This window comes from Desulfovibrio subterraneus, from assembly GCF_013340285.1.
GTDB classification, from domain to species: domain Bacteria; phylum Desulfobacterota; class Desulfovibrionia; order Desulfovibrionales; family Desulfovibrionaceae; genus Halodesulfovibrio; species Halodesulfovibrio subterraneus.
Genome location: NZ_BLVO01000012.1, coordinates 344,910 through 460,252, shown reverse-complemented (window position 1 = coordinate 460,252; position 115,343 = coordinate 344,910). Strand labels below are relative to the sequence as shown.

The window sequence follows — 115,343 nt, the reverse complement described above, 5'->3', positions numbered from 1 at the left end:
GCGTAACCGGCTTGCCGAGATGGCAACCGGAACCGAGGAAAGCGGGATAAAATAATAATGAACGACAGCACTCAGAATCCGCCCGCGCAGGAGTGCATCCTGTGCGGGCGTTGCCTTTCGGTCTGTCCCGTCATGCTTGCAACGGGACGGGAGGAACTTTCCCCCAAGGCCAAACAGCACATGCTCAAAACGCTCGCCCGTTCGCCGGAAAAGCTGAACGTGGTTGATTGCCGCGAACTGGCGGACAAATGCCTTTCGTGCGGTCGCTGCCTTGCGGCCTGCCCGCAAAAGCTTTCCGTGCCGCAGAAGCTGGCCGAACTTCGGGCCATGCATCCGGGCTGGCAGCAGTGGGTATGGAAACAATGGATCGAGCGGAGCGCAGCCTTGTGGCCCACGCTGGCCACCTTCGGCAAGGTGGCCCCCAAGGACATAGGCCCGCGTACCTTCTCGCGCATGATGGATTCCATCCGGGCCATGACGCCTGCGCGTGACATAGCACCGTGGCTCAAGGTGGAGCACTACGACCACAGGATGGGCGAAGGCAAATCCGTTCTCCTGTTTGCCGGCTGCACAGCCAGACGCATACAGAAGGCATGGCACACCAAGGCCCTGACCATTCTCAAGAAGCTCGGCTTTCTGGTGCTTTCGGAAAACGAAATGACCTGCTGCGGCCTTACTCTGGACCATGCAGGCATACCGGACGCCGCACACTCGGCCCGGCTGCGGAATGTGGAGGCATGGCGCGCTGCCGGCAGACCGCGCATGACCACCTTCTGCGCCACCTGCCACCATGGCCTTGCCGAATATGCCCATTGCGCCGAAATCAAGTGGGAAGAAGGTGAAGCTGAACAGTTTGCCGGCTCGCTCGTGCCGCTTTCCACGCTGTGGGGCGAAACCACATTCAATGTAACCGACTCCGCCCCCGGCAAGGTGCGCTACCACCAGCCCTGCCATTGGGGCGGCAAGGACCCTGATAAGGCGTGGCTCGGCAAAACGCTGGGTGACAGAGTCTCCGCTCCGTCCGGAGTGCAGTGCTGCGGCATGGGCGGCATTCTGCAACTGGGCGACCAGCCCCTTTCCCGCGAGGTGGCAGAACGCTGCTGGCAGGCCCTGCAGCCGGACAGGGAAACACAGGTGCTCACCGGTTGCAGCGGCTGCACCGTGCAGCTGCGCAGTTCACGTCCGGCACTGGACGGAACGGACGTACCGGTGGGACACTGGCTCGACATTCTCATACCATAATCGCAACAGGTGCCGCTCTCTCAACGAAAGAAGCGGCATCTGTTTTTTTGACACTTCACAGCCTTCGCCCAAGCCGCGTTCGCGCCATTCTTACAAGGAAAAAGCACGTCTGGCGCAATAATTATGCACCGCGCGCCTTGCCAAGCCGCGTTGCGTTCTTAGTAGTTTTCCAGTACGAATAACCGGATTCGCCATGGGACTGCCTTTTTGTGCTGCCACACCACCCGCAACCCAGACGACATTTCATCAACGTTCCGTCCATCCCTCCGCTCAGGCGGAGATGCGATACGCCTTTTTCGGGAGATATAATGCTCGGCCTCATAAAAAAAGTCTTCGGCTCCAAAAACGACCGCTTTCTCAAGCAACTGCGCCCCATTCTCTCTACCATCAACGCTCTGGAAGCAGGACTTCGGGATAAGCCGGACGACTACTTTCCCGCACGCATTGCAGAACTGAAAGAACTGGTTGCCAACGGCACCTCCCTCGATTCCCTTCTTCCGGAAACCTTCGCCATGGTGCGCGAGGCCGGTTTGCGCGTGTTCAACATGCGCCACTACGATGTTCAGCTCATCGGCGGCTGCGTGCTGCACAAGGGCATGATCTCGGAAATGAAGACCGGTGAAGGTAAAACCCTTGTAGCCACCCTGCCCGTAGTGCTGAACGCGCTGACCTGCAAGGGCGTGCACGTGGTTACCGTGAACGACTACCTTGCCAAGCGTGACGCCCAGTGGATGGCGCGTCTGTACGGATTCCTCGGCCTCACCACCGGTGTCATCGTGCACGGCCTGACCGACGAAGAACGCAAGGAAGCCTACAACGCCGACATTACCTACGGCACGAACAACGAATTCGGCTTCGACTATCTGCGCGACAACATGAAGTTCTACAAGGAACAGCTGGTTCAGCGCCCCCACAACTACGCCATTGTCGACGAAGTTGACTCCATCCTCATTGACGAAGCCAGAACTCCGCTCATCATCTCCGGTGCTTCCGAAGACTCCACAACGCTGTATTCGCACATCGACAACATCATTCCTTCGCTGAAAAAGGACGTGCACTTCACGCTGGATGAAAAAGCCAAGAGTGTCGGCCTTACGGACGAAGGCGTGGCCCGCTGCGAAAGCATGCTCAATCTGGAGAACCTGTACGACGCGCAGAACATCACCCATCAGCACCACATTCTGCAGGCGCTGAAGGCACACCACATTTTCAGACGCGACGTTGATTACATCGTGAAGGACGGACAGGTCGTCATTGTTGACGAATTCACCGGCCGCCTCATGCCCGGTCGCCGCTTCTCGGACGGCCTGCACCAGGCGCTGGAAGCCAAGGAAGGCGTGAAGGTGGAAGCCGAGAACCAGACGCTGGCCTCCATCACCTTCCAGAACTACTTCCGCATGTATGAAAAGCTCGCGGGCATGACCGGTACGGCAGATACCGAAGCTGTTGAATTCGGCCAGATTTACGGGCTGGAGGTCATCTCCATTCCCACCAACCGGCCCATGGTCCGGCTGGACTATCCCGACAGCATCTACCGCACCCGCCCCGAAAAGTTCAACGCCATCGTCCAGGAGATCGCAGACCTTCACAAGAAGGGACAGCCCGTGCTTGTGGGCACCATCTCCATCGAGAACTCCGAACTCATTTCCGGCATGCTGAAGAAGGCAAATATTCCCCATAACGTGCTCAACGCAAAGCACCATGAGGAAGAAGCGCAGATCGTTGCAGAAGCCGGTCAGAAGGGCCACGTGACCATCGCCACCAACATGGCAGGCCGTGGTACCGACATCGTGCTCGGCGAAGGCGTGCGCGAACTTGGCGGCCTGCACATTCTCGGCACCGAACGCCACGAATCCCGCCGCATCGACAACCAGTTGCGCGGTCGTGCCGGTCGTCAGGGCGACCCCGGCAGCTCGCGGTTCTTCCTCTCGCTGGAAGACGACCTGATGCGCCTGTTCGGCTCCGACCGCATTTCCTCGCTCATGCAGAAGCTGGGCATGGAAGAAGGCGAACCCATCGTCAACAACATGGTTTCCAAGGCCATTGAAAACGCCCAGAAGCGTGTGGAAGGCCACAACTTCGAAATACGCAAAACCCTGCTGGATTACGACAACGTCATGAACCAGCAGCGTGAAGTCATCTACTCCCTGCGCCGCTCCACCATGATGGAGCAGGATCTTGAGCCGCTGGTGCAGGAGTTCCTCGACGACATCATCGACGAGCTGTACGGCGAATGGCAGACCCTGAAGACCCCCGACGACGAAATGGCCGCAACCATGATCGCCCGTCTGGACGAAACCTTCAATATCGCCCGCGTGATGACCATGCCCCCCGTACCGGAGGCAGAAGCCGTGCGCGAAGCCGTGCTTGCACGCCTTAACGGCCTGAAGAACGAAGCGCCGGAAATGTACACCGACATCCTGCGCTACTTCCTGCTCGAAGAACTGGACCGCTGCTGGAAGGAACACCTGCTCAACATGGACCACCTGCGCGACGGCATCGGCCTGCGCGGCTACGGCCAGCGTGACCCCAAGCAGGAATACAAGCGCGAAGGCTTCTCCCTGTTCCAGTCCATGCTGCTGCGCATGCGCGAGAACATCTTCAAGGCGCTCACCCGCCTGCGCATCCAGCGCGCCGAAGAGCAGGCCGAAGAAGCCCGCCAGCGTGAAGAAGAACGTCTGCGCGAAGAACTTCGCCACAAGGAAGCCCAGAAGAACCTTTCCTACTCCGCAGCGCAGGCCCCCCAGCAGGCTGAAAGCAAAAAGCAGCCCGCCCGCCGCGACGAGCCCAAGATAGGCCGCAACGATCCCTGCCCCTGCGGCAGCGGAAAGAAGTACAAGAAGTGTTGCGGGGTTGGCGCCTAGCCGACGCGCCTGCAGATAAAAATATCCAGCCCGGACGGTTAACAACCGCCCGGGCTCTTTTTATGCTGTGGCCGGAACAGGTGCTGCTCCGGAACAAATTCACCGCATGATATGACGCAGAACAGCTGAATACCCGCAACCTCTTTACCGGTATGCCTGGCGATTACGGCAAGCCACGGGATGTGCAAGACTTGACAAGCACCTGCATTCGGAGGAAGGACAGGCGTTGATGCAGAATACGGCAACCTGCCCTGCCACTGGTAGAAACGGTTACGAACCCGCTGCACAATACGGCAACCGCCCGGAACCGCGGTTGCCCGCATAGACGACGTTGATGCCCGTCGGGGTCTCCCGCTCCCATCCGGAACCGGAGCCCCGTTCACCAGATAGACGAAAGGGCTGCCCGCACCAACGGACAGCCCCATACCGGAGCCGCCATGAACACCCCCAAAGGATACCGCTTCTCAACCATTGAAGCGAATCTCAAGTATTCCGGCCGCAAGGACCTCGGCCTTATCGTGAGCGATCTGCCCGCCGCCGCTGCGGGTGTTTTCACCACCAACAAATTTCAGGCCGCTCCTGTTGTCATGGCAAAATCCATGCTGGATACCCGCCCCTTCGCACGGGCCGTTATGATAAACGCGGGCAATGCAAACGCCTGCACGGGCGAACAGGGTCTGACCAACTGCCGCCGCACCATGGAACTGGTGGCAGACGCCGTGGGCCTGATGCCGGAAGAAATTCTGCCCGCTTCCACAGGGGTCATCGGCATGCAGTTCAACATGGCCAAGTGGGAAGCCGCAGCCGCTCCGCTTGCCGCCGACCTTGGCAAGAGCACGGCCGAAGACTTTTCGCGCACCATCATGACCACTGATGCGTTCAACAAGATCGTTTCGCGCACGGTGGAGATCGAAGGCAAGCCCGTCACCCTGCTGGCCGTGGCCAAGGGCGCAGGCATGATCTGCCCCAACATGGCCACCATGCTGGCCGTGTTCATCACCGATGCAGCCGTAGAGCCTGCCATGTGGCAGAAGATATTCCGTGCGGGTGTTGACGAATCGTTCAACCGCGTCACCGTGGACGGCGACACCTCCACCAACGACACCGTCTTCGGCCTTGCCAACGGCGCTTCCGGCGTAACCGTGACCGAGGCCACCCGCCCCGCCATGCAGGAAGCCGTAACCGCCGTCATGCGCGAGATTGCCTACAAGCTGGTGCAGGATGGCGAAGGCGCCACCAAGGTCATCCACATCAACGTGACCGGTGCACAGAGCAAGGAAGATGCAGAACTTGCCGCTCGCACCGTAGGCCACTCCCCGCTGGTAAAGACCGCCATGTACGGCCGCGATGCCAACTGGGGCCGCATAGTTGCCGCACTGGGCCGCTCCGGTGCGCAGTTCGATCCGGATGACGTGGTCGTAACCATGTGCGGGGTGGAACTGTTCCGCAACGGGCAGCCCACCGATGCCGACTTCGACACCATGCTGGAACCCTATCTCAAGGAAGTGGATATCGTTCTGGACATCGAACTCGGTCACGGTGACGGGGCATATACCCTGCTCGCCTCAGACCTGACCCACAAATACATAGACATCAACGCGGACTACAGAAGCTAGCCCGCCGACACAGCTGTCCATCATCAAGGCCGGGGGATTATCCTCCGGCCTTTTACGTTATGCCCCCCGCTCATCAGCGCGTGTACTGAGTCTTTGCCCCATCGGCAGTTTCTGCTACAGTTTGTCCGCTCCCGCCGTTTCACACCCCAAAGGCACAGGACAACACTATGGGCTTTTCCCTGTTCCGACGCCGCCCGCGCTGGCGCTCCATTCAGGTTGAGGTTTCTACCGCGTGCCACGCCGCCTGCACCTATTGCCCCCGCACGGCACTGCGCCGCGACTGGAACAACACCTTGATGCCAGTGTCCCTGTTCGAGTCGCTGCTGCCCTCGCTGCAGCGGGTACGCCATGTGCACCTGCAGGGATGGGGCGAACCGCTGCTGCACCCCGACCTGCCCCACATGGTTGCCCTTGCCTCGGCACAAGGCTGCACCGTGGGTACCACCTGCTCCGGCAAGCATCTTACGGATACCCTGCTTGAATCACTCATCAGGGCGGGCCTTGGCGTTCTTGCCTTCTCCCTTGCCGGAAACGCCCCGAACCATGACAGGCTCCGCCCCGGCGCACCGTTCCAACAGGTGCTTGAAGCCATGGAGCGTCTGCAACATATCAGGAAGCGCCTGCACTCCCGACTGCCGCACCTGCATATCGCATGGCTCGTCACGCCATCCACCACGCAGGACATTGCCATTCTCCCCGACCTGATGGAACGCTATGGAGCGCATGAAGCGACCATCAGCGGACTCTCTGTCCTCGCCGCTCCGGAACTTGAGAACGACTCATTCGCATCACTGACGCCGCATGAGTTCAGCAATGCCATAGTGCCGGTCATCAAGGTGCTCGACACGGCCTTTGAACGCGGGCTTGCCATACATGCACGCCTTCCCGTTCCCCCTGCCACGGACAACAGGCACCACCCTGCTGCAACAGTCCCCACAACCTCCGCCACGAAGAAGAAGGATGTATCCGGCCTGTCACACTTCAAGGGGCATTGCCCCGAACCTTTTGATGAAAGCATGATTGTAACGGCAGACGGCGACATCACCCCCTGCATTATGGGTTGCCTGCCCGCTGAAGCGGGTGAGCACTGGAGCTACGGCATGGCGCATCCCCTCCCCCGACTTGTCTTCGGCAACATAGCAGAGGCATCGCTTGAGGACATATGGAACGCGGCTGCGTACAGAGCATTCAGAAAGAACGCTGCCGCAAACCGGCTGCCTGCCACATGTGCCTTCTGCCTCGCCAGGCTCGTCCGCCCGTTGCAGGGTACCCTGCTCCCGCCCGGTGAATCCATGACCGAGCGGCTGGAGTTTCTCCGCCGCTGTTCGGCTGCGGAATGAGCAACTACGCCACTCAGCCCCCTGAGATTTGCATGAAATTCCCTTTATCCCTTCCAATCTGGTTGACAGCCCCCCGTGCCTACTGTAATGAGTCTGTCTCGCATGTGTGGCCGCATGCGCCAGCCGTCAGGCTGAGGATTACGGTGAGGTGTCCGAGTCGGCCGAAGGAGCTCGCCTGCTAAGCGGGTATACGCCTTAAAAGCGTATCGAGGGTTCGAATCCCTCCCTCATCGCCAGATTTCAAGGGTTCAGTCGCAAGACTGGACCCTTTTCTTATTGCCCTTTCGCGGCACTCCAAAAACCCCGTGAAGTGATTTTTGAAGTGACTCCCGCCCCCCCCCTCTTCGATTGCCCGTCACCACGACAGCCATAGCAACGCTTTGCCATGTCCTTATTTCTCCTCGAAACTCTCCTTCGCTGCGCGAATCTATCCCGCAAATCAACATACCTTCCCAAAGCAAAGCCCCGCCATTTGGCGGGGCTTTTGCCTGCTGCTCACTCCGTAAACAAGGCGTCCTTCTCCATGCCGGGGGGCAGAGTCAATCCGAACCGCTCAAGCTGCTTGCGGTTGAAATAAAAGGTGCCTACATGGTCTGCGCTCAGGCCGCCCTTGTCCGATGCCTCGCCCAGCAGAATCTTTCTGGCTAGCTCTGCTGCGGAAAAGGCGTGCGCTTCGCCCGCAATGACATATGCTCCCACCACCCCGTTATTGCCGACCATATAGTCCTGATAGGCGAAGACAGGAATCCGGCTTTGCGTTGAAACCCATCGGGCGACATCTTCAACCGGCACCACGGTTCCATTCTTGTCCTTCAGCGTATGAAAAAGCGGTATGGTAATGAACTGATACCCCACAGATTCATTCACTGCCTGCTTCCACTCGGCAAAGGTGGAGACAATCCTGTAATCCACCGTCACCCCATCAACGGACGCATGAATATTCTCCCCGAAGAAATGGCTGATTAACGCATCCGAGGTTTCGCTGCGGTCCATCAGAATGAGACACTGCTTCGCTTTCGGCATGATACGCCGGATGTATCTGACCCATGAAAACAGGGGGAGAATTTCAAGCCTGCCCGAAACATTGGGCGGGATGGATTTGAAATAGCTGCGGGGGTTCCCGTTAATACCGAAAAACACGATCGGCAGGCCGTCTGCGGCCATGCGGGGACCAAGCAGGCGCAGGGCATTATCATCGCCCAGCATTACCAGATCCGGTGCATAGGCACGGTAGACCTGCATAGCCTCTTCAGCTTTGCGCGGGTACTCCGACTCCGGAATCCTTTTGGTATCGAGATACTCAAACCTGAGTGCAAACCCCTCCGGCAGGGCAGAAGAAATACCCCGGTTACATTGCTGTACCCAAGGCAATTCAGGGCTGTAACTGTGCACGATAAGCACTTTGAACTGCCCTGCCCCCACCTCGCCTCCCCAGAGAAGCAAAGGCAGCAACAGCCAGCAAAGTATTCGCTCCATACCACCACTCCGGCTGAACGAACCGACATTGCGAAAATTTTATCAATTCTTATCCAAGATAAGCATAAATTACTTATTCCAGCAACATCGAAGCTTTTAGGAGTATGGGGTATTATATTCACCAATGGCACACAGGAACCGCCAGTGCGGCTACAAATGATGATTATCCTTCATAGCGGCTTTCAACGCCCCGCCCTGTCTGCAACATCACGTTCATACACGGTGTTCCGCATTACCTGTGCAGGTGCCGACCATTCATGCTTCCGGTCTGCTTACTTCAACAGGGGGCGCCAAAGAGTAACCGGCATGATGCCCGCAACATGAAAAAAGGCTGCCCGTTGCCGGACAGCCTTTGTGTAATCAAATCTGCGGCCATGCCGCATGACGCTACTTCTGGTTACGCTCCACACGCGCCCAGCTGTCGCGCAGGGTGGCGGTGCGGTTGAACACGGGCTTTCCGGGTTTGGAATCCTTGTCCACGCAGAAGTACCCGAGGCGCTCGAACTGCACGCGGGTGCCAGCTTCGAATTCGGCAAGTCGGGGTTCCAGATAGGCGGTGACCACCTTTTCGGATTCGGGGTTCAGGTAATCGAGGAAGGTCTTGCCTTCTTCCACCTGATTGGGGTTTTCCTTCACGAACAGGGGTTCGTAGAGGCGCACTTCCGCAGGCACGGCATCGCACGCGGAAACCCAGTGAATGGTTCCCTTCACCTTGCGGCCGTCGGCGGTGGAACCGCCCTTGCTCTCGGGATCGTAGGTGCAGTGCACTTCCTTGATATTACCTTCGGCATCCTTCACCACGCCGGTGCAGGTCACGTAATAGGCGTAGCGCAGGCGCACTTCCTGTCCGGGAGTCAGGCGGAAGTATTTCTTGGGTGCTTCTTCGCGGAAGTCGTCGTTCTCTATCCACAGTTCACGGCCAAAACGCATGGTGCGGGTGCCGTGGCTTTCATCTTCCGGATGCATGGGCATTTCGAACTCGTCGTACTGGCCTTCCGGATAATTGGTGATGACCAGCTTGATAGGCTCCACCACGCCCATGAGGCGGGGAGTTTCTGCATTCAGCTTTTCGCGCACGCAGAATTCCATCAGCGCGTAATCCACCATGGAATCAGCCTTGGCCACACCTATGCGGGAACAGAATTCGCGCAGTGCTTCCGGCGGAAAACCGCGGCGGCGCACACCGGAAAGAGTGGGCATGCGGGGGTCGTCCCAGCCGCGCACATGACCTTCCTGCACCAGTTGAATGAGCTTGCGCTTGGAAAGCACGGTGTAGGTCAGGTTCAGACGTGCAAATTCGATCTGCTGCGGACGGTACAGGCCGAGGGTTTCCAGCGTCCAGTCATACAGTTCGCGGTTGTTCTCGAACTCAAGCGTGCAGATGGAATGCGTGATGCCTTCCGTGGAGTCGGAAATGCAGTGCGTGTAGTCATACATGGGGTAGATGCACCACTTGTCGCCGGTGCGATGGTGGTGCGCCTTGCGGATGCGGTACAAGGTGGGGTCGCGCATCACGACGTTGGAAGCGGCCATGTCAATCTTGGCGCGCAGCACGTGGGCACCGTCATCGAATTCGCCGTTCTTCATACGCTGGAAGAGGTCAAGGTTCTCTTCCACAGAACGGTTGCGATAGGGGCTCTCTTTACCGGGCTCGGTAAGCGTGCCACGGTACTGACGGATTTCCTCTGCGGAGAGGGAATCCACATACGCCTTGCCTTCCTTGATGAGCTGAATGGCCAGCTCGTACAGACGGTCGAAATAGTCGGAGGCGTAGAACATGCGGTCTTCCCAGTCGAAGCCGAGCCACTTCACGTCTTCCATGATGGATTCAACGTATTCAGTATCTTCCTTCACGGGGTTGGTGTCATCGAAGCGCAGGTTGCACTTGCCACCGGCATGTTCACCGGCAACACCGAAGTTCAGGCAGATAGACTTGGCATGACCAAGGTGCAGGTACCCGTTCGGCTCAGGGGGAAAACGCGTGTGCACGCGGCCCTGATATTTGCCGGAAGCGTTATCTTCAGCGATTCTGGTGCGGATGAAGTCCAGACCCGGACCATCCTTCTTCTCTGCGGTTTCCTTGGCAGACTCGATGGGGGAATTGCTCATGGGGTACTCGTCCTATGCTGTATCGCACCCGCCCAAACGGCGGACACGGTTTGATTCTCTGTGTACGGCAGGACATACGGGAAAGCGGCCTTACGGTCAATTCCCGCACCCTGCGCACAACACAGCATAGCGGAGTTTTCCTGTTTGGCAAGGGGCTGACTGGCTACATATACCAGCGCCAGCTCCTGCCGGCCATGAACAGATCCTTCAGCGTGCGGATGGAACCGCCCCGCATCTTGCGCACCAGATAGACAAAGAGATAGGCGGCCTGCAACGCATCCTGCAGGGCATCGTGCTCCTGAAAACGCGGCAGTCCGTAATGCGTGGCAAGGTCACGCAGATTGTAGGATATGTTGGACTGGAACGGATCGAACGATGCTTCCCACCGCTCCTGCTCCCACGCCTGCGCAAGCCGCATGGTATCAATACAGGGCGTGGCAATGGAGCCGCCGAGATGCCTGCGCGTTGCCCTGCTCAGAAAGGCCATGTCCAGCCCCACATGGTGCCCCACAATGAGTGAACCGTTGCAGAAGCGCAGCAGTTCAGGCAGCACGTCTTCGATGGGCGGCTTATCCGCCACGGTTTCCGGAGTGATGCGATGCACCAGCGTTGCCGGTTTATGCATGGTCCCGTGCGGGCGCACCATGACATGCAACGTATCAGAAGGATTGATGCTGAGACCGCTCACCCGCACCGCCCCTATGGAGACGATTTCATCCCGCGACGGGCTGAGTCCGGTCAACTCGGTATCCAGCACCACAAAGGAATACTCCTCGAGGGGTTTTTCCTGATCAAACTCGGCAAACAGCATGTAATTTTCTTCCAGCAGGGGATGAACCGGCCCTGACCATCTTCCCAGCCCTTTGCGGATGGCCTGAAGCAGCCCTGCGACTCTGCCGGTAAAACCGGTTTTGCCAGTTTTGCCAGTTCTAACGGTTTTGACGGGTGCCGATGCGTCTTTCATGGCGTCTCCTTTCCCGTTCGGGCTGTTACAGGGTTGTGCGCAGACTATCCCATATGCATGTGGAACAGATCCTTGAGGTACGACTGCAGCCGAACGGCCACGGCAAAGGCTTCCTTGAGCGTCTGCTTTTCGAGGTCGGAAAGAGTCGCAGGATCAACATGGTTGTCCGGCTCTTCCCCGCGTTCTATCTGCGCCACCTGATGCACAAGCCGCAGATGCATGACGAACTCGTATGCTTCCCGTGCCTCCCGCCCGAGCTGCACGGGTATATGCCCTGCCGCTTCCAGCGCGCTGAGCCTGTCCATGGTGTTGGTCTCGCGTATGCCGCAACGCAGGGCCATGACACGGGCAAAATCCACAAAGGGCAGGCCGCCCCGTTTTTTCAGGTCCAGCGTGTTGCGGTGCTGGCCATCCTTTTCCACGATGAAGTTGCGGAAAAAGCTGAGCGGGGGACGCATGCGCAGGCAATCTGCCGCAAGGTGGCGCTGAAACAATTCGTTGGCAGCGGCTTCTTCCAGCACCTGCCGCCACAGGGCATCCACGTAATCCGCCCGCCCGTAGCCGGAGCGGAAGTCGAAAAATATGGACGAATTGAGCACTTCTTCCGGTTCCGGCCTGCGTATCCAACCGGTGAACTGCGTGGTCCAGCCCGCCTGCTCCATACGCCAGCGCGGGTTGCTGGCCATCATGTCGCCCTTGCAGCGCTTGAAGCCGCATGCATCCAGATGCGTGACCGCCTGCTCCGTAAAGACGGAAAAGTAGAACTCCGCCGCCTTGCGTATGACGGGGTCCTCAGTATCACGGATGACCAGCGCGTTGTCCTGATCGGTCATAAAGGTCTGCTCGCGCCGCCCCTCGCTGCCCATGCACATCCAGCAAAACGGCACGGGAGCGGGTCCCAGCTCACGCTGCAGCAGGGAGAGCACCTTTTCCAGCATAAGATCGTTGAACACGGTGATCATGCGGGTTATGGCCCCTGCCCGTGCGCCTTCCTCCACCAGCCCGCGCACCACATGGGCAATCCGCTGCCCGAGCGGATGCAGGCCCTCCAGTGTGCGCTGGTGCATTATCTCCCGGAACAGCGACATGGGGGTGCGCCCCTGCATGACCATGATATCGTGCGCGGTAATCACCCCGATGATACGCCCGTTGCGGGTTACGCACAGATGGTGAATCTGCCGCCGCATCATCTCCAGCAGCCCGTCGAAGCAGGGACGCTCCGCATCCATGGCAACAACGGGGGCATTCATCAGCGTCTCCACGGGGGCGCTGTAATCCATGCACAGCGAAACCGCCTTGCGCAGATCGGAATCCGTGACAATGCCGATGATCTCACCGTCCCCTTCGTCAGACAGCAGTTCCCCGCCATGGTTCCAGCTGGCACCGGTGATGTTGCCCTGCCGCTCATCCCATTCCTCTCCCATGACCAGAGAGAATGCCTCGTCCGTATCCTGCCCGCCGACAGGCATACGGTCCCGAACGCCTTCGCGGATAAGCAGCGAGCCCACGCCCTGTTCCACCATGCAGGCGGCCGCCTGCCGGAGAGAGGTGCCTCTCGTCACGCTGACAGGCGGGCGGGCAACCAGATCGCCCACCCGGCTGGCGAAAAGATACAGTCCTTTTTCATCCGCCAGCCCTTCGCAGCGCACCCGCATTTCGGCAAATGCCTTGGTGACGAAACGCTCCGGCAGGCCCTTCATGTAATATTGCGAAACCACCTGCTCGCGTTCCACCAGTTCCAGAAAAACGACGCGGGGAATGGTAATGAAAAAGGTATCTTCCACGGTTTCCACATCGGCCGAGGCCACACCGCCTTCAAGCAGGGCCACCGCTCCCACGGATGCCCCCTCTCCGCGCACATCGGTCAGCGAATCGGCACCGGAAGCGTCCCCGGAACCTGAATCGGTGCCTTCGCTGCCGACTCTGCCGACATCCTGCCGTATGTCCTGCCGTATGTCCTGCCGTATGTCCGGTCGAATATCCGGTCGAATATCCGGTCGAATAACTGGCCGCACATCCTGTCCGGCATCCTGCTCCGCCGCAGCCACCGGCCCTCCGGTAAGCCGCACAGCCCCTTTCTGCACCAGCCAGAGCCTGTCGGGGCGTGTACGTCCCCGCTCGAAGAGACGTGTCCCCGTGGGCATGAAGTCAACAGAACACGCCTTTGCAAGCCAGTTCAGCACGTCGCCGGAAAGCTCGCTGAACGGCAGGGTGCCGCGCAGAAAATCCAATGCAAGCTGGGGCTGTCTGGTCGGGTCCGACATAGGCCGTCTCCCTGATGTTCGTTCCGGCAAGCGTGCGCCCCCGCTACGGGCGCCCTGTCCGGCCATTCTGTTCTGCAAGGACTGCATCGTGTGCGATGCAGCCGTCTATCCACAGTATTTGCGATTTCCCGTTCCCGAAGCAGTTCTGACGGCGGGAGCGGAGCCGATCTCCGCTCCCGCACAATCAGGGAGTGCGCAAGGCACGGGACACGCAAAGCTCTGTTAATGGTCTATGGCAGCGCCTGCCCCTCTCGGAATGCGGATGGATTCCACCATGTCCTGCACGTCCTGCGGGGGGGGCGGGGTCATATGCGATACGGCGATGGTCACCACAAAGTTGATGATCATGCCTACAGAACCGATACCTTCCGGACTGATGCCCATGAACCAAGGGGCAACGCCCATGAACTTGGTCTGCACGATATAGAACATGGTGAACCCGATACCGGAAACCATGCCCGCGATGGCTCCTTCACGGCTGGCCCGCTTCCAGAAGATGCCGAGCACCAGCGTGGGGAAGAAGGACGAAGCCGCAAGCCCGAAGGCCAGCGCCACCACCTGCGCCACGAAGCCGGGCGGGTTGATGCCGAAATACCCTGCAATGCACACCGCCACGCCGATCATGATACGGCCGAGAAGCAGCCGCTGTTTTTCCGATGCCTGCCGGTTGACCATACGGTAGTAGAAGTCGTGCGAGATACTGGATGCAATAACCAGCAGCAGGCCAGATGCCGTGGAAAGAGCCGCCGCAAGACCGCCCGCCGCAACCAGCGCGATAACCCAGGGCGGAAGATTGGCAATTTCCGGATTGGCCAGCACGATGATGTCGCGGTCCACATACAGTTCGTTGGGGCTGTCGGTGGGCGCATTGATCACCATGCGCTGCCCGTCCCTGCCGAACTCGCCGGAGAAAGCGGGCTTGCCGTCAAAAGCATCACCCTTGCGGAACTGCACAATGCCGTCGCCGTTCTTGTCCAGCCATGCGATGAGGCCGGTCTTTTCCCAGTTCTTGAACCATGTGGGAGCCTGCGTATAGGCCACGTCATTCAGCGAATTGATCAGGTTGTAGCGTGCAAAGGCCGCCACAGCCGGAGCCGTGGTATACAGCACCGCGATAAAAAGGATGGCATACACAGCCGACAGACGCGCACCGCGCACCGTGGGCACTGTGTAGAAGCGCACGATAACATGCGGCAGACCGGCCGTGCCGACCATCAGCGCCATAGTGATGCAGAATACGTCGATCATGGGCTTGCTGCCCGCGCCAAACGCCGAGGTATACGCAGAAAAACCAAGGTCTGTGCCTATCTGGTCGAGTTTTTCGAGCAGATAGATGCCTGCATCAGGACCAGAGGATATGACCGAACCGAACCCCAGCTGCGGAACCGGCGTGCCGGTTATCTTCATGGAGATGGCCACGGCAGGGATAAGAAAGGCCACGATAAGCACCACATACTGCGCCACCTGCGTCCACGTGATGCCCTTCATGCCGCCGATTCCGGCATAGAAGAACACGATGGCCATGCCGATGAACACGCCCGTATTTACGTCCACTTCAAGGAAGCGGCTGAATACGATGCCCACACCGCGCATCTGCCCCGCCACATAGGTGAGCGAGACAAACACGGCACAAATGAGCGCCACCAGACGCGCCGTGCCGGAATAATATCTGTCGCCCACAAAGTCCGGAACGGTGAACTTGCCGAACTTGCGCAGATACGGGGCGAGCAGCAGGGCAAGCAGCACATAGCCGCCTGTCCAGCCCATCAGATACATACAGCCCGCGTAGCCATAAAAGGAAATAAGCCCGGCCATGCCGAGAAAGGAAGCGGCGCTCATCCAGTCCGCCGCCGTTGCCATGCCGTTTGCCAGAGGCGGCACCCCGCCGCCAGCCACGTAAAAGCCCTTGGTGTCCCGCACCCGGCTTGCCCATGCGATGCCCATGTATACGGCAAAGGTCACACCGACCATGATGTAGGTCCACATCTGGATACTCATTGCTATCTCTCCGTCATTGCTGCGTTATTCTGATCATCACTCCTCTTCCGGAAGCACTGCTGCCGGTGGAAATGAGCCTATTCGTCAATGTCATACTTCCGGTCGAGCCGGCGCATGAGCAGAAAGTAGACGAAAATCAGAATGACAAAGACGTAGATGGACCCCTGCTGCGCAAACCAGAATCCCAGCGGAAAACCGCCAATCTTGATTACGTTCAGCTCATTCACAAGCACAATGCCGAACGCATAGGAGACCAGTGCCCAGATGGACAGCAGTACAACCATGTACCCGATGTTTGTCTTCCAGTACGCTTTCATGTCCGGTTTCATACGGCACCTCGCTTGTTGCGGATTGCTGATTTGCCCTGCAGGACCGCCCTGCAGAACCGCTCATGTACCTGTCTAGGTCAGGTAAAACAGCAATGCACGTGCTCTTCGGTGAACGGCAGGATGGGCATGGCGGAAGGATAAACGGAAAGGAGCGGCCACTCACCGGCCCGGAATGACCACATACGGGGGCATTATAATGGCGTTTGATTATACGATGTGATTTTCTCCTACATGCTCGCAGCAGCCTGCGTTACCTGCAGCAAACGATCAGCCGAATCCGTCCCGGTTCCATCTGACACCGGATTTCCGGTTCACACTACGCAACAAGCCACGCAGTGATTTGGTTGCATCATCGCGGTACTATTACTTAATACGCACAAGGCCCCACTCGTTCGGAGGTAAGGAATGAAGAGTATCTCTTTAAAGACCAAGATGATCATTTTCTGTCTGGCGGTTGGCCTGCTCCCTCTCACAATCATGGGGTTCTATGCGTACGGAACTGCTGCAGCCAGTCTGGAAAAGGGATTCTTCGGGCAGCTTTCTTCCATCCGGGAAGTAAAGGCGCACACCGTCCAGGAATTCGTAAGCATGTGGAAGGCAGACATCTCCGCCTTCGGCCATTCACGGAATGCAGCGGATTTCATCGGCCAGTTTGATGCATATGCCGAAGGCCCTTCGGGCATGCAGGGCAACGCGGTGAACATTGCCTCGCCCGAGTATGATGCCATTCACCAAAAGGCTCTGAAAGAAATAGATTACTGGGTAGAAGATGCCGGCTACTACGATGCCTTTCTCGTGGATACCACAGGACGCGTTGTCTTCACCGTAGCCAAGGAGTCTGACCTCGGCCAGAACATCGCCTCAGGCCCGCTTGCCTCCAGCGGTATAGGGCGGGCATGGGCAGGCGCCATGCGCGGCGAGGTCACCTTTGCCGACTTCGAACCCTATGCTCCCTCAAAGGGCGCGCCCGCAGCGTTCATAGCCGCCCCTGTAAAAATAGAGGGAAAAATAGCGGGAACGGTCATCCTGCAAGTGCCGCTGGACAAGATAAATACCCTGATGCATCTGCGCGACGGCATGGGCAAGTCCGGGGAAACCTACCTTGTCGGCTCCGACAAGCTCATGCGGTCCGACTCTTATCTCGACCCGGACGGCCACTCGGTCGTTGCCTCCTTCAAAAACCCTTCCGTGGGACGGGTTGATACGGATGCCTCCCGTGAAGCCCTTGACGGCAAGGAAGACACCCGTGTCATTACCGACTACAACGGCAATCCGGTTCTTTCATCATTCTCGCCCGTCAAGGTTTTCAACACCACGTGGGCCATCATCGCCGAAATTGATGAAGATGAAGCCTTTGCTCCTGTTGTGGGACTGCGCAATGCCATGCTCATTGCCGGATTCATCGTGCTGAGCCTTGTGGTGGCCAGCACCCTTTTCATCCTCCGCAGAGAACTGCTGCAGCCGCTCGGCAGCATACAGACCTTTGCGGACGAAGTGGCGCACGGCAACCTTCAGGCAAAGGCACAGGGAACCTTCAAGGCAGAGATTGGTCAGGTGCACACGGCCATTACGATCATGGTGGAAAATCTGAAAGAGAAAATGGCGGAAGCGGATGCCAAGAGCAAGGAAGCCGAAGAACAGGCCGGCAAGGCCCGTGCGGCTCTTGCCGAGTCGGAGGAGCAACAGCGCAAGGTTGCCACACTGCTCGCACGCATGAAGAATATAGCCGAACAGGCAAACGTCATTTCCGAGCGTGTGTCGTCCGCCTCTGAAGAACTCACCGCGCAGGTGGATCAGGTAAGCTCCGGTGCCACCATCCAGCGTGACAGAATGCAGGAAACGGCAACCGCCATGGAACAGATCAACGCCACGGTAACCGAAGTTGCAAAGAACTCCGGCAATGCGGCAGACAGTTCGGGCGAAGCCAAGAGCAGAGCCGCAGAAGGCGCCGCCATCGTAGGACAGGCCATCGCGGCCATCGAAGATGTGAACAGGCTCTCCGGCATTCTCAAAGTCAACATGCGGGATCTGGGCGATCAGGCCGATTCCATCGGGCAGGTGCTCACGGTCATCTCTGACATAGCAGACCAGACCAACCTGCTGGCCCTGAATGCCGCCATTGAGGCAGCACGCGCCGGTGAAGCCGGTCGCGGCTTTGCCGTGGTCGCAGACGAGGTACGCAAGCTGGCCGAAAAAACCATGACTGCAACAAAGGAAGTGGGCGACCGCATTCACAGCATTCAGTCATCGGCCAACATGAACATCGAGCATGTGGACAAGGCGGTCACCGCAGTGCAGATTGCCACAGATAAGGCCAACAGTTCGGGGCAGGCACTCTCTACCATTGTCTTACTTGTCGACGACACCGCAGGGCAGGTATCCGGCATTGCCACAGCCGCAGAGGAGCAGTCCGCCGCCATGGAGCAGATCAACCGCTCGGTTGAAGAAGTGACCATGATCGTGGGCGAGACCACGCAGGGCATGGAACAGGCCGCAGAGGCCATTCAGGAACTGGCGAGCCAGATAGGCGAACTGCGCAAGCTCATCGTAACGCTGGAAAGCGCGAGCCAATAAACCCAAAGCCCATCCTGACGACAAAAGCCCCGGCCATATGCGGCCGGGGCTTTCCTTATTTCAGTCTGGCGAGAATCATCTTATGCCCTTCCGGGTCAATCAGGACTGGCATGACTGGCAGAACCGGCAGGACCGGCAGGACCGGAAGATGCATCACGCGGACGTATCCTCTTTCAGCCGGTAAAAGATGACATACAGCACGGGCACAACCACCAGTGTCAGGATGGAGGCAAAGGTCAGCCCCGCCATGATCGTCACGGCCATGGCCGCAAAGAACGCATCCATGAGCAGCGGCAGCATGCCGAGCACCGTTGTTCCCGCTGCCATGAGCACTGGACGCATCCTGCTGACGGAGGCTTCGAGCACGGCATGGAATGGTTCCCTGCCATCGGCTATCTGAACAGCTATCTCGTCCAGCAGCACAATGGCATTCTTGATGAGCATGCCCGAAAGGCTCAGAAAACCGAGCAGAGCCATGAAGCCGAAGGGCTGCCCCGTGGCCAGCAGCCCGCTGGTAACGCCTATGGCGGCAAGGGGCACCGTAAGCCAGATAATCAGCGGAGGCCGCAAGGCGTTGAAAAGCACAACAGTGATAAGCACCATGAGCACAATCGTAGGTGGAATGGATGATGCCAGCCCTGTCTGCGCGTTCGTGGAATCCTCGAACTCCCCGCCCCACTCCATAGAATAGCCGGCGGGCAGCTTCATGGCCTCCAGCCTGGGCCTAAGCTCCGAGAACAGCACACTGGCAAGGCCGGAAACTGGCTCGCAGGCTGCCGTTATGGTATACTTTCTGTCCCTGCGCTGCAGGAGATTGAAGTCATTAATGGTGCGGAAGCCGGAAACCACCTGATTAAGCGGAATCATGGCATTCTGCGAAGGACTCCACACCTGCACATCCGTAATACGGCCCACATCAAGCCGTTCATCCGCCGGCGGCCGTGCAATGATGGGCAGCAGTGAATCCCCTTCACGATACACGCCCACCGTGGAACCGGTAAAGGCCATCTGCAGCGCCTTGGCTATATCCGTCGTGTCCACGCCCGCCCTCTTGGCAGCGGCTTCGGCAATAACGGGCTCCAGCACCTTCACCTTTTCGCGCCAGTTGTCACGCACGCCCTGGGCATTGGCATTCGCGCGCATAATGCTCTTGGCCTGTTCCGAGATGGTGCGCAGCACCTCCGGGTCCGGTCCGCTGAAACGTATTTCCACCGGATCATCACGGCCCGGGCCAAGACGCACCTTCTTGAACTTGAAAAATGCCTCGGGGTGATGCTCGGGAAGAATGTTCCGGTATTCCTCTATCATGGCCGGAATATCGCGGAAGTCCTTTACCGTCACGATCAGCTGGCCGTAATTCGAATAGTCCTTCTCAGGGCCATACACCAACATGAAGCGAGGTGCGCCGCCGCCCACGAAGGTGGAAACGAACTCCACACGCGGGTCGCTGAGCACACGTTGCTCCAGCTCCTTCAATTCGCTGCTGGTCTGGCGGATGTCCGTTCCTTCCGGTTTCCAGAAATCCACAAAAAACTGCGGCTGCGTGGAATCGGGGAAGAAGCTCTGCTTGACGAATCCGAATCCGTAGATGGAGGCCACGAGCAGCGCAACCATCGCTCCCACTGTCACCCAGCGATTGTTCAGGCAGAACCGCAGCATGTTCCGGTAGGCGGAAAACACCACGCCCCCGTAAGCATCCTTGTCACCAGCTGCCCCGCCCTTGAGGAACATCTCGCACAGCAGCGGAGTTGTGGTTATGGCAGTTACCCAGCTCAGCAGCAGCGATATGAGCAGCACCCAGAACAGCGAGCCGCAGTATTCGCCGGTGTTATCTTCTGAAAGACCTATGGCGGCAAAAGCCATTATGGCTATGGCGGTCGCGCCGAGCAGGGGCCACAGGTTCTGGCGCACAACCGCGCCCGCCGCGGCTATGCGGTTTTCACCCTGCTGGATGCGCACCAGCATGCCCTCTGTCACCACAATGGCGTTATCCACGAGCATACCGAGTGCAATGATGAGTGCCCCCAGCGAGATACGCTGCAGCTGAATATCCATCATCTTCATGAAAATGAATGAGCCTGCAACGGTGATGAGCAGGACCGAACCGATGATCAGGCCGCTGCGCAGCCCCATGGTTATCATGAGCACGCCGATGACGATGACGATTGCTTCGAGAAGGCTGACGGCAAAACCGTCCACGGCCTTTGTCACGTAATCCGGCTGGAAATAGACAGGGTCAATGACGATGCCCACGGGGGTATCGGGGTCCATCTGCCTGAGCTTGGCCTTCACCCGTTCACCAAGGTCGACAATGTTGCCGCCTTCCGCCAGCGATATGCCGACGCCAAGAGCTATCTTGCCGTTCTGGCGCATCATCTTTTTGGGCGGATCAACATACCCGCGTGTGATGGTGGCGATATCCCTGAGGTAGACCAGTGTGCCGGAACCGGCGTCGGTTATGAACAGGTCGCCGAGTTCTTCCACCGACGCTATGCCGCCGCTGGGCGAAATCCGGATATATTCGGGATTCACCAGCACGTTACCGGCATCCGTCACCAGATTGCGCTGGGAAAGCACGCTCAGCACACTGTTCATGGAAACGCCCAGCGCACGCATGCGCGCACGGGAAATCTCCACATACACAGCCTCCGGCTGGGCACCCCATATGGTTACCTTGGCCACATCCTGAACCACCAGCATCTCCTTGCGGAGAGTATCCACATAATCCTTCAGTTCCTTGTAGGAGTATCCGTCGGCTGTCACGGCAAAGAAAATGCCGTATACGTCGCCGAAATCGTCCACAACGAGCGGCGTCTTGGCACCGGGAGGCAGCGAAGCGGTACTGTCGCCCACCTTGCGGCGCAGTTCGTCCCACACCTGCGCAAGGCGCTCCTTGCCGTACTCATCCTTGATGGTCACGGTAATGGTTGAAAGTCCGGGCTTGGAGACGGAGGTAACCCGCTTGAGCTGCCCCATCTGCTGCACCGCGCTTTCCAGAACGTCGGTTACCTCTTCGGCCACTTCACGGGCAGAGGCGCCGGGGTACTGGGTGATTATCTGGGCATCCTTGATGGTGAATTCGGGGTCTTCAAGCCTGCCCATGGACATGTAGGCGGCAAGCCCCCCCAGAATCAGAGCAATGGTCAGCGCCAGCGTGCTGACCCGCCTGCGGATGGAAAACTCGGCAATATTCATGACTATTGCTCCCCTACAGGGCCTTCAAGAATCCTCACCTGCTGTCCTTCCTGCAAATAGTGCACGCCTGCGATCACAATGCGCTGGCCGGATGCAAGCCCGCTGGAAATGATGATGTCACTATTCTGCATCTCGCCGGTGACCACAGGCTTGGAGTGAACGGTCATGTCTTCATCAAGCACCCATACATATTTGGTCTGCCCCTCACCGCCGAACACTGCGGTAACAGGAACAAAAAACCCGTCCGTGCTCACGGTGGGCGGCAATTTGCCCTGCACCTCGGCTGTCATGCCCGGCTGCAGCGAAAGCCCTTCAGGCTTTTCCAGGGTCATGGTCACGGTGTAGGTCTGTGTCTGGGCATTGGGAACGGTTCGATATTCCTTGAGATGCGCGGTAAATTCGCGATCCGGATAGGCGGAGAAGCGGACAACAGGCGGCGTGGGTGCTCCCTTGTAATTCTTGAACAGCACAAACACGAACTCGGGAATCTCCACTTCCACGTCCAGTGTGTCCAGATTCTGCAGGCGGACAATAGCCTGCTGCACCTGCACATTTTCATAATTATTCACATACTTGGTGCCTATGGTGCCGGAAAACGGCGCATGCAGTTCGGTATATTGCACATTGAGCCGCGCCTGACGAATCTGCTGTTCCAGCGATTCAAGCTCGGAAACGGCATTCTCGTAACGGGCCTTGGCCGTATCATAGGCAGACTTGGAAATGGTGTCCGATTTCAGCAGTTGCGCGTTGCGCTGAAAATTGAGCCGTGCCTCGTTGAGAGACGCCCGTGCTCCCCCAAGACGGGATTCAAGATTATGCAGCGATGTCAGATAATCCCTCTTGTCCAGCTTGGCGATTATGGCTCCTTCCTTGACCTGCTGCCCTTCCTTCACCGGAAAATCGGCCAGTTGCCCCGCAACACGGAACCCCAGGTCAACGGAATCGCCCGCCACAACCACTCCGGGAAAGGCCCGCGTTATGCCGGCCTCCCTTTCGCCCACGGTCATCACCTTGACAGGCTTGAACACCTGAGGCTGAGGAGATTCTTCGGGTGAAGAGCAGGCCGCCAGCAAAATGGCAAGAACGAGAACTGAAACTCCCCTGAACACTGCGCTCCTGAATTCCATGACAAAATCTCCTTGAAACGTTTTCCCACATTACACGGGCCTTCCCGGCCCTGCCCCGGATGCACGCGTGAATCACAAAATCACAAATACGTCAGACAAAGATCACTCCTGCGTCGATGCTGCGTCCGGTGCCGTGCACAGTACCACTTTTGGTGCCATGTACGGTAGCACAACATGGTACACGTACTATTCATGTTACCTTACAACCCGTTTTCCTATTTTTTGCAACCGCAGGCGGGCCTTTTGCAACCACAGACTTGCAGGCAGACATGAAATCATACCCCAGTTCAGACAATTTCGTACTTTTTCAGGTCGCCCCCTTGCTTATGACAAGTAAGAACGGCGATATACTTGCAATTAGACACATGCAGCGATAAAACTAATGATAATTTGACATATTTTTACTATTTATGGCATCCTGTTTTGACAATTTTCCACTTTTCGGCAACAACAACGACGAAAGGTTCAAAAAGAGACGAAACGAAATTTCGGGCTGCCGCCCCTTACAAAACTGAAAAACTGATGGTCCGGCAGTCGAATCTGGGGTTTTCACATTTTGTAGCGCCACTGCTAATTCTGGAGGATCCAATGAATTTCAAGGGACTTAAAAAGAGTATCATTGCCGGTCTGGCCGTTGCCATGTTCTGCACCCCCGCGTTTGCAGAAACCATCAAGCTCGGCGTTGCCGGTCCCCACAGCGGCGACCTCGCATCGTACGGCATCCCCACCATGAATGCTGCAAAGATCGTTGTGGAGCAGGTAAATGCCAAGGGCGGCATCCACGGCAAGATGATCGAGCTGCTTATTCAGGACGAAGAATGCAAGCCTGAAAAGGCTACCAACGTTGCCACCAAGCTGATCTCCGACGGCGCTGTTGCCGTTCTGGGCCACATCTGCTCCGGTGCCACCAAGGCCGCACTGCCCATCTACACCGAAGCCAGAATTCCGGTCATGTCCCCCAGCGCGACCAACCCCGCGCTGACCCAGTCCGGTGAATACCCCACCTTCTTCCGCACCATCGCTTCCGACGATGCTCAGGCCAAGCTGGGCGTGGCGTTTGCCATTGACACCCTGAAGGCCAAGAAGATTGCCGTGCTGCACGACAAGGGCGACTACGGCAAGGGCTATGCCGACTTCGCCAAGAAGTTCATCGAAGAAGGCAAGCAGGCAGAAGTTGTTCTGTTTGAAGGCGTAACCCCCGGTGCCGTGGACTACTCCGCTGTTGTGCAGAAGATCCGCCGCGCCAACGCCGACGTGGTTATCTTCGGCGGTTACCATCCCGAAGCTTCCAAGATCGTTTCCCAGATGCGCAAGAAGCGTATGGACACCCCCTTCGTTTCCGATGACGGCGTGAAGGACGACACCTTCATCAAGGTTGCCGGTTCCGATGCTGAAGGCGTGTACGCCTCCGGTCCCCGCGACGTTTCCGGCCTGCCCCTCTACAAGGAAGCCATTGAAGCCCACAAGAAGATGTTCGGCACCGAACCCGGCGCATTCTTCGACTCCGCTTACGCAGCCGCTCTTACCCTGCTGAACTCCATCGACAAGTCCAACTCCACCAAGTTCGACGACATGGCGAAGGTTCTGCATGAAGACCTGGTCGACACCCCCGTGGGCAATATCAAGTTTGACGCCCGCGGCGATGCAGAAGGCGTCGGCTTCTCCATGTACCAGGTCCAGAAGGGCAAGTACGTGGAGCTCAAGTAAGTATTACGACCTTTTGAGATAACCTCAGGGGGACAGGCAGCGCCTGTCCCCTCATTCTTTACTAAAATGCCGGAACTACGACCCGCCATCACCCCGCTTCGCTGGGGCGTGCGGGGGAATCCGGACGGGACAGGACACTATGGATTGGTCTTACTTTTTTGAATTATCGCTCGGCGGCCTGACCCGCGGGAGCATTTATGCGATGATAGCACTCGGGTACACCATGGTGTACGGCATCATCGAGCTTATCAACTTCGCCCATGGTGAAATTTACATGATCGGCGCTTTCACGGCGCTCATCGTGGCCAGCGTGCTCGGCATTTACGGGTTTCCTGCCTTTGCCATTCTGCTCATCGCCGCCGCTGTCGCCGTCATCTACTGTTCAGCCTACGGGTATACGATGGAAAAAGTCGCGTACAAGCCCCTGCGCAACGCAGGCCGCCTGTCGCCGCTCATTTCCGCCATCGGTATGTCTCTCTTTCTCCAGAACTACGTGATTCTGGCCCAGACTTCCGATTTTCTTCCCTTCCCCGCGCTGATCCCCGAGTTCGATTTCCTTGAACCCATCGCGCACATTTTCGGATCAAGCGACTTCGTCATTGTCATAGCCAGCGCCCTGTGCATGGCCGGACTCACCCTGTTCATCAAGTTCACCAAGATGGGCAAGGCAATGCGCGCCACCGCGCAGAACCGCAAGATGGCCATGCTGCTCGGCATTAACGCAGACAGGGTCATCTCCATCACCTTCATCATCGGTTCCTCCCTGGCGGCCATGGGCGGCGTGCTCATTGCATCGCATGTGGGACAGGTGAACTTCATGATCGGCTTCATCGCCGGTGTGAAGGCATTTACCGCTGCTGTTCTCGGCGGCATCGGCTCCATTCCCGGCGCAATGCTCGGCGGCCTTTTCCTCGGCCTGGCCGAAAGCTACGCCACGGGATACATTTCCAGTGACTACGAAGACGTGTTCGCGTTCACCCTGCTGGTCGTGTTCCTCATCTTCAGACCTTCCGGCATCATGGGCAAAGCCCCTGTGGAAAAGGTGTAGCCTACCGTTTATGCACATAGAGAACGCAGCCCGGCTGCGTGTGGGATATTTATTATGCAAGCAATTCAAGAACTGAAAAAATCGCTTCTTGTCAGCATTTGGTTCATGTTCCTCACTTTCCCGCTCATGGTTGTCCGTGTGAACACCATTGAGAACACGGTTGAGTGGCGGTGGATGAACATGGTGTATGTCATTATAGGCAGCTTTGTTCTCTCCTTTCTCTGGCGCTGGGCCATGCGCCGCAAGGAGACGGTGAAGGACGAGCCGACCACGGCCGAGGCCAGACCTACGTTTACCGACAGGCTCGCTTCGGACAAGCGCTTCAGCTACGCCGTGTATGGCAGTATTCTGGCAGTATGCACCATCATGCCACTGCTGGTGAGCACCTACCAGACCAACATCTTCATTTCCTTTCTGCTCTACGTGATTCTGGGCCTTGGCCTTAACATCATCGTAGGCGTGGCGGGTCTGCTGTTTCTCGGCCATGCGGCCTTTTACGCCATCGGCGCATACACCTACGCCCTGCTGAACCATTACTTCGGCATCGGCTTCTGGGTTGCACTGCCCATCGGCGGTGTCATGGCTGCGCTGGCAGGCGTTGCGCTGGCCTTCCCCGTGCTCAGACTGCGCGGCGACTATCTCGCCATCGTCACGCTCGGCTTCGGCGAAATTGTCCGGCTCGTGCTTGAAAACTGGAGCGATGTGACCGGCGGACCTTCCGGCATATCCAGCATTCACCGCCCCGGCCTCTTCGGGCAGGAACTCAGCGTTGCCGGTGCCAACGTCTACATCTATTACATCGTGCTGATCATGGCGATCATCACCATCATCGCTGTGCAGCGCCTCAAGGATTCACGTATCGGACGCGCCCTGCAGGCCCTGCGCGAAGACGAAATCGCCTGTCAGGCAATGGGTATCGACCGTGTGAACACCAAGCTCATGGCCTTCGGTCTCGGAACCGCATGGGCCGGTTTCGCCGGTGTCATATTCGCGGCCAAAACCACCTTCATCAACCCGGCAAGCTTCACCTTCTTCGAATCAGCCATCATCCTTTCCATCGTGGTGCTTGGCGGCATGGGGTCGAACCTCGGGGTCATTCTCGGCTCGGCATTCCTTGTACTCATGCCCGAATACCTGCGTGCCTTCTCCGAATACCGCATGATCATGTTCGCAGTGGCGATGGTGCTGATGATGATCTTCCGCCCGCAGGGCCTCATCGCCCCCAAGGGCAAGAAGTACACCGTGGATGATCCGGACCTTGCCCATGAAGGAGGGAAGGCGTAATGGCTACTGTACTCGACGTCCGCTCCCTCTCGAAAAACTTCGGCGGTCTGCGCGCGCTCAATGACGTTGACATGAAGATTGACGCAGGCGAAATCGTGGCGCTGATCGGTCCCAACGGGGCCGGCAAAACCACCTTCTTCAACTGCATCACCAGCATCTATGTTCCCACCGAGGGCGAGGTGCGCTTCACTCCCAAGAACGGCAAGCAAACCGTCGTAAAGGGCCTGAAGCCGAACCTTGTCACCGAGCTCGGCATGGCCCGCACCTTCCAGAACATCCGCCTTTTCAAGAACATGACCGTGCTTGAAAACGTGATGATCGCCCGGCACTGCCGCACCAGAGCAGGCATTATCGGCGCGTTGCTGCGCACTCCGGCCGTTCGCAGGGAAGAGCAGGAAATCGTGGACAAAAGCTACGACCTGCTCAAATACATAGGCCTGCACAAGCACTACAACGACCTTGCCTGTAACCTGCCTTACGGCGAACAGCGCCGTCTGGAGATTGCCCGCGCCCTTGCAACGGAACCTTCACTGCTGCTGCTCGATGAACCCGCAGCCGGCATGAACCCGCAGGAAACTGCCTCGCTCAAGCAACTGGTTCTGCGCATCCGTGACGAACTGGACATGGCCATTCTGCTCATCGAACACGACATGAGCATGGTCATGAGCCTTTCCGAACGCATCTACGTTATGGAATACGGCTGCATGATCGCGCATGGCACCCCTGCAGAAATCAGCAAGGACCCCCGGGTCATCAAGGCATATCTGGGAGAGGACCATGCTTAAGCTTACCAACGTCAACACCTATTACGGCAACATCCACGCCCTGCGTGACATCAACCTGCACATCAATCAGGGCGAAATCGTCACGCTTATCGGCGCAAACGGCGCAGGCAAGTCCACCACGCTCATGTCCATTTGCGGCGGCACTCCGCCCCGATCCGGCGAGATCAGCTTCGAAGGCAAGCCGCTGCACACCATGCGCGCCAACGAGATTGTCCGCCTCGGCATCAGTCAGGTTCCCGAAGGCCGTCTCATCTTCCCCGAGCTGACGGTCATGGAAAACCTCGACCTCGGCGCGTTCCTCCGCAACGACAAGGAAGGCATAAAGCGCGACCTCGAATACGTGTTCGACCTGTTCCCCATTCTGGCCCAGCGCCAGAAGCAGCAGGGCGGCACGCTTTCCGGCGGCGAGCAGCAGATGCTGGCCATATCCCGCGCGCTCATGAGCAAGCCCCGCCTGCTGTTGCTGGACGAACCGTCTCTGGGGCTTGCGCCTATCATCATCCAGCAGATCTTCGACATCATCAGAAAGGTCAACGAAGCCGGAACCACCGTTTTCCTCGTGGAGCAGAATGCCAACCAGGCACTCAAGATCGCCCACCGCGGCTACGTGATGGAAAACGGCCGGATCACACTTGAAGATTCTGCCGCGAACCTGCTTTCCAACGACGACGTGAAGAAAGCCTACCTCGGCCTGTAGGCCGTTTCAGAAGTATTATTCCAGTCCACCCAAGGCGGCCCCCTGCGGGCCGCCTTTTTTTGCGTCGCCGAGCTGCCAGTTCACAATGCCCGCGAGCTGCCATCTCTTTGCGACCAAATCTTCGCGGCACCCGAAAGCGGCCTTTCCACCCTCTTTCCCTTTCACCACTCTCACAATCCAAGGTGTTGCCAACCAACCAACGGTATGACACAATTCATTGTTTATCACCGAAGCGATACGAGACCATGCCGAACACTACACATCTCCCTACTTCCATTCGGGCAGGCGTTATCCTGCTCTTCATTAGCCTTATGGCACTGACCTGCCCCCCGCATTCACCCGCGGCGGAGCAGCAGTTGCAATTGCGCGATTTTGTTCTCGATAACTCCGAGGGACAAATCGCCGTCCGGTTTGGCATCGGGTTCACCGATCTCGACCCCGTACGCCTCATGCTCAAAGAAGGTGCGCAGATCACGCTCGAATGCGAAGCAAGCCTTTCCGAACCAAGCACCATATGGCTCTCGGACACCCTTACCCGCCACAGATTCACCAGCGTGCTGACCTACAACGTGCTGACCCGCGAATACGTTATAGTGCATGGCAACGAGACCGCCCTGCACAAGAACACCAGCCTGCTCAAGCTGCTTGAACAGACATGGGAAAAACTCTCCATAACCCTCGGGCAGCTTTCTGCGCTTGAACGGGGCAAGGATTACCGTGTAACGCTGGACATCCGCGCCAAGAACGACAACACCCCTCCATGGCTGACCAAGACCCTGTTCTTCTGGTCATGGGATGTGGCTCCATCCATGCACTACACCATGAATTTCACTTTCTGACGCAGGCAGCAGAATCATGACCGCGCCCGAACCGCAGCACGATACGAATCAGGACGCCGCCGGCCAGACGGAAACTCCGTCGGCCCTGCGCGACACCATCCGCGTCAGCGTTGCGGATACGCGTGAACGAAAAAGGCGTCAGCGCGAGCTCATTTTTGCGGCAGTGGCCTTTCTGCTGGTCGTGGGGCTCACGTGGGTTGAACTCACCTACTTCGGGGTCGACTCCTACTTCTTTCTCGGCCTGTTCAACCTGAACTTCATCCTGCTGTTGCTCGTCCTCTTCATCGTCATCCGCAACGGCGTAAAGCTCATGCTGGAACGCCGGCGCAGGGTTCTTGGTTCTCGCCTGCGAACACGGCTTGTTCTCGCGTTCATGTGCCTTTCGCTCTTCCCTACCGTGCTCATGTTTCTTGTCAGCGCCCGGTTTGTGCAGACTTCCGTGGACTACTGGTTCAAGAATCAGGTGGAGCACTCCATGGAGCAGGCTCTGGAAGTGGGCCAATCCATCTATGCCGACTCCCGCGACAGGCTGAAGCACCGGTCTGAATTCATGATTCAGGAAATCAGGGAGCGTCGCTTCGCCTGGGGCGGCAAGGTCATGGATGAATACCTTTCCAACAAGCTCACGGAATATGACCTCACCCTCGTGGGGGTCATCCGGCCGGACAGACAAGAACAGAACTGGCACGGCCACAAATCCATATCCGGCGTGTGGGAAGAGACAAAGGCCCGCATAAACTGGGACAGCCTTGAGAACCAGCCGCTTTTCTGGTCCATCATCTGGCCGGGGGCTGATGCCGACTATGCCGTGGGTGTCATGCCTGTGGATGAGGGCAAGACTGGCTATCTCGTGCTGGTGGAAAGCGTCGGGCAGGGGGTCATGTTCCGGCTCGACCGCATTGTGCGCGGCGTGGAGGAGTACAAGAAACTCAAGACACTCAAGCATCCGCTTAAGGTCACACTGTACTTTGTGCTCGGCGTGCTCACCCTGCTCATCATTCTCGGGGCCATGTGGTTCGGCTTCCGTCTTGCCAAGGAACTGGCCGCTCCCATACTTGCCCTGGCCGAAGGTACGGAACGAATAGCCAGAGGCGACCTTGCGGTGCGCCTTGAGGATACGTCCACCGATGAACTGGGCGTGCTGGTGCAGTCGTTCAACCGCATGGCGGAAGATCTCGAACAGAGCCGTTCACGCCTGACAGACGCCAACATCAAGCTCGGCCGCCAGAACTTCGACAAGGAACAGCGCAACAGATACATCGAGGCAGTGCTCGACAATATCGCCGCAGGGGTCATCTCGCTGGACGCAACGGGCAGCATATCCACACTCAACAAGGCCGCATCCGCCATGTTCGGCGTGGAAGCGAAAAGCCTTATCGGACTGAGCTCGCGCGAACTGCTGCAGGGCGAATATGCCGAACTGATCGACGAAATGTACCAGCACTTCAAGTCCATGCCGGAAGCCCTGTGGCAGCGGCAGGTGGATATTTCCGTGGCAGGGCGCGAACTCAAGCTGCTGGTCAACGCGGTGGGACTTCCCGCCCGCGACTCGGAAGAATATGGCGTGGTCATTGTATTTGAAGATATTACCGAACTGGAAAAGATGCAGCGCATGGCTGCGTGGCGCGAGGTTGCCAAGCGCATAGCCCACGAAATCAAGAACCCGCTCACCCCCATCAAGCTGTCTGCCCAACGGCTGCAGCGCAAGTATGGCAAGGAAGTGGGCGACCCCGTGTTCGACCAGTGCACCGACCTTATCGTGCGGCAGGTGGAACACCTGCAGCAGATGGTGCAGGAATTTTCCGCCTTTGCAAAGCTGCCGGAAGTCACTCCCAAGCCGGACCAGATGGAACCGCTGATTGAAGAGCTGGTCTCCCTTTTCCGGCACAGCCACAGTCATATAGAGTGGGAACTGAACTATCTTTCCCCCATTCCCACCATTCCCATGGACAGGGAAGCCCTGCACAGAGCCTTCCTGAACATCATCAGCAATGCCGCCGAAGTGCTGCAGGGCCGCAGTGACCCGAAGGTTGTGGTCTCCCTGCGGCATGACAGACAGCTCGGTCTTATCCGCGTGGACGTGGCAGACAATGGCCCCGGCCTGACCAAAGAAGAACGCTCGCGCCTTTTCGAGCCCTATTTCTCCCGCAAGAAAGGCGGCACGGGCCTTGGCCTCACCATTGTCAAATCCATTGTGAGCGACCACCGCGGGTATGTCCGGGCAAATCACGCAGAAAACGGCGGAACCATTGTCACCGTGGAGCTTCCTGTGGCATAGTGGGTAGTACTTTCAAAAGGCGTGTCGGGCATATCCCGGCCACACTGCCTATCCACTCGAAAACAGGGACAAATCTATGCGTGCACTCATACTGGGCGGAAGCGGCTTCATAGGTACGGCACTTTCCGGACACCTTCTGGATAAGGGGTGGCAGGTTGTCATTCCCTCACGCAACCCTGAGAAGGGACGATTTCTCATTCCTCAGGGCCATTCACTCGACGTGTCCTTTGTCATGTGGGACGGCAATGATGCACTTTCACTGGCCAAGTATTGCGAAGGGGCGGATGCCATCATCAACCTTGCCGGTGAAAGCATTGCCGCCGCCCGCTGGACTGACGACCAGAAACGCCGCATACGCCAGTCGCGCGTGCAGACGGGCGAAGTGCTCATCAAGGCGCTCAAGGAACTGCAAACCCTGCCCGAAGTGCTGATTCAGGGCTCCGCCGTCGGCTATTACGGCGGCTCCCAGACTCTGGCGGGGCCGGACGCGTACACGGAATTCTCACCTTCAGGGCAGGGTTTTCTTGCCTCCGTTGCCCGTGACTGGGAAGCCTCCACCCTCGAAGCGGAGCGCATGGGCATACGCCGCGCCGTTATCCGCACCGGCGTTGTGCTGGGACCGGGCGAGGGTGCGCTGCAGAAATTCATTTCCCCGTTCAGCTACTTCGCAGGCGGCCCGCTCGGGACCGGCCAGCAGGGTTTTTCATGGATTCACCGTGATGACACTGCAGGCGCCATTGCCCATATCATTGAGAACAAGGATTGCGCAGGGCCGTTCAATCTCACAGCTCCCATGCCCGTCACCATGCTTGACTTCTGCAATACGCTGGGCCGCGTGATGAACCGCCCTTCATGGTTGCCGGTTCCCGGCTTCATGCTTCGTCTCATGCTGGGTGAAATGGCGGAAGAACTCATCCTTCAGGGGCAGTTCGCCTTGCCCGGCAGACTTGTCGGAGCAGGATATTCCTTCCGGTTCAACGATCTGGAGAATGCCCTTCGGGATATTCTGATAGAGTAACTCCATGCACGAAATGAACACGACAATTCTTCTGGTAGAAGATGAGCCAGTCATAGCGCTGGACATACGCCGCCGCCTGCAGCAGCTCGGCTACCCTGCCCCCGTGGCGGTAACCACCGGAGAAGAGGCTGTCCTGCGGGCAGTTTCTCTCGCTCCCGATATTATTCTCATGGACATATTTCTCAGCGGAACGCTCGACGGGATAGATACCGCAGCCCTGCTCCGCGACCGTGTATCCGCCCCTGTCATTTACCTCACGGGCCACGCGGACGAAGAGACGCTCAGAAGGGCCATGATCACGGAACCCTTCGGCTACATCCTGAAACCCTTCGAAGACCGCGAACTGCACACCTGCATCGAGATGGCGCTCTACAAACACAAGATGGAAAGCGACATACGCAACAAGGAGCGATGGTTCGCAACCACCTTGCGCAGCATAGGCGACGCCGTCATAACGCTGGACGGTTCAGGCTTTGTCACCCTGATCAATGCCGCAGCTGCACGCATGTTCGGCATTACCGAATCACGGGCCACGGGAAAGCTCTTCTCGGATCAGCTCCGTGTACGGGATGACACGACCGGACAACTCATTACTACCCGCGCCATCCTTGCAAGCAACGGGCAGTATATCCAACCGTCCCCGGCAACTGCGGAAACCCAGTCGGGGAAAACAGTGCCTGTGGATATAACTGTTTCAGATACCATAGACCTGCAGAACCAGATAACGGGTTCGGTCATCGTGCTGCGCGACGCAACAGACAGAAAAAGATCGGAAGAACTGCTCAGAACCAGCCTAGCCCAGCTGAGGCGCACATTTGAGCAGACGGTGCATGCCCTTGCTGTCACCTCGGAAAAAAGAGACCCGTACACAGCCGGTCATCAGACGCGTGTTGCCCGTCTTGCCTGCGCCATTGCGGACAGGATGGGCCTGCACGGAGAATCCATAGAGGCGGTACGTGTGGCAGGCACCCTGCACGATATAGGCAAGATATATATTCCTGCGGAGATACTTGCAAAGCCGGGAAAATTGACGAATCTGGAAATGGACCTCATGCGCACCCACCCCACAGTTGGACACGATATTCTCAGCCAGATAAGCTTTCCGTGGCCCGTTGCAGACATTGTGCACCAGCACCATGAACGGCTGGACGGCACAGGGTATCCTAATGGACTATCCGGTCAGGATATTCTACAAGAGTCGAGAATACTTGCAGTGGCCGACGTGGTGGAAGCCATGTCTTCGCACCGGCCGTACCGGCCGTCTCTGGGGCTGCCGCCAGCTCTGGAAGAGATCCGCAGCGGCATGGGCACCGCCTACGACAAGGATGCTGTCGAAGCCTGCATAGCTCTGTTCGAAGCGGGGTTCTCCTTCCTGACGGACTGAGGATTGCCCGGCCGGACTGCCCGGCTGTCTCCCCATACAGGCAGTGACGGAAAGCCCTGACCGCAACCGCGCCAGTACGCAGCCCCCACGCGATCCCTGACATGCAACACCGAAAAACGTATCCGGAGCAGGCGTAATGCCAAGCAAAGCGCACATACTGATTATAGACGACGAAGAAGCAATACGGTTTTCCCTGCGGGGCATTCTGGAAGACGAAGGCCACACCGTGGCGGAAGCAGAAACCGGAGAAGCCGGTCTGGAGATGCTGCAGAGTGAGCAGCCCGACCTCGTCTTTCTGGACATCTGGCTCCCCGGCATGGACGGCCTTTCCGTTCTGGCCAAAATTAAGGAACGGGACAGCTCGCTGCCTGTCATCATGATATCCGGCCATGGCAATATCGAAACGGCTGTCACCGCCATAAAGCGCGGTGCGCATGACTTCATCGAAAAGCCCCTTTCACTGGAAAAGGTGGTTATCGCCGCTGCCAAAGCCTTGGAATTTCATAACTTGCGCAAGGAAAACCTTGCCCTGAGAACCCGCATAGCCACCGAACAGAGCGTGACGGTCACGGGCGATTCCACCCCCATTGTCAAGCTGCGCGAGCAGATTGAACGGGTGGCCCCCACGGATGCGTGGGTGCTCATTACCGGCGAAAACGGCACCGGCAAAGAAATTGCCGCCCGCTCCATACACGCCCAGTCAAAACGCAAAGACAAGGCGCTGGTGGCCGTGAACTGTGCCGCCATTCCCGAAGAACTTATCGAGAGCGAACTCTTCGGCCATGAAAAGGGCGCCTTTACCGGAGCTGATCAGGCCAAGACAGGCAAGTTCGAACTGGCGGACAACGGCACTCTGTTCCTTGATGAAATCGGCGACATGAGCATGAAGACGCAGGCCAAGATTCTACGCATTCTGCAGGAACAATGCTTTGAACGGGTGGGTGGCAACAAGACCATGCATGTCAACGTGCGTGTCATAGCCGCCACCAATAAGAATCTTGAGGAAGAAATCCAGAAAGGGAACTTCCGCGAAGACCTCTACTACCGCCTGCGGGTGTTCCCGCTTTCGCTTCCGCCGCTGCGCAACCGCGGCGATGACATTCTCAAACTCATACGGGAATTCCATGCGGGGCTGGTGCGCGAGCATGGATTCAAGCCCATCAACTTTTCGAAAGAAGCGGAACAATACCTGCTTGCCTACCCCTGGCCGGGCAACGTGCGCGAGTTGAAAAACTTTGTGGAACGCATGCTCATCATGTTCGCGGGACAAACCGTGGATGTGCTCGACCTGCCGCCGGAATTCGCTACCGCACGGTCTGCCTCCCCATCGGTATCCATCGACGGGGGTGCCGGCATCGATCCCGGTGCCGTTGACTTCAAAATGGCCCGCAACGCCTTTGAAGCCGCTTTTCTGGAATCAAAACTCAAGGAATTCGACGGCAACATCACCAGACTTGCCGAAGCCATAGGGCTTGAACGAAGCTATCTTTACCGCAAACTCAAGTCGTACAATATTCAGACTGCCGAATAACCGGCACCGGCACGGAGGATGATACCATGCATACCCTCGTCTTGTTACGGCACGGACAAAGCGCCTGGAATCTTGAAAACCGTTTCACCGGATGGACCGATGTGGACCTCAGCCCCATCGGGGAGCAGGAGGCAAAGGACGGCGCGCGCCTGCTGCAGGAAGCCGGACTCTCCTTCGACATCTGCTACACCTCCGTTCTCAAACGGGCCATCCGCACCCTGAACATTGTGCAGGAACAGATGGATCTGCTATGGCTGCCGGTGCACCGCCACTGGCGGCTGAACGAACGCCACTACGGCGCCCTGCAGGGCCTGAACAAGGCGGAGACAGCCCGCGAATACGGCGACGAGCAGGTGCTCATATGGCGGCGCAGCTACGATACGCCCCCGCCCGCACTCACGCCGGACGATCCCCGTTATCCCGGCAAAGACCCCCGCTATGCAGATGTGGCCCCTTCCGAGCTTCCCCTATGCGAGAGCCTGAAGGACACCGTGGCCCGGGCGCTGCCTTACTGGCATGAGACCATAAGCCCCGTCATCCGCTCCGGCAAAAGGGTGCTTATCGCCGCACACGGAAACAGCCTGCGCGCGCTGATCATGCATCTGGATGCCATGACACCGGACGCCATCATGAAGCTGAATATTCCCACCGGCCTGCCGCTGGTATACGAACTTAACGACGACCTTACCCCCATACGCCACTACTACCTCGGCGATCAGGCCGAGGCCGAGGCAAAAGCCAACGCGGTTGCGGCACAGGGCAAGGCAAAATAATGCCCTGCCAAGGGCCGCAACGAAGACTGGAGAACGCGACACACCATGCCAGCTTCCTCTCTGCGCCTGAAGACTTACGAGATCATATTCGAAGCTGAAACCCCTGCGGGCCGCGCATTCGACATAGCACTCATTGCCAGCATCATTTGTTCCGTTGCCGTGGTCATGCTGGACAGTGCCACGCATCCTTCCAGCCCGTATGCCCCTGTCCTGCGCTGGGCAGAATTTCTGTTCACTGGCCTGTTCACAGTGGAATATGCGCTCAGACTGTGGTGCGTAAAACATCCGGTCCGGTACGCCCGCAGCTTTTTCGGCATTGTTGATCTGCTCTCGGTGCTGCCCACATGGCTTGTGCTCGCCTTTCCGGCCGTGCAGTTCTTCGCGGTGCTGCGCATGCTCAGGGTGCTGCGCGTCTTCCGCGTGCTCAAGCTCGTGCAATACGTGCACGAGGGCACCCTTATCATGAAGGCACTGCGGGCGAGCAGCAAACGCATTACGGTATTCTTTTTCTGGGTGGTAACCCTTGTCATTCTCTTCGGAGCGCTCATGTATGTGATCGAAGGTGAAAAAAACGGCTTCACCTCCATACCGCGCGCCGTATACTGGGCCGTGGTCACGCTCACCACGGTCGGCTACGGGGACATATCCCCGAAAACGCCCTTGGGACAATGCCTTGCCTCCATAGTCATGATTCTGGGCTACAGCATTATAGCCGTGCCCACTGGCATCATCACCATGGAAATGGCCCGCACCACGCAGGTTCCGCAAAAGGACATCAGTACCGAGGTCTGTCCCTCGTGCAATCGCGAAGGGCATGACACGGATGCCGTGCATTGCAAATTCTGCGGTGAAAAGCTGTAAAAACAGCACCACAGATTTGGAGGATACCATGGAAACGTTACGTATACTGCTCTCTGCAGCAATCGGATGCGCCGTGCTCGTTTTTGCCGTGAGGCAATTCAGCGGCCGCTGCACCCCGTGATTACTGCTCTATGCAGCCGCCGGTGCCGGTGGCATCGCGTATGCCGTTCTGTCTTTCGTGTTATAACTATGGCGTTCAGGCGCCCGATCAGGCATAACATGGTAAGCGCGACGAGAAAGCCGACCGTCATCGGCGCAGACCTGTCGCGAACACACTCACTCTGTACCGGAGATTTACATGGCCAGTAATATAAGCATGAAGATGAAACAGAAGCAGTATGAAGGGCACGTGGTAGACTACGTGACCGTTTCAAAAGGCTACTTTCTCATCGTCAGCGAAGATAACAACTTTCAGAGCATCCTGCGCGGGACGGTGCAGAAGCACCTTGCCATCACGGAGGACTGCATGTCCGTGGTCAGCAATCCTGACCATATACTCAAGGCGATCAAGGATACCGGCATGCGCCGCAAGAGCATTCTGGTCTTCATTGAGCGCACGCTGCAAGGCAAGGATATGGGGTTCCTTGTCCGGCAGTTGAAGAACGCCTTCGACTTCGTGAAGATCATCATCCTCACGGGCGAGGCAGACAGACAAAAGCTTGTGCTTCTGCATGAAATTGGTGCGGACAATTTCATCACCAAGCCCATTTCCATCAATACGCTGATCGAGAAAATCGCCTTCACCATCAAGCCGCAGGGCAAGCTGGGCCAGCTTATCGACCTTGCCAAGAGCATGGTGACACGCGGCGCCTACGATCAGGCCCTGAAAGCCAGCCGCAAAATCCTTGAACTCAAACCGAACTCCGCAGCAGGCTTTCTCGTCATGGGCGACGCCTTCAAGGGACTCGGCAAGCTCGATAAAGCGCGTGAAGCCTACGAAAGCGCCAGCGACAACGCGCAGCTGTACCTTGAGCCCCTGAAAAAACTCGCCGACCTGCACAAGGAAACTGGCGATGTGGAACAGCAGCTCAAGTACCTTGAACGCCTTGATAAACTCAGCCCGCTGAACGTTGAACGCAAAGTGGATATTGGCACCATTCATGTAGAAATGGGGAATGAGGAAGAAGCGGAAAAACTCTTCAACAGCGCCGTCAATCAGGCCACCCGCGAAGCCCTTTCCTACATCGGAGAAATTTCGGAACGCATAGGCCACGTATACTCGCAGCGTGATCCGGTTCGTGCGGAGCAGTATTACCGCCGGGCCCTTGATGCCAAGGGTGACATGCTCGAAAAGTCCGACATAGCCACCTTCAACAGCCTCGGCATTGCACTGCGCAAGCAGGGTAAATGGTATGAAGCCACACAGGAATATGAAAAGGCGCTGCGCATTGCGCCCGATGACGAGCATCTTTTCTACAACGCAGCCATGGCCTGCGCGGAAGGCAAGCAGTTCCGGACCTCTGCAGAGCATCTGGAAAGCGCGCTCGGTATAAACCCGGACTTCCCCCGCAAGGACAAGACCATAGCCTTCAACATGGCTGTTGTGTTCATGCGGGCAGGTGGCAAGAACAGGACGAAGGAAATGCTCGAAATAACCCTTGAGCTTGAACCGGACTTTGCCAAGGCGCGGGAAATGCTCAATCAGTTGCTATAACAGCAACAGCCGTACGAATTTTCCGGACACATTTTCATGAAACGGGTGCCGCCACATGCGGCGCCCGTTTTGTTTGCAATGCACACAGCATATTGGCAGGTAAACCGGATACGTCGGGTGGTGCAGATCAAACTACTTGAGCTTATCCGGAATAGTTGATATAGTTTCCGACAATTCAGGAATTATCCAGAGACCGGAACAGTTCAGGAGGAGTACGTGTCCAAATTTACGGTTAACAAGACCATAGCGGAAATCAACGACCGCATTCGCAAGGGCAAGGCCGTTGTCCTGAATGCCGAAGAAATGACTGAAGCTGTCCGCACCATGGGCAAGGAAAAAGCCGCCCGTGAAGTGGACGTGGTTACCACGGGCACATTTTCCCCCATGTGTTCCTCCGGCCTGCTGTTCAATATCGGCCAGAAAGAACCCCCGACCATGAAGACCTCCAAGGTCTGGCTGAACGGCGTCCCCGCCTATGCGGGTCTTGCCGCGGTGGACAGCTACATCGGTGCGACGGAACCTTCGGAAGATGATCCGCTGAACAAGGTTTATCCCGGTTCCTTCAAGTATGGCGGCGGCCACGTCATCGAAGACCTCGTGCGCGGCAAGTCCGTGCACCTTCGTGCAGAAGCCTACGGCACGGACTGCTACCCGCGCAAATCGCTGGACAAGAAGATCAGCCTTGCCGACCTGCCCTTTGCCGAGCTGTACAACCCGCGTAACTGCTACCAGAACTACAATGCAGCCGTTAACCTGACGAGCCGCATCATCTATACCTACATGGGGCCGCTCAAGCCCAACATGCGCAACGTGAACTATGCCACGGCGGGCAAACTCTCGCCGCTGTTCAACGATCCGCTGTTCAAGACCATCGGGTTCGGCACGCGCATTTTCCTCGGCGGCGGCACCGGCTATGTCGTGGGCGCGGGCACACAGCATGTCCCCAATCCCAAGCGTACCGAGCGCGGCCTGCCTCTTTCCGCCGCAGGCACCCTGCAGCTCAAGGGCGACCTCAAGAAGATGAACGCGCGCTACCTGCGCGGTCTGAGCTTCCTCGGCTACGGCTGCACGCTCAGCGTGGGCGTGGGCATTCCCATTCCCATCCTGAACGAAGAAATCGCATGGTACACGGGCGTTGACGATTCAGATATCCAGATGCCCGTAAAGGACTATGGACACGATTATCCCAACTGCCTGCCCCGCGTGCTGCAGCATGTGACCTACGAAGACCTCAAGAGCGGCGAAGTGGAGATTCAGGGCAAGAAGGTTGAAACCGTTCCCATGACCAGCTATTCCATCTCGCTGGAAGTGGCCAACACCCTGAAGTCATGGATAGAAAAGGGTGAGTTCCTCCTTTCCGAACCCGTGGAACCCATTCCCGCCTGGTAAGATGACACAGTACCAAACTAAAATTCAGGCCCTTGAGGACTACCTCAGGGGCCTTTGCCGTGAACGCGTCGGTGTTGCCGTTTCGGGCGGGGTGGACAGCCGCCTGCTGGCCTTTACCCTCAGACGCCTGCAGGTTCCCTTCACGGCAGTGCATGCCACCGGCCCGCATCTCACCCCTGAAGAAGCAGCCTTTGCCCGCCGCTGGCTGGCTGTTTCCGGCATCCGGCACATGGCCATCCGTTTCGACCCGCTGCAGGTGGCCGATGCGGCCGCCAACGGCAAGGATCGATGCTACCACTGCAAATATGCCCTGTTCCGGGGATTCCGCGACCTGTACGGGAACGATGCCATACTTCTGGAAGGCTCCAATGCAACCGACGGTACCGAATACCGCCCCGGACTGCGCGCCCTTGAGGAGCTGGACATACGCAGCCCCTTCCGGATTGCAGGCATGACCAAGGACGACATACGCCGCCTTGCCGCTGAAAGCGGACTGGACCGGGCCGACCAGCCGTCCCGCCCCTGCCTGATGACACGGTTTGCCTACGGCCTTGCACCGGACGCAGAGACCCTAGCCAGACTGGGGCGCGCGGAGGATGCACTGGCACAGACAGGTCTTTCAGAATACCGCCTGCGCATCCCTGAAACGGGAAAAGCCGTGCTCCAGATTCCTGCCCGACAAAAACCCCTTGCACACACAGCCCTTGACACGGTAAAGAGCCTGCTCGCAATGGAAGGTTTCAGGGATGCGGAAATCGTTTTCACCGAATCCGTAAGCGGTTACTACGACAGGCCCGACTGAGCGGTCCGACCGCTGGACAAGGCGCCGCATACCGAGTAGTATATTCTATTGATCACAACGTTGAAGGAGACTCGTCATGGCTCAAAAGAAGATTGAACGCAAAAAGGAACTGGACCGCCGCCGCAAGCGCCGCGAAGAACGCATCAAGCAGCGTATCAAGGAAGCCAAGGCCGCCGCAAAGGCCTAGTTCCCCTGCTTTACGGCCGTAGTGATACGGCTGCCTGTTTTGCTATCTCTGTGGCGGTTTCATCAGCACTGCTATGAAACCGCTGCTCAGTTATATCGTGGGCTTGTCCCGTGTTCTTTTTTTGTTGATAGTGGAGGATGCGATGCCCATTTATGAGTATCGTTGTAATGCATGCGAACAGATCTTCGAGGAATGGCAGAAGTCCTTTGAAGACACTCATCCTGACTGCCCTGTCTGCGGCGGTTCTTCCGAACGCGTCATGTCCAACACCACCTTCGTTCTGAAAGGCGGCGGATGGTACGTATCCGAATACGGACGCAACAGTGCAAGTACCCAATCCGACAGTTCGGCAGCTGCTGCCGGCAATGGCGGCACCAACGGCAATGGCGGTAACGGCAGTTCCGACAGTGCAGGTTCCGCACCGGGGTCAGGGGCAACGTCTGCTTCAGGCACCTCCGACGCTGTGGCGTCCGGTGGTACCGCTTCTTAACCATTAAGGCGGCCCAAGGGCTGCCTTTTTTTTGACCGCTGCCGTCCACCGGCGGCGAACTTCAGAACCTGCAACCCGATCGAGAGTCAGCCACCATGATTGATCGCTATACCCGCCCCGAAATGGGTCAGCTCTGGACGCTGGAAAACAAGTTCCGCGTCTGGCTGGAAGTGGAAATTGCCGTGTGCGAGGCATGGCACAGACTCGGCGAGATTGACGCCGAGAGCATGAAGCAAATCCGCGAAAAGGCCGACTTTGATGTGGATCGCATTCTTGAAATCGAAGAGACCACCCGCCACGACGTCATCGCATTTCTGACCGCCGTGGAAGAAAAAGTCGGTCCTGCTGCGCGTTTCATCCACCTTGGCTGCACCTCTTCCGATATTGTGGACACCGCCAACGGCGTGCTCCTCACCCGTGCGGGCGAAATGATCTGCATGGGCTTTGAACGCCTGCTTGAATCGCTCAAGACCCTTGCCTACGCCCACAAGGGCCGCCTGTGCATGGGCCGCACCCACGGCATTCACGCGGAACCCACCAGCTTCGGCCTGAAAATGGCCGGTTTCTACGCAGAATTCTCCCGCCACTACGAGCGTTTCAAACATGCGCTTGACGGCATCCGCGTAGGCAAGATTTCCGGTGCCGTGGGCACCATGGCCATGATTCCCGCAGAAGTGGAAATCATCACCTGCGAACTGCTCGGCCTTGCCGTGGACCCCATTTCCACGCAGGTTATCCAGCGCGACCGCCACGCCCACTTCTTCACCTCGCTTGCGCTTGCAGCCGGTGGTGTCGAACGCCTGTGCGTTGAGCTGCGTCACCTGCAGCGCACCGAGGTGCTTGAAGCGGAAGAAGGCTTCCGCAAGGGCCAGAAGGGGTCTTCCGCCATGCCGCACAAGAAGAACCCCATTTCCGCAGAGAACATGACCGGCCTTTCCCGCCTGGTGCGCACCAACGCCCTTGCCTCCATGGAAAACATGGCCCTGTGGCACGAACGCGACATCAGCCACTCTTCCGTGGAACGCGTGATCATGCCGGACTCCACCATTCTCATGGACTACATCCTGCATCGTCTGGCAGGACTTATCGACAATCTGCGCGTCATTCCCGAAAACATGGACCGCAACCTTATGGGGTCCATGGGCCTGTTCTTCTCGCAGCGCGTTCTGCTCGGACTTGTCGAATCGGGCATGGGACGGCAGGATGCCTACGTCATGGTGCAACGCTGCGCCATGCAGAGCTGGGACACCAAGCAGCTCTTCAAGGATATTGTCTGCGCGGATACTGAAATAACTTCACGACTTACGGCAGAGAAGCTTGAAGAAATATTCGACCCCAGCTATTATCTGCGCCACGAAGATCTCATTTTCAACCGGGTATTCGGTTAACCGGAGCTTTTACAATGCTTGAACTCAAAAAGCGCCTTGCGCGCATTCTCGCTGAAAAATCCTACCGCGAAGGCGATTTTACGCTCGCCTCCGGCAAGAAGAGCGACTACTACTTCGATTGTCGACAGACTGCATTGCACCCTGAAGGCTGCTGGCTCATCGGTCAGCTGTTCTTTGACCTGCTCAAGGACAAAGATATTCACGGCGTGGGCGGCATGACCCTCGGCGCTGACCCGCTTGTCAGCTCCGTGGCTGTCATCTCCCACGAAAAGGGCAAGCCGCTGCCCGCCCTTATCGTGCGCAAGCAGGCCAAGGGCCACGGCACCGGACAGTATGTTGAAGGTCTTGCCAACTTCACCGAAGGCCAGACTGTGTATATGCTTGAAGACGTTGTTACCACGGGGGGTTCCGTCATTACCGCCATCGAACGCATAGAAGCCGCAGGCCTCAAGGTCGCGGGGGTATGCTGCGTGCTCGACAGGCAGGAAGGCGGACGTGAAGCCCTGCAGGCAAAGGGGTACGATCTGGTGTCCATTTTCACCCGCAAAGAACTGGTGGAACTGGCGAACGCTTAGCAAGCATTCGGCGCGCCCGCGACATGCGGGCGCGCTTCTATCGCAAGGACTCTATGCGCTCCGCATTACTCTCGGTTCTGTTTCTGTCCATCGTCATGCTCGCCCTTCCCGTGGCGGGCCCCTGTGCAGACTCTGCAGCAGGCTGGCAAGCCCGCTTTGAAGAGCATCCGGGAATTCCTCCCTCGCTTGTCGCTGTGGACAAGGGAGCGCAGCAGCTCTTTCTGATGGAGCACAGGAGTCCGCTGGCCGTTGCAGCCCAGTACGTCTGTACCACCGGTCAGGTGGTGGGCGACAAGAAGGATGAGGGCGACAAGAAAACGCCGGAAGGCGTGTACTTTGTGCAGCGCCATATTCCCAGCGGCCTTGATTTCGGCCTGTATGGCGGCATGGCCTACACCCTGAACTATCCCAATCCCATGGACCTGCTCCGCAGGAAATCGGGCCACGGGATCTGGGTACACGGCCGAGGCCACAACATTATCCCGCGAGAAACGCAGGGGTGTGTGGCCATGAACAACTCCGACCTGCTGCAGCTTGGACCCAAGCTCAAGCCCGGCACCCCTGTTGTTCTGGCCCAATCCATTGTGGACAAGGCCCCGCAGACCACGGAAGAGAAGAAAATCGCCTCCGCCATCGTCAACATGACCCGCGAATGGGCAACCGCATGGGGCAACCGCGACCCTGTCATGTTCGAATATTACGACGGCGATGCATACACCAAGTCCCGCTCCGGCGATTTTGCCGAGTTCGTGGCGACCAAGACCCGGCTGTTCAACAACCTGCCCTGGATTCTGAACTGGATCGACGATATTTACGTGCTGCAGGGGCCGGACTACTGGGTATCGTGGTTCAAGCAATATTACCGCGCCCCCAACCTTACCGTGCAGGGCTACCGCCGCCTTTACTGGCACAAGGACACGGAAGGTAACCTGCTCATTGCCGGCATGGAATGGGAAAGGGCCGATCTTGACCTTGAACAGGACTTTCTTAAAGCCCAGAAGCCTAGCGTGGACAGTTTTATCGAAGGGTGGCGGACCGCGTGGGAATCTGCTAACCTTAAAAAGTACGCAGAAAGCTATACTGAAACTGCATCACAAGGTACACGCAAGGGTATAGACGCCATCCGCGACCATAAGAAGGGTGTATGGGCGACTGCCAAGCCTAAAAAAGTGCGCCTGACCGACATGCGCTACTCGATTGACAGCAACGGCCTGACCGTTGAAATGGTCCAAAACTACAGCAGTTCCGACGGATTCGGCGACAAGGGCATTAAAACCATTGTGCTGCGCCCCTATGGCATATCCTGGAGAATAGAAAGCGAAGACTGGAGACCGCTCTAGATGAATGAAAAGTACAGCGTATTATTCATGCGCGATGACACCAAGGTGCACCGGTTCAGAATAAGCCCCATGTGGCTCAAACTCCTGATCTGGATGCAACTTGTGCTGGTGATTTCCACATCGCTGGGAGTGTACGCTGGATATACCTACTGGGACCAGAACGCCGCTCTGCGGAATGAACGTGCAGACCTGCAGCGCGAATTGCGTGCCACACAGGTGCAGCTTGAGCGGCTGGAGAATATTGAACAGATACTGCAGTCCAACGACCCTGAAGAACTGCAGTCTCTCTTCGGCACCATGAGCATTGAAGATTCTTCCAAGGAAAAGCCGACCGTTGATCTTTCTTCCCTGCTGGCAACGGAAGACGTGCAGCTCGTAAGCGTTGAAAACGTCATGCTCAAGCCCGCCGAAGACGGAACCATCCGCCTTTCCTTTGATATCAACAATCTCGACACCGCAAAGACCATTGATGGCATTACCACGCTTTCCATTGTCGGGCGCGACGGACAGGTATTCTCCATCAATGCGGACAGCAAGGATCTGAAGTTCACCATTTCCCGCTTCAAGAAGGTGGTTACCAGCTTCTCCCTGCCGGAAACGACAACGCTCAAGGACCTGTATGCCCTGCGCATAGCCATCAATACGGACAACAAGACCGTGCTGAAGGACCTGTTCCCCATAGAATCCATTCTGCAGTAATTTTTTCCCGCACCAAAACAAGAGAGCCGGTCCAGCGACCGGCTCTCTTTTGTATTTCATCAGGTGCGAAACAGACAGATGCTCTCCATTTCCGCGATGGTGCAATCGCGCAGCGCGGCGCAAGACAGAGCTACACCACGGCGATGGAGTCGCCCGGCTTGAGCGTGCCGCCGGACAGGATGCGCACGAATACGCCCTCTGTAGGCATAATGCAGTACCCCACGGTCTTGTGGATATTACACTTGGAATGACACTTCTTGCCGATCTGGGTGATTTCCATCTCCACGCCGTCTCCTGCGCGCAGCTTGGTCCCCACCAGAAGTCTGGCAAGAGGAATGCCCCGCACAAGCAGGTTTTCCGCAAAATCACCGTCAGACAGCGAAGGCATTTTCTCGCGCATGGGGTCCACACTTTCTACCGCCAGCAGGCTGACCTGTCTGCCGGTGCCGCCATGCACATCGCCTACGATGCCGAAGTCCTTTTCAAGCGTAACGCTCTGCACAGGCACTTTCTTCTCACCCGTCCGCGTGCTGGTGCACACAGCCACGATGGTTCCGTTCATGAGTAACCTCCGTCAGTATGTATGGAGCATGCCTCATCGGAAGAATCCTGACAAGTTCAGTCAGACTTAGTGCCGGTCACGCACAAAGCGGCATCACACAAGGTGCAGATAGCTGGAAAGATCGCGTATGCCGAGCGCTCTGCAATCCACATACAACCCCGCATATTCCTCGTAGGTTCGCGGCTTGCCGAAGACGTTGTACAAGGTGGATGCACTACCGAACGGCAGTTGGTGGAATGCCGCAACCTGAGGATGCAGGGGCAGCTCGAATTCCGGATACGGGTCCTGAAAAGCGCCGGTCAGCACGTCCGGCAGCGGAGCAAAGCCCAGATGGGCCAATACGCCTTCCGTCACTTGCAGGACAAGCCGCCTGTTGGGATGATTGATGGTATTGAACAGCTTCTCCGACCTGAACAGATCCAGAATCAGATCCACCGTGTGCACCACGCAGCCCTGCTCCTTCTCGCGCTCGCGGCGGGCGGAATCTTCGAACAACCCTGCCAGATCATGCTTTGCGGCAATGTCCGTATGCATGCATATATAGAGAATCTCTTTCTTCTCAAGCCCCATGTCTACAAGCCTGTCCAGAAAGATATCGCCGAATTCGATGGGGCTTTTGTTGGTCCAGAACGGCCAGTAGCCCTTGAACAGCATATTGGGAATGGCGGCGGTGACCGCTGCAGGGTTCACCCGCGCCAGAAGGGCGGCGGAGGCATGATCATCCCATTTTTCACCCAGCGGCTGATAGAGAAACAGGGAGCACTGCTGCAACTGGACATCCGGAATATCTTCACACAGATAGTTGGTGTACTTGACGATCTCGAACTCCTGCCCGAACTGCGGATGCAGCATGAGCAGCTTGCGGAGCGGATCTCCCTGACAGTTTGCGTGGATGATACACAGTTTTCTGGACATGGTGTGCTTCAATACCCTCAGGCTGCTCCGTATTCAAGTCCGGCAGCGACAGATTCCTCTGGCTCCGTCATGTCCATCGGTCTTTCACGCCCCTGCGCATGCGGCATGCGGGGCATGCACCAGCGCTCCGGCATAACCGACAACCTTGTCCATGTCCCCGCTCACCTCGCCAGATGTGGCATAGCGGGTGATAGATGCGCGGTCTGCCCCGAGCAGCCTGCAGGCAACCAGCCCCGCTGTCATGGGCAATACACCGCACATGGTTATCCCATGTTCACGGACTGTGCTGTACAGCCCTTCGGGATCAAGGGATTCAATCATGGCAAGGGCGAGCAGGTCATTGCGTCTGGCCTCTTCGTGCGAAACGTAGTGGCTCATGTCCGTGCTGACAACCATGGTCACGGGTGCTCCGTGCGCCTGTATGCAACGCGCTAGCGCAGCGCCGCAACGGGCAAGCACCTCGGGAGAGGGTGAAGCGATGGCAATGGGTACGATTTTCACATCGGGCCTTGCCACCTGAAGAAACGGCAGAATAACCTCTAGGGAATGCTCATACAGATGCGCGGCGGTATCCAGAGAGAACACAGGATCGGATTTGACGAGACAGGCAGCGAAATCGCTATCCACTGGTACACTGCCGAGGGGACTGAGCCATTCTCCGCCCGGCCACACGGCAACAGCCTCACCCCTGCCGGTATGGTTGGGACCAAGCAGAATGACCGTTTCGGCCAGCCGTGCCGCGCCGAGGGTCTGGCCGGCCACGGCACCGGAATAGACATAGCCCGCGTGGGGAACCATGGCGAGCAAGGTTGGGGCATCGCCACATGGGGCGGCACTCTCCCGTTCTTTCTCTGTCCGCTGGCCCGCGGCCAGAAATGTCTCTATCTGCTGCCGGAGAACCACGGGATCACCCGTGTAGAATTGCCCCGCCACAACGGGACGCCTGATGGTGTGCGAGGGGTGCACCATAACCGCAACCTCCTGAACGGGGCAGGCAGTACGATGGGTTACAGCCTGCCGGTGGGAGAGAACTTGGATGCGCCTTCCGTCAGATCATAGGTGCGCAACTCGGAAGCCGCCATGCGGCCATACAGCGAATTGGGGCTGTTGTCGCGTAGCTCGGTGAGAATAGAACGCCACTTGTCCAGATTCGCATTCTTCTTGTAAAGCCCTGCAATACGGTACTGCATGCCGGGGTAATCCGGATCGCCCGGCTTCAGGTCCTGCATGTATTCCCGCGCCCAGTCCAGTGCTTCCTTGACCCTGCCGGTACGTTCCGTAATGTCCATCATGGACCCGAGCAGGTCCTTTATTTTCTGGGGGTCAGCCTTTTCGGGATTACGCTTGGCAATATCCCTGAAGTCCGTCAGAGCCTGCTTGGCATGACGGTAAGCGGTTTCCCAGTCTTCCTTGCGTTCGGCCTCGCGGCTGAGGAAGAAGAGGGTATATGCTTCCTGATCAAGCGGCACGTCCTGCACCTTGGAGAGGGCCGCCCACATGGGAGCCGCCTTGTCATGCTCGCCCATATTTTCGTGCGCAAGGGCCAGCGCATAGTCAAGCTGCTGTTTGCTTGCGGGGTTCAGGTCCCACAGCTCGATACGCTGCGCGAGCTTGATCACATCTTCCCAGCGCTCGTTATCCAGATAAATGCTCAGGGCAAGATTCAGTGCCATCTCAGACGTTTCCGGAATCTTCAGACCGAGGAAGAAGGGATCAATCACCTCAAGCGCCTTGGAAGGCTGCTTCTGCTTCCAGTAGGAAAGGCCCAGCGCAATGCGGCTGTCCGGCGCCAGTTCCGTGTCCTGCCCTCGCACAATGGGAAACTGATCCCATATCTGCAGAATGCGTTCGTAGTTGCCCTCGCGGATATTGTCCGCAACCATGACGTTGAACGCCTTCATGGCCACCTCTTTCACGCGCCCTGTCAGTTCGTGACCGGGATGCTGCTTGATGAAGGCGGAAGCCGTGGTGAGCGCCTCCGGATACTGCTTGTTCCAGAGATACCACATGGCCTTCTTCAGACGTGCAAGAGGTACGAGAGCACTGTCAGGATGATCTTCTATGATCTTGGAATAAATCTGCAACGGGCGCAGATTGTAGGGCCGGTCGAATACGGAAAACATGTCCGTAAGGCTGGGCTTGTCATATACGCCCTCTTCCGCCAGACGCATCAGCGAAATGAGGCCGCCGTCGCGGGCGGGGAACTTGCGGGCGGCTTCTTCATACACCTCGCGGGCGGCGTCCTTGTCGCGCATTTCCACATACAGGTCGCCAAGACGGGCCAGAATCATGTCTGCCTCGTCTCCGTCCGGATCAATGTTATAATAGGTCCAGTAAGTCGTGCGGGCCTTATCGAACTTCTTCATCCGATATTCCACGTCACCCATCTGGCTCAGGAACGGCGGATATTCAAGGTAGAAACGGGGCCAGCGTTTTTCCACGTAGTCCACAACCTGATAGGCCTGCTCGTAAAATCCGAGGCTGTACAGAGCCCGCGCCAGCCCGACACCGGCTTCGCGCACGAACTTGGAGTCGGGATAGTTCTGCACCACGTACTGGAAGTTGTCTGCCGCCTTCTGCCACTCGCCCTTGTTGAAATAGTAATCACCCCAGTAATAATAGGTCAGGGGGATGAGATCGCTGTTCGGGTAGTTCTTGCGCAGAATATTGAAATAGGCCTCGGCCTCGCGCACGTTGCCAATCTTCATGTTCGTCATGCCCAGACGCAGCAGGTGCGTGGGAACCGTGTCCGCCTTGAGGTTGAAGTTCATGGCCTCGGTGGTGGACTGAATAATCTTTTCGTAATTGGCCAGCAAATCATCCTTGCCGACCGCATAGGTGGCATCCGCAATGCCGTTCAACGCTGCGGCCCGCTGCTCGTCCGTCAGTTTGGGCATGCGCTTGAGCGCCTTGAATTGCTCCAGAGCCGAAGCGGCTTCGTCGTTATTCAAAGCAGCCTGCGCCTGAAAGAGCAGGTCCTGCGGATCAGGCGGCGGGGGAATGGGGTTGCCGTCCTTATCCACATAGACCACCTTGGGTTCCGGCGGAGCAGGCTTGTTGCTCACCACCTCTTCAAGCTGGGGTTTGGGCACTTCCACCGGCTGGGGAGCTACTTTGGGTTCAGAGGCATCGGCAAATGCCGGTTGCAGATCAGGATATTCAGGTGCCGGCGGCGCCTGCTTGCTGACCGTAAAGCGGTCTGCACCCGCACCGGCTACAGGAACAGATGGAACCGGCTGAAAAGGCTGGACAGATTGCGGAGTCTGCGGCTGCACAGCGCCGGAAGCCGAGGCATTTCCGGAAACAGCAACCGGTGCCGCTGGCTGGGCAGAACGGGGTGTATCCGGCGCACGCCGGACCGTAGTTACCTGGCCGGGAGGAGCCACTTTGGCCCGCACGGCAAATTCCGGCCCCTGCGGCACGGTCTGAATGCCCGTAGCTGGCAGCGTCGGCACTGGGGCAGCTGTGCCTGCCTGAGAACCGGCAGGCGTAACGGCAGGCAATGCCGTGCCGGACGAATTGGTTCCGCCCTTGGCATCCTTCTGCTGTACTGGCGGCTTGGCAGCGGTTTTCTTGCCGGTTCTGGCTTCTTCCAGCGCTTTTTCCTTGGCCAGCCGTTCGTTTTCTGCCTGTATCTGCCGCTCAGCCTGTTCACGGGCCAGCTTGTCAGCCTTTTCCCGCTCCATGGCCTGTTTGGCTTCCTGAATTTTGCGGGCAATGGCAATGGCTTCCTGCGGCATATCCTGAGAGGCTTCATTACGCCACGCTTCAGGTGCCTTGGACACACGGGCGCGTATGCCGCCATCCGCATTGGGCATGGGCGAATCGACCACAACCGGTGCAGGCGGACGGATCTGCTCTTTCCAGTCTTCGGGGCCGCCCGTGTTTATGCGGGAACGATAGGTATAAGGTACGGCAAAAAAGGGACGTTCCGGCGGCGAGCTTACCTTGGGAGCAGGCTGGGCCGGTACGAGCACCATCGGAGTCTGGGGTTCTGCGTTCTCTGTCGGAGGCGCAGGCGTTTCCTGAAGCACGGTCGCATTCAGCGGGGGCGGCAGCACCTTGTCGAGAGAACGCGTGCCCGGTTTTTCGACCACGGGTGTTTTCTGACCGCGCACGGGCATTTCCACCCTCTTGAGCGCGTCAAGAGGAGAGGCGGCGGGGGTGGAGTTTGCAGCGGGCTGTGCCGGTTTCGCAGTCGGGGCTGCAGCGGCCTGCGTTGCCGGAGCCTGAACAGCAGGAGTCCGGTCGGCAGATGCCTGACCAGCAGGGGGCACAGCTGCGGGAGTTGGAGCGGTCGTATCCGGAGTCTTATCCGGGGTCGTATCCGGGGTTGCCGCAGGCTGCGCCGGCGTATCCTTGCGCGGTTTCCAGCGGGCACCGATGGGGTCGCGGAACAGATCCACAACAATTTTATTGCCGCTGACCGTGGTGGAAATATAGCCGAACGCGGCAGTCTTGGTGGGAATGGTAACAGTGCGGCCGCTGCCGGAGGGTCTGCCAAGCAGCTTGGCGCCGCCCAGCGGCTTGACCGGAGTCTGCGCCTTCAGCTGCCCTGCGGCAGCCGCAGGCAGTGTGAGCGTGAGTGTCTGCTTGCCCGTTCTTTCAAGCGAATAGCCGTCTGCCGGTCTGTCGAGCACCAATACCAGACGTTCCTTGTCCGGATGGGCACCCCAGTACCAAGTCAGGGCCATGGCAGGACCGGCGGTTGCCAGCCAGATCCCGCATGCCGCAAGAAGAGACCAGAACATTCTGGTGGCAGCTATACGACTCACTCCGGATTTAAATGCAAGTTGCATGCAATACTAAGAATATGCCTGTTACCACAGTGTGCCGCCCTTGCGGCGTATCCGGCTTCCCGGTCTGATCTTATCGGATAACTTTCGGGAATACTTGATGATAGCTAATCGAGTTTTTTCTTTTTGAGCTTTTCGATCAGGGTTGTGCGTTTTACGCCCAGAATCTCGGCCGCCTGATTCTTGACTCCGTCAGCCATATCAAGTGCTTCCAGCAGCAACTTTTCTTCCGCCAGATCAAGGAATTCCTTGAGGCCGAGGCCATGCTCACGCAGATGCTCGATGCGGGGCCATACAAAGCCCTGCTGCACGGCTGCGGCAGCCTGTGACGGTTCCGGCGGTTCCGGCAGGGTAACGATATCGCCCACGTCATCAAGAATCTTGGCCGGAAGGTCAGAGGGCTGCACCAGATCTTCGTCGCACAGGATGCTGAGCCGCTCCATGAAGTTCTCAAGCTCGCGCACGTTGCCGGGCCAGCGGTAGGCGGCAAGCACCTTGCGGGTATCTTCGGCCAGACAGAGCTTTACGCGCCCCTTGCGTTCACAGAACTTTTCAAGAAAATATTCGGCCAGAACCAGAATATCCCCGCCACGGTCCCGCAGCGAGGGAAGATGCATGGGAATAACGTTCAGACGGTAAAAAAGATCCTCGCGGAAGCGGCCTGCCCGCACCTCTTCTTCGAGGTCGCGGTTGGTGGCCGCAACAATGCGCACATCCACCTTTTTGGTGCATGTGCCGCCTACACGCTCTATCTCTTTTTCCTGCAGCACGCGCAGAATCTTCACCTGCAGAGGCAGATCCATTTCCCCGATTTCATCAAGGAAGATGGTGCCGCCGTCAGCCATTTCAAACCGCCCCGGGCGGCTTCGGATGGCATGGGTGAAGGCTCCCTTCTCATGGCCGAAGAGTTCCGATTCAAGAAGCTCCTTGGGAATGGCGCCGCAGTTGATGGGCACAAACGGAGCCTGATGCCGGAGACTGTTGGAATGCAATGCCCGCACGAGCAATTCCTTGCCGGTACCGGACTCGCCGGTGACAAGAACAGTGCTGTCGGTAGGAGCTACTTTTGCGAGAACTTTGAAGACTTCCAGCAGGGAAGTGGATTGGCCGATGATGCCGGTGGTTTTGAGGTCCATTGCCCCTCCGCTTTCGATACTGCCCGTGCAAACAGGGTACGAGCAAGAATATCCTGACTACATAGTGCACATGAGTGTCAAGAATATGACACAAAGTCAACTATAATATAGACAATATCTAAAAAAAAACCGCACCTTTCGGCGCAGCTTTCCGTATCCCCCACCCCCCGGCTCAAACCTGTTCACGGGCGGCTTACGCCACCTCGTCGATAAAGTTACCGATAAGCTCCATCTGCGACCGAATGGCCCGCACATTGGCAGCATATGCGTTCTCATCACGGATCATGTTCACCGTCTCATGCACGTAGTCCGTATTTGAGCCTTCCACCACTTCCTGCACTGCCATATCGCCGCCCTGCTGCGTATACGACCCATCCTCATACCGCACCGCAGGACCGGCAGACGTATCCTGCCGCACCTCGGAAACCTGCACCCCCTGCCCTTCCGGTCCGGTTTCAAGCAGCACGTCGCTGGACTTGTAGCCGTCCGTATTGGCATTGGCCACATCGTTGGCGGTTGCCTGCTGGCTGAGCGCAATGGCGTCCAGCGCGGATATGTTGGCATCAATACGCATAGGGCTCCTCACATGACAACACTATAACCACCATGAAAAGCAAAGTCACCTCACATTAATCATCGGCAGAATGTTTGACTTAACAAAAAGAGTTACTATTATTTTTTATAGCGGGAAATAGCGAAGAATATTGGAAGACGACATACAGATCCAAGCGGCGTACCGTTTCGTACATAGGCATGACAACAACCTGATTCTGAAGCGGATGCCACAGGAGTTCGACATGAATATCGCCATCTGGTTAAAAATTCTCATGCCTGTTCTAGTCATCATGCTGCTGGTTGTCGCCGGGGACGCCATGGCAGCAGGAGACTGGAAAACCTTTGTAAAGCCGGACAAGGAAGAGCTCAGAGCCCGCCTGACGAGCCTGCAGTTCCAAGTGACGCAGGAGGAGGGAACCGAGCCGCCTTTCAAAAATGAATACGCAGACAACCACCATGAAGGTATTTATGTTGATGTCGTTTCCGGCGAGCCTCTGTTCAGTTCGACGCATAAATACGATTCCGGTACAGGCTGGCCGAGTTTCTGGCAGCCTCTGGCACCGGAGAACATTGTGGAACGAGAGGACAGACGTTTGTTTTCCACCCGAACGGAAGTGCGCAGCAAGCATGCTGATTCGCACCTCGGCCATGTATTCAATGACGGACCTCCCCCCACGGGCCTGCGATACTGCATGAATTCCGCAGCAATGCGCTTCATTCCCAAGGAAGAGCTGGCCAAGGAAGGATATGGCGAATTTCTGCCCATTTTCGGAGAGCGGTAATATGGCGGATAGCGAGCCGTCACAGGAAGTCATGAGCAAAGGGCCGGACGGGGTGTCCGGCCCTTTATTATGCGCAAAGCACCCGATACCACAAAACAAGCATCCCGCCCGCAGCAGCGTCGGCAGACTTGGCGTTGACTCGACAGACGCTCAACCGTAATATCCCGCATCCCACACAGGCAGGCAGTATGCGTCCATCATCATCTTTCAGGCAGATCGGTGCCCTTCTTTGTCGTGTCATTCTGGTGGTGGTATGCCTGTGCTTTTCCGTTCCCTCCGCAGCGCATGCAAGCGGACAGGGCTCGCAGAATACACCGACACAGCTCCGCGTGGGGTTTTTTCTGGCACCGCCCCATGCCTATACCCTGCCCTCGGGCCAGAGTGCCGGAGCAGCGGTGGACCTGCTTGTCGGACACATCGCCCCGCTCATGGGCATACCCGTCGAAGTGGTGGGACCATACCCGTTTGCCCGCCTTCTTCACGATTTCGATGCCCGCAAGCTCGACGGCATACTCATGCTTTCCAGAACGCCGGAACGGGAGCTTCTCTTCACATTTCCCAAAACGCCATTTCACAGCATGAGCCCGTCGCTGGCCGTCCTTGACGCCAGCTCCATAACAGAATTTACGCAGGAAACACGTCTGGAAGGCAAACGCGTGGGGACCATTCTGGGTGCTTGGATGCCTAAGATTCTGCTCACCAGCGGAGCCCGTCTGGACCCTACGGTCGGCGATTCCTCAACCGCTCTCAACCTCCAGAAACTGATCGGCGGCAGAGTCGAAGCGGTGTATGCCCCGGATGGCGCCACCCTGAAGGAAATGATCAGGCGTATCCCCCACGCTCCGGCCATTCGCATTCTTCCCATCCCCGCTCCCAGACTTGCGGTATATACCGTTTTTGCCCGGCAGGTTCCCGCCGACATAGTGCTGCGATACGAACAAGCCCTGCAAACGGTTCTGAGCACCATCAGCTACAAATCCCTCGAACAGCAGCACCTGCTCGCCCCTGTCAGGTAGCATCACAACCGCGCTCCCCCGTTCATTTTTTCCGCCTTCCACACTCCTCAGATTCCGCACATCCGCTTCTCGCCCCCGCTCCCTGCCATTGACGGAGAGTATCTGCAGGCGTATGTTTTCCCGAAAGCAATTCGACAATACCGAAAGGAGATCAATATGTCGCAGCAATCCATCCAGCGGGCGACACAGGTGCTCGGCCTCTTCACCTTTGAACGCCCCAGCTGGCGGGTAAGCGATGTGGCCAAAGCCCTGAATCTGGCCATCGGCACCGCCCACGGCATCATAAGCGCGCTTGAAAAAGCCGACTACATAGAACAGGACCCGTCCACCAAGGAATACCACCTCGGCCTGAAGTTGCTTGAACTGGGCGCGCTGCAGTCCGCCACGTTCTCGCTCAACCGCAAGGCAGCAAGCCCCATAAGCTATCTTTCGCGCCACACCTCCACCATCGGCCGCGTGGGTGTGCTGACCAACGACGTGGTGCTCACCACCATGAGCACCGACCATCAGGAATGGCATCCATCTTCCTACATCGGCCCCACGGTGCCTGCCTTCTGTACCGGCATCGGGCGCGCCATTCTCGCCTATCTGCCGGGCGAACAGGTCATTGCCCATCTGGCCCGCGTTAAACTGCACGCCTACACCTCCAAAACGCTCACCGATCCGGTCAAGCTGCGGCAGGAACTGGCGGCCACCAGGGAACGGGGCTATTCGCTGGTATACGGAGAAACGCTCATTCACCTGGATACCATCGGCGCGCCCGTCTTCGGCCCCGAGGGCAAGATAGTGGGCGCCGTCAGTCTGAGCGGTGCTCCCAGCCAGTTTGCCGAGGGCGACATAGTCTCCCTTGCTCCCAAACTGCTGGATGCCGCCATGGAAATATCAACCCACATGGGCTACCGCCCGCAACCCCACTTCGTATAGGTACATCATGTCCGCACCGCAGCTTGCCATTGATTACGAAGCCATTACCGAACTGTTTCATACCGCCCACGCAGAAGGCCGCAACTTTCTGTACGAGTATGAGGTATACACCCTGCTTTCCCGCTCGGGCGCGGAAACGCCGCCACGTGCCAACCTTATTCCGCGCGGCTCACGCCCTTCCGATGAAGAGCTGATGGCCATTCCCGGTGACAAGGCCGTGCTGAAAATCGTATCGCCCACCATTGTCCACAAGACAGAAGTGGGCGGCGTGCGCATTGTGGAACGCGAGCCGGACCGCATACGCTCCGCATGGCGCAGAATGCTCTACGAGGTGCCGGAAAACTACGCCGCGTGGATTGAACGCTACCCCGATGCGGCACCGGCTGAATATCGCGGGCTTTCCGGCGAGGTGCTTGCGGACGCCATAAGCCGTGACCTCAAAGGCGTGTTGCAGGTGCAGTTCATGCCGCCCGATTCCAGCGCCTTCGGCAACGAGCTTATCGTGGGCCTGCGGCGCACGCGGGAATTCGGCATGGTGCTCAGTGCGGGCCTTGGCGGCACAGATACGGAACTCTATGCAGAACGCTTCCGCAAGGGGCAGGCCATTGTTGCCGCCTCCACGGAGCTGACAGACGGCGAAACCTTTTTCAGCCTGTTCCGCCAGACCATTTCCTACCGCAAGTTGGCGGGGCTTACGCGGGGTCAGCGCAGAATCGTCACCGACGAGCAACTTATCGAATGCTTCGAGTCCTTCATCCGCATGGCCAACCACTACTCGCCGGCAAATCCTGATGCGCCCTTCATCATCGAAGAACTGGAAATAAACCCCTTCGCCTTCACCGACTTTCTCATGGTGCCGCTCGACGGCATGTGCCGCTTCTCGCTGCCTGAGCAACTGGCAGTGCCGCGTCCCGTGCACCGCATAGATGCCCTGCTGCACCCGAAGACCATCGGGCTGATCGGTGTTTCCGCCACCCGCGAGAACTTCGGGCGCACCATACTGCGCAACATTCTTGCCGAAGGCTTTGCCCCGGAGAACGTGGTCATCATCCGCGAGGGTGAAGAATCCATAGACGGCGTGACATGCGTTCCTTCCCTGCGCGAACTGCCCGCACACATGAACGGCTCTGTCGATCTTTTCGTGGTGGCGGTTTCTGCCAGGCAGGTGCCGGACCTTGTGGAAGAGATCATAGACCTGAACGCAGCGGCCAGCGTCATGCTCATTCCCGGCGGCATGGGCGAGACGGAAGAAAGCCGCACCCGCGCCGAACAGGTTATCGCCCGCATCAACGCGGTGCACGCCACCGAGCACGGAGGGCCGGTCTTTCTGGGAGCCAACTGCATGGGCGTGGTATCGCGCCCGGGCAAATATGACACATGGTTCATACCCGAAGAAAAGCTGCCCAAGGAACGCAGCGGCGACTACCGCCGCGCGGCGCTCGTGAGCCAGAGCGGCGCCTTCATGCTGCACCGCATAAGCCAGTGCCCCGAACTGCGTCCCGCCTACATGATATCCATGGGCAACCAGACGGACCTGACGCTGGGCGACATGCTGCGCTATTTCGCGCACAGTGATGCCGTGGACGTGATTGCCGTCTACGCCGAAGGCTTCAATGATCAGGACGGGCTGGAATTCTGCCGTGCCGTGCGCGAAGCCGTGCTGGCGGGCAAGGAAGTGTTGTTCTACAAGGCTGGGCGCACGCCGGAAGGCAAGTCCGCCACCAGCGGGCACACGGCATCGCTTGCCGGAGACTTCATGGTCTGCGACAGCTGCGTGCGGCAGGCCGGAGCCATAGTCGCCCGCACCTTCACGCAGTTTCAGGACCTCTTTCTGCTGGCCGAAACCCTGCACGACAAGACCATACGCGGCAACAGGCTCGCGGCTGTCAGCGGCGCAGGGTTTGAAGCGGTGGGCATGGCGGACTCCATCCATTCCGACGACTACGCCATGCGGCTGGCCAGTTATGCGCCCTCCACGCGCGAGGCTTTGCAGACCCTGCTGCGTGAAAAGAGACTGGATGCGCTGGTGGGCATAGCCAATCCCATGGACATCAACCCCGCAGCCGATGACGAAACCCATGCACGCGTGGCAGCCTCCATGCTGCAGGACCCCAACGTGGACGCGGTGCTGGTGGGGCTTGATCCGCTTTCGCCCGCCATGCACACGCTGGCGCAGACATCCACACCCGCATATGCCCTTGATGACCCGCTGGGGATTGCACCGCGCATGGCTGCCCTTGCAGCGGAATCCGATAAACCTCTCGTGTGCGTTGCCGATGGCGGAGTGCTTTATGCCCCCTTGCGCAACACCCTGCATGCGGCAGGTGTACCCGTGTTCCCTGTCTGCGACAGAGCCGTGGACGCTCTGGCGCAGTACATTCAGGCCCGTCTGCAAATGGAAAACATCCGCAGCAGGCAGCAGGCAACCACCGGAGTAACGTGCGTACGCGGTGCCTGTCACAGCAAGAACGTAAAGAGCGAAGCTGAACAATAGCCGCATGGGCTAACACCCCATACATTAACAATACAACGACTGAATACGCCGACAGCCCGTCCGAAGATTCTTCTTCCGGCGGGCTGTTTTCATGCACGGCTCAACCCTGTGCCAGCCATGAAACGCTTTTGATAACGCTTGGCACCATACGATATTACCGTTATGAACCCGGCGAGTTATACGGCACCGTCTTCAACCTGATCACTTCGCCTGCACATTCCGGATACGACCACCGGCAAGGAGCGCTCATGCTGGGCGTTGCCGCCAACAGCATCGTCGGCATGGTCGAAGCACCCATCATCACGCCCTATGTGCGCGGCATGTCGCGCAGCGAACTCTTCACCCTCATGACCAGCGGCATGGCCACCATTTCCGGCACGATGTTGGTGCTGTATGCATCCATTCTCAACGAGTTCATCGCCTATCTTCAGATGGCGGGCCTGCCGCAGGGGACGCTTTCGCCCCGCTCGGTTACCATCATGACATACGCCATGTGCGGATTCGCCAACCTCGGCAGTCTGGGCATTCTCATCGGCGGGCTGAATGCGCTGGCGCCCGAACGCAAGCACGACATTGTATCTCTGGGCATGAAATCGATCATGGCCGGTACGCTTGCCACCTGCATGACGGGAGCCGTAGCGGGCCTGCTGTGCTGATGCGCGCTGCGACACCCAATCCTGAACAGACAACTGCTGCGGGGCTGCGCGGCTCTTGCCCGAAGCAGATGCTTCGTTCACTCGTCCCGGCACAGGGCAATGCCTGCTTCATGTGCTGCACGGCATGAGCAGGCAGGCACGGACCGGCCTGCTCCGGCAGCGCCGCGCGTATTCCCGCACTGCCCTGCCTTGCGCCGCTCCGGAACCGGCGCGCCTCCCCCCTTCATCCGCAACAACTGATCGCGGCTAAGGCCTATATCCCGCAGGATATGGTCATCCAGCGCCTCCAGCTCGCGCATGGTTCTTTGCTGTTCTCCGGCCTTGCGGCAGGCTTCCATCCATCTGCGGATACAGTTCATCAGGCTGTTCACCTGTGGAATCAACATCGTCATACGCACCTCCGTTCGTTTCCCTTATCAACAGGGCACAGCATGCACTTGCCCCATTGATAAGGGAAACGAATTGCTGTAATGAATACCATCAGAGGTGCTAATCATGGAAATAGGAACTGACCTGCTGCGCTCGTTCGTGGCTGTGGCCGAATCCCTGAACTTTACTCGGGCGGCTGAGGCCGTGCATAAGACCCAATCCGCCGTAAGCCAGCAGATAAAGAAGCTGGAAGGTGATCTGGGCATTCAGCTTTTCGACCGCAGCGGACGCGTGGTACGCCTGACCAGCGTGGGCGATTCCTTTCTGCCCCACGCACGGCGCATTCTCAAAGCGCACGATGAAGCCATAGCCGCCGTGCGCACACCGGAACTGACCGGACTCGTGCGGGTGGGTACCTCTGACGAACTTGCCATGCGGTTCTTTCCCACCATTCTCAAGCGCTTTGCCGAATACTATCCGGCCATGCAGGTAGAGATGCGCACGGACAACGGCACCGAACTCAAACGCATGGTCACGGAAGGCGAGCTGGACTTCTTCGTCAACACCTCCACCTACACGTTCCCGGGCACGGAGATTATTGCGCACACGCCCCTGCTGTGGGTTTCCTCTGCCGGACATCTCGTGCATCAGGAATCCCCCGTTCCGCTGGCGGTGTATTCGCAGGGATGTTCTTACAGAGAACACGCCACCGAGGCACTGAATGCCGCAGGGCTTGCCTATCGCATTGCATACACAAGCCCCTCACTCGCCAGCCTGCACGCCGCCATAACAGTGGGAGCCGCCGTGGCGGCGCTCACCCCCATTTCGCTGCCGCCCAACGCCCGCATCCTCGGGATGCAGGATGGATATCCGCCGCTGCCCATGGCCAATATTTATGTCGCCAAGTGCGAGAACATGAACCGCGGCTCAAACTGCTTCATCAAGCTGGCCTGCGAAATCATACGCCATGAGGAGTCCCTGCTGGCAACCCTGCCTGCCCCCGAATCCTGCTGTTCCGCAGCCTAGCTCAATAACGAAGGCCCCGCGCACACCAGAGTATGCACGGGGCCTCAGACTGCTGACAAAGTCATTTCTGGAATTTTTCGGCTCCGCCGGGCAGGAACCTAACGTTCCTGCACCTCGTATAAGCGATAAAAATCTGTTTTTTGGAACTGCGGTTCCGGCTTAGCAGAAATACGGTTTTACCGAAACCGAGGGTTTGTCATTAACCGGAGGCCCCGCGTATAGTGAAGTATACGCGGGGCCTGATTTTCCGACTATTGTGTATAAGTGTATCCAAACGTATCTGGGCGCGTCTAGTCGAGATACGAGCAACAGTAATCCACCATACTTTCCACCACCAGACGGAAGTTGGAATCGGCAGGCACATCAAAGCTTTCACCGGCCTGCACAGTGCGCCAATCGGTCTCACCGGGCAGCAGCACATGCAGGGTACCCTGCAAAATTTCCATCACCTCGGCCTGACGTGTATCAAACTTGTACTCACCGGGTGACATTATTCCCAGCGTCTTGAACGACCCGTCCGCGAACACGATCTTGCGACTGGTCACCTTTCCATCAAAGTACACATTCGCCTTCTTGATCACAGTGACATTGGCAAATTCGGACATGTTCCTTCCTCTATCGCGTAACAGGTCAACGCCCCTGCCGCCTGTCGGCATACGGGCAATACTCGGAAACAATACAGAGTTGGGGTGGCGGAACGCAAGTGGGAAGAAGCAACAACGAAAAAAGCCGCCATCTTTCGATAGCGGCTATTTTTCATGTGGCGTCCCCAAGGGGATTTGAACCCCTGTCGCCTGCGTGAAAGGCAGGTGTCCTGGGCCAGGCTAGACGATGGGGACGCTTGATGGCTGGGCTGCAAGGACTTGAACCTTGATTGACGGAGTCAGAATCCGGTGTCCTGCCAATTGAACGACAGCCCAGTGCGCGAGGCAGATAACTAAAGAAACTCGCCTTCCTTGTCAACGGATTTTCAAAATTTCTTCAAATTCTTTTCAACCACCTTAAAACCCCCGCAAACCTGCCCTGCTGCCCGCTTCCGGCTTGGCTGCGGACACAGATTCACGAACATCCGAAGGCCAAAGCACGGCAGCTTTCCCGATACGGTTCTTGATATACACGACGCAAATCGGTTAGACTTTTCAAGGAATCTTGCAAACTTTCATCCAGACGGGACGACACGATGCTGCAGTCATCTCCCCTGCCATTACTTCGGAGATTACTCTGGAATTCCACTTTCCGCACAGCGACGAGTGTCTGCCTTGCACTCACCTGCCTGCTAGTCGTCATCTTTTCCTACACCACCGCTGAAAGAATAACCGGTCTGGCCATAGACGGTACCGAAGCGTATACCCGTGAGGCTTCGGCCATTTTTGCCGAACAAGCCACCGGCATTGCCATACAGCGCATTGTGGCACAGGCACGCATCAAGGCCTCGACTGTGGAATCAAAGCTGAGCAATGCCATGGGCGTTGCGACCACCCTTGCAGAATCGCTCAGCTGGTCGCGTGAATCCGGTACGCTGGAAAGCATGAGCAGAGACAGAGAAAGCCTGCGACTCAAGATGCTGCTCAAAAACCACCCCGATTTTGCCGCTGTATTCACCTGCTGGGAACCAGGCATGTTCGACATGCTGGATCGGGCCTATGCAAACAAACCGGGGTATGATGCCTCCGGCCGGTTCATCAGCAACTGGATCCGCCTTCCCGACGGCTCCATCATTTCTGCACCGCTCAAGAATTTCGAATCGGAAGATAAAACGCCCCACGGCATCCGCAAAGGTGACTTTCATCTCTCTGTCAAGGAAACGCTTGCCCCTAACTTCACTCCCCTGCAGCCCTATATGCTCGGTGGCAGTCATGTCTGGCTTGCCACGGCTTCAGCCCCCATCATCGTCAATGGGCATTTCTCGGGCAGCATCGGCGTGGGCTTTCAGGTAGACTTCATGCGCAAGCTCATGCTCTCGCTCAAGCAGGAATTGTTCGGGGGAGCAGTTGAGTCCTTCATCGTATCCGGAACAGGCCACATAGCAGCCAGCACGCTTGAGAATGTTCCCATCGGTTCGCATCTCAGCGTACTCGACACACAATGGGAAGCAGAGCTTGCAGCGGTGCGCAAGAACACCGCTACGGCCTCGGTGAAGGGAGACAAGCTCGTCATCGTTATTCCGCTTGCTCTTGCGGCAAGGAATAACACTGTGGGCATTCTCATAACCGTGCCCACATCCGTCATCACCATCGAAGCCTCCATGCTTCAGGATACCCTGTCCGGCGAAATGGAGGTGATGCAGCGCACACTTTCCGACCAGCGAGACACCCTGATCCTGCAGCAAATGGGCATTGGCGCGGTTCTTCTTGCCGTTACCGCCCTTACCATTCTTCTGCTGCGAAGCCTTGGCATACAGAGCAAGGCACTGCGTGAAAACGAGGGCAGGCTGAAGGAGATACTCCACAACACAAGCAACCTCGTCATTGTTACCGACCTTGAAGAGCATGTGGTCTTTGCGAACCCCAGCCTTGAACATCTGATAGGCCTTCCGCCCGCACAAATTCATGGCAGATCCGTCAAGGAACTGCTGCCTCCGCAACGCTCCACCCTGTATGCCCCCGCAACTGACCAGCAAAACACCATATCGCAGCAGTGGGAAGAACATTTCCTTATACAAGGAACCCCCTTCACCTTTCTCACGACAAAATTTCCACTGCACGACATCACAGGCAAGGTCTACGGCACCTGCTCCATCGCCGTGGACATTTCGGAAAGGATGCGGTCAGAGCAGCGCATCATGCAGATGGAGCGTTATCTCACCGACATCATAGACTCCATGCCCTCCATCATCATCGGCGTGGACGAAGTGGGCATCATCCGCCACTGGAACACGCAGGCCGGGGACTATTTCAACAAGGGCAGAGAGAACGCAATCGGGCAGGCGCTGACAACATGCATTCCCGCCCTGCAGGAAGAGTGGGACAATGCCCGCCGCGCCATAGCCGCTAACTCGCAGCACACCACGGAACGGCGCAAAATCTCCACGGCCAGAGGCGAGACTCCTGCCCGCATCGTCATCTACCCCCTGATGCGGGAAGGCAGCGCCGAGGCGGTTATCCGCATCGATGACATGACAGCACAGGTACGCATAGAAGAGATAATGATTCAGACCGAAAAGATGATGTCTGTAGGCGGGCTCGCCGCAGGCATGGCACACGAAATAAACAACCCGCTTGGGGTTATTCTGCAGGGGGCGCAGAACATAGAACGACGGCTTTCGCCGGATCTGCCCGGCAACATCAAGGCGGCAGAGGAGCTCGGCTGCGACCTTGCATCCATTTCAGGCTACATGGAACACCGCAAAGTCAGCCACATGCTGCGCGGCATCCGCGATGCCGGAGAGCGCGCCGCGCGCATTGTTCAGAACATGCTGAACTTTGCCCGCAAAAGCAGCACGGAGCACACACCCCACAATATGGAAGAGCTGGTGAAACGCACCGTGGAGATGGCCCAAAGCGACTATGACCTGAAAAAACGCTACGATATAAAGAAGGTGACCATAGATACCCGTCACGCGGGCGACCTGCCGCCCGTTCCCTGCATCAGCACCGAAATCGAGCAGGTGCTGCTCAACCTCATCAAGAATGCGGCGCAGGCCATGGCACTGAGCGGAACAGAAAATCCCACGATCAACATTACGTCACGAAGGGAAGGCGACTGGGCCGTTCTGACGGTGGAAGACAACGGCCCCGGCATACCGGACGAAGCGCGCAAGCGTGTCTTCGAGCCATTCTTCACCACCAAGGCTCCGGGAAAGGGAACCGGCCTCGGGCTATCCGTTTCCTACTTCATAATAACAGAAAACCATGAAGGCTCCATTACTGCCGACTCCATACCGGGAGAAGGAGCAACCTTCACCATACGCCTACCGCTTCTTCCGAAGCAGTATCCTGCAGCCTGAACATCCGCCCCGCCTTGACAAAGCAAACGGTCAGGCCGCTGAATTGCCGCTGCCAGGCTTTCCGGCATCCGGCCGCAAACCGCATGGAACTTGCCAACCGGCTGCAGAACACGCAGCATGTCGCCCGTAGTACACGCCCCATCTGCTGTCATGCTGAACGCAGCACCGCGGTCAGACGCGGAAAAGCTAGCCCGCAAGGTGCCCGTTGCGCAGCATCACCATGGTGTCTGTCACCGAATCGAGCCATTCACGGTCGTGGGATACAATGACAAGCGTGGTGCCGTGCGCATCACGCATGCGCATGGAGGCCATGCGGATACGCTCTGCAGATTCTTCATCCAGAGATGAGGTCGGCTCGTCCATCAGCAGCACCTTGGGCCGCAGAATGATACGGGCTGCAAGCGCAACACGCTGGGCTTCCCCGCCCGAAAGTTCGAACCACTGCCTGTGCATGAATTCCTGTGCAGGCAGGCCTACGTCTGCCAGCGCCTGACGCACGGCATCGGCGCTATTGCGCTGCCCGCGCACGGCAAGACCGTACCCTACGTTTTCCGCCACTGTCCGCCGCAGCAGATAGGGTTCCTGCGTCAGCAGGGTTACGTGCTTGCGCAACATGGCGGCCCTGCTTCCTCCGGAGGATGCGTCTACCGAGGTGCCGTCAAACCGGATTTGTCCTTCCTGCGGCATTTCCAGAAAGGCCAGCATACGCATGAGGGTGGATTTGCCACTGCCGTTAGGACCGGCCACACCGACAATGCTCCCCTCCTCTATGGAAAGGGACGGAAGGTCCAGCGCAAGACGCCCTGCGTATCGCTGCCGTATGCCTGAAAGAGAATAGAGCGGGCTCATTTCGCAACTCTCCGCTTGAGTCCGGAAACGGAAATATTCACGCCAAAGGCGATGATCAGCAGCACCAGCCCCAGAGCCACGCCCATGGCAAACTCACCCTTGCCGGTTTCAAGGGCAATGGCGGTGGTGATAGTGCGCGTATGCCATTTTATATTGCCCCCCACCATCATGGATATGCCCACTTCCGACACGATGCGTCCGTAAGCGGCAACGGTGGCAAGCATGAGGTGATACCGCACCTCCCACAAGGTGGTGCGCAAAAGCTGGGTGCTGTCCGCGCCCAGAGTAAGCAGCGTTGCCTCCAGCCTTTCATCTGCATTTTCCACGGCGTTGGCCACCATGGCCACAACCACGGGTAACCCCAGCATGACCTGCCCTACGGCAATGCCCTGCAGGGTGAACAGCAGCCCCAGCTCGCCCAGCGGGCCGCTGCGCGATATGAAGCCATAGACGATGAGGCCGATGACCACGGTGGGGAATGAAAGTAGCGTATCCACCACAAGACGCACGGCCCGCCGCCCCGGAAAACTGCAATAACCGAGCAGGAATCCGAGCGGAGCACCGAGCAGCACCGTTGCACAGATGGATATGCTGGAGACGGCAACCGTTGCATAGACAGCCGACCACGTTTCCTCGTGACCGCCGAGCAGGAGCAGGAAGGCCTTGTATATGCCCTCGAGAATGAAATCCATTGAACGCACCCTCTTCCATGAAAAAGGGCGGTATGCAACCGCCCTTGTCTTCTGTCAATCAGGGAACTGAAGGAGCTACTTGCCCGCGTTGGGGGTGAAGAGCTGCTTGCCCATGAGCTTGAAGTCGCCGATAAGCTTCTGGGTGGCGTCGGATGCCATCCAGTCGATGTACTTCTTGGCGAGGTCGTACTTGGCATTGGGGCAATTCTTGGGGTTCACGGCCATGGCGCTGTACTGGTTGAAAAGAGCGCCGTCGCCTTCCACCAGAATCACGATGGGCGGGTTACCGTTGTGGGAAGCCTCGTACTTGATGAAGGTGCCACGGTCGGTCATGGTGTAGGCATTCTTCTCATTGGCTACGTTAATGGTGGGCAGCATGCCCTGACCGGTCTGAACGTACCATGCTTCCTTTTCAGGCACTGCCATGCCGGATTCCTTCCACAGGGAAAGTTCCTTCTTATGCGTACCGGAGTTGTCGCCGCGGGAGCAGAAGATGTTGCCGGACTGGCCGATCTTCTTCAGCGCATCGCTTACGGACATGCCCTTTACCTTGGCAGGGTCGGCAGCAGGGCCGATGATGACAAAGTCATTATACATGAGCTGGGTGCGGTCCACGCCGTATCCGTCTGCAACAAACTTCTTTTCTGCGCCGGGGGCATGCACAAGCAGCACGTCAACATCGCAGTTCTGCCCCATTGCAAGGGCTTTGCCGGTACCAACGGCGGTCCAACGCAGTTCGATGCCGGTTTCCGCTTCAAACGCGGGCTTCAGCACATCAAGCAGACCGGTATTGTCGGTGCTGGTCGTGGTGGACATCATGAGGACCGGTTTTTCCGCAAAGGCAACCGCAGGCAGAGCCAGAACCAGGAAAAGCAGCAAGGTAATCAGCTTCTTCATCCCATTTCTCCTAACTGTGTTAGAATTGGTTATTTATAGTATACTAAAGTTACCCGCTGACTATTACACAGCCAATCCTTTCTGTCCAAGATTATATTCATACGCACACTGTGACACACCATGTTACCGCCTGAAAACAATGGTATTCTCAAGTCAGAACGCAACACTGCATTACCATAACAAACCTGAACGCACTAAAACAAACACAAATAAACTTAAATAAACCAGACACACCTCTGCTCTTCAGCCATGTGAGCATACAGTGCAGCGATGCAACAGTCGGTTAGGGAATATGGAAAGGATGAAACAGATAAGACAACACGAAGCTGGCGCGGGCAAAAAAGCTACCGCACTGCGACGGGCAAAAAAATAGAGCGATTCGCATGATTCAAGGCGGAATTGGGGGGCAATCCTCAAACTTGTGCGAATCGCTCAAATATACCCGGAGAACTCCGGAATTATAGCGATTTTTGATACAAAGAGCCCTTCAGTATCGGCTCAACAGCCAATGCAATACCACCGGCCAGACCAATTGGCAATATCTGACCTGTCAAAAACATATTATTCTAATCCGATTTCTTTCTATACAGCTCTCTACCTGCACACCCACAAAGAAAACTTGTTCACATTTTCATGCAGACCCAGACTCACAGAGCGGGTAAACACCCGTCGGACAAGAGATTCCGGCAAATCCGGCCTGCGCCCCACCGCGACAACAGCGAAATTGCCCTCGTGGGCAATGCGCAGAATGGTACCCACCTTGTCCTGCCCTGCCGTTATCAACGTGCTGATACGGGATGCCTCTATGCCGTTGTCCAGTATGCGGCGGCGCGCTTCTTCCACGGCATCGTCTGCCGATACGCCGGGCGTCCGCAGATGGAGAATGGTCACACGCATCTCCGGCACTGCCCCCAGCATGAACCCCACATGGTCTGCCATGTGGGCAACCGGGGCCGAACCGTCGGCGCAGAGCAGAATCCCTTGCCGTGTCGAATCGGGCTCGTTGCAAATCCACACCGGAAAATCCACATCTTCCCACAGAATACCGCGGCTAACGCTGGTGGTGTACAGCATCTCCATCCAGTCAAGGTAGCGCCTGCCCACCACCACGGCATCATACATCCCCTTGCGGGCCTCGGAGACAATGTCCTTGACCACGCCATACTGGGTGGAGAGCACCTTGGTCTTTATCTTGGCGCCGGAAAAGCCGTGTTCCACAAGCCATTGCCGGGCTGTTTCCACTATCTCTCGCCCTTTGCGAACCTCAATGTCGGAAAGGACAATACGGGTCTCCTCATGCGCGGCGGAATAGCCGGAAGGGGCCACATACAGCACGCATACCTCAAGGTGCTTCTTGTCGGGGAAGAAACCGGCAACAAAGCGCATGCTCCACATGGCGGTCATGTCGTCCGTAACGGTCAGCAGGACGGCCCTGTCCATCGGCACCTCCTCTATTTTCCGAAAAGGTAGCCGTATTTCACGGCAATGCCGTCCGTCCTTTCCGCAATCTGCTGCGCCACTTCAGCGGCCGTGGCATCGCTCACCACGCCAACCTGCCGCCCCAGATAATACTGCAGGTTGCCCTTGCTCTCGGCGTAAACCCACACAATGGCATAGGCCGAGCCAATTTCAGGGCGTGAAGAAAATTCCGGCTGGGTGGAAACCAGCAGATTGATCTTGGGAGTATCGGCATCAGTCAGATTGAAGAGGCTGGCCGTGTTGAACAGTTCCTTGAGCTGGAATGTCAGGCGGGTGCCTGCGGTATCCGCACCTTCATGCTCCACGGAAACAGCGGTAGCACGGGCGGGAACACGCTGCGGCGTATCCTTGAGGGGCTTTTTGGCCTGTCCGTCTTCGGCAAAAGCCGGCACGGAAAGGGCAACCACAAACAACAGCAGGGCGGTCAGACGCAGCAAAGTACGGGTGCAACGCAATATGGCAGACATGGCAATCTCCTTTACAGGTATGGTACTGCCATAATAGCGCGACATGCTGCCTGAAGCAATTGGTTATACGCTACGCGCGGTTACTTGCCTTCCGCCTCCGGAACACGGACAAACTGGGAGAACAGAAGTGACAGACCGGCAAGCCCGGCCGCACAGAGGAAGGGAATGCGATAATCCACCATCCAGAGCAGCCCGCCCGCTGCCGGAATCACTACGGCGGCAATATGGTTGATGGTGAAGCTCACCGCCATGCTGGGGGCAATGTCTGATGGATCGGCAATTTTCTGGAAGTAGGTTTTGATGGCCATGGCAAAGTTGTAGAAGACATGGTCGAGCACATACAGCACGGCGACCAGTATCTTGCTGTCAACGTATGCGTACGCGACGAATATGAAGATGAGACTCATGTATTCCACAGTGAGCATCCTGCGCTCGCCATACTTGTTCACTGCGCGCCCGATGGCGGGCGAGAGATACCAGTTGACCACGTTGTTCAGGATGAACAGGGCCGTAATTTCCTGCACGGAATAACCGAATTTTTCCACCAGCAGAAACACGGCAAAGGCCACAAAAACCTGCCGCCGCGCACCGCTGAGAAAGGTAAGCAGGTAGAACAGCCAGTAGCGGGAACGGAACACCATGCCTTTGCGCTGTGGGGGAATGTTTGCGGACGATGGGTTCTGCAGCAGGCACCACGCGCCCGCAACCAGCACCACCCCGCCGAATATGCAGAACAGGGTGCGGAATTCCAGCACCGGAGCAAGCAGAAACACCGCCGCGCCGACGGCAAGATTGGCTCCTGACGAAAAGCCCCTGAGACGCCCCATGACAACGGGCGCCTGAGTCTTGTCGAAGTATTGGAGAATGAGCGACTGGTTCGTAGTTTCATAATAATGAAACCCGAAGCTCATGATCAGCGTGGTGAACAACAGGCCATGGAATGAGGGGAAAAAACCGGCCATAGCCACACCGACACCGAGCACGAGGACGGAAACCGCCACAAGGGTATGCTCCCGCACGATCAGCAGCAGATAGATGACCAGCAGGGCAAGGAATCCGGGCACTTCGCGCAGAGACTGCACAAAACCGTTTTCCTTGCCGGAAAGTCCGGCCACATCTACGGCAAAGTTGTTGTACAGAGTGCGCCAGCCTTGAAAACCCACCGCAGCGGCAAGTACCATCACCAGCAAAAAAATATACATCCGTCGGTTATCGGCGGTGGTGGAAAAATCTCTGGCCATGCAGCTTCCTTACAGCAGAAAAGTGGGCAGACGTAAAAGCGCCTGCAAAACGTCCGGATAGACAAATCACAGACGATACGCAGGCAGGGGCAGGTCTTGCCCTGAATACAGGCGCACGGCGCTTCCGTGACGCAGAGAGAGGTAGCACGAACGTGGCCGGTTAGGCTACCGGCAACATGGGACCGGAACAGTTCCGGATGTCAGCCTGCACAGGCATCAGCCCGCACGGACGGGAAGGCATATTCTGAATGTCGCTCCCTTGCCCGGAGCACTTTCCACGGAAAAGGAACCATTATGCCCGCTTGTAATGATGAAGTGAGAAACGGACAGACCCAGCCCTGTTCCTTCACCGGACGGCTTTGTGGTGTAGAACGGCTCAAACACTCTTCTGCTCTGGGCCTCGGTCATACCCGGGCCGTTATCCTGCACCTCTATGCAGACACAGCCGTCACTTTCATAGCTACGGACGCGGATTTCCGGCACCCAGGCTGCCGGCCCCTCGTAAGCATACATGGCCTGTGCGGCGTTGCGGAGCAGGTTGACCAGCACCTGTTCTATGCCGATGCGTGAACAGGATATCATGGGCAGGTTGTCTTCATACTCCCTGACAACTCTGATTTTCCGGAAATCATAACGCTTATCCAGACTGTAGTCGTTGTCGATAAGGCTGAGAGCCTTGTCGACGATCTGATTGATGAATACTCCACTGTGGGACAGGTCCGCAGAACGGGCAAATTCCAGCATGTTTGTCACAATTTCCGCAGCGCGCTTTCCTGCCTCGCCCATTCCGTCAAGCATACGGTCTATGCCTCGGTGACGCATGTACCGGTCCAGTGCGGCCAGATCACATTGCACGGCGCCGGCCGCTTCAAGATTGGCCGGCAGGTCAGCTGACAATCTTCTGCGCACATTCTGAATCCCCTGCAAAATGGCACCGAGGGGATTATTGATCTCGTGCGCCATGCCTGCGGCAAGCCCCCCCACGGACATGATCTTTTCCGTCTGCACCAGCACTTCCTGCACTTTCATGCGCTCGGTTATGTCGTCGAGCCGCACGACAGCGCCTCCTTCCGCCAGAGGCAACGGAAACACCTGTACCTCATACACCTTGGCCGCATCACCCTCACGCCCGACAGTTACCTCTTCTTCAAGCACGCAAATCCGCCGGACACTGCGGATCTGCAGGGTCAAACTGCTACGGGCTGCAACGGCTCCGCAAATTTCTTTCCAGCGACCTCCCAGCAGAGGAAAGGCCTTGTTCAGCACCCGCCCTTTCACCCTGGCAAGCTCAAGCCCCGTGCATAGCTGCGCAGCAGCATTCCAGTGCATGACCCGCATAGCGTCATCCAGACAGATCACGATGGAGGGAACAGCATCCAGAATGCCGTTTATCATTCCGGTTGCCGCCTCAAGACGCTGCGCCATGCGCTTACGTTCCGTTATGTCCAGCGCGACAGAGAGCATTACTTCGGTCCCGTCGTCTTCCGGATCAAGTACGAGGGTTCGCACCAGCACCACCTTGTCCTGCCCCGCACGGTCACGGAAGATCAGCTCGTTCATGCCGCCCACGCCCTCGGCGCCTTCGTATATAGAAAACAGGCCCGCAGGCAGAGGAAGACCGGCTACGGGACGCCCCGCATCTGAAAATTCAAGACCGAACATACGCACCGCACCGGGGCTGAACGCCTCTATAAAATGCAACCCTGCGCGCTGCCTGCTCAAAATGAATGCCACGCTTCCGGCTACCCGGAACATGCCTTCAAGCCGCAAATTGCTGGCACGAAGCGAACGTTCGGAATTTCTCTGTGCCTGCAGGTTCCGGCGAACCAGCAAAAACAGGAGACCGGAAGTAACCAGAATGAAAAACCACCCCTTGTAGGTCTGGACAGTGGTCATGACCCGGGCATCATTTATGGTGTAGTCCAGAAACAAATCAGAAAAACGGATCCAAAGCAGCCCGAACACGGCATATATAAGTGCAGTCTTCAAGGCCGTCCGCGTTATGGAAAAACGGTTTCCGTCTCCGGAAAATAGTCCCATCGATCCTCCATTCAGCATTGCGGGGAGTGATACATCGCAATCAGAACACTACCGCTTCAAACCACAAGATTTGCGTCCCTTCCTGTTTCCATGCATCTTCTGCCAGTCCGGCCTTGCGGCAGGTCTGGGCCAGAAACGTATCCCTGTCCCATCCCCATTCAACAGGCACCTGAGGCAGCAACAGACCGGACTGCATGCCCCGCCGCACAATCAGGCCGTGCCTGCCCACTTCGATTTTCCGCACATCGTCACAGGGCGTCACAGGGCCGAGCACCGAGATATCCACCTCAAGTTCCGCAAGCTCCCCGGCTATAAGCGGGGGGAATCTGGGATCTTCAAATGCTGCTGCCTGCGCCATGCGCGCAATGGTCTCATGCAACGGGATATCGGAAACGACGCTCCCGATACAGCCCCGGAGCATGCCCTGCTTCTTCAGCGTGACAAAAGCACCAAGAGGCATGTTCAGTGTAGCAGAGGATGGAACCGAAGCAACACTTTCCGCATCTCCGCTTACATCGCCAAAGCTGTGACGTATGCTCTGTCGCACAAGTGCCAGCAGATAGCTCTTTTCGTCTTCCGTAAGCTCCAGCCTGAATTTATTCACCATAGTTCTTTGCTCCGTGATACTGAAGGGGTAAACTACCATCTTATCCTACCACATTCGAACCAAAAGTTTACAATCCCGCAATGCTATCATATAAGATAGTATGAATCCGGCTGCCTAAACCTGCCAACAGGAATGCAGAATATGAAAAACCTCTTCAGAGCTGTGCAGTTCGTTCTTGCTGTTGTTCTGGCAGGACTAATCGTCCTCTGGAACTTTTCGGCAGATAACGGCTCTCCCATTCTAGTAGGCCTTTCCGGCCCGCTCGAAGGAAAATTTGCGGATCTGGGTATTCAGATCCGCAACGGAGTACAGCTCTGCATTGAGCATATCAATGCACAGGGGGGCATTCAGGGACACCCTGTTGAGCTTGTCACCCGCCACGACGGCGACACCCCTGCGCAGGCGATTGCCGCGGACGAGGCTCTCATGAAAGCAGGAGCCGTGGCCATTATCGGACACATGACCAGCCAGCAGTCTGTTGCAGCCGTGAAAGCCCTGCACAACAGGGACATCATTTTCGTATCCCCATCCACAAGCACACCGGATCTTACGGGCATCAAAGACAACTTTTTCCGCGTAATGACCCACAACACCGCGTGGGCGGAAACGCTTGCAAACCATGCTCTCTCCGGCAGACACATCTCGCGGTTCGCCGTGATATATGACACGGACAACGATTCCTATACACGCAGCTTCAGCCTTGCCTTTGTAGACAGGGTACGCCAACTGAACGGAACCGTCACCATGTTCAAGCCTGTCAGTTCTTCACGCCTGAAAGACTGGCCTCCGATAATCTCGGAAATTCAGGAAACTGGAAGCACTGGGGTGCTCGCAGTGCTTTCTGCCCGGGATATTTCAAAATTCGCGCAGGCCCTGCACGTCCAGCGCATGCCGCTGCCGCTGTTCTCATCTCCCTGGGCTCTGACAAACGACCTTGTTCAGCTCGGCGGCAAGCATCTGGAAAACCTGACGGCGAGCTTCAGCTTCAATCCTGTCAACAACAGGCCGGAATTTCTGGCCTTCAAAGAGCAGTATAAAAAACGCTTCGGCGTCACCCCCACATATGCTTCGTTCGGCTATGAAGCCATGCAGCTGCTGGCCGCCGCTCTCGATAAAACCGGAGGCAACAGGCACGGACTGGGTGAAGCCATTATATCCCTCAACGAACTGCCGGGAATAAACTCTCCTCTCAAATTAAATGAATACGGAGACCGAATGAGCTCTCCTCTCCTCCTGAAAATCCAAAACGGAACGATGGTTCTGGTCAAATGAACGATTCCAAACAGGAACTTCCAACCCTCGCGCGCCTCATAAACCAGAAACTGCTCAACTGGAGCGGCCTGCTGTTCATTACCGCCACGCTCTGCCTTGGTACGTTCTTCTATATCAAGGAGCGCCAGTTTTTTGAGGCAACCAGCGGCGCCCTATCTCTCAATCTTGCGGGATATGTCGACAACTATATCAGCAGCGCCCTTTCAACACTCAATCACATCGGACTGGAAACGGAACACGCCCGGGCCACCCCCGGCGAGAACGTCCAGGCCACCCTCAAGCGGACATGGGAAGCGAACCGCCAGTTCGCCCGCCTGCTCCTCATCGCCCCGGACCGCACGGTGATGGCCAGCGCGCCCACCGGTATGTCCAACATAGATTTTCCCATTCCACTTGAAACCATTACTTCCAAGGGCCATCACATCGGCCACCCGCTGCTTCTGGAAGACGGATCGACGACCGTTGTCTACCTTGCCCACAGCCTGCCGGACGGCTCTAGAATTGTGGGGGCGCTGAAGCTGGACGCCATTCAGGACCACATCCGCCAGTTGCAGCCGCAGGACACCTCCGCCATCATCCTCACTGACCAGTGGGGAACAGTACTCGCACACCCCGACAGCACAGCCATGCGCCAGCAGGAAAATCTGGGGTACCTGCCCTTCTTCTCTGAAGGGGAATTGCTCAACAAAAGCAGAATGATCCGCATGCACGGCGAATGCTATCTCGCGTCCTCCACCGCCATTCGCAACCTGAGCTGGATGCTCATTACAGCCATGCCCATGCAGGATGTCTATCTGAGCATTTCCATGTCTGTTGCACAGTTTCTGCTGTTTCTGTTCATCATCTTTGCCTTTGTCTCGCTCAGCCTTGCGGTCGAATTGAAAAAGGCCCTGCTTATTCCGTTCCGGCAACTGGATTCTTCCATCAGCAAGCTTGCCAAAGGGGCCTACGGCGATGAATCGGATTATACGGAGACCATTGAAGAGCTCAACGCATTGCACCGGAACTTCAAGGAAATGGCTGCAGAGGTGCAGCTGCGGGAAAAGGAAATAGCGGATGCCAGGCACTACGTGCAGAACATCCTAGACTCCATGCCCTCAGTCATCATCGGCATGGACGGCGACTTTGTCATCACGCACATCAACAAGGCCACGGAGCAGTTTTTCGGCATCCACGAGCAGGAAGTTGTGGGCAGACGGTTCCAGACGATGTTTCCCTCGCTGGCTGACTACGACAAAGTCATTACCAGCTCGCTGGCAGAAGGCTCCCCGCGAAGGCTGGAAAAGCAGAGCCGGAGAAACAACGAGGGCACGTTCTATTTCGACATCCTCCTGTACCCGCTCAGTTCAGGTGGCAGGCAGGGCGTTGTGCTGCGCATGGAGGACACCACCCGCCGTGTACGGCTGGAAGAAATGATGGTGCAGACGGAAAAAATGATGTCCGTCGGCGGGCTTGCCGCAGGCATGGCACACGAGATCAACAACCCGCTCGGGGCCATATTGCAGGGGGCGCAGAACATTGAACGGCGCATATCTGCGGACATTCAGGCCAACAAAGATGCCGCAGACAAGGTGGGATGCAGGCTGGAACAGATACGGGACTATCTGGCCGAGCGGCAGGTGCTGTTCTTCCTGCAGGGCATCCGGCAGGCCGGTTCGCGGGCAGCGCAGATTGTTTCAAACATGCTGGACTTTTCACGCGCAAGCGATGCGCGGCGATCCACCGTGGATCTGAACGCCTCGCTGGACAGGACCGTGGAGCTTGCAGCCAACGACTATGATCTCAAAAAGCGCTACGACTTCCGCTCCATTGTCATCACCCGCGATTACGAACCGGAACTGCCCGCCGTAATCTGCTCGACAAACGAAATTGAGCAGGTGGTGCTCAACCTGCTGCGCAACGCGGCGCAGGCCATGCACGCCAAGCACTACGGCAGCGAAGAGCACCCCGAGATAACCATCCGTACGCGGTCGGAACCGGATTTTGTGAGAATTGAGGTGAAGGATAACGGACCAGGCATGCCGGACACCATTCGTAAGCGTGTATTCGAGCCCTTCTTCACCACCAAGGAGATAGGGGTGGGAACCGGTCTGGGGCTTTCCGTCTCGTATTTCATCATCACGGAAAACCACGGCGGGACCTTCGATGTCATATCTACGCCGGATGTCGGGAGCACATTCACCATCCGCCTGCCCCGTCAGAAGGAATCCGCCTAGACGACAGATTCTATGACCACGAAACCGCTACCCTCGAGCATCTGCCCCCGAACGTCCGGAATGTCCGTCCGGAACATTTATCCCCAGATGAAGATGGCACCGCCAAGCGCGAACAGGACAACGCCTGTCACCTTGTTGATGGCACCGGCATGGTTGCCGTACAGCCGTTTCATGAACGGGGTATGCAGAAAGTAGACAAAGGCAGCCCAGCCGAACAGCCCCTCAAGCACGATGACCGCACCGTAGGCAAGGCGCTCAGACAGTGCTGTTTCCGGCGTGACCAGCTGCATGAACACGCTGAGAATGAACATGGTGACCTTGGGATTGAGCAGGTTACACAAAAGCCCTTCCCTGAATCCCTGCCGTGCCGAGGTGCAGACGCCCCCCTGTCCTTCAAGCCGCACGGAATCTCGGTCAGTGAAGCAGCGCCAGCCCACGTAGAGCAGATAGATCGCCCCTGCGTAGCGCAGCGCTGCAAAAACCATGGGGTTGCTCTTGATAATGATGGCCAGCCCAAGAACAGACAGCATGACATGAAAGCAAAGCCCCACGCACACGCCGAGCACGCAGGCATAGGCCGCACGGCAGCTGCCGGTGCTGCCGTCCTCCGGAGCATATGAAGAAGAGCCGGCTGTCGAATGCTTAATGAGCAGCATCATATCCGGTCCCGGACTCATGCGGGCAAAAAAGCAGACGGTGAACAGGGTGAGTATGGTTTCAAGCATGGGTGCGTCCTTTCAGGTCAATGTTCGCCCTTTGCATAGGCCAGACAGGACGCCTTAGGCAAGCGCAGGCAGCGCGGCAAACATTTCTTAAGTCCTGTTCCGAACTATCACCGCCAGCATAAAAAAGCCCCTCCTGAGAGGGGCCCAGACTGCTGACAAAGCCATTTCTGGTATTTTTGGGCTCCGCCGGGCAGGAACCTAACGTTCCTGCACCTCGTATACGCGATGAAAATCCGTTTTGGGACCTCAATTCCGGCTTAACGGGAATGCGGTTTTACTGAAACGAGGATTTGGTATCAAGCTGCCCCCTGCCAGAAAGGGGCCGCGTGCTAAAAACCTTCTTCCAGCGGGGGCCAGATGAGCCAGTCGCCTGCGGTAGCAGCCCGCTTCCTGTCGGAAGGAGCAAGGCGCACCACCCGCCCATCAAGCACAAGGCGGCCTTCGGCCAGCCATTGCAGCGCCTGCGGATAGATGCGGTGTTCCATGACATGAATACGCTGCTTGAGCGTTTCCACATCCTCTTCCGGATTCACAGGAACCGCAGCCTGTACGATGACGGGGCCATGATCCATGATCTCGTCCACAAAGTGCACGGTGCAGCCCGTGAGTTTTACGCCGTAGGCATGGGCATCTGCCGCGCCTCGCACTCCGGCAAAGGCAGGCAGGATGGCAGGATGGATATTGATGACCCGTCCGGCAAAAGCCTGCAGAAATGTCGGAGTGAGCAGGCGCATGTAGCCCGCCAGCACAATGGTATCCGCCCCTGCTTTCCTGATGGCCTCGATCATGGCCAGATCAAAGCTTTCCCTGTCCGGAAAATCCACATGCGGCAGACACAGGGTTTGCACACCGGCGGCCTTGGCGCGTTCCAGCGCGTGGGCATTGGCCCTGTTGCACAGCACCAGCCGTATATCCACATCCAGCACGCCCCCGGCGTGCCTGTCCAGTATGGCCTGCAGGTTCGAGCCGTTGCCCGATGCAAGCACCGCTATTTTCAAGGCCATGTGCGGCTTCTCCGTATGCTGCGGGAAAGGGCGTTGCGGGAACGATGCCTCCCGCGTTGCCGTTTCGCATTCGTTGTCACTTTATGCACGTGCTTTGTCGTACACGACAGCATGCATCTGCTCTCGCCCTTCTTTGCCAGAGGAAAAAGGATTTGGCAAAGGTTGCAGGGTGACGGCTCCTGTCAACAATCCGCCCCCCCCCCCCGCTCCTCAAATGAAAATTCCTTGCGCGACAGTGGGGCGAAAAGCACATCACACGTAAGCTCTGCAACTCCGGATGCACCGATATTCCAACCATACCGACTGTAGCGGCAGACGACACAAAAAACACAAAAGGCCGGAGCGAACTCCGGCCTCTGCATATGCTTTGATCGGTGAACCTACAGGTTCTTCTTGAGCTCTTCCACCAGCGCGGGGATGGTGTAATCCTCAGGCTGAATGTCGGGAGTGAAACCGTATGATTCCAGCGTCTTGGCGGTGATGGGGCCAATGCTTGCCAGCTTGAGACCGGCCTTGTGCTTCTTGACCACTTCGGGTGACACCAGCGCAAAGAAGTTGTCCACGGTGGAGGAAGAACCAAAGGTCACACAGTGCAGTTCGTCCTTTTCCAGCAGTTCTATAACGGTGTCTCTGGCTTCGCCAGCGGGCACGGTTTCGTACACGGGCAGAATGTCCACGGTGGCACCGGCCTTGCGCAGCTCTTCCGGCAGCACTTCGCGGGCTTCCTTCGCACGCGGCAGCAGCACCTTGGAGCCGTTCATGCCGCGTTCCAGCAGACCCTGCACCACGCCTTCGGCCACGTACTTCTCGGGAATGAAATCAGGCTCAATGCCCTTTTCACGCAGAATGTCCGCCGTTGCAGGACCGATGGCCGCAACCTTGGCCTTGCCGATGGCGCGGGTATCAAGACCCAGCTCAGCCATCTGCAGCCAGAAGTGCTTCACACCGTTCACGGAGGTAAAGATGAGCCACTCGTAGTCTGCCAGATTACGGATGGCTGCGTGCACATCGGCATACTCTGCCAGAGGATTGATCTTGATGGTGGGGAACTGGATCACGTTGGCGCCCAGCTTACGCAGCTGCGCAGCCATGCCGCTGGCCTGTTCGCGTGCACGGGTAACCACCACGCTCTTGCCCAGCAGGGGCAGCTGCTCATACCAGTTCAGGCGCTCGCGCAGGTTGACCACGCCGCCCACCACAATGAGGGAAGGCGAAGTGAAGCCCTGAGCAGGACCGTCAACAGGCAGCTTTTCAATGGTGGAAGCCATGGAACGGTGCTTGGTGGTCGTCCCCCAATGCACCAGCGCGGCGGGCGTGTTGGGGTCCATGCCGTGCTTGATGAGCTGTGCGGAAATATGGGGCAGGTTCTTCATGCCCATGAAGAACACCAGCGTGGAAGTTCCCTTGGCCAGCGCATCCCAGTTGTGGGAAGAGCCGGGCTTGTCAGGATTCTCATGGCCGGTGATAAAGGCAACGGAAGAGGCGTAATCACGGTGGGTGAGCGGAATGCCCGCATAGGCGGGACCGGCAATGGCGGAGGTGATGCCGGGAATTTCCTCAAAGGACACACCCGCATCCAGCAGTTCTTCGGCTTCTTCACCGCCGCGGCCGAACATGTAGGGGTCGCCGCCCTTCAGACGCGCAACAACCTTGCCTTCCTTGGCCTTGTCCACGATGAGCTTGTTGATGCCTTCCTGCGACAGCGTATGATCGCCGCCCTTCTTGCCCACGTAGATGATTTCCGCGCCGGGCTTGGCATAGTTCAGAAAATCGCTGTTGGCGAGGTAGTCATAGACAATGACATCCGCTTCGCTCAGAACATCGCGGCCCTTTATGGTCAACAGACCGGGATCGCCCGGTCCGGCTCCGATCAGATAAACTTTCATCGCTCCTCCGCAAATGAATCGGGCAGCACTCCCGATCCGATGAATATTCAGCTACGGGTACCGCGGCGTTTCCGCGAGTTCCCTCAGGTATCCGTCAATGCCGATCTCACGCATGCGGTCGTTCTGGGTACGCCACTTTTTGAGTACCGGCTCGGGCAACCCCGTATTCGTACAGGGGTATTCGTCACATTGGAAGCAGAATTCCACACCCTTGGCAGAGGTGCAGCTCATGACATTGCAACTTGGCAGGCAGACCCGCGTACCGGAACGGCAGCCGCCGCAGCGGTCCTGCGCAAAAGATTCCAGCACACGGCGAAACTGCGGATATTCCGCAAGTGCAGGGTTTATTGCCTGCAGCCGCGCCGCGTACGCATGAAAATTTTCTCCCAGCAGTTCCAGCAGTTCCCGCGACAGCTGCACACTCCTGCCTTCCGTGCAGGATATGCAGCGGGAGCAGTCCAGCCCGCAGGGGGCAACCAGATGACGCGGCGCTACAGACATGCAATCCTCCCGGAAGCTGTTTCATTTCGATGTTGCCTGCGGCGCTCTTTTCGCTCCGCTGGCCAAAGGGCCAACCGGCCCTTTGGAAACCCTTGTACGTACTGGCGCGCAATCCGCGTTTGGAAGGGGCTTCTTCCGCAAACTACGCCGCCTCTCCCACTTCAAAACAACCTTTGTTAAGCCGGGAACAACACGACGAACGGATTTCTCTCGCTATCACAGGGTGCAGGGGGATTATCCACCTGCCCGCCGGAGGCGTGCTTAAAAACGCCACAGGCGAAACAATGCGACAATACTCTTGAACTGAATACACGAGCGGCCTGCGATTGCAGGCCGCCCGGTCATCACATTCTATTCCATTGCATCGCGGAAGCGCTTCTGCAGCTTCTGCAACGTATCAAGCGTCTCTTCCAGCTCGACGGCACGGTCCTTTTCCTTCTGCACGATCTCGGCGGGCGCCTTGGCAACAAAGCTGTCGTTACGCAGCTTGCCGAGCACGCCCTTCAGGTCCTTCTCGATCTTGCCTATTTCCTTGTCCAGACGGGCAAGTTCGTCGGCAAAGTTCACGTGACCGGACAGGGGCAGAATGATTTCGTTACCGGACACCACGCTGGAGGCGGATGCCTTGGGTGCCTTCACGTCCGATCCGCAGCTCACGCTGTTCAGGCGGGCAAGGAAGAGCATGACTTCCTTGTTTGCGTCGAACAGACCGCGCACTTCGTCGGAAGCGGTACGGATGAGTACGTCCATCTTCGCGGAAGGCGAGATGTTGAGTTCAGCCTTGATGGTACGCACGGCCACGATGGTATTCTGCACCAGCTCCATGTCCGCTTCGGCTGCGCGGCTTGCGCATTCGGGGCGGGCCGGGGGGAAGGGCATGGTGGCGATGTCGCGGTTGTCAATGCCCGGCAGAACAGCCCACACTTCGGCGGTGATGAAGGGCATGACGGGGTGCAGCAGCACCATCATTTCCTGCAGAACGATCCAGAGCACGTACTGTGCGGCCTTTTCGCGCTCGCCGCCCGCACGCATGTCGGGCTTGATGAGTTCGAGATACCAGTCGCAGAACTCGTTCCAGATGAACTTGTAGTGGTTCTGGGCCACTTCGTTGAACTGGTAGGCATCAGTTGCAGCTTCGGTGGCCTTCTTCAGCCCTTCGAGACGGGAGAGAATCCACTTGTGGTGCAGGTCCACCTTGGTCAGGTCAACCGGAGCGGGCGCGGTTTCGGGCAGGTTCATCAGCGCGAAACGGGTGGCGTTCCAGATCTTGTTGCAGAAGTGGCGGTAGCCTTCGATGCGCGCTTCGGAAAGCTTGATATCGCGGCCCATGGCAGCGAAGGAAGTCAGCGTGAAGCGCAGGGAGTCGCAGCCGTACTTTTCGATCATCTCCACGGGGTCGATGACGTTGCCGGTGGACTTGGACATCTTCTTGCCTTGCTCATCGCGCACAAGGGCGTGGATGTACACGTGCTTGAAGGGCACCTCGTCCATGAACTGCAGGCCCATCATCATCATGCGCGCCACCCAGAAGAACAGGATGTCAAAACCGGTGACGAGCACGGAGGTGGGGTAGTACTTGGCAAGTTCGGGGGTCTTGTCCGGCCAGCCCATGGTTGTGAAGGGCCAGAGCGCGGAAGAGAACCACGTATCGAGCACGTCCTCATCCTGCGTGAGATTGGTGCTGCCGCACTTGCACGCTGCGGGAGTATCGGTATCCACGAGCAATTCGCCGCAGTCGGCGCATACCCATGCGGGAATGCGGTGTCCCCACCAGATCTGGCGGGAGATGCACCAGTCGCGGATGTTATCAAGCCAGTGGTTGTAGGTCTTGATCCACGACTCGGGGAAAATCTGGGTCATTTCCGGCACAGCGGCCTTGGCGCGCGGAGCCAGCTTGGTCATGGCCACAAACCACTGGGTGGACACGTAGGGTTCCACCACGGTCTTGCAGCGGTAGCAGTGGCCCACGTTATGGTCGTGCGCGTCGATATGGTCGAGGAAGCCTTCAGCTTCCAGCGCGGCCAGAATCTTGGTGCGTGCCTGCGGGCAGGTCAGCCCTGCGTAATCGGCTCCGGCAAGCTCGTTGAGCGTACCGTCGTCGTTGAGGATGTTCATCACCTCAAGGTTGTGCTTGCGGCCCAGTTCCCAGTCGTTGTGGTCATGGGCGGGGGTCACCTTCAGGCAGCCGGTACCGAACTCGATATCAACGTACTTGTCGCCGATGATGATAAGCTTGCGGTTCACCAGCGGCAGGATGACATGCTTGCCGATGAGGTGGTTGAAGCGCTCGTCTTCAGGGTTCACGGCCACGGCGGTGTCCGCGAGCATGGTCTCGGGACGGGTGGTGGCGATGGTCAGATGGCCGGAGCCGTCTTCCAGAGGATATTTGATGTAGTGCAGCGCACCCTTTTCAAGGCTGTGATCCACTTCATCGTCGGCCAGCGCGGTATGACAACGGGGACACCAGTTGATGATGTAGTCGCCCTTGTAGATGAGGCCCTGATTGTAGAGCTCTACAAATACCTTGCGCACGGCCTTGGAAAGACCTTCGTCCATGGTGAAGCGTTCGCGGGTCCAGTCCACGGATGCGCCCATCTTGCGCACCTGGTTCAGAATACGGTTGCCGTATTCTTCGCGCCATTCCCACACGCGCTCGATGAACTTTTCACGGCCGAGATCGTGGCGGCCCTTGCCTTCCTTGGCGAGCTGGCGTTCCACCACGTTCTGGGTGGCAATGCCTGCATGGTCGGTGCCGGGAATCCACAGCACGTTCTTGCCCTTCTGGCGCTGGTAGCGGCAGAGGATGTCCTGCAGGGTCAGGTTAAGGGCGTGGCCCATGTGCAGGGCGCCCGTGACGTTAGGCGGAGGAATGACAATGGAGTAGGGTTCTCCCTCGGCGTTCGGGTCCGGTGTGAAGACCTTGTTCTCTTCCCAGTGGTTGCGCCACCGTTCTTCTACGTCCTGAGGTTCGTATCCCTTCGGGAGTGCGTTTTCCGACATGTCATTCTCCAAAAAAACATGGTATTGCGATATGTTGCTACCGGCGATAGAGTCCGGTGTCGCGTTTCGGTTTGCGTAAGCGACGCCCCGCTGCTACACTGCCCACTTTCAAGCTGCCAGATAGCACAGAGCGGCCAAGTCCGCCAGACGGACACACTAATGAGCGGAAGGACAATGTCAAGCATCTATATATTATGGGACGAATCCCACATCTGGGGCCTGCTCGTATGGCGGGCCATAGAAGCCATGCAACTGCCTTACCGCATCGTGCGGGGGGAAGAAATATCTCAGGGACTGCTTTCTTGCAAGCCGCCCGCGTTGCTGCTGGTACCCGGCGGTAATGCGCGGCTGAAGTCCGACGCACTGGGCGATGCAGGGCTTGACGCCGTGCGCGCCTATGTGAACAGCGGCGGCAGCTATCTGGGATTCTGCGGCGGCGCCGGACTGGGCCTGACCAGTGCGGACGGTCTGGGGCTATGCCCGTGGGGGCGCGCCAAGTTTACCGATCGCATGCAGCATTTTGTGAGCGGACACATTCACACCAGCATAGGCACGGATATTTCCAAAGCCGGACACCTTGTCCCTGACACACTGGGCGATTCCCCGCTGGTGCCCGTATGGTGGCCCGCCCGCTTTGCCCCTGAAGAGGGAACCGATGTGGAAGTGCTGGCAAGCTACACCACACCGGGCGAAGATTTCTGGATTGCCGACCTGCCCCTCGGCACCCTGCCCCCCGGCACCTTCAACGACTGGGAAGCCCTGTACGACATCAAGCTGCGCCCCACTTTTCTCACGGGTCAGCCCTGCGTGCTTTCCGGCACGTATGGCAAGGGCCGCTACGTGCTCAGCTACACGCATCTGGAAACGCCGGATTCACCGGACGCAAACCGCTGGCTCGCGCACATCATCCACGAGCTGACCAGAAGTGAAGCCTGCCCTGATGGATTATCCGCCGCTCACTCCGCAGTACCGCCGTGGGATCTGGAGCACGCGCCCACCGTGTGGAACGACCCTGCCCTTGTGGAAGCACGCGAAATTTTCGACGACATCGTCACCATAGGCAAAAACCACTGCCTCTTCTTTCAGCGCAATGCATGGCTCATCGGCTGGCGGGCCGGTATTCCCGGTGCGAACCTGAACAACCTGTACAGCGCCATCTGCTCGGCGGTGTCATCCAATCCAACGGAAGATGCGCTGGCATACTGGAACGAGATTTCTGCCACCTTCCTCGAGAAACTGCGTCTCTTCCATGAAGGCGTAAAGGGCTACCTGCTGGCAGAACGCCTTGCCATGACGCTTTCCAAGACCTTTCCGGAAACCGTCTCCCGCGAGTCTCTGAAGAACCAGCGCACCGCCCTTTTCGGGCCGCCCATGGCCAGCGGCGGGCTGTATCTTGACCTGCTGAACATCATCGACAGGGTCATGTATCTGCTGCTGCCGAGACAATAAGCGCAGGGCCCATCATTATATTAAGGACGACAAACGGCGTTACCGCTACCGGTAACGCCGTTTGTCGTATCAAGCGTTATGCGCACGAGCCTGTGATTGCTCAAGCTCCCTGTGGAGCTGCGCCCTGCTGCATCACACTCCTTTCCGCCAGAAAGGAACGGGCTCTGCACGCTTTGGTGGCGTGTTCGACAGCCGTGACGGACAGGATATCCACAAGCACACAGGCGTCACGTCCGCCAGTCTCGTTCAGTGTCTCCAGCATGAGCGTTTCATCATCCACCTGCTGCACAATGCCGTAATGCACAGTCACATCGCCTGCGTTCACCTCAGAGTGCACCCCGACAAGGCAGCCCATATTCATGGCACGGTGCAGCACCGCCTCTATGCTGTCACACATCCATCCGCCCGTTGCATCGCATATGTTTGAATCATGCGAAGTGCGGGACACCAGTTGCGCAATCCGGTGGGTATATGCATCGCGTTGCTGCATCATATCGATATCATCAGCATGAAAACAGACAACGCCATCGTCTTCTCCCTGCCTGTCAAACAAGCAGATCGTCAACGCCTCTTGCGTAACGGACAAAGGCACTCCCACCAGAAAACTATCGCGCGGCAAGTCTGTGCGGTAAAAGCTGGCCATGGCCTTTTGCTGTATGCATGCTTCAATTTCCGCCAACAGTTGTGCATCCATGGTCATTCTCAATCGTTGTTTTGCAGCGGTTCAAACGTTACCGGGGAGACAGTTACCCGCCATCCACCGATCACATTCGCGGGTCAGGAATTTCGGCCTGCCAGAAATTCAAGAGATCGGCATTCTCTGCTGTCGAACCACAGACCGGCAACAGACGGCGTGGACAGTTGTACGACCCCATCGTCATTACCATATTCATCCAAAACGGCCAGCTCCAAGGCTTCAGGAGAAACCTGCACCATGCGGCCGTAATATTCCTGCCGCTCCCCGCCGCTACGTGTAACCAGACAAACAAGAGTGTGGTCAGCACAGTGTTTCTGCAACAGAGAATACAAGTCAGATTCCGCACCGCCGTTGTATGGCTGCCTGTCAGGTTCGTAGCGAGATGCAAGCATGGCAAGAGCATGCAAGAGGCGACTCCCCGTTCTTATCTCGTCTATCTCGTCGGCAGGATACGCCTCAATGCCGTCATACTCGCCGAACTTGGTATATGCCTCCAGCAGGACAAGTTTCTCCGTGCAGACCAGAGGAATTCCAGCACAATATATACAACGGGGGAGGCCGCCGAAGTAACAGGCAACCATGGCCCGTTGTTCACCACTTTGCTGTGCTGTTTGCAGCATCATTTTGTTCATCTTTCAACGTTCCTTCCACAACCATCTTAGACCGAAAAAAACCGCCGGAGCCGAAAAATACAACATAAATTTATGGGGCGCAGATTAAAGGCCAATGGCCGAGCCATCGGCCTGCTTTCTTGCTATCTACGCTTGCGGGCAGCCCACAGTTCCATGCAGAGCATTATGCAGCCGCAGGCTATTTCAACATATCCAATCCATGAGGGTATTGACGGCCCATTATACTTCCAATGGAGATCTTTCACTCCAAATGACAAGAAGCCATTTACAATGAAAAAAACAGCAAACGCGACATTAGACATTCTTATTTGCACTAAACCTACCACCGTCATTTGATTTCATCATAAGCCCCCCGGCTTTCGTAAGGACGGATAATGCCGGTGTCGAAATAGACACTGCTCAATCTGAAGCAATATAAAACGCAATCTCTCACAAAGTACAGACCATACAAACAGGTCACACTGTCACCCTCAGCTACAATGCTGCTTCATTTACAAACATGCTGTTTCTTAAACAAAACAAAATATATCCATCCACAAAAAATAAAAAATGCGCCCAAAATATAAATATCGTTCTTCGCATAAAAACCCGCAACCACAGCAAAAAAATATACAGCAACACTGTCGGCGTGTGTTTCTTAATCATAGCCACACGGTTAAAAGCTCCACATTTGGGACAATATTCCCCAAACCTACGCTCATGTCTTTTCATTATTGCAATAAATATGAACGTACCCACCAAAAGCAATATATCTAAATCCATATACATCTCCAAACGTCCAATCAAATAGAACGCAAAGAAGCGCAGACTCACAAAACACAGGCCAACAGCAACGCTGCTGACCTGTCATTATTCTACCTACGCTTACGGGCAGCCCACAGTTCCATGCAGAGCATTATGCAGCCGCAGGCAATAAATACATAACCAATCCACCAAGGTACTTCCGGGCCTCCATATTTCCAACGCGGAGGCCCATCTCCGAATGAAATGACTCCAGTCGCGATAAAAAAGACTGCAAAAGCTACATTACTCATTCTTATCTGCATTGCGCATCACATAGGACATCGATCACAAGTTCACAACGTCACAACCAACACACATCATTAAACTATCAATATTATCTACTCACTTCCACAAGAGGAGCATATTCCAGACACATCAAATGATACCACATATTCTTTTTCTGACAAAAATATTTTACCAAGGTTTATTCCACCCTTCACTTTGTCTTTATGCACAACATCATTATAACTATCACATTTACTTTTAACGAAACACCACGGAGCAATTCCAACAAATGTAATTGTACCATCATTAACAATCACACAATGATAATACCCTGCCACTAAAAGAACAACAGACGAAGACATTAAAATAAAAAATAAAGTATAGAATACAATATCACCGATGCTTATAATTTCAATTCCGTTAATGGTAGCAGAATATAAAGCTATGCTGCTTGTAAAAAATACAAATCCATGCACAAATCTATCACTCGCGCGAATCATACGTACGCCATAGCTTGTTGCCTCTGAGAGCGATATACCAAGCCTTCTGCAAACAAAAATTCTCCTCAGATTAATCCGAAAACAAGAAAACACTAATTCTACAACGAGCAACATAAATATGAATACAATAAAATATCCGATCAGAGTATTCAAAAGCATAACTTCCCCGCATGTGATGTCCAGCGCCTGAAAAACAGACGCTGGACGAATTATAATTATCTTCCCCGATCCCATTTCCTGCCATGTGGAGAACCTTGCTCCCCACTCCCACCGTCCCTTTTTTGAAGCTCAGCTAGCCCGGCAGCTCCCAATTCCGGGAGAATCTGTCTCAAATCTGGAATTTTCTGAATAAAATTAAAGTAATCCACAGTAATACCAGAAAAATCTTCTCCAAACCTCCTCGCATTCTCAAAAACCGGACCAGTATCCACTTTCTCTCTGGCACTCCCTGCAACTGACACTCCTTCAGGATACTGAGACTGCCTGATAGTCGGATAATCCAAGAGGGGCATTCCGGGCACCACTATAGGGGCATGGGCAATGGGTCTACGAACCTCGTTTACAGCTGCTCCCTCCAGCCCCATTGGGTCTACCAGATTGATGGGATCATCAAGGCAGTAGCCATAAACATCCACATCGCCGCCAGCGTAGCCGAGGGGGTCTGGCTGGATGAAGCGCCCGATACTCGGGTCGTACTCGCGGGCACCGAGATGAACCAGACCGGTGTCGGGATCAAGCAGGCCACCTCCGAAGCCGATGGGGATAGGCACATTCTGCACCAGCACATTATCGATATTCCCAAAGGCATCGTGCCTGTAAACCTGTATCAAATCGCCGTTTGGATTGGCAACCGCAAAGGGGGTGCCCACATGGTCGAAGGCAAGAGAGTAGCGTTGGCCGTCACATTCCATGCAGACCGGCATACGCGCGCCTTCTTCGTATATAAAACGGCACAGGACAGCACCGTCACCACGGGATACCGCTTCCAACGTCACAGTGTCATGCCATGCATAGTTCTCCACTCTGGCGCCATTCACGAACTTGGCGATACGCCTTCCCACAGCGTCCAGCAGATACTCCACCGCCTTACCATCCGGAAGTACAACAGAAGTGAGATTTCCGGCAGCATCATAGGCAAAACGGGTTTCCCCGCCCGAACTGAGGCGGCGAGTCAGCCTGCCGGACTGGTCATACACGAATCGCACGGCACCGGCCTGTATCAAGCGACCAGCCTCATCGTAAGCATAACGAGTCTCCCCCTTGCCAGCGCAGGCCGAGACCAGACGCTCGCCTGCGGAACCATAGGCATAGGCCTCGCTCACGAGTTCAGTTGCACCTGAAGGCTGCCCGTACCGCTGGCGATCAACCACAGCAGCCCCGGCAGAACGAGGCACCATCCGCCCACCTGCCGCGCCCGCATCCCCGTCACCGCCAAGAGCCATACCGCTTGCGACAAGACGCCCATCTGCATCGTAGGCGTAGGTGCGCACGTCCGCCCCCAATGCGGTGCGCAGAGATTTACGAACGATTCGCCCCTCCTCATCCCGCTTCACGAAGAGTTCGGCAAACACCTGACGTTGGGCGGGCAGAGCAACGCTGGAGGTACCCCCGCGTGCAGTTCCTGATGCAGCCCCCGGTGCACTCACTGTGAAGCGTCGCACCTCCTCGCGGGGCACCATGTCCGGTGTCAGATCACGAGTTTGGTCCGGCCCAGCCTGCGGCATGACGCCTCTCCCGGAATCCCTTTTCCCAGTGCCTCCGGTTCCGGCAGCACGAGCCTTCGCTGCAGGCTGATCACTACCCGATACAGCGTTGCCGCCCTCATCCACCTCTCCATCATCTCCCTGCGAAAAGAGTGCGCCGAACCAATCCGCCTGAGCGCCGGGGCCATTCACTCCCGCAGGACGATACCCAGCCTGATCTGCAAACACGGGCAACCCGCTGTCGTCGAGTTGCGTTTCCCACTCGCTTGCAAACATGCCGCTCACATCATACGCACCACCCCTGCCGCGCGCCCCTGCAGTGTTGGCCATGTTCCAGCCTTCACCCTGTTCGCCGAACATGGCCCGCAGATACTCTTCCGTAGTTATCATGCGGGAACGGGCTACGCCTACATTTGCACGAGAATGCCTCGTCATTATCTGTCCTCCTGCTTCTTGCTATAAGGCGGAGCCCAGTGCCCCGCGCGAGACGCAACCCGTATCATCAGCTGTATCTGGATATCGGCGAAAGCATGGTCTGAGTACGCCGCAAAGGCGGTACCGAAGGGACGTAACGGAGGGTGGACAGGGCTTTACGAAAACGGACTGCAGCCCCCCGCTTGCCATGCCCGCGCCGCAAGGCTAGAGTCGCCCGCATGACAGAGCACCACACCCCGCCCACCGTCCGCCCGCAGCTGCCGCAGAGAGAAGAACATGACGTACGCAGCTTTTTCGACAACGCCGTGGAAGGCATGTTCCGCAAATCCCGCACCGGAACATTCCTGCTGGTGAACCCTGCCCTGTCCAAAATTTTCGGCTACCCCTCGCCGGGTGCCATGCTGCGCCAGTTTCCGGAAGACCGGCATTCCATATTGCTGGATGCCCCCCGCTTTCTCGAAATGCTTGAGCAGCTCAAATCGCACGGCAACATTTCCAACTTTGAGCTGCAGTTCCGCCGCAAGGACGGCAGACTCATATGGGGGCTCATCAATGCCCGCGCCGTATACACCACCAAGGGGTCCATCAGATATTACGAAGGCACGCTGGTAGACATAACCCAGCGCAAGGAAAGCGAATTCCAGCGCGCGTTCATTGAAGAACAGCTACGCCAGTCACAGAAACTGGAGGCGGTGAGCATTCTTGCAGGCGGCATGGCCGCAGACTTCGGCACCTTGCTGCAACCCATTCTGGGCAACACGGAAGAAGCCCTGCGCAACATTCCGGAAAACCACACGGTGCGCCGCAACCTGAACGAAGTGCTGGGCGCGGCCAACAGGGCCAAGGCCCTGATGTATCAGTTTCTCACCATCAGCCGCCAGCGCGAAGGCGACAAACGCCCCGTGGCCATCACACCGTTCATTACCGAAACGCTCGATGACCTGCGCCCGCTGCTTCCCATGGAAGTGGAACTGCGCGAAGACCTTTCCGCCCACCCTGATACAGTGCTGGCAGACCCAGTGCAGATCCGGCAGGTGCTGGAAAACCTGATGAGCAACGCCATACGAGCCGTGGGCGAAACCGGCACCATCAGTGTGAGCCTGCGCAACGTGGAACTGGATGAACGCACGGCCGCCTTCCGTGCCGACCTCAGTCCGGGGCATTACATCCGCCTCACCGTGCAGGACTCCGGCTGCGGCATGACGGAGCAGATCGCCACCCGTATCTTCGAGCCCTTCTTCACCACAGAAAGCAACAGCGGCGCTCAGGGACTGGGCCTTTCCGTGGCGCACGGCATTGCCCGTGCACACGACGGCGGCATAACCGTTCTTTCCGAGCCGGAACTCGGGTCCACCTTCTGCCTGTATCTGCCATCGCACGCCCGTGAAGTGGACCAGAGCCAGCCACTTGCCCCTGCCCCGCGCCTTGGCAGCGAACGCATTCTGGTTGTGGACGGCGACCCGCGCGAACTGCGCAAATGGCGCGGCCTGCTGGCTCCGCTGGGCTACCGTATCGACACCATTTCCGGCAGTGTCGAAGCCTTGCGCGTTTTCATGGAATCGCCCGCCACCTTCGACCTCATTGTTACGGCCTTTGCCATGCAGCAGATGAACGGGCTTGAGCTTGCACGCACCGTGCGGGGCATACACCCCGACGTAAAGGTAGCCTTGTGCAGGGATGCGGCAGACCCCGTCACGCTGGACCTTGCACGCGAATCCGGCATATGCTGCTTTGCACGCAAGCCCATGGATTCTCAGGCCATGCTGCACCTTCTGGAAATAGCGCTCGACACCAAGCAGGAGTAGACCCACCGACATGGCACGCATATTCATCATAGACGCCGATCCTGCCTTCTGCGAATCGCTCGGCGCCATTGTGGCCGGACTCGGACATCAGGCGGAGCATACGCAGTCGCTGACCGCCGCCCTTGCTTCGCCTTCGCTGCGTAATGCCGACATCCTTTTTCTGAATACCGCCCTGCCCGACGGCAGCGGCCTTGAAGCCCTGCCCAAGCTGCGCACACTGCCCGCCAGGCCCGAAGTGATAATGACCACGGATGCCGCCTCGGCAGACGGGGCGGAGCGCGCCATCCGCAACGGTGCATGGGACTACGTGGCCAAGCAGGGTGCGGTGGACCGCATGGTGCTGCCGCTCATACGCGCGCTGGATTATCGTGGACGCAAACCCGTCAAGCGCGGTGAAGTGCGGCTCAAGCGCGACTCCATCATCGGCGGCAGCCCCGGTCTTGCCCGGTGTCTGGATATTGTTTCCGAGGCTGCAGCATCGGACGCATCCACCCTGCTGTACGGCGAAACCGGCGTAGGTAAAGAAGTGTTCGCCCGCGCCATTCACGACAACAGCCAGCGCAACACCGGCCCCTTTGTGGCCGTGGACTGCGCGTCCCTGTCCAGAACGCTGGCAGGCTCCACGCTTTTCGGTCACCGCAAGGGTGCGTTCACCGGTGCGGACAAGGATAGAGACGGCCTCGTGGCGCAGGCCCACAAAGGCACCCTGTTCCTTGACGAAATAGGCGAGTTGCCACTTGCCATGCAGAAAATATTTCTGCGCGTGCTGCAGGAACACCGCTTCCGCCCCGTGGGCGGACGTGCTGAAATCACCTCTGACTTTCGCCTGATCTGCGCCACCAACCGCAACCTTGAAGAAATGGTTTCGCGCGGCACATTCCGCAGCGACCTGCTTTTCCGCATGCGCACTGTTGTCATGCACATTCCGCCGCTGCGCGAACGCATAGACGACCTGCCCGAACTCGCCAATCACTACATCAGGCGCATATGCGGCAAATACGGCATGCCTGCCAAGAGCATTTCCACCGACCTGCATGCGGCGCTCAGGGAATACCAGTGGCCGGGCAACGTCCGCGAGCTCATCCATACGCTGGAACGCGCAGTGCTTGCAGCACAGGATGAGACAAAGCTCTTTTCACGCCACCTGCCGGACCACGTCCGCATCAGCATTGCACGGGCAGCCGCCAACACCCAGCAGACAGAGGATGCCCCCGCTGCCCTGCGTCCGGCCTCCGGCGACGTTCCTGCCCAAGCGGATTCAAAGCCGGTTCACGCCCCTCTGCCCCCCGACGCCCCGCTCATTCCCGGCACTTCTGACACTCCCGACACTTTCACCCCGCCACTCCGGCCCGGGGCATTTTGCAGTATCAGTGAAAGCGCAGAACCAACAGACCTGCGCGACGACCTTACGCTGCTGCCCCCCGCCACCCCCACAGCAGGTGCTTCTGCTCAAACGCCAACACATCAGAAAAGCGCCACACCTGTCAGGAGCCTCCCCTCTACGCCTTATTCCGAAATTGAAGACAAGCCGCAATCCCGACAGCCACTGCGGCCGTTCTTCGAATATCGGGACAAGGCTTTTCTCAGCTATCTTATTGAACTCATGGACCAAAGCAACGGCGACATCGCTACAGCATGCACTATTTCCGAGCTATCACGGTCCTACCTGTACGATCTGCTGAAGAAATATGGCATTGCCACACCGCAACGGAAATGCCGTTAATCCGTATTCTCGGATTAACATTGTGCTCTATTCCGGAAAAGAGGATTAGCAATTCCTAGATAACGGAATAATCCCCCTTTCAGAGCGGTATAGGGCAACATGAGAGCCTCCCAACGGGGTAAAAGATATCGAGAATCACTCGCAAAAGGTGGTAGTCCTAGGGCAATGCGGATTTCCCTGTTCTGGCATGCTTCTTGACTATAGAGAGTCAGGACACCGGTCTGTCCTTCCGAACCAGCCGCTCCAAGCGTAGGACAAAGTAAGGAGATGGCATTCGGAAACTGTCGGGGGGGATACCCGACAGAGTCAAGGCCCTACACTATGAACAAGCGTAGGGCAGACAATACCGCGCCGCCCCGAAATCCGGAGCGGCGCGTTACTTTTTTCAGGAAGGGGAAGAAAGGCTGTTACAGGCCGCGGGCCTCGAGCAGCTGCAGCATGAAGTCGCTCAGCCGCTGCAGGTCGGGCTTGGCAAACTGCGCGTCGGCCCCCACGGACTTGCCCTTGTGCTCAAGCTTTTCAGTGATGAGCGAGGAAAAAAGCGCCACGGGCAGCAGCCGCAGATCGGGACTTTCCTTGATGCGCTTGCACAGGTTGTGTCCATCCATCTGGGGCATTTCTATGTCGGATATGATGCCCTGTATCCTGTCAGTAATACTGCCGCCATCCTCGCGTACCTGAGCAAGCTGCTTTTCCAGATACTCCCAGGCATCGCGCCCGTTGGTGAACTGGATAACCTTGAAATTGCTCGCCTCGAGCAGCGACTTCACCAGATTGCGCACACTGCCGGAATCATCCGCATGTAATATGGTATAGGTTTTTCCTGCCGCACGCTCTGGCGTGCAGGCCTCCATGCGTATGGCAAGCCCCACATCAAGGTCGGCCACAATCATCTCAAGATCGAGCAGAAAAACCACACGCCCTTCAAGACGGACAACACCTGTTATCGAATTGGCAGATGTTTTCTGCAAAAATTCACTGGGGGCTTCCACATCTTCCCAGCTCATGCGGTGAATGCGGTTCACACCGGAAACCAGAAAGGCTGTCACCACTTCGTTGAATTCGGTGACAATGACCTTGGGCTCGGCCGAATCAATCCGGTCACGGTCCAGATATCTGGCAAGATCAATAAGCGGAACAATGGTGTTATCCCTGTGCTTGAAGGCGCCCATTACGGCAGGATGCGGCATTCCCGGCATGGACGTGACGGACTGCTTGCGGAGAATCTCCAGCACCTTTGCGACATTCACGCCGTAATGCGCCCTGTAGCCGCCGACTTCGTCTATGTAGAACTCGACAACTTCAAGCTCATTTGTGCCGGACTCGAGAAGAATATTCGTATGGGACATACCACCGCCCGATAAACGTTACAACTGGCGCTTCAGGATACCGCATGAAAGCGTTCATGCAAAGCCTGCAGGACTGAACAACAGCCCTGCTCAATCCTGAACGAAACTGCCGCGAGCTCCGGAGCCTTCTCTGCATGTATAGAACGACAGTATCCGACGATCATTCTTTCTCTTCTATAGTAACTTCAAGGAAAATTGAAATGATAAAACGCCCCCTCTCTGATGAGCGGGAGCTACAAACAATTCTGTCATGAACCAGTACACCCGGGCATAGGTGACAAAGCATGGCGAAACAAGAAAACGAAGGGGCTAGCAAGCCGTGAAGAGCAGTCCGGCAGCCTCCCAGTTCACAAGATGCCCAAGAAAGACGTCCACATATGCCTCTCTGTCTTCGCCGTAATCCATGAAATAGGCGCATTCCCACATATCCAGAGCCAGCAGAACTGCTTTGCCCTGCAATACTGGAGAACTTATTCCTGTATCGTGCATGAGCATGACATTGCTGCCATCCTTCACCAGCCAGAGCCACCCGGTCCATAACCTGTTGAGCGCGCGTGAGCGGAATACGGAGACAAAATTCTCCCACGTGCCGTAGCTTCTGATTATGGCTTCCATGAGCGCCCCGCGGGGACGCCCTCCGCCGCCCGGCCGCATGCTCTGCCAATACGTCTGGTGGTTGTGCAGATGGCAGGCACACTCTGTCAGCCGCTGCATTCCAAGCAGATGCGCCCCCGTCATGACGGCTTCCAGGTTTCGTCCGGCAAGTCCGGTTCCGGCGCAGAGGCGGGTGACCTCTTCGCTGTAGCGCTGCATGTGCCTGCCAGCGTGACGCCGGATTGCCCGCGCCGAGATATACGGCTCCAGCGCGCTCTCCCTGTAGGGCAGAACGACCTCATACCGCACCGCCTTTTGGGAAGATACGGTGGATACGCTCTCCCGACCGTCCTTACCGTCCGCATTAGCCATACCGACCATACCGGCCATATTGATCATACCGGCAGCCCCCGCCGCCCTGCCCTGCACACTCCCCACACCTGAAAAACCGTTTGCAATATATCCCTCTGCACCAGCATGCATATGTGTACCCTCCCATTTTTCCATGGAAAAATAGCAACTGCCTGTTTCGGATACGACGCAGCATTGTTACTTTTCGATTATCGGGATATATCCTCCGACTGCCGTTGCGGGCCATGATTCCCGGCGGCATATTCATCTTCCGCCAAAGGTTCACGACATTGACCGAGACACAACAGCCCTCATCCGCACCGGCAGCAACGCATTCCGAAGCCACCGCAAACGCCGCCCTCGCCAATCACAAAAGGCGTAAGGGACGCACCGGGGCTGTGGCCCGCATTCTTCCTTTCATCCTGTGCGCAGGCGCCCTGTTTCTCATCGTCCGGCACGATCCTTCCCTGCTCGCATGGGCAAAGGCGTGGCCCAGGCTGGTGCACCCCCTGCTGCGCATGCTACTGTATCTGGGCATCGGTCTTCTTGTCGGCCTTGCGGTGGAAGGGATGGGCTGGGCTCCCATGCTGGCCCGTATGGTCCGCCCGCTGATGCGGTTCGGCAATCTGCGCGACGAGTCCGGCGCGGCCTTCACGGCGGCGTTCTTTTCCGGCACCACGGCCAATACCATGCTCATGAACTACTGGCAGGACGGCAGAATCACACAGCAGGAGATGCGCCTTTCCTATCTCGTAAACACGGGCCTGCCCGTCTTTCTGCTGCACCTGCCCACCACCTTTTTCATCGTAGTGCCCATGACGCGCACCGCCGGTATCATCTATCTTTCCATCAATGCCGTGGCGGCCCTTGCCCGCACCATAGCCGTGCTGGCGTGGAGCCGGATACGCCTTGCCGCAGCCGCAGGCCTTCCCCAGGCAACCGCAGCCATGCCCGAAAGCCGCAAGACCACGCTCCAGAAAGTGCTGGATGCCTTCCGCAAACGGTTCAAGCGCATCGTCACCATAACGGCTCCGGTCTATTTTCTGATGTATGCCCTGAACCAGACGGGCGTGTTTGAACAACTGCGTGATGCCTTTTCCCATTGGGCCGTCACGGGCCTGCTGCCTGTGGAGGCTGCCGGAGTGGTGGTCTTTTCCGTAGCTGCGGAATTCACCTCAGGCATTGCCGCGGCAGGGGCCCTGCTGGATGCAGGCACGCTCACCACACAGCAGATCGTGCTTGCACTCATTCTCGGCACCATTGTGGCCACCCCCATCCGCGCGCTGCGGCATCAGCTGCCTTCGCATGCCGGGGTGTTCACGCCGCGTCTGGGCCTTGTCATGCTGCTGCAGAGCCAGTTCATCCGCATTGCGAGCCTGCTTGCGGTTACATGGATCTATCTCGCTCTCGCCTGATCGTGCATGTTTCCGCCCCGCCACAGGGAATCCTTGACCGGCATTGCCCCCTCGCCTATTGTCTCTGCGTTCAGGTGCCCTTAGGGGCCTAACAGGGAATCCCGTTCAAATCGGGAGCGGACCCGCCGCCGTAAGTCTCCACAACAAACCGTTTCCCCTGCGCGCCACTGGTTCACCACCGGGAAGGCCGGAAACGGCGGGACAAGCCGGAAGACCTGCCTGATCCATTCGGTGCGGCCCTGCACTCGCGTACGCCACGTTCGGACTACCGCGGGGCCGAAGGCATCTTCCGCCTGCACGGGGCTACTGCAGAGCGGAAACAGGACGGAATAAATACGGATATTCCCTCCATGCATTATGCGTGGAGGGAATTCTTTTTTCCGGCCACCTCACAAAGCCTCAGGAACCCTTTGGAGTTTTTCATGTTTCTTTCACGTCTGACGAAAACCATCCTCACGTTCATGCTGGTTCTCGCCCTTGCGCTGCCCGCCTTTGCCGGACACGGCAAGCAGGCTGCCGAACGCAACGGCATTCTGCTCGTCGCCTTCGGCACCACCATTCCCGAAGCGCGCGCCGCATTCACCAACATTGAGGAAGAAGTGCGCAAAGCTTTCCCTGACACGGAAGTACGCTGGGCCTATTCGGCCAAGCAGGTGCGACACACCATCAAGGAGAATGAAGGAACCGCAATACTCTCTCCCGCCGCCGCTCTGGCGCACATGGGCGATGAGGGCTTCACCCGCGTGGCTGTGCAGTCGCTGCACACCATCCCCGGAGCCGAATTTCACGACCTTCTCCGCATCGTGGCCGCATTCCGCAACATGCCCAAGGGCACCCGCACGGTAACGCTGGGCGAGGCACTGCTCTCTTCCCCCGACGATATGGAAAAGGCAGCCAAGGCGCTTGTTTCCACCTTCCCTGCCGAACGCAAGAAGGCAGACGCCGTGGTGCTCATGGGTCACGGCACGCACCATCCTGCAAATATCTACTACCCCGGCCTGCAGTACTACCTTTCCAAGGTTGACCCCAACGCCTATGTAGGCACGGTTGAAGGCGTTCCCTCCCTTGAGGATGTCGTGGCCGAACTGAAGGCCCGCAAGTCCCGCACCGTATGGCTTATGCCTCTGATGGCCGTTGCAGGGGACCATGCCCGCAACGACATGGCCGGCCCCGAACCGGACAGCTGGAAAAGTGTGCTGGAAAAGGAAGGCTTTACCGTGCACACCGTGCTGCGCGGCACCGGCGAATCTGACGCCGTGGTCAGCATCTGGGTGGAGCACCTGCGCGACGCCTTTGCCGGTCTGGACGACTAGTCCCCCACACAGGAGCATTTAATGACCGCCGTCACCGGAAATAACGCGCAGCACCCGGCGCAGACAGAAAGCCGCAGCAGGCGTTTTCGCCTTACGGCTCTGTGCGCGCTGGCTGCCTGCGTCGTCTCGGTGGCGGCGGCCTGTCTTTTCGGCCCCGTGGATATTCCCGCAGCCAAGGTGTTTTCGCTGCTCTGGCTCAAGCTCTCCGGAACTGAGGCAGATAGGGCGGATGTTGCCGCAACTCTTGTGGTATGGGACATCCGGCTTGGCAGGATTGTGCTTTCACTCATGGTGGGCGCGGCGCTGGGCATGGCAGGAACCGTATTTCAGGGCATTCTGCGCAACCCGCTGGCAGACCCCTTTACACTGGGCGTTTCCAGCGGTGCGGCATTCGGTGCATCGCTCGCCATCATGCTGGGCGTTTCCGCCACACTGCCGCTGCTGCCCTTTGTGGGTACACTGCCCGCAGCCGCCATGACCGGAGCGCTTGCCGCCCTGTTTGCCGTCATCATGCTCGGCCGCTCCGGCGGCAGGCTGCGCCGCGAATCGCTGGTGCTTGCCGGTGTGGTAATTGCCTCCTTCCTTGCCGCGCTCATTTCGCTGGTCAAATCGCTGGATGAAGAATCCGTGGCATCCATTGTCTTCTGGATCATGGGCAGCCTGCAGGGGCGCGGCTGGCGCGAATGTGCACTGGTTCTGCCGTGGTTCGGCATCGGCTGCCTGCTCATCTGGCGCTTTTCGCGCGAGCTGGACATTCTCGCCCTCGGTGATACGCAGGCCAGACAACTGGGAATGAACGCCGACCGTGTACGCCTGTGGCTGCTCATCGGTGCCAGCATGCTCACGGGCGCTTCCGTTGCAGTTTCCGGTGTCATCGGGTTTGTGGGCCTTGTGGTGCCGCACCTCATGCGCATGGCGCAGGGCGGCGAGCACAGGCCGCTGCTGGTCAGCTCCGCCCTTGCGGGCGGCCTTTTGCTGCTCTGGTCCGACGTGCTTGCACGCACCATACTGCCCGAAGGTGCCGAGCTGCCCGTGGGCGTTGTCACCGCCCTGCTCGGCGGCCCCTTCTTCTGCCTGCTGCTCAGACGGCGCATGCGTGAGGACGGCATATGATCAACCTGCGCAACGTCACCTGCGGCTATGCCGGACAACCCGTGCTGCGCGATGTGAACCTGACAGTCCAGTCCGGCGAGATGGTCGGCCTGCTCGGCCCCAACGGCAGCGGCAAGACCACCCTGCTGCTCACCCTTTCCGGCGTACTGCCTCCCATATCCGGCGAAATGCTGCTGGATGGTGCGGAAACCTCTGCCCTATCACCAGCCAAACGGGCGCGGGGCATTGCCTCCGTTCCCCAGCGGATGGGCGAACAGCCGGATATGGAAGCCTTCTCGCTCGTGCTGATGGGCCGTTATCCTTACATATCCTTTCTTGGCGGCTACTCCGCCGAGGACAGGGATATCGCCGCAAAGGCCATGCAGCTGACCAGCACGGCGCACCTTGCGCACCGCTCCGCACTGACCCTTTCCGGCGGCGAATTCCAGCGGGTACTCATAGCGCGCGCCCTTGCCCAGCAAACACCCTGCCTGCTGCTGGACGAAGCCACATCCGGCCTCGACATTGCGCGCAAGGTAGAGGTGTTCCGCCTGCTGCACGCACGGCATGCACAGGGAACCACGGTCATTTCCGCCATTCACGACCTGAACACGGCGGCGCTCTATTGCGAGCGGCTCGTCTTTCTGAAGCAGGGCCGCATAGTACTGGACGGCCCCGTGCAGGACGTATTTACCGAACAGCACCTTACGGACATTTATGAAACCCGAATCCATATCGTCTCCCACCCCGTCACGGGAGCACCGCAGGCATGCCTTTCTCCCCTTGCCTGCATGCCGGAGAAGCACAATGGCTGAACCCCGCACCGCCACATCCCTGCTCCGACCCGCGCCGCGTCCGGGAAGGCACACCTCCATAACCAGATTGATGATTCCAGTCCTCATGCTTATCGGCCTGCTGGCTGCCTTTGTGCTGACCATGCCGGTCAGCCTGCGGGCGGAAACCGCCCCGAACCGTCCGAGCATCGTGGATGATGCAGGAAGGACCATAACCCTGAACGCACCTGCCCGCCGCATCATCGCCCTGTACGGCGGATTCAACGAAATACTTGCCTCCATGGGGCTTGAAGACCGCATCATCGCACGCACCAAGGCAGACACGCAGCCTGCTTCCATCGCCGCGTTGCCCTCCATCGGCACACACATGCGCCCCAATACGGAAATCATCACCGCGCTGGGGCCGGACTGCATCCTGCAACTCGGCGGACGCAAGCAGGCATCGGAAACACAGCAGATTCTCGAGAGTCTGGGGTTTCCTGTTGTCTTCTTCCAGCCATCCAGCTTTGCGGAACTCTTTGACGTGATACGGCGCATAGGCGTGCTGACCGATTCCCCGCAGGCCGCGCAGGCCCTTGTTGCGGGCATGGAAAAACGCCTTGACGCAGTGGCGCGCGCAGTGGCACACGAACCGGCCCGCCCCACGGTATTTTTCGAGGTGCGCTACCCCAACCTGCTTGGGGCCGGTGTACGCTCCATCGTCAGCGACATCGTGACCCATGCGGGTGGCACCAATGTTCTGGCCAACGACATGAAACTTGTCCGCCTGAGCGAGGAAGAGCTTATCCGGCTCGACCCGCAGGTATATGTCATGCAGACCGGCCCCATGAACCCTACCCCTGTGCCCATGCACGAGCGGGTTCACTTTGCCACACTGCGTGCCGTCAAGGACGGCAGACTGCTGACAGTGGACGAGCATGCCTTTTCCCGCCCCGGCCCCAGAGCCGTGGACGCGGTGGAGGAACTTGCGAAATTCCTGCACCCGCAGGCATTTGCCGGAACGGCATTCGATATCAATCAGGGCGCACGCCCATAGAGAGCAGATAGTATGACAGCAAGCACTCCCGCCAAGACGGGTACACTCTACGGCATAGGCGTCGGCCCCGGCGATCCCGACCTGCTTACCCTGAAGGCCACCAAGGTTCTCGGCACGGTGGATGTCATCTTTGCCGCATCGTCCACCAAGAACGACTATTCCACCGCGCTGCAGATCGTGGCCCCGCACCTGCGCGAGGATGTGGAAACCGTCATGCTCGGTTTTCCCATGACCCGCGACAAGGCAGCCCTTTCCGCCGCGTGGGAAGCCAACGCCGAAACCGTTGCCAGAGTGCTGGATTCCGGCAGAAGCGGTGCCTTTCTCACCCTTGGCGACCCGCTCATCTATTCCACCTTCGGCTACCTGATGCGCACCCTGCAGGCAGGCAGGCCCGATACCGCCATTGAGATCGTGCCCGGCATCACCTCGTATCAGGCTTCCGCCGCACGCACCTGCACCATTTTGTGCGAATCAGACGAAAATCTGCTGCTCATGTCCGGCGTACGCGATACCGATTCGCTGCGCAGCATGCTCACGCAGGCCGACAACAGCATCATTCTGAAAACCTACCGCAACTTCGAAGCCATCCGTCAGGTTCTGGACGAGGCAGGCAAAAACGGCGAAACCGTATTCGTCTCCCGCCTCGGCATGGAAGGCGAGCAGATTGTCCGACGCATTGCAGAGGCGCCGGAAAAGCCCCACTACTTCTCCCACCTGCTCATCCCCAAGGCAAAGCGGAACTAGACCTCACTGTTTTTTCCGGGCCATGAAACAACAAAAGCCGGCTCCCTTGCGGGGTCCGGCTTTTCTTCTTTTCTCTGTCCCTGACTATCAGGCGAGGCTGCGTTCCAGCACCTTGTAGTGCCGGACGGTCAGATCAGGCTCAATGCCGTACAGTTCATCTTCAGGGTACAGCTTGGCCACTTCGATATCTTCGCCCACGAAGTCGGCAACCGCCTCAAGCGACTTCCAGTAGGTAATGAGAACAATCTCCACCTTATCGCCAAGGCTGCGGTCCATCAGTTGAAAGCCCATGTACCCCGGTGCCGAAAGAATTTCGCGCACGCCGGTTTTGTACAGGTAATCCAGAAAGCCATCCTTGTTCTGCTGAGGACACAAACACTTCCACTCACGTGCGTACATGATACACCCTTCACTGCCCTCCCTGCTGGAGCGGCACACCCTTGTATCCGGTAATTGCGTTCACCGGACTATGTTTGATCGCGTTGCAGCGCGCCGTAGCATGCACACGGCTGCACACGGCTTGGACCCCAAACCCGAAACGAACAGATACGAAACTGGTACGACACAGGCACGGCACAGCGCGCGGCACAGACTGACCGCCGACACTCCTCACCGCACAGTCCGCCTTTCATCCATTCCTGTTCTGCTCTCGAAACACACGCAGCGCAATTCCGTCAAGCACTGCGACGTTCCTTGGCACATTATGCCCCGATTCCGTCCGGCTTGCGGGAATCGCTCCCCCACCTGCCTGCGGAACGCGCGGGGCGCAAAACTATCTGCGGCTGAAGGCCAGCGCCCCGCCGGCAAGAAAGAGAATGCCACCTGTGACCCGCCCCTGCAGATGCGCCATGCGTCTGCGCACAAGCCAGTTCACAATGCGGGAGCCGCACGCGGCATAGGTGCCTGCGCTGCTCAGCTGCAGAACGAAAAAGGAAACGCCCAGAATGAGGAACTGGAGCGTATAATTGCCCTCCGGCCTGATGAACTGCGGAAACAGTGCCGTGAAGACCAGAATGGATTTGGGATTGGACATGCCCGTGGCAAAGCCGAGCGCAAATTGCTTGCGGGCGGAAACCGGACACGCCGATTCGCGCAGGTTCATCAGCGAAGAGGCAGCCCGCCAGTTTTTCACGCCGAGCACGAACAGGTAGACCACACCGGCCCACTTGATGATCTGGAAAAACATCTGGGAACTTTGCACCGCCGCGCCCAGACCGACATACACGATGCACATCTGTATGATGTAGGCGGATGAACCGCCCAATATGCCGGGCGTGGTACGCCAGAATCCATGACGCACCCCGGAAGACATACAGAACAGGGTCATGGGGCCGGGAGTGTAGGCGATGACCGTCATGAGAAGCGCATACGCAAGCCACGTGGAAAGAGCCATATCAAATCCCTCCGGAACCGGCCCTTCTGCGGGCCGTAAACGGAAGGCATCATTCGCCTCTGGGGGCGTTATGTCAATGATGCAGCATCATATGCGCCTGCCATGAACACCGCGCCGCACGGCAGTGATACACAATCAGCGCACCACGGCCAGTTCCTTCCAGTCCGTCGTATAATGAGGCGAGCGGAATTCCTGCCGCATCTGCCATTCCTTTTTCACGCCTCCGGCGGCAAATTCCACGGTTCCGCGTCCGAAGCGGGCGTTGATGGCATCCGTAGCCCGCATCAGGGTATCGCGTGCCTTGTCCCTGTCCGTTTCGCCGGTCATGCAGTCCAGCAGGTTGTACTGCCCGCCGTACTTGGGCTCCAGCCCCGACAGCATCACCCCCACCTTTTTGTACCGGTAGCCTTCCTTGAACAGGGCATCGAGCAGGGCCTTGCCTTCCTGCAGCAGAAATGGCGTATAATCCGTAGGGCGCGCAAGGTTGCGGGTCTGAAAACTGGAATACTGCGCCTCTTCCTTCTTGAACGAGTTGGTCCTGACAACCACACCCACCGTATGCGCCACCAGCGATTCGCGGCGCAGTTTTTCCGCCGCGCGGGTCATGTAATCGGCAACCGCCTCATGCGCCTCGGCATACGTTTCAACCGGCCTGCCGAATGACCGCGAAGAAACAATAGAACGCCGTGGAGCCGGTGCCGCGTCAAGGTCCATACAGGAAATACCCCGCAGCTCCAGCACGGTATGCAGGCCGGTCACAGTCATGTGTTTACGCACCCAGTAATCCGGCATGTCGCGAAGCTGGCGGGCGGTATGCACCCTGTGTCCGGCCAGCATGTCGGCGTAGCGCCTGCCCACGCCCCACACATCACCCGCAGCCACCGTATCCAGAATCCTGTCCACTGCCGCCGGAGTATCCCAGTAACGGGAAATGTCGAACACGCCCTCGCAGGCGGGAATTTTTTTGCCCACACGGCCGGCTATCTTGGCAAGGGTTCTGGTCGGCCCCATGCCCACGGAAACGGGAATACCCGTCCACTGCGCCACCTGCCCGCGCAGGTCCTGTGCATAGCGGGCAAGGTCGCGGCTGCGAAATCCATCGAGCCGCAGAAAGGCCTCATCAATGGAATAGACTTCCATATCCGGCGAAAAGCTGCCGAGCACCTGCATGACCCGCGACGACATATCGCCATACAGGGCATAGTTCGATGAAAAAACCGTCGTTCCTGTGCGTTCCATCATCTGCTTGTGCTTGTAGTATGGCGCGCCCATGGGGATGCCCAGCGTCTTCGCTTCGTTGGAACGCGCGATAACACAGCCGTCGTTGTTGGAAAGCACGACCACAGGCCGGTTCACAAGATCCGGCCGGAACACTCTTTCACAGGAACAGTAGAAATTGTTGCAGTCCACAAGGGCATACACGGGCAAGGACGAAGCAGCGACAGTCATGAATGGCTCCTGTTCAGCAGGCACAGCCCCAGTTACAGCGAATGAATGACGGAGGTAACCACCCCCCACACCTCGAACTGTTCCACGCCGGTCATATCCAGCGGCGGATAGGCCGGATTTTCCGGCCGCAGCACCGTCATGCCGTCGCGCATCCACAGGCGCTTTACGGTAAGTTCCCCATGCACCGCCGCAATGACCACGCGGTTATGCACAGGGGGTATGGACCGGTCCACCACCAGAATATCCCCGTCGTGAATGCCCGCACCGAGCATGGAATCCCCCTGTGCGCGCACAAAAAATGTGGCAGGCGGATTGCGCACGAGGTATTCGTTCAGATCGAGCCTGCGTTCTATGTAATCATCCGCCGGAGAGGGAAATCCGGCTGCGACGGGATTGAGAAACAGGGGACGGCAGTTGCGCTGCACCACGCCCGCGTGCTCTTCAGAATCCCCGCAGCAGCGACAATCGGCAGCCAGCTCCTGAACGGAATACCCCGTTTCAGCACAGACCGGTTCAGCACAGACCGGTTCGGTGCAGACCGAGTCGGTGCAAAACGGTTCGGCCGGAAACCACACCCGCGACCGGATCGAAACGCCATGGCGCGCGTCACAGCTTGCAGAAAGTGCTTGTTTCATGAAAAATCTCCCTGTACGGACGTTGACGCGGCCTCAACCGGCCGCCCCGACCTGATACCGTAGCACTATGAACCGGACGCGCGAAGCCAACGCAACCAAGGTCCCCTTAAACGAACGGAACAGATCATGCCGTCCATACGCCACACATCGCGCGGGCGCCTTGCCGCGCTCGACCCCCGCCTGAAAATCATGCTGGCGGGCTGTTTTGGTGTGGCCACATGGCAGGTGGACAACACCACGCTCGGCATTTACGCCTTTGTTCTCTGGCTGATATGCGCACGGGCAGAGTTCTTTACCCGCGACCGCTGGCCCATGTTCCGCGCCTACCTGCTCTTTGTGCTGCTCTGGGTGCTGCTTAAATTCACTCTGGATACCCTGCCCTTCATCACCGCTCCGCTCATGGCCTCCCCCATCGGCCCCCTTGCCGTTCTGGCGCCCGGCCCCTTGGCCGTGACACCGGCAACAGGTACGGGGGGAGCGACGGCAATGCTCCCGGATTTCATACCCGGCCTCATGCCCGATCTTCTATTTCCGCCCCTCGGCCTGCTGCGCCAGACCGCCATGGACGCCGCCCTTCTGGGTCTGCGGCTGTGCGTGCTCATCGGGCTTGGCCTGCTGCTGGCGCTGACCACCTCTCCCCGTCAGCTTGGCCTTGCACTTTCATGGTTTCTGCGCCCCGTACTGGGCAAGAATGCATGGAAAACCGCCCTGTCGCTGGCGCTGATGATCCACTTTCTGCCCCTCGTGCAGACCACCTTTGCACAGGTAAAACAGACCATCAGATTGCGGCAGCCCAAGCGTTCGCGCTGGGAACGGTTTCTGCTGGTTCCGCAGGCCACGCTGCGCCTGCTTGCCCAGAAAACATGGAGCCAGACGGTTGCCGTGGCCGCCAGAGGGCTGGATTCCCCCGAGGCGTGGGTTCCCCACTTTCCTCCCCAGCCGCTCAACTGGATACTCGGCTTTCTCATGGCGGCTGCGGGTCTTCTGCCGCTGGCCATGTAACCGGCCGAGCTGCCCTGCCGCGACTGTTCATCGTTACATTCTTCGTTGGTCAATTTTCCAGCCTGCGGCTGGTTATCCTTCCTTACGGCATCCACATATTCTTGCGGTTATTCGCCCGACCATCCGCTCGGCAACCATCCGAACAGTCCTCCGCACGTCCGTCCGAACAGTCCTCCGCACATGCATCCGATCGACCGTCCCAATATTCGGCTGATCGTCCCTCCAACTATTCGCCCAGACATTCGCCTGACCATTCTTTCAACCGTACTGGCGGCCCCTCTACTCCGATAGATCCTTCTGCGGCATACTCCGGCATGTCCCTCGACCTCCCCGACATTTTTGCAGGTAGCATGACGACATTTTAGTTTGATGCACATTTATCTTGACGCTCAAACTAAATTTCCGGTAGAGCCGAGGCATCTCAAATAATCACCGAGGTTCACATGGAATTCGATCATGTCTTTATCGTCGCCCTGCAAAGCAGTCTGTTTCTCGGCCTCATTCACGGTATAAATCCCTGCGGCCACTCATGGCTGGTTCTCGCCCCCTTCGTGTATGGAGAACGGAACGGCAAGCGGGTATTTTCCCTGACATCGGCCTTCATCATCGGCACATCGCTGGCCTGCCTTGCCATCGGCCTGACCCTGGGTGCGGTTTCCATGAGTCTGCCTCCCGAGATCAAACATATTACGGATCTGGTTACCGCCGGAGTGCTGGTGCTGCTTGGCATCGTTCTGATCATCCGGCCCGATTTGCTGCATCATCATGACCATGATCATGACCACGGTCACGAGCACAAGCATGACCATCATGCGCACAATGGGCATGACCATGAACACGACCACCAGTGCTGCTGCCAACACAATGATGCGCACGGCCATGCCGATCATGACCACGAAGAACACACGCATACGGACAACTGCGGATGCGGGCACCACGACCATACTAAGGCCACCGCCGGAAACAATGCGCATGCATCCGGACACGACCATGACCGTAAACACGCGCACACGCATGATCCCGCACACGGTCACGATCACGCCCATGGTCACGATCACGGTTGCGGCTGCCAGCACGCCCCCCGCCTGCGTTCCGTCACCTTCTGGGGACTGCTCGTCTTCGGGTTCATGAACATGATCGTTCCCTGCCCCACAGTGGCAATCATGTACTCCTACGCCCTTGATTCGGGCGATGCGTTCAAAAGCACCGCCGTTTTCGCAAGTTATGCGCTGGGTACCGCCATAGCGCTTGCAGGTGTCATCTATGCCATCTATAAGGTGGCGAACGCCATGCGAGCCCTCAACCGCCCGTGGCTTGAACCGCTGATCATGCGGGTTGCGGGCGTGCTTACCGCAGCCTTCGGTATATACAGCTACATGGCGGATGCCGCTTACTTTTAAGGAGCTTACGTGAACAATTCGGAAATTCCGGATGCCGATGTAACCCATGCCCTGAACCACGCCCTGAACCATGCCATTGTCGAGTTTTATGAAAAGCTCTCGTCATGGGAGCACGACGTGGTGCGGGAAAAGGGGCTGACCCTGCCGCAGGTGCACACCCTGGAAATTCTGGGCATCCACCGGGCCATGCAGATGAAAGAGCTTGCTTCACGCATGGGCATAACCACGGGTACGCTGACCGTTCTCGTGGACCGGCTGGAAAGCAAGCGGTGCGTACGCCGCCGACCGCACGACAGCGACCGGCGTTCCATTATCGTGGAACTGACCGACGAAGGCATGACACTTTTTGAAGAACACGACAGACTGCACATGCAACTGACCGAAAGCCTTACCGCCGGTCTTGACGCCGAATCGCGAACCACTCTTCTGCGTTGCCTGCAGACTATGAACAGGACATTCTGATATGGATGGAATAGAACTTCTTGCCCTTGCCGTGGCGCTGGCCATGGATGCCTTTGCCGTTGCCATCGCCACGGGCGTACAGCTCAAATGTGTTGATCCGCGCCAGACTTTCCGTCTTGCATGGCACTTCGGCCTGTTTCAGGCGCTCATGCCCATACTCGGCTGGTTCCTCGGCCTGACCGTGCGCGGGTTCATCGAATCTTACGCACACTGGATAGCCTTTGCCCTGCTCGCATGGATAGGCATCCGCATGCTGAAGGAAGCCTTTGAAACGGATACGGAAGAGGCAGAACGCTGCGATCCCACAAAGGGCATGTCGCTGATCATGCTCTCCGTGGCCACCAGCATAGATGCTCTGGCCGTGGGTCTTTCCATGTCCGTGCTCGGTGTCTCCATATGGTATCCCGCAAGCATCATAGGTGTTGTGGCGCTGGTTTTCACTGCTGCGGGCATGCACATTGGCAGGCTCATCGGCGGGGCAACGCGCTTCGGCCAATATGCCGAGGTGCTGGGCGGCACCGTGCTGCTGCTCATCGGCCTGCGCATCCTTTCGGAGCACGGGGTATTCGCGTTTTTGCAGGGGTAGCCCCGCCCGCGTCCAACAACCTGACGCGATTGCATAAAACCCCGCAGCACGGTATCATCTTTCAACTGAGGGTGTCTTCCCGATCATCTTGCCGAAGGGGGTTTACATGCGATTGCGTTTTCTGTTGCCCTTTGCCGCCGCTGTGCTGCTCATTCTCTGTCTTCCGATGTTTGTCCTTGCGGGCAGCGCCAAACCGGTAGTCGGTTTCGTCACCGGTGCGGGCGGGCTTGGGGACATGTCATTCAATGACAACGCCTATGGCGGCCTTCGTCAGGCCCAGCAGGAGTACGGGTTCACCCTCAAGGTCCTGGAGGCCGATGCCACCGGCACAGCACCGGCCGACAAGGTGAAAGACCTTGTGGAGCAGTGCGACATTCTTGTGCTGCTCGGCGCCCAGCATACCCGCCATGCCCGCGAATATGCCCCGCAGTATCCGGACAAGAAGTTCATTTTTTATGAAGAAAAGGTGGCAGGCATACCCAACCTTGCCTCCATCATGTTCCGTCAGCATGAAGGCGCCTATCTTGCGGGCGCACTTGCAGGCAAAGTTAGCAAGACAAGGCGCATTGCCTTTCTCGGCGGCACCTACATTCCGCCCGTGGTCGCCTTTGCGCAGGGTTTTCTCGAAGGCGTGAAGGAAGTGGCCCCAGATGTCATTGTGGACATCCACTACATCAGCGGCCCCGGCGATTTTTCCGGCTTCAGCAATCCGGACAAGGCCTTTGAAATGGCCCGGAAGATGTATGCGGACGGCGTGGATATAATCTTTGCCGTAGCAGGACTCAGCGGGAACGGGGTAATCGAGGCCGCCCGCAGGACAGAGGGTTGCTATGCCATAGGGGTGGACTCCGATCAGGACGACATGGCCCCCGGCAAGGTGCTCACCAGCATGGTCAAGCGGCTGGATGTGGCAACCTACCTGCAGGTTTCCCGTGCCGTTTCGGGTGAATTCAAACCCGGCGTCTCCGATTTCGGCCTCTCCGACAACGCAGTCACCCTCACTGACATGCGCCATACCAGAAACATCATCACCCAGCCTGTCATTGACCAGATAAACGAACTGCGCCGCAAAATCATTTCCGGCGAAATCGTGGTTACCGACCTGCGCCCCTAGAACACGGCAGTATCCAATATAGTAAATGAAAGAGTCCGGAGCGTGCGCCCCGGACTCTTTTTGCATTTATTCGTTGCAGCCGAGAAATGCGCTGAGCGCTTCCGGCATGGCCGTTTCCTCTGCTTCGTTTCCCACCCCGTACAAGGCAGGGGCAGCGCAACCGCGCCGTTCAAAACAAGCCAGCAATTCATCAATCCATATGCCGCGCCCGCCACGTTTTGCCGTGGCCACATCGGGATCACAGGGCCTGCCGCCCCACTCCGGATGATCATAAATCTGCCGCACTCCGCAGCAGGGGCTGCCTTCTACGCCGAGCAGACCGGCGATTTCCACACCTGCCGAGGCATACATAACCGCCTGATCGACAACCGTTTCGGCAAGCCCCGCACAGTGCCTGCGATACGCCGGAGTATCGTACTGCCCCTTGGACTGCCACCAGCGTTTGGGGCCCATGTGCAGGAACTCGGGACACGGCAACTGCACCACCCCGCAGCCGGATTCGGCCAGCGCCTGCATGACAGGAGCATGGCATGCGGCATAGCGTGCCAGCCCGTCGACCTTGGCATTTGCATTAAGCAGACAGTGGCACACAAATACCACACGGTTGCCGCGTGAATCTGAAAAAGGCATCCCAAACGCTCCTTTGTCACACAATCTTAGTTGAACCGTCAGAGTATAGTACGGGAAATCGCGAAAAAAGTGCTGATCCCGCATGTACATTATTGGCAAATGGACAGGAGAGATATAGAATACCAGCACACCTTACGCAACTTATGCCAAATACAATACACAATCGCCTGCGCGCCCGGCTGAACATGGGCCTCACCTGCATTCTGGGCAGCTGTCTGCTCATTTTCGGCACATTCGTTCTTTCAGAGCAGCATGCGCAACTTGTACGTGCGCTGAGGGAGCAAGGCAACCATATGGCGCAGGTTGTTGCCCGAAGCAGCGTCAACTATATCCGGAAATACAGCTACTTTCTTCTGGAGGAACTGGCGCAATCAGCCGCCCGCTCGCCAAATGTCGCATATTGTGAAATCAAGGATGCACAAGGCCGGATACTGATCAGAGCAGAAAACACGCAATCTTCCAGTACAACAGAAACACCGGACAAAGCCCCCCCACTGCTCATTGTCAGTTCCCCCATCATCCCGGACACCATAGACGCCCACGGACTTTCCCCCCTGCCTGAAGCGGCAGCACTCTCCGGAGAAGCACAGTCCGGCTCGGCCCCCCTTCTCCCTTCGCCTGCCGACAAACTTTCCGCAACGCGCCAAAAAGTCACCACATCTTCCCCCCCTCCGTCACTCGGCACTGTTGAAATGGGCATGTATCTTTCCCCGCTCAACAGCGCACTCATCAAACGTGCTTCGCAGATGGGCCTTATGCTTGTGGTGTTTCTCCTCTTCGCCTGTGTTGTGCTCAATCTGTTTCTCAATACGCTGGTGGTCAACCCCGTCCGGAGTCTGGCCCAGCTTGCCAGAGACATCTCAAACCGCAAGTTCCGCACCCTGCCGCCACCCGAAAGAGAGGACGAACTGGGTCAGCTGACCAATGACTTCAACACCATGAGCACATCGCTCAAGGAACTCTACGACGACCTTGAACGTAAGGTTCAGGAACGTACCGAGCGGCTTTCTCTGGCCAACCGTCAGCTGCGCATAGCCTTTGCCCGCGAGCGGGAACTTGCCGAAGAGGCAGCCCAGGCGAACAAGGCCAAAAGCCGTTTTCTCGCCTCAATGAGTCACGAAATCCGCACCCCTCTCAACTCCATTCTGGGCATGGCTGACCTTCTCTGGGAGACAAGGCTCACACATGATCAACGCCAGTATGTGGATATATTCCGCAACGCCGGTGAAAATCTCGTAGGCATTATCAACGACATTCTCGATCTTTCGCGCATTGAAGTGGAAGAAATGCCCTTTGAATGCATTAGCTTCAACCTGCGCCAGACCATTGACGACGCCATACGCATATCCGCCCATCCCATTTTCCGCAAAGGGCTCGACTTCGGCGTACATATTCCCCCCGATCTGCCTGAAAACCTCATCGGCGACCCCAAGCGGATACGCCAGATTCTTCTTAACCTGTTCGGCAATGCCAGCAAATTCACGAACCGCGGCGAGATTGAACTGACGGTTGAATCAACACTTGAGCCCAGAGAATCCGGCTTGCCCATGGCCTTTCTGCACTTCAAGGTGCGCGATACAGGCATAGGCATTCACAAGGACCACCACGAAACCATTTTCGACCGCTTCACGCAGGCCGATTCCTCCACTTGCCGCCAGTATGGCGGAACCGGACTGGGTCTCACCATCAGCCGCCTGCTCTGCGAACGCATGGGCGGATGCATATGGCTTGAATCGGAACCGGGTAAAGGCAGCACCTTCCATGTCCAGCTGCGTCTGGAGTGCGCAGGTGTGGAAACACCGCCAGTCCGGCTTCTGGAGGGAAAGGTAGCCCTGGCGCTTTACCCCAAAGAACTTACGGCCGGTTCACTCTGCGACCTGCTCAGCGGACTCGGCGCAACCTGCAACACCGCGTATTCGTTTGAAGAAGCTGAAGACTGTCTGCGCCGGCACACCATCGACCTGCTGTTCATTGACGAGCAGCTCCCCATCGACCAGACCTGCCTGCTTTCCGGCATTGCGGACAGGCAGAACAACCGGGCGCGTACATTCCGGCTCTGCAGCAGACTGATGAATGATAATGAAGTGCATGCCTGCGGATGTGCGATGTTGCAGCTTCCGGTACTACGCGGCAGCCTGCTCAACGCCTTCAGTCAGGAAGGGGCCATACGCCCTGTGGCGTTTGTGCTTCCCCCGCTGGAAACAGCCCCCGCTTCCGGGGAACAGGATGAGCAGGAGAAACAAGGGGGCCAGGGAGAAACGGCGCAAACAACAGAGCAGTCATCCCCGACGCCTCTGCCCGGACAGACCGTGGCGGGTTCTGAGCTAGGCGCCGTATCGGGGCCGTACGATACAGCGTCAGGCGAGACAGTTGGCGGGACAGTTGGCACTGTTCACGGAGCATCTTCTGATGCAAATACCGGACATGGCACCGGAACAGGCACTGAAACGGACACCGTAACTGGCGACCATACCGTTCCCAGACTGCTAATAGTGGAAGATAACGAGTCGAACAGAACCCTGCTTGAGCTGTATCTGAAGACGATTCCCCACCATGCTTCCTTTGCGGACAACGGCGAGCAGGGACTACTGTTGCTGAAAAACGGGGAATTCGATCTGGTCTTGATGGATGTGGAAATGCCGAAGATGGACGGACTCACGGCCACGCGGCTCATCCGTCAGTTCGAGAATGAAACCGGACGCAGGCGCACCCCCGTAGCTGCCATTACAGCCCACGCGCTGCCCGAGCACAAGGCGGACAGCATAAACGCCGGATGCGATTACCACATCACCAAGCCGCTGAAGAAAAAAGAACTTCTTGCACTCATTGAGGATGCATTGAAAAGGCCGCCTGCCGCTGCAGACGCCTAGCCCTTTTTCATGTAGGCGATGAACTCCTGATTCCCCTTGGGCCCTTTGATGCTCGAAGGCACCACCCCCTCAATGGTCAGGCCAAGCTGCTCGCGAGCAAAGCTGCACACCTTGTCTATGGCTTCCTGATGCAGTTCGGGGTCGCGCACCACGCCCTTGTCCGTGCGGTCCGGTCCCAGTTCAAACTGGGGCTTTATCAGCACGGCGAGCACGCCGCCATCCCGCATGAACTGGACACAGGGAGGAAGGATAAGCGTAAGCGAGATGAACGAGACATCTGCCACGACAACATCCACCGGTTCGGGAATGAGGTCGGGAGTTGCAAGACGGAGATTCGTGCGTTCCATATTGATGACACGCGGGTCCTGCCGCAGTTTTTCATGCAGCTGGCCATAGCCCACATCTGCCGCGTACACCCGGAGAGCCCCGTGCTGCAACAAACAGTCCGTAAACCCTCCCGTTGACGCGCCGGCATCAAGAGCCACCAATCCTTCAACAGTAATACCGAAGTGCTCGATGGCCGTGAGCAGTTTATATGCCCCGCGGCTCACGAAACGCTCCACGCCGCGCACCTCGAATTCCGTTTCAAGATCAAGCTTCTGCCCGGGTTTCTGCACCGGCTCCGGAACGCCGTTCCGCAACAGGTACACCTGCCCTGCCATGACAAGGCGCTTGGCCTTTTCACGGCTTTCCGCAAGTCCTGCTTCATGAATCAGTTGATCTGCCCGCTCTTTCTTTGCCATACTCTCACACCTTGACATTGCGCTCTGGGAAGCATACCTCGACCTAGCCGGATGTTTTAGCTCATACCAACCGGCGGGAAAGCCTGAAGTCGCCACCTGCGACAGGGCTACTACATCAATGGATTACATGGCACAACAAATAATTCCTTGCCTTCCTGTTCTGATTACAGTATGAGCTTCCGTTCTGCATCTTCCGTGAGGAGTATATATTATGAAGACTGACATCCATCCCAAAGTGTACCTGGCCAAGGTAACCTGCGCATGCGGTTACGAATCCGAACTGCGCACTTCCAAGGCCGCTGAAGTGGCAGTGGAAATCTGCTCCCAGTGCCACCCCTACTACACTGGCAAGCAGCGTCTTCTTGACACCGCTGGCCGTATTGACCGCTTCAACAAGAAGTACGCCAAGTTCCAGAACAAGTAGCTCGTCTCTCGCAGTTACAGTGGCCGTGGTCCGGCACCGTCGGACAACGATTTTTCCTCCCCGGAAAGCATCTTTCCGGGGAGGAGTGTTCTATTGCTGCAGCGAGGCCCAAGGT

At 57.6% G+C, this 115,343-nt stretch carries 93 protein-coding genes, 3 tRNA genes and 1 riboswitch (1 of these 97 only partly in view); of the genes, 52 read left to right on the top strand and 44 right to left on the bottom strand.

Annotated features, from left to right (window positions below; genetic code table 11):
- From HUV30_RS05975 to HUV30_RS05950, 6 genes are all read left to right on the top strand, one after another.
- A protein-coding gene (locus HUV30_RS05975; RefSeq protein WP_174404497.1) for a lipid-binding SYLF domain-containing protein crosses the window boundary here: on the top strand, positions 1 to 55 show its 3' end. It extends 686 nt beyond the left edge of the window; 55 of the gene's 741 nt are visible here — the last part of the coding sequence; the start codon falls outside the window, past its left edge; its stop codon occupies positions 53 to 55.
- A gap of 2 nt (positions 56 to 57) precedes the next feature.
- Entirely contained in the window at positions 58 to 1,242 is a 1,185-nt protein-coding gene (locus HUV30_RS05970; RefSeq protein WP_174404496.1) for a (Fe-S)-binding protein, read from the top strand.
- Between the two features lie 308 nt (positions 1,243 to 1,550).
- Entirely contained in the window at positions 1,551 to 4,106 is a 2,556-nt protein-coding gene (secA, locus tag HUV30_RS05965; protein ID WP_174404495.1) for a preprotein translocase subunit SecA, read from the top strand.
- 437 nt (positions 4,107 to 4,543) lie between these two features.
- On the top strand, positions 4,544 to 5,722 hold the full coding sequence (gene argJ, locus HUV30_RS05960) for a bifunctional glutamate N-acetyltransferase/amino-acid acetyltransferase ArgJ (protein WP_174404494.1): 1,179 nt from the start codon (positions 4,544 to 4,546) through the stop codon (positions 5,720 to 5,722).
- Between the two features lie 167 nt (positions 5,723 to 5,889).
- Positions 5,890 to 7,062, top strand: a complete 1,173-nt coding sequence (locus HUV30_RS05955) for a radical SAM protein (RefSeq protein ID WP_174404493.1) — start codon at positions 5,890 to 5,892, stop codon at positions 7,060 to 7,062.
- 142 nt (positions 7,063 to 7,204) lie between these two features.
- Positions 7,205 to 7,298: transfer RNA gene (locus tag HUV30_RS05950), tRNA-Ser, on the top strand.
- Positions 7,299 to 7,557: 259 nt separating this feature from the next.
- Here HUV30_RS05950 and HUV30_RS05945 read toward each other — a convergent pair.
- The 6 genes from HUV30_RS05945 to HUV30_RS05920 all read right to left on the bottom strand — a co-directional run bounded on the left by HUV30_RS05945 (position 7,558) and on the right by HUV30_RS05920 (position 16,190).
- Positions 7,558 to 8,538: an ABC transporter substrate-binding protein gene (locus HUV30_RS05945; RefSeq protein ID WP_174404492.1), complete on the bottom strand. Its 981-nt coding sequence runs from the start codon at positions 8,536 to 8,538 to the stop codon at positions 7,558 to 7,560.
- A gap of 387 nt (positions 8,539 to 8,925) precedes the next feature.
- Positions 8,926 to 10,647, bottom strand: coding sequence for a glutamine--tRNA ligase/YqeY domain fusion protein (locus HUV30_RS05940; RefSeq protein ID WP_174404491.1), 1,722 nt, complete (start codon positions 10,645 to 10,647; stop codon positions 8,926 to 8,928).
- Positions 10,648 to 10,810: 163 nt separating this feature from the next.
- Positions 10,811 to 11,611 (bottom strand): 3'-5' exonuclease, encoded by an 801-nt coding sequence (locus tag HUV30_RS05935; protein WP_174404490.1) that lies wholly within the window; start codon positions 11,609 to 11,611, stop codon positions 10,811 to 10,813.
- A gap of 44 nt (positions 11,612 to 11,655) precedes the next feature.
- Entirely contained in the window at positions 11,656 to 13,875 is a 2,220-nt protein-coding gene (locus tag HUV30_RS05930) for a putative nucleotidyltransferase substrate binding domain-containing protein (RefSeq protein WP_174404489.1), read from the bottom strand.
- 222 nt (positions 13,876 to 14,097) lie between these two features.
- Positions 14,098 to 15,873, bottom strand: a complete 1,776-nt coding sequence (locus tag HUV30_RS05925) for a sodium:solute symporter family protein (RefSeq protein ID WP_174404488.1) — start codon at positions 15,871 to 15,873, stop codon at positions 14,098 to 14,100.
- Between the two features lie 77 nt (positions 15,874 to 15,950).
- On the bottom strand, positions 15,951 to 16,190 hold the full coding sequence (locus HUV30_RS05920; RefSeq protein WP_269890790.1) for a DUF4212 domain-containing protein: 240 nt from the start codon (positions 16,188 to 16,190) through the stop codon (positions 15,951 to 15,953).
- Between the two features lie 417 nt (positions 16,191 to 16,607).
- Here HUV30_RS05920 and HUV30_RS05915 point away from each other — a divergent pair, with 417 nt between their 5' ends.
- Positions 16,608 to 18,776 carry a methyl-accepting chemotaxis protein gene (locus HUV30_RS05915; protein WP_174404486.1) on the top strand — a complete coding sequence of 723 codons (2,169 nt, stop codon included), beginning with the start codon at positions 16,608 to 16,610 and terminating at the stop codon, positions 18,774 to 18,776.
- Between the two features lie 153 nt (positions 18,777 to 18,929).
- On the opposite strand, the gene HUV30_RS05910 is transcribed toward HUV30_RS05915, so the two are convergent.
- The gene (locus HUV30_RS05910; RefSeq protein WP_174404485.1) at positions 18,930 to 21,971 is read right to left on the bottom strand and encodes an efflux RND transporter permease subunit; all 3,042 of its coding nucleotides are present in this window, start codon (positions 21,969 to 21,971) and stop codon (positions 18,930 to 18,932) included.
- Positions 21,972 to 21,973: 2 nt separating this feature from the next.
- On the bottom strand, positions 21,974 to 23,098 hold the full coding sequence (locus HUV30_RS05905; RefSeq protein WP_174404484.1) for an efflux RND transporter periplasmic adaptor subunit: 1,125 nt from the start codon (positions 23,096 to 23,098) through the stop codon (positions 21,974 to 21,976).
- A gap of 588 nt (positions 23,099 to 23,686) precedes the next feature.
- Here HUV30_RS05905 and HUV30_RS05900 point away from each other — a divergent pair.
- The 20 genes from HUV30_RS05900 (at position 23,687) to HUV30_RS05805 (ending at position 45,827) form a co-directional block, all read left to right on the top strand.
- Positions 23,687 to 24,805, top strand: a complete 1,119-nt coding sequence (locus HUV30_RS05900; protein WP_174404483.1) for a branched-chain amino acid ABC transporter substrate-binding protein — start codon at positions 23,687 to 23,689, stop codon at positions 24,803 to 24,805.
- A 139-nt stretch (positions 24,806 to 24,944) separates the two neighbouring features.
- Complete coding sequence (locus HUV30_RS05895) at positions 24,945 to 25,853, top strand: branched-chain amino acid ABC transporter permease (protein WP_174404482.1); 909 nt, start codon at positions 24,945 to 24,947, stop codon at positions 25,851 to 25,853.
- Positions 25,854 to 25,916: 63 nt separating this feature from the next.
- Complete coding sequence (locus HUV30_RS05890; RefSeq protein WP_174404700.1) at positions 25,917 to 27,137, top strand: ABC transporter permease subunit; 1,221 nt, start codon at positions 25,917 to 25,919, stop codon at positions 27,135 to 27,137.
- Positions 27,137 to 27,922: an ABC transporter ATP-binding protein gene (locus HUV30_RS05885; protein WP_174404481.1), complete on the top strand. Its 786-nt coding sequence runs from the start codon at positions 27,137 to 27,139 to the stop codon at positions 27,920 to 27,922. Before HUV30_RS05890 ends, HUV30_RS05885 begins: the two co-directional genes overlap by 1 nt.
- Positions 27,915 to 28,619: an ABC transporter ATP-binding protein gene (locus tag HUV30_RS05880; RefSeq protein ID WP_174404480.1), complete on the top strand. Its 705-nt coding sequence runs from the start codon at positions 27,915 to 27,917 to the stop codon at positions 28,617 to 28,619. The genes HUV30_RS05885 and HUV30_RS05880 overlap by 8 nt, the downstream gene beginning before the upstream one ends.
- A gap of 245 nt (positions 28,620 to 28,864) precedes the next feature.
- Complete coding sequence (locus HUV30_RS05875; protein WP_174404479.1) at positions 28,865 to 29,458, top strand: DUF4390 domain-containing protein; 594 nt, start codon at positions 28,865 to 28,867, stop codon at positions 29,456 to 29,458.
- Between the two features lie 16 nt (positions 29,459 to 29,474).
- On the top strand, positions 29,475 to 31,736 hold the full coding sequence (locus HUV30_RS05870; RefSeq protein ID WP_174404478.1) for a sensor histidine kinase: 2,262 nt from the start codon (positions 29,475 to 29,477) through the stop codon (positions 31,734 to 31,736).
- A 76-nt stretch (positions 31,737 to 31,812) separates the two neighbouring features.
- The gene (locus HUV30_RS05865) at positions 31,813 to 32,754 is read left to right on the top strand and encodes a TIGR01777 family oxidoreductase (protein WP_174404477.1); all 942 of its coding nucleotides are present in this window, start codon (positions 31,813 to 31,815) and stop codon (positions 32,752 to 32,754) included.
- A gap of 4 nt (positions 32,755 to 32,758) precedes the next feature.
- Positions 32,759 to 34,138, top strand: coding sequence for an HD domain-containing phosphohydrolase (locus HUV30_RS05860; protein ID WP_444979617.1), 1,380 nt, complete (start codon positions 32,759 to 32,761; stop codon positions 34,136 to 34,138).
- A gap of 136 nt (positions 34,139 to 34,274) precedes the next feature.
- On the top strand, positions 34,275 to 35,669 hold the full coding sequence (locus HUV30_RS05855) for a sigma-54-dependent transcriptional regulator (protein ID WP_174404476.1): 1,395 nt from the start codon (positions 34,275 to 34,277) through the stop codon (positions 35,667 to 35,669).
- A gap of 26 nt (positions 35,670 to 35,695) precedes the next feature.
- Positions 35,696 to 36,442: a 2,3-diphosphoglycerate-dependent phosphoglycerate mutase gene (gene gpmA / locus HUV30_RS05850; protein WP_174404475.1), complete on the top strand. Its 747-nt coding sequence runs from the start codon at positions 35,696 to 35,698 to the stop codon at positions 36,440 to 36,442.
- A gap of 45 nt (positions 36,443 to 36,487) precedes the next feature.
- Entirely contained in the window at positions 36,488 to 37,303 is an 816-nt protein-coding gene (locus HUV30_RS05845; protein ID WP_174404474.1) for an ion transporter, read from the top strand.
- Between the two features lie 298 nt (positions 37,304 to 37,601).
- Entirely contained in the window at positions 37,602 to 38,957 is a 1,356-nt protein-coding gene (locus tag HUV30_RS05840) for a tetratricopeptide repeat protein (protein ID WP_174404473.1), read from the top strand.
- 216 nt (positions 38,958 to 39,173) lie between these two features.
- On the top strand, positions 39,174 to 40,346 hold the full coding sequence (locus tag HUV30_RS05835; RefSeq protein WP_174404472.1) for a homocysteine biosynthesis protein: 1,173 nt from the start codon (positions 39,174 to 39,176) through the stop codon (positions 40,344 to 40,346).
- A 1-nt stretch (position 40,347) separates the two neighbouring features.
- Positions 40,348 to 41,148, top strand: a complete 801-nt coding sequence (gene larE / locus HUV30_RS05830) for an ATP-dependent sacrificial sulfur transferase LarE (RefSeq protein WP_174404471.1) — start codon at positions 40,348 to 40,350, stop codon at positions 41,146 to 41,148.
- A 329-nt stretch (positions 41,149 to 41,477) separates the two neighbouring features.
- Positions 41,478 to 41,825, top strand: a complete 348-nt coding sequence (locus HUV30_RS05825) for an FmdB family zinc ribbon protein (protein WP_174404470.1) — start codon at positions 41,478 to 41,480, stop codon at positions 41,823 to 41,825.
- A 95-nt stretch (positions 41,826 to 41,920) separates the two neighbouring features.
- Positions 41,921 to 43,213, top strand: coding sequence for an adenylosuccinate lyase (purB, locus tag HUV30_RS05820; RefSeq protein ID WP_174404469.1), 1,293 nt, complete (start codon positions 41,921 to 41,923; stop codon positions 43,211 to 43,213).
- Positions 43,214 to 43,227: 14 nt separating this feature from the next.
- Positions 43,228 to 43,788 carry an orotate phosphoribosyltransferase gene (gene pyrE, locus HUV30_RS05815; RefSeq protein ID WP_174404468.1) on the top strand — a complete coding sequence of 187 codons (561 nt, stop codon included), beginning with the start codon at positions 43,228 to 43,230 and terminating at the stop codon, positions 43,786 to 43,788.
- A 53-nt stretch (positions 43,789 to 43,841) separates the two neighbouring features.
- On the top strand, positions 43,842 to 45,128 hold the full coding sequence (locus HUV30_RS05810) for a L,D-transpeptidase family protein (protein ID WP_174404467.1): 1,287 nt from the start codon (positions 43,842 to 43,844) through the stop codon (positions 45,126 to 45,128).
- Positions 45,129 to 45,827, top strand: coding sequence for a hypothetical protein (locus tag HUV30_RS05805; protein ID WP_174404466.1), 699 nt, complete (start codon positions 45,129 to 45,131; stop codon positions 45,825 to 45,827).
- 130 nt (positions 45,828 to 45,957) lie between these two features.
- On the opposite strand, the gene HUV30_RS05800 is transcribed toward HUV30_RS05805, so the two are convergent.
- The 6 genes from HUV30_RS05800 to HUV30_RS05775 all read right to left on the bottom strand — a co-directional run bounded on the left by HUV30_RS05800 (position 45,958) and on the right by HUV30_RS05775 (position 53,810).
- Positions 45,958 to 46,389, bottom strand: a complete 432-nt coding sequence (locus HUV30_RS05800; protein WP_174404465.1) for an MOSC domain-containing protein — start codon at positions 46,387 to 46,389, stop codon at positions 45,958 to 45,960.
- Between the two features lie 93 nt (positions 46,390 to 46,482).
- A complete protein-coding gene (locus HUV30_RS05795; protein ID WP_174404464.1) occupies positions 46,483 to 47,304 on the bottom strand; it encodes a WcbI family polysaccharide biosynthesis putative acetyltransferase in 822 nt (273 codons plus the stop codon).
- Positions 47,305 to 47,388: 84 nt separating this feature from the next.
- On the bottom strand, positions 47,389 to 48,273 hold the full coding sequence (gene amrB, locus HUV30_RS05790; protein WP_174404463.1) for an AmmeMemoRadiSam system protein B: 885 nt from the start codon (positions 48,271 to 48,273) through the stop codon (positions 47,389 to 47,391).
- A gap of 38 nt (positions 48,274 to 48,311) precedes the next feature.
- The gene (locus tag HUV30_RS05785; protein WP_174404462.1) at positions 48,312 to 52,055 is read right to left on the bottom strand and encodes a tetratricopeptide repeat protein; all 3,744 of its coding nucleotides are present in this window, start codon (positions 52,053 to 52,055) and stop codon (positions 48,312 to 48,314) included.
- A 152-nt stretch (positions 52,056 to 52,207) separates the two neighbouring features.
- The gene (locus HUV30_RS05780; protein WP_174404461.1) at positions 52,208 to 53,236 is read right to left on the bottom strand and encodes a sigma-54 interaction domain-containing protein; all 1,029 of its coding nucleotides are present in this window, start codon (positions 53,234 to 53,236) and stop codon (positions 52,208 to 52,210) included.
- 193 nt (positions 53,237 to 53,429) lie between these two features.
- A complete protein-coding gene (locus tag HUV30_RS05775; RefSeq protein WP_174404460.1) occupies positions 53,430 to 53,810 on the bottom strand; it encodes a flagellar basal body rod C-terminal domain-containing protein in 381 nt (126 codons plus the stop codon).
- A gap of 223 nt (positions 53,811 to 54,033) precedes the next feature.
- Here HUV30_RS05775 and msrB point away from each other — a divergent pair, with 223 nt between their 5' ends.
- From msrB to HUV30_RS05750, 5 genes are all read left to right on the top strand, one after another.
- Positions 54,034 to 54,573 carry a peptide-methionine (R)-S-oxide reductase MsrB gene (gene msrB / locus HUV30_RS05770; protein ID WP_174404459.1) on the top strand — a complete coding sequence of 180 codons (540 nt, stop codon included), beginning with the start codon at positions 54,034 to 54,036 and terminating at the stop codon, positions 54,571 to 54,573.
- Between the two features lie 188 nt (positions 54,574 to 54,761).
- Positions 54,762 to 55,589 carry a substrate-binding periplasmic protein gene (locus HUV30_RS05765; protein WP_174404458.1) on the top strand — a complete coding sequence of 276 codons (828 nt, stop codon included), beginning with the start codon at positions 54,762 to 54,764 and terminating at the stop codon, positions 55,587 to 55,589.
- Between the two features lie 156 nt (positions 55,590 to 55,745).
- The gene (locus HUV30_RS05760) at positions 55,746 to 56,513 is read left to right on the top strand and encodes an IclR family transcriptional regulator (protein WP_174404457.1); all 768 of its coding nucleotides are present in this window, start codon (positions 55,746 to 55,748) and stop codon (positions 56,511 to 56,513) included.
- A gap of 7 nt (positions 56,514 to 56,520) precedes the next feature.
- Positions 56,521 to 59,007 carry an acetate--CoA ligase family protein gene (locus HUV30_RS05755; RefSeq protein WP_174404456.1) on the top strand — a complete coding sequence of 829 codons (2,487 nt, stop codon included), beginning with the start codon at positions 56,521 to 56,523 and terminating at the stop codon, positions 59,005 to 59,007.
- A gap of 128 nt (positions 59,008 to 59,135) precedes the next feature.
- On the top strand, positions 59,136 to 59,663 hold the full coding sequence (locus HUV30_RS05750) for a nucleoside transporter C-terminal domain-containing protein (protein ID WP_243452085.1): 528 nt from the start codon (positions 59,136 to 59,138) through the stop codon (positions 59,661 to 59,663).
- A gap of 77 nt (positions 59,664 to 59,740) precedes the next feature.
- Here HUV30_RS05750 and HUV30_RS05745 read toward each other — a convergent pair whose 3' ends face one another.
- On the bottom strand, positions 59,741 to 60,055 hold the full coding sequence (locus HUV30_RS05745) for a DUF1127 domain-containing protein (protein WP_205245192.1): 315 nt from the start codon (positions 60,053 to 60,055) through the stop codon (positions 59,741 to 59,743).
- A gap of 103 nt (positions 60,056 to 60,158) precedes the next feature.
- Between HUV30_RS05745 and HUV30_RS05740 the strand changes: the two genes are divergently transcribed.
- Entirely contained in the window at positions 60,159 to 61,058 is a 900-nt protein-coding gene (locus HUV30_RS05740) for a LysR substrate-binding domain-containing protein (RefSeq protein WP_174404455.1), read from the top strand.
- Positions 61,059 to 61,348: 290 nt separating this feature from the next.
- On the opposite strand, the gene ppnP is transcribed toward HUV30_RS05740, so the two are convergent.
- The 3 genes from ppnP to HUV30_RS05725 form a co-directional block, all read right to left on the bottom strand.
- On the bottom strand, positions 61,349 to 61,663 hold the full coding sequence (gene ppnP / locus HUV30_RS05735; protein ID WP_174404454.1) for a pyrimidine/purine nucleoside phosphorylase: 315 nt from the start codon (positions 61,661 to 61,663) through the stop codon (positions 61,349 to 61,351).
- A gap of 156 nt (positions 61,664 to 61,819) precedes the next feature.
- Positions 61,820 to 61,897: transfer RNA gene (locus HUV30_RS05730), tRNA-Glu, on the bottom strand.
- 6 nt (positions 61,898 to 61,903) lie between these two features.
- Positions 61,904 to 61,978 (bottom strand) — tRNA-Gln (locus tag HUV30_RS05725).
- A gap of 260 nt (positions 61,979 to 62,238) precedes the next feature.
- Between HUV30_RS05725 and HUV30_RS05720 the strand changes: the two genes are divergently transcribed.
- Positions 62,239 to 65,004, top strand: coding sequence for an ATP-binding protein (locus HUV30_RS05720; RefSeq protein ID WP_174404453.1), 2,766 nt, complete (start codon positions 62,239 to 62,241; stop codon positions 65,002 to 65,004).
- Between the two features lie 186 nt (positions 65,005 to 65,190).
- Here the strand turns inward: HUV30_RS05720 and HUV30_RS05715 are convergent, their stop codons facing one another.
- From HUV30_RS05715 to amrA, 8 genes are all read right to left on the bottom strand, one after another.
- Positions 65,191 to 65,853 carry an ABC transporter ATP-binding protein gene (locus HUV30_RS05715; RefSeq protein WP_174404452.1) on the bottom strand — a complete coding sequence of 221 codons (663 nt, stop codon included), beginning with the start codon at positions 65,851 to 65,853 and terminating at the stop codon, positions 65,191 to 65,193.
- Positions 65,850 to 66,545 (bottom strand): ABC transporter permease, encoded by a 696-nt coding sequence (locus HUV30_RS05710; RefSeq protein WP_174404451.1) that lies wholly within the window; start codon positions 66,543 to 66,545, stop codon positions 65,850 to 65,852. The genes HUV30_RS05715 and HUV30_RS05710 overlap by 4 nt, the downstream gene beginning before the upstream one ends.
- Before the next feature lie 75 nt (positions 66,546 to 66,620).
- Positions 66,621 to 67,442: an ABC transporter substrate-binding protein gene (locus HUV30_RS05705; protein WP_174404450.1), complete on the bottom strand. Its 822-nt coding sequence runs from the start codon at positions 67,440 to 67,442 to the stop codon at positions 66,621 to 66,623.
- Between the two features lie 594 nt (positions 67,443 to 68,036).
- The gene (locus tag HUV30_RS05700) at positions 68,037 to 68,882 is read right to left on the bottom strand and encodes an adenine nucleotide alpha hydrolase family protein (RefSeq protein WP_174404449.1); all 846 of its coding nucleotides are present in this window, start codon (positions 68,880 to 68,882) and stop codon (positions 68,037 to 68,039) included.
- Positions 68,883 to 68,893: 11 nt separating this feature from the next.
- Complete coding sequence (locus HUV30_RS05695; RefSeq protein ID WP_174404448.1) at positions 68,894 to 69,388, bottom strand: hypothetical protein; 495 nt, start codon at positions 69,386 to 69,388, stop codon at positions 68,894 to 68,896.
- Between the two features lie 80 nt (positions 69,389 to 69,468).
- Complete coding sequence (locus HUV30_RS05690; RefSeq protein WP_174404447.1) at positions 69,469 to 70,629, bottom strand: MFS transporter; 1,161 nt, start codon at positions 70,627 to 70,629, stop codon at positions 69,469 to 69,471.
- A 216-nt stretch (positions 70,630 to 70,845) separates the two neighbouring features.
- Positions 70,846 to 72,618 (bottom strand): ATP-binding protein, encoded by a 1,773-nt coding sequence (locus tag HUV30_RS05685; RefSeq protein WP_174404446.1) that lies wholly within the window; start codon positions 72,616 to 72,618, stop codon positions 70,846 to 70,848.
- A gap of 91 nt (positions 72,619 to 72,709) precedes the next feature.
- The gene (gene amrA, locus HUV30_RS05680) at positions 72,710 to 73,273 is read right to left on the bottom strand and encodes an AmmeMemoRadiSam system protein A (RefSeq protein WP_373869325.1); all 564 of its coding nucleotides are present in this window, start codon (positions 73,271 to 73,273) and stop codon (positions 72,710 to 72,712) included.
- Between the two features lie 144 nt (positions 73,274 to 73,417).
- Here amrA and HUV30_RS05675 point away from each other — a divergent pair, with 144 nt between their 5' ends.
- Both HUV30_RS05675 and HUV30_RS05670 read left to right on the top strand, forming a co-directional pair.
- The gene (locus HUV30_RS05675) at positions 73,418 to 74,548 is read left to right on the top strand and encodes an ABC transporter substrate-binding protein (RefSeq protein ID WP_174404444.1); all 1,131 of its coding nucleotides are present in this window, start codon (positions 73,418 to 73,420) and stop codon (positions 74,546 to 74,548) included.
- Entirely contained in the window at positions 74,545 to 76,764 is a 2,220-nt protein-coding gene (locus HUV30_RS05670; protein ID WP_174404443.1) for a sensor histidine kinase, read from the top strand. Before HUV30_RS05675 ends, HUV30_RS05670 begins: the two co-directional genes overlap by 4 nt.
- Positions 76,765 to 76,841: 77 nt before the next feature.
- Here the strand turns inward: HUV30_RS05670 and HUV30_RS05665 are convergent, their stop codons facing one another.
- The 5 genes from HUV30_RS05665 to HUV30_RS05645 form a co-directional block, all read right to left on the bottom strand.
- Positions 76,842 to 77,489 (bottom strand): LysE family translocator, encoded by a 648-nt coding sequence (locus HUV30_RS05665; RefSeq protein WP_174404442.1) that lies wholly within the window; start codon positions 77,487 to 77,489, stop codon positions 76,842 to 76,844.
- A gap of 329 nt (positions 77,490 to 77,818) precedes the next feature.
- Positions 77,819 to 78,493, bottom strand: coding sequence for a phosphoribosylglycinamide formyltransferase (gene purN / locus HUV30_RS05660; protein ID WP_174404441.1), 675 nt, complete (start codon positions 78,491 to 78,493; stop codon positions 77,819 to 77,821).
- 380 nt (positions 78,494 to 78,873) lie between these two features.
- Entirely contained in the window at positions 78,874 to 80,379 is a 1,506-nt protein-coding gene (cobA, locus tag HUV30_RS05655) for a uroporphyrinogen-III C-methyltransferase (protein ID WP_174404440.1), read from the bottom strand.
- 51 nt (positions 80,380 to 80,430) lie between these two features.
- A complete protein-coding gene (locus tag HUV30_RS05650; protein WP_174404439.1) occupies positions 80,431 to 80,880 on the bottom strand; it encodes a DUF3795 domain-containing protein in 450 nt (149 codons plus the stop codon).
- Positions 80,881 to 81,231: 351 nt separating this feature from the next.
- Positions 81,232 to 83,880 (bottom strand): valine--tRNA ligase, encoded by a 2,649-nt coding sequence (locus HUV30_RS05645; protein ID WP_174404438.1) that lies wholly within the window; start codon positions 83,878 to 83,880, stop codon positions 81,232 to 81,234.
- 174 nt (positions 83,881 to 84,054) lie between these two features.
- Between HUV30_RS05645 and HUV30_RS05640 the strand changes: the two genes are divergently transcribed.
- Positions 84,055 to 85,329, top strand: coding sequence for a BPL-N domain-containing protein (locus HUV30_RS05640; protein ID WP_174404437.1), 1,275 nt, complete (start codon positions 84,055 to 84,057; stop codon positions 85,327 to 85,329).
- Positions 85,330 to 85,429: 100 nt separating this feature from the next.
- Here the strand turns inward: HUV30_RS05640 and HUV30_RS05635 are convergent, their stop codons facing one another.
- The 5 genes from HUV30_RS05635 to HUV30_RS05615 form a co-directional block, all read right to left on the bottom strand.
- Complete coding sequence (locus tag HUV30_RS05635; RefSeq protein ID WP_174404436.1) at positions 85,430 to 86,023, bottom strand: hypothetical protein; 594 nt, start codon at positions 86,021 to 86,023, stop codon at positions 85,430 to 85,432.
- Positions 86,024 to 86,106: 83 nt separating this feature from the next.
- Positions 86,107 to 86,658, bottom strand: coding sequence for a hypothetical protein (locus HUV30_RS05630; protein ID WP_174404435.1), 552 nt, complete (start codon positions 86,656 to 86,658; stop codon positions 86,107 to 86,109).
- Between the two features lie 474 nt (positions 86,659 to 87,132).
- Positions 87,133 to 87,420 (bottom strand): hypothetical protein, encoded by a 288-nt coding sequence (locus HUV30_RS05625; RefSeq protein ID WP_174404434.1) that lies wholly within the window; start codon positions 87,418 to 87,420, stop codon positions 87,133 to 87,135.
- Positions 87,421 to 87,779: 359 nt separating this feature from the next.
- On the bottom strand, positions 87,780 to 88,325 hold the full coding sequence (locus tag HUV30_RS05620; protein ID WP_174404433.1) for a hypothetical protein: 546 nt from the start codon (positions 88,323 to 88,325) through the stop codon (positions 87,780 to 87,782).
- Between the two features lie 56 nt (positions 88,326 to 88,381).
- Positions 88,382 to 90,304 carry an RHS repeat domain-containing protein gene (locus HUV30_RS05615; protein WP_174404432.1) on the bottom strand — a complete coding sequence of 641 codons (1,923 nt, stop codon included), beginning with the start codon at positions 90,302 to 90,304 and terminating at the stop codon, positions 88,382 to 88,384.
- A 218-nt stretch (positions 90,305 to 90,522) separates the two neighbouring features.
- On the opposite strand from HUV30_RS05615, the gene HUV30_RS05610 reads away from it, so the two are divergent.
- Positions 90,523 to 92,109 (top strand): hybrid sensor histidine kinase/response regulator, encoded by a 1,587-nt coding sequence (locus HUV30_RS05610; RefSeq protein WP_174404431.1) that lies wholly within the window; start codon positions 90,523 to 90,525, stop codon positions 92,107 to 92,109.
- Positions 92,110 to 92,119: 10 nt separating this feature from the next.
- The gene (locus tag HUV30_RS05605; protein ID WP_174404430.1) at positions 92,120 to 93,832 is read left to right on the top strand and encodes a sigma 54-interacting transcriptional regulator; all 1,713 of its coding nucleotides are present in this window, start codon (positions 92,120 to 92,122) and stop codon (positions 93,830 to 93,832) included.
- A gap of 407 nt (positions 93,833 to 94,239) precedes the next feature.
- Here HUV30_RS05605 and HUV30_RS05600 read toward each other — a convergent pair whose 3' ends face one another.
- Together HUV30_RS05600 and HUV30_RS05595 are read right to left on the bottom strand one after the other, a co-directional pair.
- The gene (locus HUV30_RS05600; protein WP_174404429.1) at positions 94,240 to 95,181 is read right to left on the bottom strand and encodes a chemotaxis protein; all 942 of its coding nucleotides are present in this window, start codon (positions 95,179 to 95,181) and stop codon (positions 94,240 to 94,242) included.
- A gap of 309 nt (positions 95,182 to 95,490) precedes the next feature.
- On the bottom strand, positions 95,491 to 96,258 hold the full coding sequence (locus HUV30_RS05595; protein ID WP_174404428.1) for a superoxide dismutase: 768 nt from the start codon (positions 96,256 to 96,258) through the stop codon (positions 95,491 to 95,493).
- Between the two features lie 158 nt (positions 96,259 to 96,416).
- Between HUV30_RS05595 and HUV30_RS05590 the strand changes: the two genes are divergently transcribed.
- From HUV30_RS05590 to cobI, 6 genes are all read left to right on the top strand, one after another.
- Positions 96,417 to 97,541 carry a nucleoside recognition domain-containing protein gene (locus HUV30_RS05590; RefSeq protein WP_243452084.1) on the top strand — a complete coding sequence of 375 codons (1,125 nt, stop codon included), beginning with the start codon at positions 96,417 to 96,419 and terminating at the stop codon, positions 97,539 to 97,541.
- A 55-nt stretch (positions 97,542 to 97,596) separates the two neighbouring features.
- Positions 97,597 to 97,778: riboswitch (cobalamin riboswitch) on the top strand.
- Positions 97,779 to 97,963: 185 nt separating this feature from the next.
- Positions 97,964 to 98,854 (top strand): sirohydrochlorin cobaltochelatase, encoded by an 891-nt coding sequence (locus tag HUV30_RS05585; protein ID WP_174404427.1) that lies wholly within the window; start codon positions 97,964 to 97,966, stop codon positions 98,852 to 98,854.
- Positions 98,855 to 98,875: 21 nt separating this feature from the next.
- Positions 98,876 to 99,967 (top strand): FecCD family ABC transporter permease, encoded by a 1,092-nt coding sequence (locus HUV30_RS05580; protein ID WP_174404426.1) that lies wholly within the window; start codon positions 98,876 to 98,878, stop codon positions 99,965 to 99,967.
- Positions 99,964 to 100,761 (top strand): ABC transporter ATP-binding protein, encoded by a 798-nt coding sequence (locus HUV30_RS05575; RefSeq protein WP_174404425.1) that lies wholly within the window; start codon positions 99,964 to 99,966, stop codon positions 100,759 to 100,761. Before HUV30_RS05580 ends, HUV30_RS05575 begins: the two co-directional genes overlap by 4 nt.
- A complete protein-coding gene (locus HUV30_RS05570; RefSeq protein WP_243452083.1) occupies positions 100,754 to 101,776 on the top strand; it encodes an ABC transporter substrate-binding protein in 1,023 nt (340 codons plus the stop codon). Before HUV30_RS05575 ends, HUV30_RS05570 begins: the two co-directional genes overlap by 8 nt.
- A gap of 12 nt (positions 101,777 to 101,788) precedes the next feature.
- On the top strand, positions 101,789 to 102,520 hold the full coding sequence (gene cobI / locus HUV30_RS05565; protein WP_174404424.1) for a precorrin-2 C(20)-methyltransferase: 732 nt from the start codon (positions 101,789 to 101,791) through the stop codon (positions 102,518 to 102,520).
- Between the two features lie 87 nt (positions 102,521 to 102,607).
- Here cobI and HUV30_RS05560 read toward each other — a convergent pair whose 3' ends face one another.
- From HUV30_RS05560 to HUV30_RS05545, 4 genes are all read right to left on the bottom strand, one after another.
- Entirely contained in the window at positions 102,608 to 102,919 is a 312-nt protein-coding gene (locus tag HUV30_RS05560) for an antibiotic biosynthesis monooxygenase family protein (RefSeq protein ID WP_174404423.1), read from the bottom strand.
- A gap of 373 nt (positions 102,920 to 103,292) precedes the next feature.
- Positions 103,293 to 103,913: a LysE family translocator gene (locus tag HUV30_RS05555; RefSeq protein WP_174404422.1), complete on the bottom strand. Its 621-nt coding sequence runs from the start codon at positions 103,911 to 103,913 to the stop codon at positions 103,293 to 103,295.
- Positions 103,914 to 104,048: 135 nt separating this feature from the next.
- Positions 104,049 to 105,362, bottom strand: coding sequence for a Y-family DNA polymerase (locus tag HUV30_RS05550; RefSeq protein WP_174404421.1), 1,314 nt, complete (start codon positions 105,360 to 105,362; stop codon positions 104,049 to 104,051).
- A gap of 32 nt (positions 105,363 to 105,394) precedes the next feature.
- Positions 105,395 to 105,997, bottom strand: coding sequence for a LexA family protein (locus HUV30_RS05545; RefSeq protein ID WP_174404420.1), 603 nt, complete (start codon positions 105,995 to 105,997; stop codon positions 105,395 to 105,397).
- 126 nt (positions 105,998 to 106,123) lie between these two features.
- Here HUV30_RS05545 and HUV30_RS05540 point away from each other — a divergent pair, with 126 nt between their 5' ends.
- From HUV30_RS05540 to HUV30_RS05520, 5 genes are all read left to right on the top strand, one after another.
- Positions 106,124 to 106,999: a cobalt transporter gene (locus HUV30_RS05540; protein WP_174404419.1), complete on the top strand. Its 876-nt coding sequence runs from the start codon at positions 106,124 to 106,126 to the stop codon at positions 106,997 to 106,999.
- Between the two features lie 443 nt (positions 107,000 to 107,442).
- Positions 107,443 to 108,399 carry an urease accessory protein UreH domain-containing protein gene (locus tag HUV30_RS18520; protein ID WP_174404418.1) on the top strand — a complete coding sequence of 319 codons (957 nt, stop codon included), beginning with the start codon at positions 107,443 to 107,445 and terminating at the stop codon, positions 108,397 to 108,399.
- Positions 108,400 to 108,408: 9 nt separating this feature from the next.
- Complete coding sequence (locus HUV30_RS05530; RefSeq protein ID WP_373869324.1) at positions 108,409 to 108,861, top strand: MarR family winged helix-turn-helix transcriptional regulator; 453 nt, start codon at positions 108,409 to 108,411, stop codon at positions 108,859 to 108,861.
- Position 108,862: 1 nt separating this feature from the next.
- Positions 108,863 to 109,447 carry a manganese efflux pump MntP gene (locus HUV30_RS05525; RefSeq protein WP_174404417.1) on the top strand — a complete coding sequence of 195 codons (585 nt, stop codon included), beginning with the start codon at positions 108,863 to 108,865 and terminating at the stop codon, positions 109,445 to 109,447.
- A 106-nt stretch (positions 109,448 to 109,553) separates the two neighbouring features.
- Positions 109,554 to 110,561, top strand: a complete 1,008-nt coding sequence (locus HUV30_RS05520) for a BMP family lipoprotein (RefSeq protein WP_243452080.1) — start codon at positions 109,554 to 109,556, stop codon at positions 110,559 to 110,561.
- 66 nt (positions 110,562 to 110,627) lie between these two features.
- Here the strand turns inward: HUV30_RS05520 and HUV30_RS05515 are convergent, their stop codons facing one another.
- The gene (locus HUV30_RS05515; RefSeq protein ID WP_174404416.1) at positions 110,628 to 111,191 is read right to left on the bottom strand and encodes a CD3072 family TudS-related putative desulfidase; all 564 of its coding nucleotides are present in this window, start codon (positions 111,189 to 111,191) and stop codon (positions 110,628 to 110,630) included.
- Positions 111,192 to 111,334: 143 nt separating this feature from the next.
- Here HUV30_RS05515 and HUV30_RS05510 point away from each other — a divergent pair, with 143 nt between their 5' ends.
- Complete coding sequence (locus HUV30_RS05510) at positions 111,335 to 114,061, top strand: ATP-binding protein (RefSeq protein WP_174404415.1); 2,727 nt, start codon at positions 111,335 to 111,337, stop codon at positions 114,059 to 114,061.
- Here the strand turns inward: HUV30_RS05510 and HUV30_RS05505 are convergent.
- The gene (locus HUV30_RS05505; protein WP_174404414.1) at positions 114,058 to 114,804 is read right to left on the bottom strand and encodes a TlyA family RNA methyltransferase; all 747 of its coding nucleotides are present in this window, start codon (positions 114,802 to 114,804) and stop codon (positions 114,058 to 114,060) included. The genes HUV30_RS05510 and HUV30_RS05505 overlap by 4 nt on opposite strands.
- Before the next feature lie 211 nt (positions 114,805 to 115,015).
- Here HUV30_RS05505 and rpmE point away from each other — a divergent pair, with 211 nt between their 5' ends.
- A complete protein-coding gene (gene rpmE, locus HUV30_RS05500; RefSeq protein ID WP_174404413.1) occupies positions 115,016 to 115,228 on the top strand; it encodes a 50S ribosomal protein L31 in 213 nt (70 codons plus the stop codon).
- Positions 115,229 to 115,343: the final 115 nt, after the last annotated feature.

Bases quoted from the DNA above. Each gene is read 5' to 3' on its own strand.
- HUV30_RS05970 (WP_174404496.1), top strand. From the start codon at position 58: ATGAACGACAGCACTCAGAATCCGCCCGCGCAGGAGTGCATCCTGTGC.
- secA (WP_174404495.1), top strand. From the start codon at position 1,551: ATGCTCGGCCTCATAAAAAAAGTCTTCGGCTCCAAAAACGACCGCTTT.
- argJ (WP_174404494.1), top strand. From the start codon at position 4,544: ATGAACACCCCCAAAGGATACCGCTTCTCAACCATTGAAGCGAATCTC.
- HUV30_RS05955 (WP_174404493.1), top strand. From the start codon at position 5,890: ATGGGCTTTTCCCTGTTCCGACGCCGCCCGCGCTGGCGCTCCATTCAG.
- HUV30_RS05945 (WP_174404492.1), bottom strand. From the start codon at position 8,538: ATGGAGCGAATACTTTGCTGGCTGTTGCTGCCTTTGCTTCTCTGGGGA.
- HUV30_RS05940 (WP_174404491.1), bottom strand. From the start codon at position 10,647: ATGAGCAATTCCCCCATCGAGTCTGCCAAGGAAACCGCAGAGAAGAAG.
- HUV30_RS05935 (WP_174404490.1), bottom strand. From the start codon at position 11,611: ATGAAAGACGCATCGGCACCCGTCAAAACCGTTAGAACTGGCAAAACT.
- HUV30_RS05930 (WP_174404489.1), bottom strand. From the start codon at position 13,875: ATGTCGGACCCGACCAGACAGCCCCAGCTTGCATTGGATTTTCTGCGC.
- HUV30_RS05925 (WP_174404488.1), bottom strand. From the start codon at position 15,873: ATGAGTATCCAGATGTGGACCTACATCATGGTCGGTGTGACCTTTGCC.
- HUV30_RS05920 (WP_269890790.1), bottom strand. From the start codon at position 16,190: ATGAAAGCGTACTGGAAGACAAACATCGGGTACATGGTTGTACTGCTG.
- HUV30_RS05915 (WP_174404486.1), top strand. From the start codon at position 16,608: ATGAAGAGTATCTCTTTAAAGACCAAGATGATCATTTTCTGTCTGGCG.
- HUV30_RS05910 (WP_174404485.1), bottom strand. From the start codon at position 21,971: ATGAATATTGCCGAGTTTTCCATCCGCAGGCGGGTCAGCACGCTGGCG.
- HUV30_RS05905 (WP_174404484.1), bottom strand. From the start codon at position 23,098: ATGGAATTCAGGAGCGCAGTGTTCAGGGGAGTTTCAGTTCTCGTTCTT.
- HUV30_RS05900 (WP_174404483.1), top strand. From the start codon at position 23,687: ATGAATTTCAAGGGACTTAAAAAGAGTATCATTGCCGGTCTGGCCGTT.
- HUV30_RS05895 (WP_174404482.1), top strand. From the start codon at position 24,945: ATGGATTGGTCTTACTTTTTTGAATTATCGCTCGGCGGCCTGACCCGC.
- HUV30_RS05885 (WP_174404481.1), top strand. From the start codon at position 27,137: ATGGCTACTGTACTCGACGTCCGCTCCCTCTCGAAAAACTTCGGCGGT.
- HUV30_RS05880 (WP_174404480.1), top strand. From the start codon at position 27,915: ATGCTTAAGCTTACCAACGTCAACACCTATTACGGCAACATCCACGCC.
- HUV30_RS05875 (WP_174404479.1), top strand. From the start codon at position 28,865: ATGCCGAACACTACACATCTCCCTACTTCCATTCGGGCAGGCGTTATC.
- HUV30_RS05870 (WP_174404478.1), top strand. From the start codon at position 29,475: ATGACCGCGCCCGAACCGCAGCACGATACGAATCAGGACGCCGCCGGC.
- HUV30_RS05865 (WP_174404477.1), top strand. From the start codon at position 31,813: ATGCGTGCACTCATACTGGGCGGAAGCGGCTTCATAGGTACGGCACTT.
- HUV30_RS05860 (WP_444979617.1), top strand. From the start codon at position 32,759: ATGCACGAAATGAACACGACAATTCTTCTGGTAGAAGATGAGCCAGTC.
- HUV30_RS05855 (WP_174404476.1), top strand. From the start codon at position 34,275: ATGCCAAGCAAAGCGCACATACTGATTATAGACGACGAAGAAGCAATA.
- gpmA (WP_174404475.1), top strand. From the start codon at position 35,696: ATGCATACCCTCGTCTTGTTACGGCACGGACAAAGCGCCTGGAATCTT.
- HUV30_RS05845 (WP_174404474.1), top strand. From the start codon at position 36,488: ATGCCAGCTTCCTCTCTGCGCCTGAAGACTTACGAGATCATATTCGAA.
- HUV30_RS05840 (WP_174404473.1), top strand. From the start codon at position 37,602: ATGGCCAGTAATATAAGCATGAAGATGAAACAGAAGCAGTATGAAGGG.
- larE (WP_174404471.1), top strand. From the start codon at position 40,348: ATGACACAGTACCAAACTAAAATTCAGGCCCTTGAGGACTACCTCAGG.
- HUV30_RS05825 (WP_174404470.1), top strand. From the start codon at position 41,478: ATGCCCATTTATGAGTATCGTTGTAATGCATGCGAACAGATCTTCGAG.
- purB (WP_174404469.1), top strand. From the start codon at position 41,921: ATGATTGATCGCTATACCCGCCCCGAAATGGGTCAGCTCTGGACGCTG.
- pyrE (WP_174404468.1), top strand. From the start codon at position 43,228: ATGCTTGAACTCAAAAAGCGCCTTGCGCGCATTCTCGCTGAAAAATCC.
- HUV30_RS05810 (WP_174404467.1), top strand. From the start codon at position 43,842: ATGCGCTCCGCATTACTCTCGGTTCTGTTTCTGTCCATCGTCATGCTC.
- HUV30_RS05805 (WP_174404466.1), top strand. From the start codon at position 45,129: ATGAATGAAAAGTACAGCGTATTATTCATGCGCGATGACACCAAGGTG.
- HUV30_RS05800 (WP_174404465.1), bottom strand. From the start codon at position 46,389: ATGAACGGAACCATCGTGGCTGTGTGCACCAGCACGCGGACGGGTGAG.
- HUV30_RS05795 (WP_174404464.1), bottom strand. From the start codon at position 47,304: ATGTCCAGAAAACTGTGTATCATCCACGCAAACTGTCAGGGAGATCCG.
- amrB (WP_174404463.1), bottom strand. From the start codon at position 48,273: ATGGTGCACCCCTCGCACACCATCAGGCGTCCCGTTGTGGCGGGGCAA.
- HUV30_RS05785 (WP_174404462.1), bottom strand. From the start codon at position 52,055: ATGTTCTGGTCTCTTCTTGCGGCATGCGGGATCTGGCTGGCAACCGCC.
- HUV30_RS05780 (WP_174404461.1), bottom strand. From the start codon at position 53,236: ATGGACCTCAAAACCACCGGCATCATCGGCCAATCCACTTCCCTGCTG.
- HUV30_RS05775 (WP_174404460.1), bottom strand. From the start codon at position 53,810: ATGCGTATTGATGCCAACATATCCGCGCTGGACGCCATTGCGCTCAGC.
- msrB (WP_174404459.1), top strand. From the start codon at position 54,034: ATGAATATCGCCATCTGGTTAAAAATTCTCATGCCTGTTCTAGTCATC.
- HUV30_RS05765 (WP_174404458.1), top strand. From the start codon at position 54,762: ATGCGTCCATCATCATCTTTCAGGCAGATCGGTGCCCTTCTTTGTCGT.
- HUV30_RS05760 (WP_174404457.1), top strand. From the start codon at position 55,746: ATGTCGCAGCAATCCATCCAGCGGGCGACACAGGTGCTCGGCCTCTTC.
- HUV30_RS05755 (WP_174404456.1), top strand. From the start codon at position 56,521: ATGTCCGCACCGCAGCTTGCCATTGATTACGAAGCCATTACCGAACTG.
- HUV30_RS05745 (WP_205245192.1), bottom strand. From the start codon at position 60,055: ATGACGATGTTGATTCCACAGGTGAACAGCCTGATGAACTGTATCCGC.
- HUV30_RS05740 (WP_174404455.1), top strand. From the start codon at position 60,159: ATGGAAATAGGAACTGACCTGCTGCGCTCGTTCGTGGCTGTGGCCGAA.
- ppnP (WP_174404454.1), bottom strand. From the start codon at position 61,663: ATGTCCGAATTTGCCAATGTCACTGTGATCAAGAAGGCGAATGTGTAC.
- HUV30_RS05720 (WP_174404453.1), top strand. From the start codon at position 62,239: ATGCTGCAGTCATCTCCCCTGCCATTACTTCGGAGATTACTCTGGAAT.
- HUV30_RS05715 (WP_174404452.1), bottom strand. From the start codon at position 65,853: ATGAGCCCGCTCTATTCTCTTTCAGGCATACGGCAGCGATACGCAGGG.
- HUV30_RS05710 (WP_174404451.1), bottom strand. From the start codon at position 66,545: ATGGATTTCATTCTCGAGGGCATATACAAGGCCTTCCTGCTCCTGCTC.
- HUV30_RS05705 (WP_174404450.1), bottom strand. From the start codon at position 67,442: ATGAAGAAGCTGATTACCTTGCTGCTTTTCCTGGTTCTGGCTCTGCCT.
- HUV30_RS05700 (WP_174404449.1), bottom strand. From the start codon at position 68,882: ATGGACAGGGCCGTCCTGCTGACCGTTACGGACGACATGACCGCCATG.
- HUV30_RS05695 (WP_174404448.1), bottom strand. From the start codon at position 69,388: ATGTCTGCCATATTGCGTTGCACCCGTACTTTGCTGCGTCTGACCGCC.
- HUV30_RS05690 (WP_174404447.1), bottom strand. From the start codon at position 70,629: ATGGCCAGAGATTTTTCCACCACCGCCGATAACCGACGGATGTATATT.
- HUV30_RS05675 (WP_174404444.1), top strand. From the start codon at position 73,418: ATGAAAAACCTCTTCAGAGCTGTGCAGTTCGTTCTTGCTGTTGTTCTG.
- HUV30_RS05670 (WP_174404443.1), top strand. From the start codon at position 74,545: ATGAACGATTCCAAACAGGAACTTCCAACCCTCGCGCGCCTCATAAAC.
- HUV30_RS05665 (WP_174404442.1), bottom strand. From the start codon at position 77,489: ATGCTTGAAACCATACTCACCCTGTTCACCGTCTGCTTTTTTGCCCGC.
- purN (WP_174404441.1), bottom strand. From the start codon at position 78,493: ATGGCCTTGAAAATAGCGGTGCTTGCATCGGGCAACGGCTCGAACCTG.
- cobA (WP_174404440.1), bottom strand. From the start codon at position 80,379: ATGAAAGTTTATCTGATCGGAGCCGGACCGGGCGATCCCGGTCTGTTG.
- HUV30_RS05650 (WP_174404439.1), bottom strand. From the start codon at position 80,880: ATGTCTGTAGCGCCGCGTCATCTGGTTGCCCCCTGCGGGCTGGACTGC.
- HUV30_RS05645 (WP_174404438.1), bottom strand. From the start codon at position 83,880: ATGTCGGAAAACGCACTCCCGAAGGGATACGAACCTCAGGACGTAGAA.
- HUV30_RS05640 (WP_174404437.1), top strand. From the start codon at position 84,055: ATGTCAAGCATCTATATATTATGGGACGAATCCCACATCTGGGGCCTG.
- HUV30_RS05635 (WP_174404436.1), bottom strand. From the start codon at position 86,023: ATGGATGCACAACTGTTGGCGGAAATTGAAGCATGCATACAGCAAAAG.
- HUV30_RS05630 (WP_174404435.1), bottom strand. From the start codon at position 86,658: ATGAACAAAATGATGCTGCAAACAGCACAGCAAAGTGGTGAACAACGG.
- HUV30_RS05625 (WP_174404434.1), bottom strand. From the start codon at position 87,420: ATGGATTTAGATATATTGCTTTTGGTGGGTACGTTCATATTTATTGCA.
- HUV30_RS05620 (WP_174404433.1), bottom strand. From the start codon at position 88,325: ATGCTTTTGAATACTCTGATCGGATATTTTATTGTATTCATATTTATG.
- HUV30_RS05615 (WP_174404432.1), bottom strand. From the start codon at position 90,304: ATGACGAGGCATTCTCGTGCAAATGTAGGCGTAGCCCGTTCCCGCATG.
- HUV30_RS05610 (WP_174404431.1), top strand. From the start codon at position 90,523: ATGACAGAGCACCACACCCCGCCCACCGTCCGCCCGCAGCTGCCGCAG.
- HUV30_RS05605 (WP_174404430.1), top strand. From the start codon at position 92,120: ATGGCACGCATATTCATCATAGACGCCGATCCTGCCTTCTGCGAATCG.
- HUV30_RS05600 (WP_174404429.1), bottom strand. From the start codon at position 95,181: ATGTCCCATACGAATATTCTTCTCGAGTCCGGCACAAATGAGCTTGAA.
- HUV30_RS05595 (WP_174404428.1), bottom strand. From the start codon at position 96,258: ATGCATGCTGGTGCAGAGGGATATATTGCAAACGGTTTTTCAGGTGTG.
- HUV30_RS05585 (WP_174404427.1), top strand. From the start codon at position 97,964: ATGTTTCTTTCACGTCTGACGAAAACCATCCTCACGTTCATGCTGGTT.
- HUV30_RS05580 (WP_174404426.1), top strand. From the start codon at position 98,876: ATGACCGCCGTCACCGGAAATAACGCGCAGCACCCGGCGCAGACAGAA.
- HUV30_RS05575 (WP_174404425.1), top strand. From the start codon at position 99,964: ATGATCAACCTGCGCAACGTCACCTGCGGCTATGCCGGACAACCCGTG.
- HUV30_RS05570 (WP_243452083.1), top strand. From the start codon at position 100,754: ATGGCTGAACCCCGCACCGCCACATCCCTGCTCCGACCCGCGCCGCGT.
- cobI (WP_174404424.1), top strand. From the start codon at position 101,789: ATGACAGCAAGCACTCCCGCCAAGACGGGTACACTCTACGGCATAGGC.
- HUV30_RS05560 (WP_174404423.1), bottom strand. From the start codon at position 102,919: ATGTACGCACGTGAGTGGAAGTGTTTGTGTCCTCAGCAGAACAAGGAT.
- HUV30_RS05555 (WP_174404422.1), bottom strand. From the start codon at position 103,913: ATGGCTCTTTCCACGTGGCTTGCGTATGCGCTTCTCATGACGGTCATC.
- HUV30_RS05550 (WP_174404421.1), bottom strand. From the start codon at position 105,362: ATGACTGTCGCTGCTTCGTCCTTGCCCGTGTATGCCCTTGTGGACTGC.
- HUV30_RS05545 (WP_174404420.1), bottom strand. From the start codon at position 105,997: ATGAAACAAGCACTTTCTGCAAGCTGTGACGCGCGCCATGGCGTTTCG.
- HUV30_RS05540 (WP_174404419.1), top strand. From the start codon at position 106,124: ATGCCGTCCATACGCCACACATCGCGCGGGCGCCTTGCCGCGCTCGAC.
- HUV30_RS18520 (WP_174404418.1), top strand. From the start codon at position 107,443: ATGGAATTCGATCATGTCTTTATCGTCGCCCTGCAAAGCAGTCTGTTT.
- HUV30_RS05525 (WP_174404417.1), top strand. From the start codon at position 108,863: ATGGATGGAATAGAACTTCTTGCCCTTGCCGTGGCGCTGGCCATGGAT.
- HUV30_RS05520 (WP_243452080.1), top strand. From the start codon at position 109,554: ATGCGATTGCGTTTTCTGTTGCCCTTTGCCGCCGCTGTGCTGCTCATT.
- HUV30_RS05515 (WP_174404416.1), bottom strand. From the start codon at position 111,191: ATGCCTTTTTCAGATTCACGCGGCAACCGTGTGGTATTTGTGTGCCAC.
- HUV30_RS05510 (WP_174404415.1), top strand. From the start codon at position 111,335: ATGCCAAATACAATACACAATCGCCTGCGCGCCCGGCTGAACATGGGC.
- HUV30_RS05505 (WP_174404414.1), bottom strand. From the start codon at position 114,804: ATGGCAAAGAAAGAGCGGGCAGATCAACTGATTCATGAAGCAGGACTT.
- rpmE (WP_174404413.1), top strand. From the start codon at position 115,016: ATGAAGACTGACATCCATCCCAAAGTGTACCTGGCCAAGGTAACCTGC.